Origin of the sequence: Bradyrhizobium sp. Bra78 (assembly GCF_024519855.1) — a bacterium.
GTDB lineage: Bacteria > Pseudomonadota > Alphaproteobacteria > Rhizobiales > Xanthobacteraceae > Bradyrhizobium > Bradyrhizobium japonicum_G.
Genome location: NZ_JALJRE010000001.1, coordinates 507,614 through 619,957 on the forward strand (window position 1 = coordinate 507,614; position 112,344 = coordinate 619,957).

The window sequence follows — 112,344 nt, forward strand, 5'->3', positions numbered from 1 at the left end:
CTTCTGATCTGCGTCAGCTTCTCGGCTTCAGAGACGCCGGCATGTTGCAGTCCGTGCACCGCGACCGGCGCAATCGGCGGCTGCGGCCGGTCCTGCCAGACCGCATCGACCGGATTGCTGTCGACGGCGACCAGTTCGGCGCCGGCCTTGGCGCAGGCGGCGGACAGGCGCTCGGCTGCCGCAAAAGTGTGCAGCCACGGATCAAATCCGAGGCGATCCCCGGCTTTCAAATGTGCCGTCACCCAGCTTTCCGGCGGCGGATCGATCAGCGATTCCACCGCCCAGGCCTTTGCATCGACCTGTTTGGCCGCCTGGATCGTGTAGCGGCCGTCGACGAAGACCGCGGCCTCGTGGGTCAGCACCACTGCCAATCCCGCCGAGCCCGTAAAGCCGGTCAACCAGGCCAGACGCTCTTCCGATGGCGGCACATATTCGTTCTGCTGCTGATCGGCGCGTGGGATCACGAAGCCGGTCAGCTTGCGGCGAGCGAGTTCTTCACGGAGCGCGGCCAGGCGCGCCGTCAATGCGACGCCGGCCTCGGGCTCCTCGAATGTCTGGAAGTGCGCTTCGAACATGGTGGATCACTTTAGGATCATGAGGATCAGTCCGCAATGTAGACGCATTTGAGGTCGCATCTGGCATGGACTGTGCTTGAATAGGTTCCATTCGAATTGAGTGGAGTACGGATGCGGCAGTTGCGCTTCGTCCGGATAACAGGGAAATTCGAGCAGGTGGTTCATCTCAACGGCGAGGGGACACACGATGCCGGCGTTCACGTTTGAGAAGATTTCCCCGCCGGTGCGCCGCGCCCCGGCTGCGGCGACACCGAAGAAGCCGCGCGGCCTCATCGGCCAGATGATCAATCGTTTCGCCGAGCGCCGCGCAAAGCGGGCGTTGCGCGCATCGACGCCCCGTGACGAGAAGCCTGCGAAGTAGCGCGGCGTCGAGCGCAGCGCTCATCGACCTTACGAAAGCTTCCGCAGCAACAGGCTGCTCCACCCCTCGATCCGCAAGTGTCGCAACGGCACGAGGCCGCGCGCGCGGTAGGCCGCGATCACGGCAGGGGCCTGGTGCGTCAACAGGCCGGAAAGGATGACGCGTCCGCCGGGCGCAAGGTGCCGTGCCATCGGACTCGCCAATTGCCGCAACGGATTGGCAAGGATGTTGGCCAGGACGAGGTCGAACGGGACGCGCTTGCCGAAATCAGGCGCGGCAAAGCCGGTGGCGCGGATCACCCGCACATGATGACCAACCTCGTTCAGCGAGGCGTTCTCGGCGGCCACCCGTACCGAGGGCGGGTCGATGTCGGAGGCCAGCACCGCGCGGTGCAGCGCTTTCGCCGCCGCTATGGCCAGCACGCCGGAGCCGGTGCCGAGGTCGAGCAGGTTCCTCGGTCGGGAACTCTTCAGGACATGGTCAAGCAGGAGTAAACAGCCGCGCGTGGTACCATGGTGTCCGGTGCCGAAGGCGAGCGCCGCCTCGATCTCGATGGCGAGCTTGTTCGGCGTCACCCGCTCGCGGTCATGGCTGCCGTGGACGACGAAGCGCCCGGCCGGCACCGGGACAAGATCTTCCAGGCTCGCCTTGACCCAGTCCTTGGCTTCGACGGTATCGAAGGTGAGCGTGTCCGCGATCTGGATTCCTGCTGAGTTTGCAACGAGTTCGCGCAGCCATGCCTGGTCCGGCGGGTCCGCGAAATGCAGCGTGACGTCCCACTGTCCGTCAGGCTGCTCGAAGGCCGCGACTGCCGCATCGCCTTCGAAAAACACCTCGGTGAGAACGTCGACAACGCGCCTGGCGGCGTTCTCGCTGCCGATCGAAAAACTGGCGCGATGGGTGGGGGTCAGCTGCATTCTCGGGTTCCGTCGGGTTCAATTTTTGGAACTTTTGTTCCCAAATTTTCCACATAACTTGCAATCTCCGGCTTAACCGAACCTCAGGTTGTGCGTCGTAGATTTACGGATGTTGAGGGCAAGCAACACAGCTTGAGATAGAAATGGAGACGAGTCTTGAAGCACATGGTTTTGAAGTTCTGGTCCGATGAATCCGGTGCGACGGCGATCGAGTACGGCCTGATCGCAGCCGGTATCGCGCTCGCAATCATCACCGTGGTGAACGGCCTGGGCACCACGATGAACGACAAGTTCACTTCGATTAGCACCTCCTTGAAGTAATTTCCGCCTCCCATTTCCCAGCGAGCTAGTTTCTTCATAGGCTATTTCCCGACGATCGCCCGCCCGGAGGATTGCCCCGGGCGGGCTATCCGCTCGTTTTCCGGACCTTGTCCACGGCCTTATCCCGGCACTCATCCCCAGATTTTCCACCGCCTTGTACCCGGCTTGGCCGGATCGGCCGCGAGGGGTTTCCACCGCCGCTTCCACAGCTTTGCCAACAGCCTGTCCACAACTCATCCACAGACCTATCCACGGCTTCCGAACAGCGAGCGGTGGTCCCGCAGGATCGCCTGCGCGGCGTTGTGGCCGGGAGCGCCGGTGACGCCGCCGCCGGGGTGGGCGCCGGAGCCGCAGTGGTAGAGGCCCTTCAGGGGGCCGCGATAATCCGCATGACCCAGCATCGGCCGCGCCGAGAACAGCTGGTTCAGCGTCAGCGCGCCGTGGAAGATGTCGCCGCCCAGGAGACCGAATTGCCGCTCGAGATCGAGCGGTGACAGGATCTGGCGGCCGAGCACGCTCGCCGCAAAACCAGGGGCATATTTGTCCACCGTCGCGATCATGAGGTCGGCGACCTCGTCGCGATGGTCGTCCCACGACTTTCCATCCGGAAGCTCGGGGGCAACGTGCTGGCAGAACAGGCTCGCGACATGCTTGCCCCCGGGCGCGAGCGTGTCGTCGAGCGTCGAGGGGATCAGCATCTCGACCACGGGCTCACGGCTCCAGCCGCGCGCGCGAGCGTCGAGCCAGGCGCGGTCCATGTAGCCGAGATCAGGTGCCAGGATGATGCCGGAGGTAAGGTGATCGCCCTCGCCCGGCAGCGCCGTGAAGGAGGGCAGGCGGTCCAGCGCCACGTTCATGCGGAAGGTGCCGGAGCCGTTCTTCCAATTGCGAATGCGGGCGAGGAAGTTTTCGGGCAGGGCGTCGGCCGCGATCAGCCGGGTATAGAGCAGTTTTGGATTGACGTTGGACGCAACATATTTGGCGCGGATCGTCTCGCCGTTCTCCAGCGCGATTCCGACGGCGCGGTCGCGCTCGACGATCACCTCGCGCACGTCCGCATCGGTGTCGATCGTCACGCCCCGGTCGCGTGCGGCGCGCGCCATCGCCTGCGTGATCGCGCCCATGCCGCCGATGGCGTGGCCCCAGACGCCCTTCTTGCCGTTCACCTCGCCGAAGGCGTGATGCAGCATCACATAGGCCGAGCCGGCGGCGTAAGGGCTGGCGTAGTTGCCGACGATGGCATCGAAGCCGAACAGCGCCTTGACCAGATCGTGCTCGAAGCGCTCGTCCAGCATCTCGCCGGCCGAGCGGGTGAAGAGATCGAGCAGGCTGCGGCTCTGCTCCAGCGTCAGGCCGCGCAGGATGTTGGCGCTCTGGACCGCGTTGAGAGCCTCGCGGATCGCCGCCGTGCCGAAACCAGCGAGCAGGTTCGGCGGTGCGCGCAGCACGAATTGCCTGAGTACGTCGGCGATATCTTCCAGCTCGCGCGAAAATCCGTCGAGCGCGTTGGCGTCATGCGCGCTGAGCCGCGCGACGGACTCCTTCGTCCGTCCCTCGCCGGTGAGGAGATGGATGCCGTCGGGCGCGGGCAGGAAATTCTGCGCGCGCCGCTCGACGATTCGCAGGCCCTGCTCGGCGAGCCCCAGGTCGCTAACCACCTGCGGATTGAGCAGGCTCACGGTGTAGGCCGCCACCGAATTGCGGAAGCCCGGATGAAACTCCTCCGTGACTGCGGCCCCGCCGACCACCTTGCGGCGTTCGACCACTCGCACGCGCAGGCCGGCCATCGCGAGATAGGTCGCGCAGGTGAGGCCGTTATGGCCCGCGCCGATGATGACGACGTCGGTTTCGGTCATGACGAGTTCAATTTGTTCCGATGTCACTCCGGGATGGTCTGAAGGACCGAGCCCGGAATGACATCTGTATATCAGGCATTTCTCGCTGCAACATCACGAGACCCTTTATTGCCCGTTCAGGTGCCCTGTGCTCCATTGCGCGCGGCCGGCGCCCGCCGGACAGTTATTCGACGCGTTTTCTCGCGCGAACCGGCGCCCACTTCGCTGGAGAACGCTTTTGCTGGAGCTTCCATGGATTCGATCGTGCAACCCGCCGCCACGAAGCAGCCGTCCTCGTCGCGCAACCGGCTGCTGCTGACGGTCTACACCGCCGCGATCTTCGTCAGCGCGCTCCTGCTGTTCTCGGTGCAGCCGCTGTTCACCAAGATGGTGCTGCCGCGGCTCGGCGGCTCGCCGGCGGTGTGGTCGGTGGCGATGGTGTTCTTCCAGTCGCTGCTTCTGGCGGGCTATGCCTATGCGCATCTCTTGATGCAGATCCGGAACCGCATCGTTCCCGTCGCGGTGCATCTCGTGTTGCTCGTGCTTGCCTTCGCCACGCTGCCGCTCGGCATCGCCTCGGCCTATGGCGAGCCGCCGGCTTCCGGCTACGCGATCTGGCTGCTCGGCCTGTTCGTGATCTCGATCGGCCTGCCGTTCTTCGCGCTCGCCGCCAACAATCCGTTGTTGCAGGCCTGGTTCGTCCGCACCGGACATCCCGCCGGGCACGATCCCTACTTCCTCTATGCCTCCTCCAACATCGGCAGCTTCCTTGCGCTATTGTCCTATCCGTTCCTGCTGGAGCCGATGTTCACGCTGCACACGCAGAACCGGCTCTGGACCGGCGGCTACGGTCTTCTGATCCTCCTGATCGCCGCGTGCGGCGTACTGCTGTTGCGCTCGCCGAAGCTGGCCATGCTCGATGTGCGAACCGGGGACATCAACGCGCCGGCGCCCGGCGTCCTGACGCGGCTGCGGTGGATATTCCTCGCCGGCGTGCCGTCCGGCCTGCTCATCGCGGTGACCGCGCACATCTCGACCGACGTTGCGGCTGCGCCGCTGCTGTGGGTGCTGCCGCTGTCGCTGTACTTGCTAACCTGGGTGGTGGTGTTCCAGTCGCGGCCGCTGCTGCCGCACAAATGGATGCTGATGCTTCAGCCGGTTGCGATTGCCGGCGTCGTCGTTCTGCTGGCCTTCGGCGGCGAGCAGAACCTGCTGCTGACCCTCGGCGGCCATCAATTGTGCTTCTTCGTCATCGCCATGGCCTGCCACGGCGAATTGGCGCGGACCCGGCCGGCGGCCAAATATCTCACCGGCTTCTATGTCGCGCTGTCGTTCGGCGGCATGGTCGGCGGCCTGTTCGCCGGGCTCGTTGCGCCCTTCACGTTCTCATGGATAGCGGAATATCCGATCCTGGTCGCGTTTGCCGTGTTGTGCCGGCCGCCCGCGAACGAGCGGATGGCGGGCATCGTCAAATGGTACTGGCTGGCGCTGGCCGCGCTCGCGGTGGCGCTCGTTGCGCCGTCCACCACGACGGGCGGGATCTCGACCTGGTTCGAGGATCACCGCGTCTGGGTGGCCGGCGCGGTCGGCGTGCTCGCCGCGCTACTGGTGCTGGCGGTCAATGCCGGCCGCTGGAAGATCTTCGCCACAGTCGCGCTCGCGCTGGCGTTGATCCGGGTTTATCCGGCGGACGAGGGCCGCGTCACCACGGTGCGCAGCTTCTTCGGGGTGCACAAGATCGTGGTGACGCCCGGCGGCTATTTCCACGTGCTGATGCACGGCACCACCATTCACGGCGCCGAGCGCTTCCGCAACAATGACGGCACGCCTGTTACCGGCCGGCCCGAGCCGATCACCTATTATCACAAGGACGGCGGCATCGGTCAGGCCGTCAGCGCGATCCGCGAGCGCAAGGGCGCACCGCTGAAGGTCGCCGCGATCGGCGTTGGCTCGGGCACGCTCGCCTGTGCGGCCGAGCCCGGGGAGAACTGGACGTTCTTCGAGATCGACCAGTCCATGGTCGACGCGGCGAGTGACCCGAAGAACTTCCGCTACATTTCGAGCTGCATGCCGGGCCTGAAGCCGGTGATTGGCGACGCCCGCCTCACCTTCGCGAAAGAGCCCGACGGCGTCTATGACCTGATCATCGTCGATGCCTATTCGTCGGATGCGATCCCGATTCATCTGGCCACCGAAGAGGCGATGAAGATCTACAAGGACAAGCTCGCCCCGCACGGCGCCGTGGTGATGCACGTCTCCAACCGGCACCTCGATCTCGAGACCGTCGTGGTCGGCATCGCCGATGCCAACGATCTCAAGAGCTGGGTCTATAACGAGGATTCCGGGCGCGATTCCGATTACATCTTCTCGACCGACGTCGTCATTTCCGCGCGCGAGGATGCCGATGTCGGCAGGCTCGCATCGTCGAAAGTATGGGAGCAGACCGAGGCCGACGACAGGGTGCGGGTCTGGACCGACGATTACTCCAACATCCTGGGCGCGCTCTACCGGCGCCTGAGGGACGGGGAGTAAGGTCGTCGTAGCTTCGGGCTACAGGATGGCTGGGAGTTACGGCACCACCGGCGTGCCCACGGGCAACGCAATTCCCTTCTCGCCGGCGATCTGCCGCAGCAGGTCGGGGCGGTCCGAGATGATTCCGTCGACGCCGATCTCGATCATGCGCGCCATGTCTTCGGGCTTGTTGACGGTCCAGACCACGACGTGCAGTCCCAGCGTGTGGGCCTCGGCGACAAGTGCCGCGCTCACGTCGCCGAAATAAGGCGACCAGATCGCGCCACCCGCGGCCTTGATCGTTCGCGGCAACGAGCCGCCGTGATCGGCCGGGCTGAACCCCGCCGTCCAGTTGGTTGCCTGATCCAGCGCCACCGTCCGGCCCGAGCCGCGCTGGAGCGTCAGGTACACCGTCGGCATCGTCGGTGCCCGCTGCTGGACGAGCTGCAGGGTTCGCCAGTCGAACGACTGGATCATGACGCGGTCGGAGAATTTTTCCGTCTCGATCAGGGCGAGCAACCTGGTGACGAAAGCCTGCGGATCGGGAGACTGGTCCGGATGGTTTGGGTCGATCTTGGTCTCGATGTTGAATCGCACACGCGTGTTGCCGGACCTGCGCACCAGCGCAAACAGCTCGCTCAAGGTCGGAATGCGTGTCCCGGGCACGGCGCGCTGATCGGGAAATTGCTTCGCGTAAGGACTGTCCGGCCGGATCTGGCCGACGTCGTAGGTCCTGACGTCGGCGAACCGCATCTTCACGAACGGCGTGCCGGGGGGCGCGACATAGGTGCCGCTCGCATCCCGCGCCAGATCGGGATTGAGCCCGCGCTCATGCGAGACGACGACCTCGCCGTCGGCGGTCACCCCGACGTCGAGCTCCAGCGTGTCCACGCCCATCGAGAGCGCGTTGGCAAAGGCCGGCAGGGTGTTTTCCGGCAGCAGCGCCCGACCGCCGCGATGCGCCTCGAGGTCGAAGGCCGAATCGGATCCCATGGCCTCTCCCGCAATGAGAAATGTCAGCACGGTCAGGAATATCGCAGCAGGTGACGGCATGGTGGCTCGAAGGGCAGGCGGAAAGGACGGTATTTGAACGCATTCGGCGCGGCCGGCCTATTCTATAGGCTTTCGCGGCTGTTGAAAGCTTGGGCGGCGGCTTGGGTTGCGTCCGCCCGGCTTGTATGTACTCATGGTCGCCGCCCTGGAATCCCGCCCGTGCAACAGAAACGCGATCACCGCATCATCCGCAGCCGCCATTTTCATCGGATGCAGCGGCGACATTTCATCATCTTCGACGTGCTGCCATTCGTCGGCACGCTGGTGGCACTCTCCCTGCTGTTCTACCGCCCGATCGGTACGATGGAGCTCGGCCTGTTCTTCGGGTTCTGGCTGGTCACCGGCCTCGGCCTCACTGTCGGCTATCACCGCCTGTTCACCCATCGCGCCTTCGCGACCTCCACGACGATGAGTGCGATCCTGGTCATCATGGGTTCGATGGCGGGGCGCGGTCCCATGCTGTCCTGGGCCGCGATGCATCGCCGCCACCACGAATTGTCCGATCACGATGGCGATCTGCATTCGCCGCGTCTGCATGGCGACGGCCCATTCGGTCGCCTGCGCGGCTTCCTGCATGCGCATCTGACCTGGATGGTCGAGCACGATTATCCCAACGTTGCGCATTACGTGCCGGATTTGATGGCGGACCGCAGGCTGGTTGTCGTCAACAGCTACTATTACACTTGGGCCGGTCTCGGCCTGGTGTTGCCCGCCTTGATCGGCGGCCTCGCCACCATGAGCCTGTGGGGGGCGCTGAGCGGCTTGCTCTGGGGCGGCGTGGTCCGCATGTTCGTGGTCGAGCAGACCATGTCTGCGATCAACTCGATCATGCATACGTTTGGCGCGCAGCCGTTCGCCACCCGCGACGACAACAGCCGCAATCTCGGCGTGATGGCCTGGCTGGCCTGGGGCGAGGGCTGGCACAACAACCACCATGCCTTTCCGTATTCCGCCGCCTTCGGCCTGCGCTGGTTCGAATTCGATCCCGGCTTCGTCTTCATCCGGGCGCTGGAAGCGCTGGGACTGGCTTGGGACGTCAAGGTGCCGAGCGAGGAGAAGATCGCGCGGCGCATGCTGCGGCAGCCGGGCGATGCTGCGCCCGACCTCGAAACGGGCTGAGCATCATCTGCCGGCTAACGCCGGCGATGACGCGGCTTTGAACCGATGCTGTTCAACGACTACCCCTTCCTCCTGGTCTTCCTGCCGGCGGCACTGCTGATCTACCGCCTGGCCGATCCCTATCCGCGACTTCGGATCGGTGTCCAGGTCGCGCTGTCGCTCGCTTTCTATGCCTGGGGCAGCCCGTTCTTCATCCTGCTCCTGATCGCCTCGATCGCGATCAACTGGCTCGCCTCGGTCGCCTATAGCCGTATGAAATGGTCCGGGGTTCTTACGCTCGTGATCGTGCTCGATCTCGCGGTGCTGGCGCTGTTCAAATACGCCAACTTTCTGCTTGCCAATCTCGGCTTCGTGCTCGGCTCGACACTTCCGGCGCTCGACATCGGGCTGCCGCTCGGTATCTCCTTCTTCACCTTCCACCACATCATGTATCTGGTCGATCTGAAGCGGGGGAAGGCGCCGCTCTATGCGCCCGATCGCTACGCGCTCTACATCGCCTTCTTCCCGCAGGCGATCGCCGGCCCCCTGGCGCGCTGGTCGGAGGTGATGCATCAGTTCGGCAGGCAGGTCTATGTGCCGGGCTGGCAGCGCCAGTTCTGCATCGCGACCTGCTTCATCGCGATCGGCCTGTCCGAGAAAGTCGTGATCGCCGACAGCATCGCGCATCTGCTCGATCCGATCTACACGCAGGCCGCGAGCGGACCGCTTCCAAGCGGCGATGCCTGGCTCGCCTTCTGCTTCTCGTTCCAGATATTGTTCGACTTCTCCGGCTATTCCGACATCGCGATCGGACTCGGCCTGCTGTTCGGGGTGCAGCTGCCGTATAATTTCAATGCGCCGCTGCGCTCGACCAACATCCAGGACTTCTGGCAGCGCTGGCACATCACCCTGATGCTGTTCCTGCGCGACTACGTGTTCTATCCGCTGGTCAATCTGCGCCTCTTGCCGCGGCGCTGGCTCCCGGTGCAGTTCTTCGGCGCCATGCTGATCACGATGGCGCTGTGCGGCCTGTGGCACGGTGCGAGCTGGGCTTTCGTGTTGTGGGGCGTGCTGCACGGGCTCGCGCTGGTCGCCTGCACTCTGTGGCGCCGCTACGGCCCGGAGGTCCCGTCATGGCTCGGCTGGGCGCTCACCGTGCTGTTCGTGCTCGCGACCGGAGTGATCTTCCGCGCCGGATCGGTCGAGGCGGCCCGGCATGTTTTTTCCGGGCTTGTCGAGCCGCTGCCGCTGGAGCGTGGAAAGCATCTGTGGCCGCTGATCGCGGCGCCGCTGTTCGCCTTCCTGTTGCCGGCGAGCCAGGACGTCGTGGCGGTGCTCACGCGCCGCCCGAACCCGTGGCTCGCCGGTTTGCTCGGCCTCGGATTGTTCGCATTGCTGCTTCAGATGGGTGGCCGGGATCTCCATGAGTTCGTCTATTTCAAGTTCTGAAACCGATCCCGGCTGGGGCCGGAGCCTGAAGGCGTGCCTGGGCGCGCTGGTCGGCGCTGCGCTGCTGGTGCTCGCTCTGATGGTGCTGGTCGACCCCTACGACAGCGGCAAGCTAGGGCTGCTCGGCATCGACGGCGTCGACAATCGCCTCACCCAGATCACGGCCGCGAGCCGCGCCAGGAATCCGGATTTCAATGCGGCCATCCTCGGCAATTCGACGGCGCAGATGATCGAGCCGGCGGAGTTGTCGCGCGCGACGGGCCTGCACTTCGTGCAGCTCCACATGACCGGTTCAATTCCGCGTCAACAGCTTGCGGTGCTCCACTTCTTCCTGCGACATCACAAGCAGGTCGGCGCATTGGTGATCGTGGCCGATCCCGGCTGGTGCGAGCATGCGCGGCCGAAGGAGGAGGGCGGGGTCCCGTTTCCCGATTGGCTCTACGACAGAAGCGTCGTCACCTATGCGGTGCGGCTGATCTCCTGGCAGGCGATCGAGCAGGCATTTCAGCGCTTGAGCATCGGGCTTGGCCGGCGGCAGCGGATGAATCCCGACGGGTATTTCAGCTACGAGGACATCTGGCCGCCCGGCCAATTCAGGGAGATCAACTGGCCCAGGGATCCCCCGCCCGCCGCCTCGGCCGAGATACGAACGCGTTTTCCCGAGATCGATGCGCTGGCCGATATCGTCAAAGGCCTGCCGGCCGATGCGCCCGTCGTGATCGTCGTGCCGCCGACCTTCGCGGCCACCGTGCCGAAGCCCGGCACCGAGACAGCCTTGGAGCGGAGCGCCTGCGACGCCGCACTGAAGCAGGTGGTTGCGGGCCGACCCCGCAGCAATTTCATCAGCTATCGGGTCGACAACGATCTGACGCGCGATCGCGCCAATTTCGCCGACTTCATTCACTACCGCCCGAAGCTCGCGCGCAGGATCGAGCAGGGCATCGCCGCGAGCCTGCGTGACGGGGAGAGCGCGCGGATCGATTTCTGAGCAACTGGCGGCTCAAGCAAGCTGTTCGAATCCGCCCTCGAGCCAGAGCTTGCGGGCCAGCTTGCGCTGGATCTTGCCGCTCGTGGTCTTCGGCAGCGCGCCGGGCCGGATCAGCGCGATGTGCCGCGCGGAAATCTCGTGGTTGTCGGCGACGGCCTCGCGGATCCGGCCCTTGATCTCTTCGGTGTCGATCGTGTGGCGCGCGGTGCGCTCGACCTCCTGGACGATGACGAGGGTCTCTTCGCCGCTCTCGTCCGGCACCGAGAACGCCGCGCCGCAGTTTTCGCGCAGCGGGCCATCGAGGGACTGCACCGTGCGCTCGATGTCCTGCGGATAATGGTTGATGCCGCGGATGATGAGGAGGTCCTTGATCCGGCCAGTGACGAACAATTCGCCTGTCACGTCGACGAAGCCGAGGTCGCCCGTGCGCAGCCACGGCCCGCCCTCGCCGGCGATCTCCGCATTGAGCCCCGCGCGCGTCGCTTCGGCGTTGCGCCAATAGGCGCGGGCGATGTTGGCGCCATTCACCCATATCTCACCGACGCGGCCGGCGGGCAGGCGTGTGCACTTGTCCGCGTCCACGATGGCGATCCTCTCGCCGGTGAGCGCGCGCCCGCAGCCGACGGCGATTTGCGTATCCCCTGCGTCGGAAGGTTCTTCCATCGCATGTTCCTGCAGCGCCGCACGGCTGACAGGGCGCGTGACATGGCCGCCGCCGCGCCGTCCGCCGGAAATCAGCAGCGTCGCCTCCGCCATGCCGTAGGCCGGATACATCGCGCGCGGATCGAAGCCGTGCGGCGCGAATGTCGCGATGAATCGTTCGATGGTCTGCGAGCGCACCGGCTCAGCACCGTTGAGCGCAATCTTGAGCGAGGACAGGTCGACGCCCTCCATCTGGTCGGCGCGATAGCGACCGACGCAGAGGTCGAAGCCGAAATTTGGGCTGCAGGCGACTTCGGCACGATAATGCGAGATCGCGCGTAGCCAGCCGAGCGGCCGCTGCATGAACGCGTTCGGCGCCATCAGCACGCAAGTCGCCCCGACATAGAGCGCCTGCAGCGCGTTCAGGATCAGTCCCATGTCGTGATAGAGCGGCACCCAGTTGACGTAGGTCGATCGGCTGGTGTTGCCGAGCGCGAGCCGGATCATCTCGAGATTGGCGAGCAGATTGGCATGGCTCACCATCACGCCCTTCGGCTCGGAAGTGGAGCCCGAGGTGTATTGCAGCAAGGCGACGTCGTCCTGCGCCGGCTCGGGAAGTGCAACTGTCTCGGCGTCGGCCGCGCTCGGACCGACCTCGATCCAGCGAATGTTCTCATGCGCGAAGCGCGCTTGCAGATCGCGACGGAGCGCGACGGCTGACGTGGTCAGTGCTACCGCCGGCGTGCAATTGGCGAGGATCGCGGCGCTGGCGTCGCGCGCGCCGTTTCGCCGCGGCATCATCATCGGCACGGCAATGATACCCGCCATCAGGCAGCCGAAGAACGCCACCATGAACTCGATGCCGGGTGGAAACACCAGGACGGCACGCTCACCGGGCCGCGCGATCGCGATCAGGCGCGCGGCGAGCATGCATGCGGAGTGATGCAACTGGCGGAAGGTGAGGACAGCTTCCTCCGTCCCGCGATCGGAAACGAAGACGTAAGCACGGTCGTCGCCCTGCTCCTCAGCGCGCCGGGCCAGCAGTGCCACGAGCGAGCGGAAGCTTTCCATGTGGGGTGCGCGGCTTCAGCCGCCCTCAGGCGGCGGAGCGGATGGCGCGCTTGTCGGCGAGAAATCGCGACAAGGCCTCAACGGTCGGATGGTCGTAGAAGTCGTCCGTCGACAGTTCGAGGTCGAGCTTCTCCTCGAGCTCCATCATGAGGTAGACCAGCATCGCCGAATCGAGGCCGAGACGGTTGAATTTCGTGCCGGTGTCGACGCGGTCCCTCGAAATTCGCAGGATATTCGCCAGGGCGGTAACGCAGAAATCCGAAATCTGCTCGCGTGTCATGTCATGTCCCAGAAACAACGGGAACGACAATACGGGCGACCCCCTGGTTGTCAATTTGCCCGGAACGCCGCTGCGTTGAAGGTTGGGGACTGTTGCTTTCCTGCGTCGTCCGACTGCTCAATTCAGGCGCAAACAGGCGCGACGTTCCGCAGTCGCGTCCCCAAATGACGATTTGACGGGGGAGGAGCAGCCGCGCTCGCGCTGAACGAATCAGCGGTCACGGCGCTCTTGCGTGCCGAAGATCGTCGAGCCCGGCAGCGCTGCGCTCGGACAGCGTCAGTTCTGATAGTAATAGCCGCGCGGCTGATAAACCTGCCGGGGCTGTGGCTGATAATAGTAGCCCTGCTGGCCGGTGCCTTGATTGTAGTACTGCTGCGGCTGCTGCTGATAGACCTGCGCGTCATAGAGCGGGCGGCTGCCGCGCGGCGCCGGATAGCGCGCGCCGGTATCGCTGCCGTCGGCCGGGTAGATGTAGTTGTCGTCCTGCGGCATGTAGCGGCGGGCGGGCGCGGCCTGAGGCATCAGGTTCACGGGATCGCCTGACGTTGCGTACTGGTTTTCGGCCGGCTGTGGCGCACGGGCCACCGCCGTGGGGTTGCGGCCGCGCGGATTGCGGGCCAGCGCCACCTGCGCCGAGCCGGTCAACGTTACCGTCGTGTTGAGCACGCCCTGCTGCTGCACCAGCGCGTAGAGCGTCGAGGCATTCTGGCGCGACAGCCGTACGCAGCCGTGCGAGGCGGGCGAGCCGAGCCGGCCGACCGAGTCGGTGCCGTGGATGGCGTGGCCGACCTTGGTGAAGAAGATCGCGTGCGGCATCGGCGCGTCGTCGAATTCCTTGGAGTAGTGATCCTCTTCCATGCGGAAGGCGCGGAACGCGCCGCTCGGCGTCTCGCGTGAGGGGATGCCGGTCGACACCGGCCAGCGATAGCGCGCGACGCCGTCGACTGCGACGGTCATCTGCTGATTGTCCTTGTCGACGGTGATCTCGACCTTGGCCTGCGCGGCGCCTGCGCTCAAAAGCATCAGGGAGGTGAAAGCGATGAAAAATGAACGCATCTGGAAACGCATTTGAATCCTGGCCTCCGGCCTGTTCACGCCAGGCGCTGCGGCTCTCCGTCCCCCGGCCTGCAATATGCCTGCAATCCGGCTTTCGTTCCAGCGGCCTGGGCACCCATCGTTAACGTGGCGCCGGGCGTAAGCAAGGCCGCTTGTGCCGTGCCGCGTGCGGCAGCGGTGACATTTTCGCGAGCGCGGCTGTTCATGATGGCGCCAATTTGTCACGAAGGCGCAACCAATTGGCCGCATCGGCGTTGACACTGAGCCCACCTTTGCCAGCGGCTTCCGTCGCGGGCTTACCCATTAGGAAACGTGATGAACAAAGCTCGTGTCACCGCCGCTTCGTTGCCGGCGGGTTTACCAGACCGCCTGCTCCTTGCAGGCGCCGCTATCGTTCTGACCCTGACGTGCCTGCCGTATCCCGGCCACGCTCAAGGCATCGTGCGCGGCGCCCAGGAAGGTTCGTATGAAGGCAACCGCATTGCCGGACCGGTGGGCGGCGCGGTCGGGGGTGTCGTCGGGGCCGGCGTTGGCGGCGCCGTAGGTGCCGTGGATGGTATCCTGGGCATTCCCTATCACGGCCATCGCCGCTGCCGCGGCTATTACGACGGCCACAACCGCTTCCACTGCTACCGGTAATCCGCAGCAGTCATCCGGGGCTCGCGCTTGTCGCGCCCCGGAATGACGGTCAGTTCTTCAGCCGATACCCTGTCCGGAAGATCCACCAGATCACGACCAGGCAGATCACGAGGAACGCGGTCGTCATGCCGATGCTGACGGCGACGCTGACGTCGGCGATCTCGTAGAAGCTCCAGCGGAAGCCGGAGATCAAATAGACGACCGGGTTGAGCAGCGCCACCGTGCGCCAGGCGGGCGGCAGCATGTCGATGGAATAGAAGCTGCCACCGAGGAAGGTCAGCGGCGTCACCACCAGCATCGGGATCATCTGCAGCTTCTCGAAGCCGTCGGCCCAGATGCCGATGATGAAGCCGAACAGACTGAACGTCACCGCCGTCAGCACCAGGAAGGCGAGCATCCAGACCGGATGATGGATGTGCAGCGGGACGAACAGGCCGGCTGTCGCCAGGATGATGAGGCCCAAAATGATCGACTTGGTCGCGGCCGCGCCGACATAGCCGAGCACGATTTCGTAATAGGAGATCGGCGCCGACAGGATCTCGTAGATCGTTCCGGTGAATTTCGGAAAGTAGATGCCGAACGAGGCGTTCGCGATGCTCTGGGTCAGCACCGAGAGCATGATCAGGCCGGGCACGATGAAGGTGCCATAGCTCACGCCCTCGACCTGGCTGATGCGCGAGCCGATCGCGGCGCCGAACACCACGAAATACAGCGAGGTCGAGACGACCGGCGAGACGATGCTCTGCAGCAACGTACGCCAGGTGCGCGCCATTTCGAACAGATAGATGGCGCGGATGGCGCGGTGATTCATGACGTCCTCACGAGATCGACGAAGATATCCTCGAGCGACGATTGGGTCGTGTCGAGATCGTTGAAGCGGATGCCGGCGGTGCGGAGGTCGCCGAGCAGGCTGGTGATGCCGGTGCGCTCGCCCTTGGTGTCGTAATCGTAGATCAGCGTCGCGCCGCCGTCGCAGAGGTCGAGCTCGTAATGCCTGAGGCTCTCCGGCAGCGCATCGAGCTTGCCCTGCAGGTGCAGCGTCAGCCGCTTCTTGCCGAGCTTCTGCATCAAGGTGGCCTTGTCCTCGACCAGCACGATCTCGCCCTTGTTGATGACGCCGATGCGGTCCGCCATCTCCTCGGCTTCCTCGATGTAGTGCGTGGTCAGGATGATGGTGACGCCGGATTGCTGGAGGGTCCGTACCACCTCCCACATGCCCTTGCGCAGCTCGACATCGACGCCGGCGGTCGGCTCGTCCAGGAACAGGATCTGCGGCTCGTGCGACAGCGCCTTGGCGATCATCACGCGGCGCTTCATGCCGCCGGAGAGCGTGATGATCTTGTTGTCCTTCTTGTCCCACAGCGAGAGGTCCTTCAGCACCTTCTCGATATGCGCAGGATTCTTCGGTTTGCCGAACAGGCCGCGGGAGAAGCTCACGGTCGCCCACACGCTCTCGAAGGCGTCGGTGTGCAATTCCTGGGGCACCAGGCCGATCAGCGAGCGTGCCTTGCGATAGGAGGTCTGGATGTTCTCGCCGCCGACCAAAACCTTGCCTTCGCTCGGATTGGCGATGCCGCAAATGATGGAGATCAGCGTGGTCTTGCCGGCGCCGTTGGGGCCGAGCAGCGCAAATATCTCGCCGCGCTGGATATCGAGATTGACGTTCTTGAGCGCCTTGAAGCCGGACCCATAGGTCTTCGACAAATTGGCGACGGAAATGATGGAAGACATGATGGCCGCAAGCCTGAGGGGCAAATGGTGGGGGAGGGAGGCTGGAACCTGCCGGTAACGGGGGGCCAGCGGAGCCCTGAGATAGGAATGCCCTTACCGGGCCGCAATCGGCTGGAGAAAAATGGTCTCAAAACAGGCCCTTACGTGGCAGGTTTCGGGCAAGTGTTGCGCGATGGTCACTGCTTGCTGCTAAGATTGCTGCTCACGCGGCTCTTTGTTGCGTCTGCGAGCAGGCCATGGCTACGATTCCGGCCAATCGCAAAGCGCATCGTCCCCAGGGAAAACATCGATGAGACCGAACGGCCGTCACACCGCGGGCGCCAGCCAGCTGTCCGCCCTCCGTGCGTGGGCGATGGGCCTGCTCCTGCTGTCAGCTGTTGCCATCAGCCCGACCACCGCCAAGGCGGCGCCGAGCCAGGCGGCCGCGACGACGCACGTCTATCTGCTCCGCGGCGTGCTCAACATCTTCTCGCTCGGGCTCGACACCATCGGCGCCCGGCTCCAGGCGCAGGGCATTCCGGTGACGGTCGCGAATTTCGTGTCCTGGTCCTCGCTCGCGGATGAAGCCGCGACCGCCTACAAGGCCGGCCGGCTCAAGACCATCGTCCTGGTCGGGCATTCCTCGGGTGCGACCGCGCTGCCGGACATGATTGCCAAGCTCAACCAGCTCGGCGTGCCCGTGAAGCTCGCGATCGGCCTCGATTCCGTGTTCAAGACCAAGCTCTCGACCGGCGCCGAGCGCTACATCAACATCTATATCGGCGACGGCCCCGGCGAGCCGGTGCGGGCCGCGGCGGGCCTGCGCGGCAAGCTCGACAATGTCGACGTCCGCGGCTCCGGCGTCGGTCACATCTCGATCGACAAGAACGAGGCGATCCAGCGCCGCGTCATCGCCGAGATCGACGCCGCCATCATGCGCTCGCGCGCGCCGGCTGCTCACGTCGCCGAACCCGGCGCCCCCGCCGCGCCGCGGCAGGCGCGCTCGGCGGCGGCAACGGCGCCGCGGAACTGATCGTTAGCCAGGAATAGCCACTCATCACGCCGCCGTCGACTTCGTTGTCGGCGTCGTCGTCGTTTTGTCTTTCGCGAATGTGCCATCGCCAAAGAAGAGAAAGGCCCGCCGCGGTAGCGGCGAGCCCTTTCGAAGCGTCGAGCCCAGCTGCGGTTACTTCTTCTCGGGCACCCAGGTCGTGCTGGCCTTGTCGTACTTGAAGCCCGGGGCCTCCTTGAGGCTGTCCTTGGACTCGTCGAGCGTCAGCCACCATTTGTCGTTCTTCTTGGTGGTCTTGACCGCGCTGAAGGGAATGATGACGTCCTTCTCGCCGGCGCCCAGGAAGCCTCCGACGCCAAGGACAAGCCCAGTGATCTTGCCGGACTTGTCGACGAGCACGTCATCGATGTCGCCGATCTTGCTTTCCTTGGGATCGTAGACGGCCTGCTTGTAGTAGTTGGTCACCGTCCAGCTTTCCGACGGCGCCGATTTCACGGTGGTCGTTGCTGCATGGGCGGCAGTCGCGGCGGCAGCAGCGAGAGCACATGCCAAAGCCAGCTTTTTCATTTCGGTCTCCTCAGCTTGATCGATCGCGGTGGCAACATGCGGTTCAAGCGAAGGTTCCTGTCCGTCGAATTCAAGGAACTCGGCCCACAATCTGGTGTTGTTACACCATGGCAAAGAGACGAGACGTTGGCCCAATGACGGTTCAGCCCGAGCGAAACTGGGCCGCTCGGCCGGTCGCCGAAAATGCGCCTGAGAAAAAGCCGCGGCCACGATCGGACCGGTTGAGCGCGACGCGGGCCACCTCGTTAAGGCAGCATGCGCTCCGAACGCAGCGCGCGTTGCTCGCCGGCAAGAGCGACGGTCGCAGGAGCACCTCGAAATGATAAGCCGGTCTTTCGGCGTGCCGGCTGTTTGGGGTCAGAACACGTGAAGATATTTCAGTGCCCGTCATGTCGCCAACCTGTTTCGTTCGAGCACGTCGCGTGCGCGAATTGCAGCACCGAGCTGGTGTTCGATTCCGCGCGCATCGACATGACGAAACTTGCATCCAATCAGTCTTGCCGTAACCGCGAGATCATCGGCTGCAACTGGTGTGTCGAGGGTGCGGACTGGTATTGCGGCTCATGCCGCCTGACGCGCACCACACCAGACCTCGGCAGCACCAGAAACATCATGCTCTGGCGGCGCATGGAGGAAGCCAAGCGCCGTCTCCTCTACGACCTCGCTCGCCTGGGGCTTCCGCTTGCATCCCGCAGTGGCGCGCAATTGGCGTTCGACATACTCTCGGACGAAGCCAATCCGATTTTGACGGGGCATCTCTCGGGCCTGATCACGCTCAATCTCGCGGAGGCCGACGACGTCGAGCGCGAAGCGCGCCGCGTGGCGTTCCGGGAGCCGTACCGCACCCTGCTCGGACATTTCCGGCACGAGATCGGTCACTTCTATTGGGACCTCCTCGTCGACGGCACCACATTCCAGGCGCCGTTCAAGCTGATTTTCGGTGACGAGACCCAGGACTATCAGGCCGCGATCACCGGCTATTACGGCCGCACCGATCGTTCATACGACCGGCGCGGCTTCATCAGCGAATACGCCACCTCCCATCCCTGGGAGGATTGGGCGGAAACGTTCGCGCATTTCCTGCATATCGTGTCGACGCTCGACTCGCTGGCAGGTCTGCCGTTGTCCCTTGACGAGCGCGCCCGCCAGACCCTGACGGATCCCTATCTGGAGAGCGATTTCGAAGCGCTCCTGGCATTGTGGACGCCGCTCTCCCGCGGCATCAACGCGCTCAATCGCTCGCTCGGAATGAGCGACGCCTATCCGTTCGACATATCGCCGGCGGTGAAGGGCAAGCTGCATCTCGCGCACATGGCGATCAGCGCATTTCGTGATCAGCAGAGATTGGCGGCATAGCGCCGCGGAGAATGGCCCCGGTCATCTCAAGAACGCGCGAATGCTCTCCGCGATCTCCCGTGCATGCGTTTCCAGCGCGAAATGACCGGTGTCGAAGAACTGCACCACAGCGTTGGGATTGTCGCGCTTGAACGCCTCGGCGCCGGGCGGAATGAAGAACGGATCGTTCTTGCCCCAGACCGCGAGGAACGGCGGTTTGTGCGTGCGGAAATACTCCTGGAATGACGGATAGAGCGCGACGTTACTTTTGTAGTCGCCGAACAGATCGAGCTGTACGTCGTCCGAGCCCGGACGCGCCAGGTAGAAATTGTCGAGGTTCTGGCCGTCCGGCGACACCAGGGTCGCATCGGGAACGCCATGAGTGTACTGCCAGCGGGTCGCCTCCGGCGCGAGGAAGCCGCGCAGCGCCTCGCGATTGGCCGGCGACGGATCCTGCCAATAGGCCTTGATCGGCGTCCAGCCATCGCTGAGGCCGTCCTCATAGGCGTTGCCGTTCTGCGAGATGATCGCCGTGATCCGCTCGGGGTGGCGCAGCGCGAGCCGGAAGCCGGTCGGAGCGCCGTAATCAAACACGTAGACAGCGAAGCGATCGAAGCCGATCACCTCGGTGAAGCGCTCGATGACGTTCGCGATCTTGTCGAAGCTGTAGCGGAAGGTTTCGCGCGGGGGCATGTCGGACTGGCCGAAGCCGGGCAGGTCGGGCGCAACGATATGAAATTTGTCGGCGAGCAGCGGGATCAGGTCGCGGAACATGTGGCCGGCGCTCGGGAAGCCGTGCAGCAGTAGAAGCTTTGGCGCGCCCGAAGGCCCGGCTTCGCGATAGAACACCTTGAAGCCATCGACGTCTGCGGTGCGGTAGGTGGTCTGGGTCATGGCCGTCTCCGTTGCTCGAAGTAACCTGTTAAATGCCTAAAAATAGGTTATTAGTCCATATCGTAACTTGTCAATAGTCATTTTACAGGTTACTTGGTCGAGCCATCCTTCGAACCGGCCAGGGACCGCTCATGGACAGACCGCCTGCCATGTTCATCGCCGACTCGCTCGGCCTCGATTTCCTCAACTCGGTGGCGACACCGGTCGAAACGCCCGTCGATTGGATCGACGATGGTGACGGCCTGATCGACTGGCTCGCCCAATCGAAGCTGGTGCCGGTCGATGAGCTCGACGCGTTGCAGGCGCGCGCGGTGCCGGGAGAGCTGGACAAGGTCGCAAGCGAGGCGCGCGCCTTGCGCGAATGGTTCAGGGGCTTCGTGCGCAAGCATGCGGGCAGGCCGCTCACGGCGGCGGCTCTCAAAGAACTCGGTCCGTTGAACAGCTTGTTGGAGCGCGACGAGACCTTCAGCCGGATCGAATCCGGACACGGCGATGGCGGCGCTCTTTCGCTGCATAGGAAGCGGCGATGGCGATCGCCCGAAGCGTTGCTGCTGCCGGTTGGCGAGGCGATGGCGAAGTTCGTCTGCGAGGAGAATTTTGCCGACGTGAAGGCGTGCGAAGGCCATCACTGCACGATGTTGTTCGCCGACCACACCCGCAGGCGCGCACGGCGGTGGTGCATCATGGCGGTCTGCGGCAACCGCGCCAAGCAGGCCGCGCATCGCAACCGGCTCAAGAGCAGGCAGTAATCGACGACGTCCCGGCGCCTCTGTAGCGGCCGACCTATCGCTTCCTGACCAGCTTGAGAGGACGAGCGGTTCTCTGGGTGCGGGGCTTGATCGCTTCAATTTGCGCATCGGGTGGGCCCAGGAAGCGGACGAGCATCGTCTTCAGGTGCGCCGCGCTCTGCTTGATATCCAGCGTCGGGTTGCGGATCGGCATCGCGCGGGATCCGTCGATGAGGGCGATCAGGACGTCCGCCGTCGCATCCGGATTCAGTCCCGGATCGACCCGTCCCTGGCTTTGTGCCTGCCGCAGGAAATCGCTCCACATGCGGCGCACCGTCTCGGTGTGGCGTTCGATGAGCTTGGCGAATTCCGGATTGCGGGCGGCCTCCGCGAGACCGTCCAGGTTGAGGATCTGCGCAGGGCGAAACCGCAGGCTGGTTTCCTCGATGTCGGTCAGCAGCGCCTCGATCACGTCGGGGGCGGCGAGAATTTTTTCGAAGCGCTCCGCCGCATGCGCGAGGCCCAGGTCGATCATCGCCTCGATGATCGCCTCCTTGCTCGGAAAGTAGTGATAGAGGTGGCCGGGACTGATGCCGGCCGCGGTGCAGATGTCTGTCGTGCTGGCGCCGCGGAATCCGTCTCTGATGAAGCAGCGGATCGCCGCGCCGAGGATCTCGCCGCGCTTCTGCTCATGCTTGACGGGGTCGACTTTCCTCAAACCGGACATCTCCATTCACACTCGCCCCGTTTAGCACGACGATTCGCCACGAGAAAATCAAAATTAGAGAGTTCCATCTATTTATGTTGACGGATGTTGCTGAACATGGGAGTGATTATTAGAGTGATCTATCTAATAATCTGTCGTTGCGGGAATGGGACCATGCGCTTTCCTCGGACGGTCCTGATGAGTGTCGCGCTGGCTCTCGGCGGGTGCGCGACCGCGCCGCTCGAGCGGGCCGGCTCGCTCAGGAGCTACGACCGGATGTCGGACGCGAACGGGCTGGTGACGCGATCGCAAATCCGCGTCAACAAGAAGGACGTGCTGGCGGCGAAAACGATCCGGATCGCGTCCACCGTCTTTCCCGCGCGCAACGATGTTGCGTTGAACCAAAAGGAGCGTCGCCTGGTTGCGAACGCCATCAGCCGCGAGCTGTGTCTGCGCTTGAGCGAACGCTTCCGCATCGTCTCTGCCGACGACGACGCCGACCTCACGGTGCAGGCGACGGTGACGCATGCCACGCCGACCAGCCCGACCGCTTCCGGCGCATCGAAGGCACTGTCGATTGCCAAGACGGTTGCACTTCCCGCCGTGCCTGTGCCGGTGCCGAGGCTTCCGGTCGGGCTCGGCAGCCTGTCGGTCGAGGCGGAGGCGCGCGACTTCGCCGGATTTCAGAAGGCGGCGATGGTCTGGGCGCGCAGCGCCAACTCCATCTCGAACTCGCCGCGGGTTGCCAACGAGGGCGATGCCTACGACCTTGCCGCCGATTTCGGCGCGGACTTCGCCAAGCTGGTCACATCGGGAGAATCGCCGTTCGGTGGAATCCCTGCGCTGCCTCCGATGGACAGCATTCCCGTCCGGCTCGGTGGTGCGCCCAAATATGTCGCGTGCGAAGCGTTCGGCCGATTTCCGGGCCTCACCGGTTTCGCAGGCCAGGGACTCGGCTTGCCGCCAGCCTGGACGGATTCCGGTGCCAAGGACAATTCACCTCCGGCACCAGCGCACGAGGTGAATTCAGGGCAGCCGCTCACGCAATGACCTCGACGCATTCTCTGCCGCGTTCGCCGCGGCGTCCGCCCGAGCGCTCGCCCTTGGCCGCCAATCCGTGCATGCCCTGGCCGCCATTGTCGTAATTGGACGACCCCGGTCGCGGTCGTCCAAGCGGTCTATCGGCAGGCGGGCTAGAGTGCCGCGAAGATTGTTTCGCCGACTTTGGAATGTCGCGTCCGATCAGGTCTTCGGATGTGACGGCTGGGGATCAACATGAAGAATTTTGCTATGGCTGCCCTGTTCCTTGCCTTCGGAACGGTGGCGGTCCTGGCCGCCGACCTCCCCGTCAAGGCGCGACCTGTGGTCATCGATCCCGGCTACAATTGGAGCGGCTTCTACGTCGGCGTGAACGGCGGCTCTGCCTGGAATAACGCCAACGACGTCGTCGTTTCCGGCACCCCTGTGATCACGGTCTCGCAGCCCGGCGCGGTCCCCTTCGCCGTCGGCGGACTGCGGCCGGAGGGCTATCTCGTCGGCGGACAGGTCGGCTGGAATTACCAGTTCGGCGCCGGATTGGTCGGCATCGAGGGGGATTTCAATTTCGCCGACATCAAAGACTCCCGCAATGTCGATTTACCAGTGCTCGGACCGGCTGCCAGGACCAGCGCGAGCGAGAAGATCGACTTCTTCGGCACGGTGCGCGGCCGTCTCGGCGGAATCGTGTCGCAGCGGCTGCTGCTGTTCGCGACGGGCGGTCTCGCCTACGCCAACGTCAAGGACAGCGCCAACATCAACGAGTTCTTCAATGCGCCGGTGATTGGACGGCAGTTCATCGCGAACGCCTCCGACCTGCGGTTCGGATGGACGGTCGGCGCCGGCGCAGAATGGGCCTTTGCCAGCAACTGGAGCGTCAAGGGCGAGTACCTCTATTACGATCTCGGCAGCCGCACGATCACGGGCTCCCAGACCAATCCGGTCGATACAGAGTTCGCGACCTACAGCTTCTCGACTCGCGGAAACATCGTGAAGGCGGGCTTGAACTACAGGTTCGACGGAGGCGGCCCCATTGTTGCAAGATACTGATCTCGGCTAAGACACCGATTGACCGCCGCCCGGGCGTTGCCTTGGCGCCCATTCTTGCCCCAAAAACCACCAAATCGACGGTCACTAAGCCGGGCAACGGGGGCTTCTGCTGCCCGGTGGTGGGACTGCGGACTAAATGATTGATCCAAGGCGACTTGTGGTGCTGTCAGCGGTTGCGCTGCTCGCCTTGAATCCCGGCCTGGCCGCAGGCTCGCCCGCCAAGTCGAAGCGGGCGGCAGTGGCGACCGTCGCGCCGCCTCCACCCCCGCCGGCCGAGCCGCTGCCGCCGCCGAAGATCTACCTGTTTCGCGGCGCCATGGGCCCGATCTTCTCGACCGGCATGGACCGGCTCGGCGAAAAGCTGACGAAGGCCGGCTTCTCGGCGGATGTCTACGAATTCACCATCTGCCGATGGATCGGCGATCGGGCCATCTCCAGCTACAAGGAGACGCCGGCGCCGATCGTGCTGATCGGCCACTCCATGGGCGGGCTGTGCTCGATCGTCATCTCCGAGATGGCGGCCAAGGAGAACATCCCGATCAGCCTCGTCATCACCATCGATCCCGCGCATGCGACCGGCGACGTGCCGCTCAATGTCGAGCGCTTCATCAATATCTTCCTGTCCGACAGCGTGCTCGGCGGCGGCGATGTCGTGGCCGTGCCCGGCTATCGCGGTCACTACGCAAGCTACGACCTCAAGGAGAACAGCCGCGTCTCGCACATCAATATCGAGAAGTCGGACGACATCCACCGCCAGATCGTCGAGATGGTGACGCAACTGCCGCGCATCCCGCCCCAGACCCAGGTCGATGCCGTGCCGCTGCGCTATCTCGTGCCGGCGGATACGCTGGTGGAGTTGTGGGATTCCGGCGTGCGGGTGCCTGTGCGCGCCGGCGACACCATGGGGAGCATCGCAGCCGCCCACCGCGTGCCGCTGTGGTCGATCGCGCAGAGCAACTCGCTGGCGGAGAACGCGCCGCTTATGCCCGGCCAGTCCATCATCGTCCCGCGTCATCTGACGCCGCTTGAGCCGATCGCCGCGATGGCGACGCCGCCGCCCGCGCCCGCTGGGCGGAAGTAGGAGAAGATCGGGCTGTCGCAGGCCAAGAAGTTGGATTCCCCTCCCACGCGCAGGGAAGCGCCACGCAGACATTCCGCGATACATGCTCGGCATGCGCATTTTCAGCAGATCGAGGTCACACGAGGAGATCGTGCGGCACATGAGACCCGGCTAAGCCGCCCACGACGTGAGTGCTATCGTCCAGATGCGGAACCTCGCCCGCTGTCGCGGCGCTACCATGTCCGCCGGCATGTGCCGCGCCTTCATGATGATCGAGCGGCGCTGGGAGATCGTCCACAAATGCGATGCTCGACCTCTCGATCGCCGGATTCAGGAAGTTGAAGGAATCGCCCAGTCCCGACGGATGTGCCTGCGCGTTTCCGTGTGGGCCGCCTGTGCCGCCTGCCGCGGAATGAAGTTGGTCATTGGGCCTGTCGGGCGCCGCCATCGAAGCATGACTGTGTTCGCTTGCCTGCGATGGAATCGAATGAGCGGTGCCGCCGTTCACGAGGCCTTTCTGGGAGGCGACATCAGGCGTATTGCCGGCGTCGGCAAGGTTCGCTCTGCTATGAGCCTCCGCAGCCTTGCCGTCACCGGGATGCTGGTCGATGGCAGGGAGCGCATCCAGCGCACTGAAAGCGACGGCATGATTTTGCTCCAGCATGCCGGTTGCGCTAATTCCCTTCGGATGGATGCTGTCGTCGGTCCAGGATGGTTCGAAGACAAATTTGAAGTGGTCCATCGATAGCGAATGGATTGCCGGCTCCGAGGTGCCGGGTTGTGTCGGAACCTCGTCCGGGGCGGAAGAGGTGATCTCCTTGCTCCCCCCGCTTTGATCCCGGTCAAAATCGAAGAGAAAGCTCACATCGATTGCGGTCGAGCTTCCGTCCAACGATACAGAGCCGCTACTGCTCTTCGCTTCGGTCGAGGCGTCGGAGGTGCTGAATGTCATGACCGCCGCGTCGCCTTGCGCGGCGGCGGCCGGATCGAGGGTGTCGTTCACCGCCAAGGCCGGTGCCGCGGTTTGATCCACGATGAAGTCCGCCGAATCGATGGTCGCGACGCCCTGGAGATGAACTTCCAGCAGGCTGGAATCGCCGATCTGGAGGGTTTGATCCGTCGGATTGACGTACACGATGGTTTCATTGGCTGAGCTGTCGTAAATCCAGGCGATGGTGTGCGGCGGCACGGACGTACTCGTCGAGCTCAATGCCAGGATCACGAATCCGAGCGCGCCGATCGCCGTCAAATCGATCTTGTCGGTTCCCGATATGAAATCGGTAATCGTATCGAAACGGCCGGCTCTTGAATCCGCCACCGACAGATAAGCGAAGACATCATCGCCGTTGCTGCCCGTGAGCTGGTCCGCGCCGAGCCCGCCGATGATGGTGTCGTTCCCGTTGCTGCCGTCTATATCGTCGTGTCCGGAGCCACCGTAGAGGACGTCATCGCCGTTATTGCCCTTGATCGTATCGTCGCCCGATCCGCCAAAGATGGTATCGTTCACGCCGGTGCCATTGAGAGTGTCGTCGCCGGCGCCTCCATAGACGATCTGGGAAATGCTGCCGCCACCGGCGATGGTCTCGCCCGCGGGGGTGCCGTAGACGAACGGGGGATCGGATACGACGGTGGCTCCCGTTGCCAGATTGTCGAAGTCATTGGGATCGGCGTCGCTGGCGCCGTGGATGGCGATCGTGATCTCTTGCGTGGTGCCGTCGATGCTCGTCACCGTGAAATGATCGGTGAGCGTATCGCCGACGTCGAGCGCGTCCACCACGCTGTTGTTGTTGTCCAGCGTATAAGTCCACAGCCCGGACGCGGTCATTGTAAAAGTGCCGTAGCCGCCGTCGCTTGCAGTAGGCGAGGTCACGGCCGTGAAAGTGTTGGCGGAGTTGTCGACGTCGGTATCGGTGAGCGTGCCGGTCGTGACAGGTGTGCCGGGAGTGACGCCGCCTGCTTCGAGCACCGAGCCCGTCGTCATCCCGGAAATGATGGCGGCGTCGTTGGCGCCGTTGATCGTAATCGTCACCACTTGCGGCGTGCCGTCGACGGTCGTCACGGTGAATTGGTCGATCAGGGTATCGCCGGCATTGAGCGCCTGCACCGTGGCGTTGCTGTTGTCGAGCGTGTAGACCCACGTGCCCAGCGCCGTCATCGTGAAGGTGCCGAAGCCGCCCGCGCTCGGCTTGGGCGTGCTTACCGCGGTGAAGCTGTTGGAGGTGTTGTCGGGATCGGCGTCGCTCAACGTGCCGGTCGCAGTCTGCGTACCAGGCGTACCATTGGCGAAAACTCCGGCCTCGATCACAGAGCCGGTCGCCGTTCCGGAAATCACCGCAGCATCATTGCTGCCGTTGACGGTGATCGTCACCGTCTGCGCCGTGCCGTCGGCCGTGGTTACGGTGAAACTGTCTGTCAGCGTGTCGCCGTTGTTGAGCGCCTGCACCGCGACGTTGGTATTGTCGAGCGTGTAGCTCCACACGCCGGCCGTGGTGATGGTGAAGCTGCCATAGCTTTGTGCGCTTGCAGTCGGCGCGTTGACCGCCACGAACGCGTTGGCCGGGCTGTCGACATCCGCGGCGGCGAGCGTGCCCGTCGCGATCGGCGTGCCGGGCGAAGTGCCGCTCGCCTCGACGACTGAACCGGTCGCGGCCCCGGAGACGACGGCGGCGTCGTTGCTGCCCTGAATGGTGATCGTGACGATCTGGGGTGTTCCGTCGATGCTGGTCACGGTCAGGGTGTCGGTCAGGGTGTCGCCGACATTCAGGGCCTGTACCGTGCTGTTGCCATCGTCGAGCGTGTAGGTCCACACGCCGCCGGCTGTCATCGTGAAAGTGCCGTAGCCACCCGCGCTCCTGGTCGGCGAACTGACCGCCGTGAAGGTGTTGGGCGGATTGTCGACATCCGTGTCAGTAAGCGTGCCGGTTGCTGTCGGCATGCCCGGCACCGCGTTGGCGACGCCGCCCGCCTCTACCACCGTGCCGCCGGCGTTGCCCGAGATAATGGCCGTGTCGTTGACGCCTTTGATGGTGACTATGAAGGTTTGGCTCGTCGAGAGCCCGCCGTCCGATACGGTGACGACGAAGCTCGTGGTCGTCGGCGACGACAGGGCATTGATTGCATCGCTGTTCGGAACAAACGTGTAGGCGCCGGATGTGCTATTGAGATAGAGCGTGCCATACGGACCGGTCTGCGAAAGATCGAATGTGGCTCCATCCAGCACCGTGGTGCCGCCCGTCCCGCCGGCGAGACCGTAGGTCAACACGGCATTGAACAGGCTACTAGCGGTGAAGATCCCGCTTGTCGCGGTGAATTGGTCGTCGAATTTGAACGTATCGATTTCGGTTGGGCCGGCCGGCACGTTCAGTGTCGGCAGCGGGCGCTCGATCAAGGGGATGTTGAACGGCGCCACCATCGGAAGCAGGTTTGGCGGCGCAGTCGTGTTTTCCGACGTGAAATTGATGTGCTGCGGCGAAAGCGAGCCGGCGAAGGGTGGCGTGCTCGATCCTGTCGGACCTCGCGTGAGATTGGCGAGCACGTCCTGCTGAGCCGCCTGCAATTCCTCCATGCGAGCGGCACTGTTGGCGACCTGGTTTACGCTGACCGAGGAGCCGGTCTTGTGCAGGACGAAAGTCTCGCCCGGATCGTCGACGATGATATGTCGCGGCACCGGCTCCTTGGTGATGAGTTCGAATGTGCCGTGCTGAAGGTCTTTGTAGGTGATCGTGTCATCGTCCAGAAACGTGGCGTCCGGGTCTGCGGCCTGTGCGTCCTCCATCATGGAGAATGTCAACGCCGCAAGCGTCAGGATGCCGAAGCCCGTCGCATATGACCGGCCACGAACGCTCCCGACCGGCGTGTCGACTGTCAGAGTACCGCTGTTTGCCAGTCGGCCGGCGGCAAAAGCAAAGCTCCCGCTGCTGACCGCAACGACGGTCGAACCCGAAGTGACGTCGGAAGCGGAGGCGAATTCGCGCAACTCCATGCGAGCTTGGCCGGAGATGTCGAAGACCGTGTCGTCGAGAAGCCGAATTCCGATCTGTGCATCCGCAGCAGTTTCGATTATGTCACCGCGGCAGACAAGGTCGCCAATGCTGACCTGAATCGTCGCGCCGCCGTGGCGTATGAGGGTGACGCAACCGAATGCCCTTTGGACGATGCCGACGATCTGGAGAGGCAAAGCCGCAACGACCCCATTCTGGGGTCCAACGCCAAAAGCAACTGACATGGTCGTGGCCTCGCGTGCCGAATAACTCGGGCTCGGCGCGGTGCCGCGGTCTTCTTGTCGGTTTTGCTACGCCAAAGGCGAAATGCGCAATTTTTGGCGTTAGCAACCCCAGGCCTGCACGCCGAAGACGTTTGTTAAAAAACTGAACTCTATAGGTCTAGCCAGACTCTATAGGTCTGGCCAGGATGATAGCAGGTTCAGCGGAGATGCCTCTCCGCGACAGCAATTTGCGCTCTCAAGAAGTTGACGGTCGAGAGGCGCGAAATCTAGCTCTCTTTCGCTGGTCACGCAAACGGCTTGGGCCTAAGATCGACTAACGAAGAGATACGAAGAGATGCTTTGTCTGGAAGTCAGGTCCGTAAGGACCGATCCAGGTTGCAGATATTGACGATGCACGAATTGCGAGCTTGGCCGGGGGCTCATACAGCTCCCCTCAGGCGGCACGCAAACAAGATCTTCTCGGAAAGGGCGGGTCATGTGCAGACATACGATTGCAGTATTCGTGACTGGCCTCATTTGGGCATCCGCAAGTGTTCTTGCGGTGCAAGCGCAGGCTCAAGTCAATCCCGTGACACGCGGCCTTGAGGACGTCGTGCCAAGACCCATCGGCAAGGTCGTAGCCGTTACAGGTTCGGTTTCGATCGAGCACGCAGGTGCGGTCTTGGTCCAGGCGAAGCTTGGCGATCCGGCTGCTGAAACGAGGGCTGGCGATGTCGTGTATCTTCGCGACGTGGTGCGAACCGGAGCGGACAGCCGGGTCAGCATCAATTTCAGCGATGGCTCGTCGTTCAATCTGTCGAGCAACGCGCGTATGACCTTGGATGAATACGTGTATGAGCCGGACGGCAAGTCCAACGCAACGTTTTTCAATCTGGCCAGAGGAACGGCGACATTTGTCGCCGGCCAGGTCGCGAAGACCGGCGATATGAAGGTCGATACGCCCGTCGCAACGATGGGAATCCGAGGCACCACCCCGCGCATCGAAGTTTCGGACGACGGCGCGGTCAGGTTTTCGACTCTCATCGAAGAGGGCAAGAGCAAGTTGATGAAGAAGCGCGTCACTGCTGCAATGCCCGACCGGGGGAGCGGTCCAAGGCTGAACATTTGCAGGGGATGCTGAAGCGACACGGAAATGACTATCAGGGCCGCCATCATCGACCGCGTCGCGCCTATTCTCGTGATGCTGTCGCTCGGTTTGCCGGCGGCCGCGCAGCAGCCGCAGAAAAATAGTAACCTCAAGAGCATTGAGCAGTGCAACGGTACAGACCGTATTCCGGCCCAAGCCCGGATCGCCGGCTGTACGGCGCTCATCAATTCGGCTGATGCCAAGCCGGAGGCGCTGGCTGTGGCTTACAACAATCGTGGCAACGCCCATGCCGCAGCGGCGGAGTACGACCGTGCGATCAGCGATTTCGATCGAGCGATCGAGCTCGCCTCAGGCTATGTCAAGCCGGTGAATAATCGCGGCGTCGCCTATTTGAGGAAGGGAGCATATGAGGACGCGGTCAAGTCCTTCGACGAGGCAATCAGGCTCAACCCGGCTTATGGCAGCGCCTTCGCCAATCGCGCGGAAGCCCACTTGAAGCTGAACCGGTATGATCGGGCCGCGCTGGATTTCGACGAGGCCATCCGGCTCGATCCGAATTTGGCGTGGGCAAGAAGCGGACGCTGCTGGACCCGAGCGGTCATTGGCGATCTGCAGGCCGGGCTCGACGATTGCGACAGAGCGATCCAGTCGGGGTCGAACGATGCTGCGACATACGATTCACGCGCGCTGATCCATCTGAAGATGGGCCAGCTCGCCGCGGCGATCGACGACTACAGTTTTGCGTTGCGCCTGGCACCAAACCTGGCAAGCGCGCTCTATGGACGAGGACTTGCCAGGCTCAGGCAGGGCGACAATGCCGGCGGCGATCGCGACGTCTCGGCAGCAAAGCTCATCGACGTCAAAGTCGCCGACGAGTTCGCCCGCTACGGCGTGCAGTGACGTCAGGATTGGCCCACCGAAATTGGCGCTGGCCTGCTAGACGTTCGACCCGTGGATCGCGTCGATCACGGCGTCCGTCACTTCCTTCGTCGTCGCCTTGCCGCCGACATCGGGCGTCAGCACGCCCGCCGCGCAGACCCGCTCGACTGCGGCCATCAGCCGCATGGCCGCGTCCTTCTCGCCGAGATGCTCCAGCATCTGCGCGCCGGTCCAGAACGTCGCGACCGGATTGGCGATGCCCTTGCCGGTGATGTCGAAGGCCGAGCCGTGGATCGGCTCGAACATCGAGGGGAAGCGGCGCTGCGGATCGATGTTGCCGGTGGGCGCGACGCCGAGGCTGCCCGCCAGCGCGCCGGCGAGATCGGAGAGGATGTCGGCGTGCAGATTGGTCGCAACGATGGTGTCGAGGCTCTTCGGATGCAGCGTCATGCGCACGGTCATGGCGTCGACCAGCATCTTGTCCCAGGCGACGTCGGGGAATTCGGCGGCGACTTCGGCGGCGATCTCGTCCCACATCACCATGCCGTGGCGCTGCGCGTTCGACTTCGTCACCACGGTCAGGAACTTGCGCGGACGCGACTGCGCGAGCTTGAACGCGTAGCGCATGATCCGCGTCACGCCGACACGGGTGAACACCGCGACCTCGGTGCCGACCTCCTCGGGCAGGCCCCTGTGGGCGCGGCCGCCCATGCCGGCATATTCGCCTTCCGAATTCTCGCGCACGATCACCCAGTCGAGGTCGCCGACGCCGACATTGCGCAGCGGCGAGGCGACACCCGGCAAAATCTTGGTCGGCCGCACATTGGCATATTGGTCAAAACCCTGGCAGATCGGCAGCCGCAGCCCCCACAGCGTGATGTGATCGGGCACGTCGGGCGCGCCGACCGCGCCGAAATAGATCGCGTCGAATTTCTTGAGCTCGGCGAGACCATCGGCCGGCATCATCACGCCGTGCTTCTTGTAATAGTCCGAGCCCCAGTCGAACGTCTTGATGGTGAACGCGAGGTCGCCGCTGCGCTGCGCCAGCGCCTCCAGCACCCGGACACCGGCCGAGATTACCTCAGGGCCGATCCCGTCGGCGGGAATGGCTGCGATCGAATGTGTGCGCATGAGAATGCTCCGTTTGAGAGATCAGTGAGATTGCGGGACGGGTTCGACGGGTACGGGCTGTGCGCGCGACAATAGCAGGGTGACGGCCGCGGAGAGAACGAGCAGGCCGGCGACGAAGTAAAGCCCGCCGACAAAACTGCCGGTCCGGTCCTTGATCCAGCCGATCATGGCGGGACCGACGAAGCCGCCGAGATTACCGATCGAGTTGATGGTGGCGATGCCGGCCGCTGCCGCGGGACCGGACAGGAACAGCGTCGGCATGCTCCACAGCGGCGGCTTTGCGGAGGAAATGCCGATATTGACGAGGGCAAGCGCGACCAGCACGGCGACGACGCCGGTCGCAAGGCCGGCATAGGCGAGCCCGGCTGCGGCAATCAGGCAGGCCCACACGACATGCCAGGTGCGCTCGCCGGTGCGGTCCGAATGCCGCGCCCACAGGATCATGGCAACGACCGCGGCGGTTGCCGGCAACGCGTTGAGGAAGCCGACCTGAAGCGAGGACAGGCCGAACTGCTTGATGATCTGCGGGGCCCAGACGCCGAGCGTATAGAGCCCCGCCGAGGTGCCGAAATAGATCAGCGCCAGCGCCAGCACGCGTGGATCGGCAAGCCCGCGCCAGATGCTGTGGCTCGCGGTCGCGGCCTTGCTGGTGGTCTCCAGATTCATCGTCTCGACCAGCCAGCGCCGCTCGTCCTCCGCGAGCCATTTCGCCTTCTCCGGGCGATCGGTCAGGAAGCCCAGCACGACGAAGCCGAGCAGCACGGCCGGCAGCGCTTCCAGCACGAACAGCCATTGCCAGCCCTTGAGGCCGAGCATTCCGTCCATCTCCAGCAGCGCGCCGGAAACCGGCGAGCCCAGCACGGTCGAGAGCGGCGCGGCCGCCATGAACAGCGCGGTGACCGCGGCTCGCTGGCGCGCCGGAAACCAGTAGGAGAGATAGAGGATGATGCCGGGAAAGAAGCCGGCTTCGGCGACGCCGAGCAGGAAACGCAGCACGTAGAAGCTGGTCGGTCCCTGCACGAAGGCCATCGCGGCCGAGACCAAGCCCCATGTAATCATCACCCGTGCGATCCAGATCCGCGCGCCGATCTTGTGCAGGATGATGTTGGAGGGCACCTCGAACAGGAAATAGCCCCAGAAGAAGATGCCGGCACCGAAGCCGTAGACCGTGGGCGACAGGCCGATGTCCTTGTTCATCGTCAGCGAGGCAAAGCCGATATTGACGCGGTCGATGAAGGCCACGAAGTAGAGCAGCATGATGAAAGGAACGATGCGCAAGGTGATCTTGCGCAGTACGCGCGTCTGAATCTCGCTCGCCACCCTGGCCTCCCTGAATCCGGTTTGTCGTTATGCCGCAGTGAGCCTAGGCGTGAGCGGGAGGTTCGCTCAATTGGCGCTGGTTTATACAAAAAAATGATATAATCCTCGCCGGGCGAGACGAGAGGGTACGCGATGGAATTGCATCAGCTTCGATGCTTCGTGGCGGCGGCCGAACAGCTGCATTTCGGCCGCGCGGCGCAGCAGCTCCAGATGCTGCCCTCCGCGCTCGGGCGCCAGATCAGGCTGCTGGAACAGGATCTGGGCACGCGGCTGTTCGCGCGGACGACGCGTGCGGTGTCGCTGACGGAAGACGGCGCAACGCTCTTGCGCGATGCTCGCGCCATCCTCGCGCGGGTCGAGGCGGTCGAGAATAATCTGCGCAACCGTTCGCGTGCGGGGGCCGCGCGGCGGCTGCGGGTCGGTGCCATCGACAGCGCGGCGGCGGGATTGCTGCCGCCGCTGCTGCGTGATTTCCGCGACAAGCATCCTGACATCGCGGTGCAGCTTCTGGAGGACAAGACTGTCCGGCTGCTGCCGAAGATCCTGACCGGCGCGCTTGATCTTGCCTTCGTGCGCCCGCCGGTGCAGCCGGACAAGCGGCTCGAGTTCCGCGACCTTATCCAGGAGACTGCCATCGTGGCATTCCCGCAGCGCCACGCGCTGGCCGGGAAGAAGTCGGTCACGCTGGCCGAGATCGCCGACGAAGCGATGCTGGTGCCGGACCGCCGCTCGCGGCCGCATAGCCACGACCTCACCATCAAGCTGTTCGAGCAGGCGGGCCTCACTCCGCGCATCGTGCAGGTCGCCGACGAGAAGCAAACCATCATCCATCTGGTGGCAACCAGGCTCGGGGTCGCGATCGTGCCGCGCTGGACCACGCGGATGGCAGTGACGGGCGTGCGCTTCGTGCCGCTGCGGCCGAAGCAGAGCGGTCCCGTCGGCCGACTGCCTCTTGCCGCCGCTTGGATGCGCGGCTCGCGCGATCCGGCCCGCGATGCAATGCTGTCGGTGCTCGAGACACGCCTGCGCAGCTATGCGCGGGAGGCGTGAGGAGCTATGACGTTGGCGTGGACAGAAGGTGTGATGTGATGAGCCGTCAGAAAGCTTCGAACGAGTTGCGGGTGGCCATTGCAGGGCTGGGCTCGATCGGCACCAGGATCGCGACCGCGCTCGATCAGGGCATCGAGGGGCTGACATTGTCCGCCGTCGCCGTGCGCGATCCCGCCAAGCATCAAGCCTTTCTGGGTGGCCTGCGCCGCCTGCCGCAGGTGCTGCCGATCGACCGGCTCGGCGAGGCCGCCGACATCGTGGTCGAATGCGCGCCGAGCAGCCAGTTGCGCGCGATCGTCGAGCCTGCGGTGAAGTGCGGCAAGGCCGCGGTCGTCGTCAGCGTCGGCGGGCTGCTCGACAATTTCGATCTGGTCGATCTCGCCCGCGCCAATGGCGGCCGCATCATCGTGCCGACGGGCGCGCTGATCGGGCTCGATGCCGTCAATGCCGCCGCGATTGGCGCCATTCATTCGGTGAGGATGGTGACGCGCAAGCCGATCGATGGCTTGAAGGGCGCGCCGTTCATCGTCGAGAACAACATCGACATCGACAAGCTGCGCGAGCCGCTCAAGCTGTTCGAGGGCACGGCGCGCGAGGCCGCAAAGGGTTTTCCCGCCAATCTCAACGTCGCGGTCGCGCTGTCGCTCGCCGGTGTCGGGCCCGACCGCACAATGGTGCAGATCTGGGCCGACCCAGGCGTGACGCGCAACGTTCATCGCGTCGAGGTCGAGGCCGATTCGGCGCGCTTCTCGATGTCCATCGAGAACATCCCGTCGGAGAATCCCAAGACGGGATTGATCACGGCCCTCTCAGTGGTCGCGCTGCTGCGCAAGCAGCGCGCCACGCTGTGCGTCGGGACGTAACCTTTACGCGCCTGTGACGCGCCAGATCACGTTGCCGACGTCGTCGGCCATCAGCAGCGACTTCTTGTCGGGACCGATCACGACGCCAACCGGGCGGCCGTAGGATTCCTTCTCGTCCGGCGCGAGGAAGCCCGACAGGATGTCGCGCGCCGGGCCGGAGGGTTTGCCGTTCGCGAACGGGATGAACACCAGTTTGTAGCCGGACAGCGTGCTGCGATTCCACGAGCCGTGCTGGCCGATCGCCATGCCGTCGGGGAAGCCCGGCAGCGTGCCCGCGGGCATCCAGCACAGGCCGAGCGAGGCGGTGTGGCCGCCGAGCGCGTAGTCCGGCGCGAGCGCCTTGGCGACCATCGCCGGATCCTGCGGCACGCGGTCGTCCACCGTCTTGCCCCAGTAGCAATAGGGCCAGCCGTAGAAGCCGCCGTCGCGCACTGAGGTGAGATAATCCGGCGGCGTCTCGTCGCCGAGGCCGTCGCGCTCGTTGACGACGGTCCAGAGCACGTTCGTGTTCGGCTCCCAGGCAAGGCCGACCGGGTTGCGCAGGCCGGCACCGAAGATGCGATGCGTGCCGGCGAGGAGATCGAGCTCATAGACCGCGGCGCGGCCTTCCTCGACCTCCATGCCCATCTCGGCAATGTTGCTGAGTGAGCCGACGCCCGCATAGAGCTTCTTGCCGTCGGGGCTTGCGAGCAGGCTGCGCGTCCAGTGCCCGCTAGGCTTGAAGGTGGTGAGCCGCTTGCCTGGCGCGGTGATGCTGTCGGCATTCGCGACGTAAGGAAAGGCCATCACGCCGTCGGTGTTGCCGACATAGAAGGTGTCGCCGACCAGCGCCATGCCGAACGGCTGGCTGAGGTTTTCCATGAAGGCGCCGCGAAATTCGGCGACGCCGTCACCGTCCTTGTCGCGGAGCAGCGTGATGCGGTTGGCGGAAACGCCGAGCGCGGCGGCGCGCCGCATCGTCGCCTGCATCGCGTAGTGAAACACGGATCGCGGGGCGCCTGCGATCTGCGTCGCTTCCGCGATCAGCACGTCGCCATTGGGCAGCACCTCGATCCAGCGCGGATGGTCGAGGCCGGTTGCGAAAGCGTTGACCTTGAGCCCGGCGGCTGCCGTCGGCTTCTGCCCTTCGCTCCAGCCGCGCGCGGTCGGCATCTTCAGGGTCGGGATAGCGCCTTGCGGTTTGGCTTCGGGAATGGCGGGCGCGTGGCCCCAGGCGGGCGCGGGCTGGGTCCCCGTCAGCTTCCGCCATTGCAGCGCGATGCCGCCGAGGAGCGCGACGAACTGCGCAAAAATGCTGGAAAAATTCATGAGAAGCCCCTGTCGAACCTGCGGCACTGTCCGACGCCGGATCGCACCAGGCCCCGCGCGGGCTCAGGCCTGATCGTCGACCTCCTCAGATCCACGATGGATGTCGTCGTGCCTCGTTGCGCGCGCATCCAACTTGGTCGCGGTAAAAAGGTCAACCGTGGCGGAACTCAGCAGAGGTCTATTCCCGTGGAATGGCTGCCGGCCGAATTTGCATAGGGGCGGGGATTCATTGCTGTACTTGCCGTTCCAGCCGTCGCGCCGTCCGAAAATCCTCGAGGTGATGGACATTCGGCGCAAGCGCAGCTTCCTTGGAGAGCAGGTGATAGACGCGCGCGACCGTGCGCTGCTTCAGCTTCGGCCGCCCGGGCGGCAGCGCTCTCGCCTTGCGCACGGCGGCAATCGCGTGCTCGCGAAAATAGTCATAGGCGTCGGACATGGCTCGATGCTCTGCGGTCTGTGCAGGTGTCGAGAAGTTAACGGGCTTGGGAAAAGGTGGTTCCTGGCTGAATGTTTCGGGCGTACCTGCCCTCAGCGCGGCGACAGGAACGGGATGATCATCGGCACGCGGCGGCAATAGGCGCCGTAGGCGTCCTCGCCGAGCTCCTTGGACAGGAACACTTCTTCCATCCGGCCCTTCTGCCACATGCCGAGCGAGATCAGGATCGCGCCCAGGATCGTCGTGACCATGCCGATCGCGATCCCGGTGACGAGCATGCCGAAGATCAACCCAGTGTAGATCGGGTGACGCACGATGCCGTAGGGGCCGGTGTCGATGACGCGGTGGTCTTCTTTGTGGGTGATGGTGTTGGACCAGAACTTTCCGAGATGCAGCCGGCCCCACCAGGCGAAGGCGATGCCGGCGATCGAGAGCATCGCGGCGACATAGATGCCGCTGTCGCCGAGCACCCAGAGCGGCTTCCAGCCCAGGAGCTCCGCAACCCACGGCGTGTACAGGATGCCGCCGACCAGGATCGGCAGGCTATAGCGCTGCGACTCCAGCGTCATGACCTGCTTCTTGGTCCGGCCCTGCCAGAACGAGGCGCCCACCCAGCTGGCGAGAAAGGCGAGCCAGATCAGAGCCAGCAGTTCGGTCGGCCAGGTCGTGGTCCAGCCACCCCAGGCGACAGAGAGAAGCTTGCTGAAATCGAAGGACATGCGGAAAGGTTCTTTGGGTTGGGCGGCAGCTCAGCTGGCGCGCGAGGAGAGCGCGTGATGCTCGATGGCGCCGGAAGCGGGCGCGACGCCGCGGGCGAGAAGATGGGTGATGGTTTCGCGCAACACGGGCTCGATCGGGCGCGGCGAATAGCCGAGCTCGGTGCGCGCCTTGCCGATCGAGAGGTCGCTCGCGGCGAGCGCAATGCGCACGCCCTCGGCGGTGCCGTTGGGCGGCCGGCGCGTGATGTGGTCGGAGACGTATTCGAGCATGATCGCGGAGAGCTCGGCGATTTTGCCGGGCACGACGACCGGAAACTGCCGGCGCCCGCTCATCGCCGACATCATCCGCAGGATGTTGCCGAGCGGGACGCAGTCGCCGCCGAGGATGTAGCGCTGGCCGATGCGGCCGCGTTCCATCGTCAGCACGAGGCCCATGGCAACGTCGCGGACGTCGACGAGGTTGACCGGGAAGTTGAGGTGCGGCTGCACCTTCTTCTGCAGGAAGTACCACAGCATCGCGGTCGGCGGCGTCAGGTTGTGGTCGGCGGCGCCGATCGGCATGGTCGGCGTGCCGATCACCAGCGGGAAGCCTGCAGCCGCGGCCTTCGCGGCGCAATGCTCGGCCAGCGACTTCGACCGCGTATAGGCGCCCGGCATCGCATCGGCCCGCTGCAGCGCCTCTTCGGCGGGAACACCGCCCAGGTCGGAATAGCGGAACAGGATCGATTCCGTCGAGCAGTGCAAGAAGCGCGACACGCCGCGCTGCATCGCGGCCGCGAGCACGATTTCGGTACCGCGGCAATTGACGTCATGAAAGGCCTGCTTGTCGGCGACCCACATGCCGGGCAGGCCGGCGAGGTGATAGACCTGATCGACGCCGGCCAGCGCGGCATCGACCGCGGTGCTGTCCAGCACCGAGCCATGGGCATATTCAACGTCGGCATGCGCCGCGTCCGGCGCACGGACATCGAGAACACGCACCCGATGCCCACGGGCGCGGAGCGCTTCGACGAGATGATGTCCGATGAAGCCACTGCCACCGGTAACCAGTACGAGAGCCATGCAGAAGGTTTGCTGTTTCGCTTCGAGGACTATCGGGTTGAAAGGGAATTGGTGGGAAGAGGCGCCAGAATCGCGGCAAGGTCGCGACGGAAGCCCAATGCAATGAATAATTTTGCCATGACAAACATCGGTCCAAGCAGGAAATGCGTGGGGTGGTCGACCATCGACGGCTGCCGCTCCTCGAAAACCTTGTGGCCGACGACCTGCGCTGCGACGCCAAATCCGATCAGCACCGCAAAAATCGACCACATCATGACGATCGAGACCTGATTTCCGATCGCGGTTGCGACCGAAAGCAGCACGATCATCGCGGCGAGGATGCCAAGCCCGATCCCGGCGTCCAGCATCAGCCAGTAAACCAGCACCGGCAGGGCCAGAATCACGGCCAGACTCACCTCGATCCCGAAGATCGGGAAATGCACGAAGGTCAGCGGCAGCACGGCGCCGGTGAAGAGCAGGAGGATGCCGACCACGTGCATCGCGCAGTTCCAGGGATCGCGATGATATTCGACGTAGTCGGCCAGTTGACGTTGAAAATAACTGGCCATCTCGGTCTCGTGCAGCATGGGGTCGGGGAAGGTCGAAAAAAGCCTATAGCACCTGATAGGGCGGTGCACAAACCGGCACTATTGTCGCGCAAAACCGTTCTGTCGCGCCGTGGGACAGGTCACAAACGATCGGGACTTCAAAGGGTTCCGTCAGGCGCCGGGCACGTATGATCAGCGCTTCTTGGCGGGCTTTTTCGTCGCAGGCACAGGTGTCGCAACCGGACGCGCTGGCGCGTCATCCGGCAGCTTGGCGTAGGTCAGAATCTGCAACTGGCCGTTGACGGCCGAAGTCGGCTTGGCGCGGTCGATAAACTGCTCCTCGCCGAGGCCGATTGGGTGCAGCCGCTTGGTCGAGATCTTAAACGTGTTCACCAGCACGTCGCGGATCGCGTCCGCCCGGCGCTGGCTCAGGATCGCGTTGGCCTCGCGCGTCTTCGCATTGGATTCGACGTGGCCGACGATCAGGAAGGTGTAGGGCAGCAGGGAGGCGTGAACCAGCGCGTCGGCAATGCGGCCGACGGTCTGGTAGGACGTCGGCTGGATGATCGGCGTGTCGGCGTCGAACTGGATCTGCGCGGTGAAGGTCGGCAGGCTGGCGAGGTCTGGCGCGATCAGCGGCCGGTTCACCGGACCCGGGTCGTTCTTGATCCTGGCCTTGGCCCGCTCCATCACCTGCTGCTTCAGCGCGGGGATGTCGACCTCGGCGGCCTGTTCGAAATGGTTGAGCTTGCCGACGATGTCGTCGCGGGTCGGCGGCGCCGTTTGCGCAGCTGCCGCGTCCGCGAGCAAGGCGAGGCCGAGCGTGATGCAGAGTCCGGCGGTCGACAGCCTGTTCGCGCGCATCAGCGGTACCCCGCGTCGTCGACGGCCTTCAGGCAGTTGTTGCTGATACCCTTGGGCGTCGAGACCAGGCAGGGGACCGATTTGCTGGTTTCCTTGGTCGAGCCGCCGCAGACCTTGACGATCTCGCGCTGGCAGACGTTCGCCACGGTGACGCGGGCGGCAACGCGCTTCTGGATCGCGTCGAAGGCACCGAGATAGTCGCTCTGGCACTGCTGGGACAGCACGTCGCGGTTGCGCGACAGGCATTCCTTCAGCCGGGTCGAGTCCGGATTGACGCCGCGGCAATTGGCGACGATTTCCGCGCCGCAGCTCTTGGCCAGGAGCCCGAGCGAATCGCCAAAGCTCATGGTCTCCGCCGCCGCAAGCGACGGCATAACCAATGCCAGCACGATCGATGTGACGGAGCCCCGGACCATGGGCGCATCTGATACGGGGAAGTTCGCGATGGTCAAGGGGCGGGGAGGGAAGAAAGATGGCGCCGTAACGCTGCCGCAACAGGGCAGTGCCTCACGCCCGCTGCACGAAGCTGTCCACGACCTTCTTCTCGCCGGCCTTGTCGAAGGCGATGGTGAGCTTGTTGCCGTCGATCCTGGTGATGCGGCCGTAGCCGAATTTCTGGTGGAAGACGCGGTCGGAGAGCGAGAATTCCGAGGTCGTGCCGGTGGATTTGGCGACCAGCTCGCCCTCGATCGTCATGGGGCCGCGGCGGCGCGGGGAGAAGCTGCCGAAATCGGGCGAGGATGACGCGGACGAGAACGACGATGCCTGTTCCTCGAAGCCGCCGCTACCGCCGCCATTGCGGCCCTGTCCATTCGCCTGGCCCCGGTTGCGGTTGCCTTCCCGGTTTGCCTGGGCGCGCTGCCAGCCGGGCGTCGAATAGGTCGACCCGAAAGCCTCCATGTCGTCGAAGCGGGAGGCGCCGTAGCCGCCGGTGCCGCCCCAGGCCGAGCCGCCCTTGGATTCCGTGATCTCGACATTGGCCGCCGGCAATTCGTCGAGGAAGCGCGACGGGATCGTGGTCGACCAGGTGCCATGGATCCGGCGGTTGGTCGCGAAGTAGATTTTTGCCCGGCGGCGGGCGCGGGTCAGGCCGACATGGCCGAGCCGGCGCTCTTCTTCCAGGCCGGCGCGGCCCTGCTCGTCCAGCGTACGCTGGCTCGGGAACAGGCCTTCCTCCCAGCCCGGCAGGAACACGTTGTCGAATTCGAGGCCCTTGGCCGAATGCAGAGTCATCAGCGACACCGCGTCCTCATCGGCCCCGCTGTCGCGGTCCATCACCAGCGAGATGTGCTCGAGGAACCCTTGCAGGTTCTCGAACTCCTCCATCGAGCGCACCAGTTCCTTGAGGTTCTCAAGCCGGCCCGCGGCGTCCGCCGAACGGTCCTTCTGCCACATCTCGGTATAGCCGCTCTCGTCGAGCACGATCTGGGCAAGATCGGTATGCGCGGTGACCTCGCGCTGGGCGCGCCAGCGGTCGAACTGGGCGACGACGTCGCGCAGGGACCCGCGCGCCTTCGGCTTCAGCTCGTCGGTCTCGACCACCGCGCGCGCGGCCTCAAACAAGGGAATCCGGCGCTTGCGGGCGTGGTCGTGCAGCATCTGCACGGTGGCATCGCCAAGGCCGCGCTTGGGGACGTTGACGATGCGCTCAAAGGCGAGATCGTCGGCGGGCGAGTTGATCACGCGCAGATAAGCCAGCGCGTCGCGGATTTCGGCGCGCTCGTAGAAGCGCGGGCCGCCGATGACGCGATAGGGCAGGCCGAGCGTGACGAAGCGGTCTTCGAATTCGCGCATCTGGTACGAGGCGCGCACCAGGATCGCGATCTCGTTGAGCTTCTCGCCCTGACGCTGGATCTGCTCGATCTCCTCGCCGATGCCGCGCGCTTCCTCTTCCGAATCCCACGAGCCCGTCACCGTGACCTTTTCGCCGTCCTGGTCCTCGGTGCGCAGCGTCTTGCCGAGCCGGCCTTCGTTATGGGCGATCAGGTGCGAGGCGGCGGCGAGGATGTGGCCGGTCGAGCGGTAATTGCGCTCGAGGCGGATAACCTTGGCGCCGGGGAAATCGTGGTCGAAGCGCAGGATGTTGTCGACCTCGGCGCCGCGCCAGCCATAGATCGACTGGTCGTCGTCGCCGACGCAGCAGATGTTCTTGACGTGGGCTTTTTCAGTAACGGGGGGCGGCGCCGCATCATCGCTCTCGTCATCACCGGGCCGGCGCGAAGCGTCGAGACCCGGTGATCCATCTCGCGAAGAATCGATGGATGGCCGGGTCAATCCCGGCAATGACGGGTTGGACGTCGGCGCCTGCGACAGCAGCCTTAGCCACAGATATTGCGCGACGTTGGTGTCCTGGTACTCGTCGACTAGGATGAATTTGAAGCGCTGCTGGTACTGCCGCATAATATCCGGGTGCTCGCGGAAGATGCGGATGTCTTCGAGCAGCAGGTCGCCGAAATCGGCGGCGTTCAAGATCTTCAGTCGCTCCTGGTAGCTCGCATAGAGCTTGCCGCCCTTGCCGTTGGCGAAGACGGCGGCTTCGCCTGGCGGCACCTGCGACGGCGTCAGGCCGCGGTTCTTCCAGCCGTCGATCAGCCCGGCCAGCATGCGCGCCGGCCAGCGCTTGTCGTCGATGTTGTCGGCCTGCAGCAGCTGCTTGAGCAGCCGCACCTGATCGTCGACATCGAGCACGGTGAAGTTCGACTTGAGCTGCGCCAGCTCGGCATGGGTGCGCAGGATGCGCCCGCCGATGGAGTGGAAGGTGCCGAGCCACGGCATGCCTTCGACGGCGTGGCCGAGCATCTGGCCGAGCCGGTGCTTCATCTCGCGCGCGGCCTTGTTGGTGAATGTCACCGACAGGATCTCGGCGGGGCGGGCGCGGCCCTGGCTCAGGATGTGGGCGATACGCGTGGTCAGCACGCGGGTCTTGCCGGTGCCGGCGCCGGCCAGCACCAGGACCGGACCGTCCAAGGTCTCCACGGCGTCGCGCTGCTCGGGATTGAGCCCGGACAGGTATTTCGGGCCCACCGAGGCGCGCGCACGCGCGGCAATGCCGCCGGCTGCGGGCTGGTGGTCGGGGACGCTGGTGATCTTGCTCGGCTCGGTCATGCGAATCATTGGCCCCACGATGGCACCGCGGGGTTGCGGAAGGGAGCCTTCATAACAGGGATTGGTGCCTATATGGGGCGCCGGGAAGAGGTTTTCCACGTGCGCGGCGGGGCGATTTTGTTCCTGCGGGCAGGCGAATTTCCGGCGGCAGCGGGCCGGAACCAATGTTCCGAGTTGGAGATTGTTTGGGCAAGTGAGGCGCGTCAGTCGCGCCGTTCGCGGACAGTCATTGAAACAGAGGTTTTGACCATGCTGAGCTGGGTTGTGACGTTTCTGATTATCGCACTGATCGCGGGTATTCTGGGCTTTGGCGGCCTCGCCGGCGCATCGATCGAGATCGCCAAGATCATCTTCTTCATCGCGGTTGTCCTGTTCCTGGTCTCGGCCGTGGTCGGATTGGCCCGCGGCCGCACCAGGGTCTAGCGGCGCTTACCGCTTCGAGGGCATCGCCACGTTTCGGCCGATGCCCTCGGGCCGCGGCAGGGCGCTGTGGGCCTTGGCGACCCCGGCGATACGCTGCTGGATGTCGGGTGGAAACGGTGCAACGCGCCGCGCGTTCATGTCCATATGCAGCGACATGTTCTCCGAGGTGGCCGACAGCCAGCCTTCGGTGGCATGCCTCATCTCCTCGAACGTGTGCAGCCGCTTGTCGTCGGCCTCCAGCAGCCAGACCAGGATCTGCACGGGATCGCCGAGGTGGATCTCGCGCAGATAGCGCACATGGCATTCGGCAGTGAAGGTCGAGCCGTGGCGCTCCTTCTTGTAAGCAGGACCGATCCCGAGCTCGAGCCAGAACTCGTCGATCGCACGGTCGAACATCACGTTGTAATAGGCCATGTTGAGATGGCCGTTATAGTCGATCCATTGCGGCTCGATCTGCATGATCGAGGTCCGGAACGGCTCCGCGTTGGGGGCTGTGGCGGCGGTGTCGGGCATGTTTCCTTCCCGGGCTATGCGTTCGGTCGCTTGACTTGACCGGTTAGATGTCCTTTGCCACGGTTCTTCTGTCGGGAGGAATGTCCGTGGGTACGACCATCACCAATAATCCGCCGCGGCCGGAGCCGAAAGCCCTCGCAAGCGCGCTGGAGCAGCTTGCCGCACGGTTCGGCAACCGCCTCATCACCTCGCAGGCCGTGCGCGAGCAGCACGGCCACACCACGACATGGATCGTCAATCAGCCGCCGGACGGCGTGGTGATGGCGCAGGAGACCGCCGACATCCAGGACGTGGTGCGGATCTGCGCCAAAAACCGTGTGCCTGTCATCGCCTTCGGCACCGGCACCTCGCTGGAAGGCCAGGTCAACGCGCCCGCCGGTGGCATCTCGATCGACCTGCGCGACATGAACAAGGTCCTCGCGGTGCATGCCGAGGACCTCGACTGCGTGATCCAGCCCGGCGTCACCCGCAAGGCGCTGAACGAGCATCTGCGCGACCAGGGCCTGTTCTTCCCGATCGATCCCGGCGCGGACGCCTCGCTCGGCGGCATGGCCTCGACCCGCGCCTCCGGCACCAATGCGGTGCGCTACGGCACCATGCGCGACAGCGTGCTGGCGCTGAAGGTGGTACGCGGCGACGGCGAGATCATCACGACCGGCACCCGCGCGAAAAAATCCTCCGCGGGCTACGACCTGACGCATCTGTTCGTCGGTGCCGAGGGTACGCTCGGGATCATCTCGGAATTGACCATTCGGCTGCGCGGCATCCCCGACACGATCGCGGCCGGCGCGGTGTCGTTCGAGACCGTGCATGGGGCGTGTCAGGCCGTGATCCTGGCGATCCAGACCGGCATTCCCGTGGCGCGCATCGAGCTGCTCAACGCCGCGCAGGTCAAGGCCTGCAACGCCTATTCGAAGCTGACGCTGCCGGAGACGCCGCTGCTCTTGATGGAATTCCACGGCAGCGAGATCGAGGTCGCCGAGCAGTCCAAGGCCTTCGGCGAGATCGCCAAGGACTGCGGCGGCGGCGATTTCTCCTGGACCACCAAGCCGGAGGATCGAACAAAACTTTGGCAGGCGCGGCACGATGCCTATTGGTCGGTGAAGGCGCTGCGGCCCGGCGACAGCATCGGCGTGGTCGCGACCGACGTCTGCGTGCCGATCTCGCGCCTTGCCGAATGCGTCGGCGAGACCGAGGAGGATCTGAAGCGCCTCAATTTGTTGTCGCCGATCGTCGGCCATGTCGGCGACGGCAATTTCCACTGCTCGCTGGTCTGCGACACCAACGACGCCGACGAGATGGCGCGCGGCGAAGAGTTCATGCATCGCCTGGTCGAGCGCGCGCAGGCGATGGACGGCACCTGCACCGGCGAGCACGGCATCGGCCAGGGCAAGCAGAAATACCTCAAGGCGGAGCTCGGCCCCGAGGCGATCGACGCGATGCGCGCGCTGAAAAAGGCGCTCGATCCGCTCAACATCTTCAACCCCGGCAAGATCGTGCCGGAGGCGTAGCGCCTGCTGCGTCGCGTTCGCGGAACTTTCGGCCGCGAGACCGGTTCCAATTCCGTCAGCTTCCGATGCCTCAATGGCGCGGCTCTGCGGGAGGATGCGATGTTGCGACCGGTCATTGGAATTGCCGCGATGGCGTTTGCCTGCATTTTGGCGGGCACGGCCCTGGGCAAGGGCGGCGGTGGCCATGGCGGTGGGCACGGAGGCGGTCGTGGTGGTGGCGGGCATGGTGGCGGCCACCACGGCGGCGGCCATTTTGGCGGTAATGGCTTCGGACACGCGCATGGCGGCGGCCATCATGGCGGGCCGCATTTCGCGACGGGAGCGCGACATGGTGGTCCGAACTTCGGTCAGATCCGCAATGCGGCCGTTCGCCCCGCGAATTTCCGCAACGCTCTCAACGCGCATTCCAGCGCCTTCCGCAACAGCCGTCTGATCGGCAATCCGGCGGCGCGAGCCCAGATCGCAGCGGCGGCGGCACTGGCCGGCTGGCATGGTGCCAGCAGCGGATGGTGGCAACATGCGGGCGGCGGTTATGGCTGGGTCGGACCGCTGTTCTGGCCGTTCGCGTATAACGATCTCTACGACTACACGATCTGGGGCGATGGTCTCGGCTTCTGGGGCTACGGCTATCCGGACATCTACGCCGGCATCTTCGGGCCCTATGGCTACGACGGTCTTTCGGCCTATCTGCCGCAGCGGCCGCAGGGCCGGCGGCAAGCGCGCGGCGTTGCGCTGGATCAGCTTTGCGGCAGCGACCGCCGCGAAATCGTCGGTCTGCCGATCGACCAGATCGCCGCTACGGTGCAGCCGAGCGAGGCGCAAGGCGCAAGCCTCGACGAGCTCGGCAACGCCTCGATCCAGGCGGCGGGCATGATCCGTGCGTCCTGCCCGGCGCAAGTTGCGGCGACGGCGCCCGGTCGGCTGGCGGCGATGCAGCAGCGCATCGAGGCGATGGAGAAAGCTGTCGATCTCGTTCAGCCCGCCCTGGATAATTTCTACGGCTTGCTCTCGGACGAGCAGAAGGCGCGCTTCAATGCGCTGGCCCAGGACCAGCGTCGCGCGACAGCTTCCAACAACACCGAGGGATCGCTGGTCCAGAATTGCGGGGCGCCTGCCGCGCTCGATTGGCCCAGCACCGACATCGAGGCGCGGCTTCATCCCAACGACACTCAGCGCGCTACGCTACAGGTGCTCCAGGATACCAGCGCCAGGGTCAGCGCATCGCTCAAGGCGGCCTGCCAGCCCAGCGACGTGATGACGCCGCCGGCGCGAATGGCCGCGGTCCGCAAGCGGCTCGACATCATGCTCGACGGCGTCAAGTCGGTTCGCGCAGCGCTGGAGGACTTCTACGGCACGCTGAATGACGAGCAGAAGGCCCAGTTCGAGGCCATCGGACCACGCCGGACGTCGTGAATGCGTCCCGAGTCAGGGAGTGTCGCGGAAGAATCGCCTCGCCCATTTCGATAGGCCTCTCTATGCTCAGCGAGCCTGAAGAGCGGCAATACGGCGGCTGGAAGACCGCGGGTGGTGGGGCGATGAAGTGGTTCGCGAAGCGGAAGCCGGCGGACATCTGGGACGAGACGATCGAAGGGCCGCTCGGCGACATCGAGGCCGCCGAGCGTATCCGCGCCATTTGTGAGGCCGCGGCCACGAGCGCGGCAGGTTCCGCGCGCAACGACAAGCGGGAGAGCGGGCGTTACGAGCGCGCGGCCAAGGTCGCGATGGAAATCGCGATGAAGATCTCGGATGGATTGATGCGCGATGATGCGGTCCATCGCATCGTCAAACTCTGCATGAAGGCCGACGACCTCAAGACCGCGCAGATCCTGTTTCGCGCGATCCATGCCAGCTGGATCCGCGAGACGATCCAGCGGGATCACCCGACGCTGGCGGAGTGATGGCTGACCGTTGCCGCATTGAAGGCGCTTCCTCTCCCGCTTGCGGGAGAGGGTTGGGGAGAGGATATCTCCGCAGCGGGACAATCCCCAGGAGGAGAGAGCCCTCACCCGGCGCTCCGCGCCGACCTCTCCCGCAAGCGGGAGAGGTTACAGCGAGTTCGCGGCTCCGCCTGCGTGACCCAACTGCCATTCCTGTTTCGCCAGCTTGCGCACGGCCTCGTCCACGCTGTGGAAGACGTGCTCCTTCGGCAGCACGTCGTACAATCTGAATCGCTCGAATGCCTCCTGCGCGCGCACCGATTCCAGCCGGGCCAGCGCGACCGTGACGCCCTGTTCGCTACACGCCCTGAACACGTCGAGCAGGATCTGCGCGGCGGTGAAGTCGATCTCGACCATGCCGCTGGCCTCCAGCACCAGCAGCTGCGGCGTCGCCGCGCCGAGCACCTTGCCCACGTCGCTGCGGAAGCCTGGCGCATTGAGGAACGAGAGCGGCGCCTGCAGTCCGATCACCGCGACGCCGGCGATGCGCTCGCCGGTGATGTGCGGATGCGCGGGCCACCAGATCGTGGTGCCCGGCACGCGCTCGAACTCGACCAGCCGCGCGCGCGTCGTGCTCCAGATGCCGTGCAGCAGCGACAGCACGATGCCGAGGAACGCGCCCTGCTGGATCGGCAGCACGATGATCAGCGCTGCGGTGGCGGCGATCAGCAGGAATTCGCTGAAGGACTGCTTGTAGACCGTGACGATCTGCTTGACGCGGATGATGCGCAGCGCGACGAACAGCAAAATGCCGCCGAGCGCGGCGTCCGGAACGTGCTGCAACAGTCCCGTGCCGAATGCGAGCAGCGCCAGCACGATGGCAGCCGCCGCAAGGCCCGCAAGCTGCGACTGTCCGCCGGTCTCCGCGACGATGCCCGTCCGCGGCGGGCTGGCGTTGACCGGAAACGCGCCGAACAGGCCGGCCAGCACGCTGCCGGCGCCCGCGCCGAGGAAATCGCGGTCGACATCGGCCGGCTTGTCGGGATCGGACGGGAACGACCGCGTCGTCGCCGCGGTCTGCACCATCACCACGATGGTGATCACGAAGGCGAGCGGCACGAGACGCACCCATTGCTCCGGTGCAAGCATGGGGAATGTCGGCCGTGGCAGTGTGCCCGGCACCGTGCCGACGACGCTCACGCCCTTGGTCTCGAGGCCGAGTGCGATCGTGGCCAGCGTCGCGGCGACGAGCCCGATCAGCGCGCCGGGAATTTTTGCGCTGACCTTCTCGGAAACGAAGACCACGGCCAGCACGCCGAAGCCGATGCACAAGGTGAAGGGATTGACCCGGCCGAGCTCGGTGGCGAGCACGCCAATGCGATCGAGCGTCGGCCCGCTCGGCGATTCCAGCCCGAGCACGCCCGGCAGTTGCGAGACGATGATGTGGACCGAGATGCCGGCGAGGAAGCCGACCATCACCGGCACCGACAAGAGATTGGCGATGCCGCCGAGGCGGAAGGCGCCGCCGGCCAGCATCATTGCGCCGACCATCAGCGCCAGCGCGATCGCAAGCCCCTGATATTCGGGCGAGCCGGCAGCGGCCAGTGCGGCAAGCCCGCCGGCGAAGATCGGCGTGATCGTGGAATCGGCGCCGCAGGACAGGAAGCGATTGCCGCCGAGCAACGCAAATCCGAGCGAGCCCGCCATGAAGGCGAAGAAGCCGAGCTGCGGCGCGAAGCCGCCGAGCCGCGCCGTGGCCATCTGCTCGGGGATGGCGATCGCCGCCAGCGTCAGCCCCGCCATGAGATCGCCGGGCAGGGAATAGGACGCGAGTGAGCGAAACAGCGGCCAGGCATGCTCCTTTGAGCCCTTGGCGTGAGCGTCGTGCGGCATCGATGAGAAATCCCCGGAAATTCCTGTCCGCTGACAAGACTACAGCATTTCCGTATCGGGAAGCGGCAGACGCAATTTCCCTGCATCGCAATGACGGAGGACGGATTGTCCTCCGCGTCACGCGAGCTGTGGTCTCAGTACCGGCTGCGATAATTGTCGCCGCGTCCGTAGCCGCCACCGCCGTGGCCACCCATGCCCATGCCGAGACCGATGCCGACACCAATTCCGACGCCGACGCCGACGGCTTCGGGCGACGGGCCGGGCGGCGGCGCGCGCTCGTAAACCAAGTCATCGGGCGGCGGCCGGCGCGGCTTCGGCGGCGTCTCGACCACCTTGCGCTTCGGCGGCGTAGCGTCGACGCGCTTCTTGATGACGGGGGCGACCGCCGGGTTGACCGGCGTTGCCGGTATCGACGGTGTCGAGCACGGGCAGGTCGGCGCCAGCGCGACGGCGACCGGAGCGGGAGCGGCCGCGACCGCAGCAGGCAGGGCGTAGTTGCGGTTCTGCACCCGGAGCAGCAGCCTGCGCGCGGTGGCGGCGAGGTCGCTGTTGTCCCAGTTCGCCAGATAAGCCTCGAACGAGGCCCGGGTGTTGATCGAGGTGGCCCGCTCCCAGGCCAGCATCTGGCGCCGGCGCTCCAGGATCGTGCGCAGGCGCGGCGTGAATGACGCCTGCGCGTACAGCTCGACATAGGCCTGATACGCCTCGACTGTGTCGTCGGCGATCACGAGCTCATAGGCGGCCTTCGGCTCCTTGCCCTGCAAATCCTTGCGCCAGTCCGCGACGCTGCGCGTGCCGCCGGCCAGCGCCATGGAGGACGCGCCGGGAACCGCTGGCTGCTGGCTGCTGCTCTCGCCGCCGAAGAACTTGAAGTCGGTCGTCAGCGACGAGCTCTCCCAGGGAATCTGCCGCCCGTCGGTCGATTGCGCCACGGAGATGCGGATGCGCTTGAAGACCTCCTCGATCGGCAGATTGGGCTGCTTGGCGACGGTCAGCGCCGCAGTGGTGTACGGGCTGTCGATGCCGCTGCCGTCCTCGGCCTCCGCGCCGGGCGAGGTCGAATAGGAAATGAAGGAGCCGGGCGCGCCGGCCTTGGTGTCGACGATCGCGAGCCCGTGGCCGGCGCCGCTGAGCGCCGGGAAGGGATTGTTGCGGCAGGCATCGAGCATGAAGATGCGGGCCCGCGTCGGCAGTGCGCCGAGCGTGTTGAGCAAATCGTTCAGCCGTACGCCCTGCAGCGGAATGTCGGCCTCGCGCTTGGGGTCGAGATCGACCGGCACCAGATAATTCTCGCCGTCGATCTGAAGGCCGTGGCCGGCATAGAACACCAGCGCGACGGTGTCGGCGCCGCTGGCGCTGACCTTGCCGGCGAAATCCGAGATCGCCTGACGCATGTCGTTCTGCGCCAGATTGGATGCCGTGGTGACGGTGAAGCCGGCATTGCCCAGCAGTTCCGTCATGCCCTTGGCGTCGTTGGCGGCATTGGGCAGTTCCGGCACGGTGCGATAGGCGGATTGACCGATCACGAGCGCGAGCCGCGCTTCGGCCGCGGCCCCCGTCGGCGTCATCAATTGGGTGAGTGCAAGAAGACCGGATGCGAGAAACAAATTGCGAAGGACTGGACGGCGCATGGTGTCTCCTCCACCGGCAATATGCGCGATGATGTCACCTTTTCTAGGTCGCTGCCACGCGTCTGTCTGTGCACTGGATCACGCTGCAAGCTGCGGCAAAATGGGGCAGCGGAACTGCCGGAGCTGGCGCGTCAGGCCGTGCGCCGTCAGAACAGTCCGCGATCCCAGGGCGGCTCGGGCGCAAAATGCGCAGCGAGAAAGTCGATGAAGGCGCGCACCTTGGCGGGCGGACGCCGGTCGGGCAGGTAGACCGCGTGCACCGCCGAGGTCTGGACCTCCGGCTGGTCGAGCGGAAGCGCGACCAGCGTGCCGACGCGAAGGTCGTCGGCGATGATGAAGGTCGGCTGTCGCGCGAGGCCGAGGCCCGCCAATGTTGCCGCGCGCAGCGCATCGCCATTGTTGGCGCGCAGGGTGCCGCTGACCTGGACGCGGATCTCGCCATCGACGCCGAACAGCCATTCCGCCGCGCTCGCCTGCTGCGAGAGCGTGTAGCCGAGGCAGTTATGGGCGGCGAGGTCGGCGACGCTGCGCGGCGTGCCGTGCTTCGCCAGATAGGACGGCGCGGCGCAGACGACCATGCGGTTCGGCGCGAGGCGTCGCGCCACCATGCTGGAGTCGCGCAGCTTGCCGATGCGGATCGCGAGGTCCCAGCCTTCCTCGGCGAGATCGACGAGGCGGTCGTTGAGGCCGAGCTCGACGGTGACCTCGGGATGGCGTTCCGAAAACTCGGCGATGGCGGGCGCGATTTGCCGGGTGCCGAACACGACGGGGACATTGACCCGCAACAGCCCGCGCGGCTCGACGCGCTCGCGCGCGACCGCGGCGTCGGCGGCCTCCATGTCGGCGAGGATGCGCTCGGAGGATTCCAGATAGCTCCGTCCGGCCTCGGTGATGGACAGCCGCCTTGTGGTCCGGTGGAACAGTCTTGTGCCGAGCCGGGCTTCGAGCGCGGCGACATGCTTGGTCACCATGGTCTGCGACAGGCCCATGGCCCGGGCCGCGCCGGACAGGCTCCCGATCGCCGCGACCTTGGCGAAGACTTCCAGGCTGGTCAGCCGGTCGAGCATTCATCTCACTCTACTGGTGTGAGGTATATTTCCAATATAGCGGATTATCGTGATCTTGAGAATAGATCATAGCTGCCTCCAACAAGGAGACCACCATGATCGATTCCCGTACCGCTCCCTACGCCGCGCTGGTGCTGCGCGTGACGCTGGGTGCGCTGTTCCTCGCCCATGCCAGCCTGAAGTTGTTCGTGTTCACCCCCGCCGGCACCGCAAAGTTTTTCGGAAGCCTCGGCTTCCCGCCCGAGCTCGCCTACCTCATCATGACGGTGGAAGTTCTCAGTGGCGTCGCGCTGATCCTCGGCTTCTGGACCCGCTATGCGGCGCTGGCCGGCATTCCGATCCTGCTCGGTGCGATCTTCACCGTGCACGGCGCCGCCGGCTTCTTCTTCACCAACCCGAAGGGCGGCTGGGAATTCCCCGCCTTCTGGGCGATCGCGCTCGCGGCGCAAGCCCTGCTCGGCGACGGCGCCTACGCGCTGCGTCCGTCCCGCGACGTCGCGGTGGCGAGCGGCCAGCTCAGCGGCGCGCATTCGCGCTGACGTCACGGCATCCGCTCGATCGCAACAGCCGCGGGATCAATATCCCGCGGCTTGTTCTGCTTCGCACCCATCAATCTGCGTTCGGCATTGATCCATACCTGAATTGGATCGATCCGCGTCAATCTTGCATGGCGGGCCTCGTCGCTGCCGTGCGGCATCATCGGAAACACCGATAAACACAGGCGTTCCGAGGCGGTCTCTGCCGACGCGCCTGCTTCTTGCGCCATCGCGGCACCCCGGCTGCAACCCTTGCCTGCGCCGTCGCTTTGGCCATACAGTCCGCACAACGGGCTGCGGCAACGACCGCGGCACGAAAAAATAATAATTGGGGAGAGACCGCATCATGACCATCGTGCCCGTGAACCGTCGCGCGTTCATCAAGTCATCGACGGGACTTGCCGCCGGCCTCGTGTTCTCCCCCGCCCTCATCGGCCGTGCCGAAGCCGCCACGATGAAGCTGAAATGCTCATCCTCGCTGCCGAACGATCCAAAATACGCCAACGGCCGCGTCTACTACGACAATCTGGTCAAGAACCTGAAGGGCAACGGGCTCGGCGAGCAGGTCGAGGTCGCGTTCTTTCCCGACAACCAGTTGGGGCAGGAAATCGACGTCATCAACTCGGTGAAGCTCGGTGTCATCGACCTGATGGTGTCGGGCTCCTCGATCTCGGCCAATTTGGTGCCGCTGGTCGGCACCTACGACCTCGGCTTTCTGTTCTCGAGCTTCCCGCAGCAGACCAAGGCGTTCGACGCCGGCGCCGCCAAGCCGATCGAGGACGCGCTGCTCAAGGGCGGCAACATCCGCATCATCGCCTGGGCCTATAATTTCGGCTCGCGCAGCGTCCTTGCGAGGAAGCCGGTGAAGACGCCGGAGGATCTCGCCGGCCTCAAGATCAGGACGCTGCCAAATCCCGTCATCACCGAATGCCTGCGGCTGATGGGGGCCGCCGCGACGCCGCTGGCGTTCGGCGAAATCTACACGGCGCTGCAGGCCGGCGTGCTGGACGGGCTGGAGCACGATCCGCCGACGATCCTGGCCAGCAAGTTCTTCGAAACGGCGAAGTTCTACGCGCTGACGCAGCACAATTTCTCGCCGCTCGCGATCTATTTCAGCGACATGACCTACAACCGCATGGATCCGAAGCTGCGCGAAGGCTTCCTCGATGCCGCGAAGAAGGCCGCGGCCGACACCCGTACCCATGGGCTTGCGGTCGAGAAGGAAGCGCTGGCGGCCTTGACCGAGAAGGGCGTGACGGTCGCCGAATGCGACCGCGAGGCGTTCAGGAAGCGCGTCGCGCCGCAGATCGAGAACTTCATCAAGGCGCGGCCGGAATCGAAGCCGGTCATCGACATCATCCGCGCGACGCAAGCCTGAGATGGCGATGACAGCCGCCGTGCCCCTCTCGGGCGGCCGCCACGGTAGCATCGCCCTGCTGCTTCGCTCGAGCGACGCGATCGCGGCCATCCTGCTGGCTGCGGATCTCGTGGTCGTCTGCGCGTCCGTGCTGCTGCGCTTTTGCTTCAACGCACCGGTCGAATGGTCCGACGACGTCGCGCGCGGCCTGATGGTCGGCTCGGCCTTCTTCGGCGCGGCGAGCGCGCTCGCGCGCGGCGAGAATGTCGGCGTGTCCTTCTTCCGCGACCTGTTGTCGCCGCGGCTGCGGACGCTGGTCGACGCCGCCGCCGCGCTGCTGATCGTGCTGATCTCCGGCTATGTCGCCTACAACGCGATCAAGCTGGGCTCGCTGACGGCGGGCCAGACCACCGGCTCGGGCCTGCCGCTGGAGCTGACCTTCTATCCGATGGGCGTCGGTGCGCTGTTCATGACGGTGTTCGCGATCGACCATCTTTGCGCCAGGCCGCTGCCCGACATCGTCCGGGGGCTCGTCGCGATTGCCGTCGTGACCGGGCTCTATCTGGCCTGGGATTATCTGTCGCCCGCCACGGTGCCGTCAGCGGGCACGCTGATGCTGATCGGCTTTTTCGCGACGCTGTTCGGCGGATTGCCGATCGGCTTTGCGCTGGCGCTGGCCGCGCTGATCTTCATCTGGGTCGAGGGCGCGCTGCCCGGCGTGATCTTCGCCCAGCAGATGGCGCGCGGCATCGACAATTTCGTGCTGCTGGCGATTCCGTTCTTCATTCTCGTCGGCTACCTCATGGAAGCCAACGGCATGTCGGTGCGCCTGATCGAGTTGTTGCAGCGCGGGGTCGGCCGCATGCGCGGCGGGCTCAACGTGGTGATGGTGGCCTCGATGGTGCTGTTCTCGGGCATCTCGGGCTCGAAGATGGCCGACGTCGCCGCTGTCGGCTCCGTGCTGATCCCTGCGGCGCGCCGCTCCAAGCAGAATCCGGGCGGCGCGGTGGCGCTGCTCGCGGCTTCCGCCGTGATGGCGGAGACGATCCCGCCGTGCATCAACCTGATCATCCTGGGATTCGTGGCGAACCTGTCGATCGGCGGCCTGTTTGTCGCGGGCCTGCTGCCGGCGGCGCTGATGGCGCTGGTCCTGATCGCCGTCTCCATCATCTTCGGCAAGCGGCCAGCCGATGCCGAAGAGGTCGCGCCACAGATTCCGGTGTCCGGCCTGTGGAGCGGCGCGATCGCCTCGTTCGGCCTGATCTTCATGATCTTCTTCGGCTTCAAGAGCGGCTTTGCCACAGCCACGGAAATCTCGGCCTTCGCGGTCGCCTATGCGCTCGTCGTGGGCAGCCTGGTGTTCCGCGAGCTCGGCTTCACTTCGGCCGCGCACAGTTTCGTGCAGGCCGCAACGCGCGCGGGGCTCGTGCTGTTCATCGTCGCCGCGGCGCAATCGCTCGCGTTCACGCTGACCTTGCAGCAGGTGCCGCATGCGGTCGGCGATTTCATGCTGGGACTGTCGAAGACCTCGGGCGTCTGGCTGTTCATGCTGCTCGCGATCGCGGTGCTGATCGTGATGGGCTCGGTGCTGGAAGGCGCGGCCGCGCTGATCATCTTCGGGCCGCTGCTGCTGCCGGTCGCGGTGCAGCTCGGCATCGATCCCCTGCATTTCGGCGTGGTGCTGGTGATCGCGATGGGGATCGGCCTGTTCGCGCCGCCGCTCGGGCTCGGGCTCTACGGCGCCTGCCTGATCGGCAACGTGCCGATCGAGCAGACGGTGAAGCCGATCATGGGCTATCTCGGCCTGTTGTTCCTCTGCCTGCTGGTGATCGCCTTCGTGCCATGGCTCTCGACCGCGCTGCCGCGCGCATTCGGCTACTGAAGGAGTTTTCCGTGAAAGTCCTGCTGGCTCACACGCCGGAGATGCGCCGCAATTACTACGGCGACCGCAGCCTGAACGGCCTGCGCGCCACCGCCGAGGTGATCCTGCACGAGCGCGACAATACGCTTGACGCGGCCAGCCTCGTGCGCGCGGCGAAAGATGCCGACATCATCGTCGCCGACCGCATGACCGAGGGGCGCGGCGAGATCTTTGCGCAACTGCCGCGCCTGCGTGCCTTCGTCCGCTGTGCCGTCGATATCCGCAACGTCGATGTCGAGGCCGCCTCGACCGCCGGCGTGCTGGTGACCCGCGCCGGCCCCGGCTTCGTGCAGGCGGTGGCCGAGCTCGCACTCGGCTTCATGGTCGATCTTTCCCGCGGCGTCTCGCGGGCGACCGCCGACTATCAGTCCGGCCGCAAGCCGGAAGCGCGGATGGGCCGTCAGCTCGCCGGCAGCCGGATCGGCATCATCGGTTATGGCAGCATCGGGCGTTACCTCGCCGAAGTGGCAAAAGTGCTGCGCATGGAGGTGCTGGTGTCCGATCCCTTCGCGACCGTCGGCGACAGCGCCATCCGGCAGGTCGGTCTCGACGAGCTTCTCGCCGCGTCGGACTATGTCGTATGCCTTGCGGTTGCGAATGAAGCGACCGAGAACCTGATCGGTGAGGCGGCGCTGGCGCGCATGCAGAGGCACGCGCTGTTCATCAATCTGTCGCGCGGCAATCTCGTCGACGAGGCGGCGCTTGCCCGCGCGCTGCGCGAGAACCGCATCGCCGGCGCGGCGATGGATGTCGGCCGTGCACCCGACCAGATGCCGACGCCGGAGCTGGCGAGGCTCCCCAATGTCATCGCCACGCCGCATGTCGGCGGCCTGACGCCGCAGGCGATCGAATATCAGTCGCTGGAAACGGTGCGGCAGGTCGCGGCCATCGTCAAGGGCGAGGTGCCGCAAGGCGCCGTCAACGCGGAGCGCTGGACGCGGCGGCCGTGAGCGCCGCTATAGCCGGTCCACTGCCTTGAACGTCCCGTCCTTCTGGATCACGGTCAGGAACACCTTCGGCGGCGTGTCGATCATGCCCACGCCGACGGTGACGATGCTGCCGCTGATGTCGAAGCGGCCGACATCGTTGATGGCGCGCAGCAGGCTCGCGCGCGTCGGTTGCGGTCCGGCCTGTTCCAGTGCCGCGGCCGCTAGGCGGCCGGAGAGGTAGCCTTCGAGCGACACGAAGTCCGGTGTCAGCGCCGGGTCGAACGCTTTCTGCGCCGCCTGGTAGTCGGCGACCAGCTTCAGCGAGCGGTCCCAGGGAAACGGCACGACCTGCGAGACGATGACGCCTTCGCCCTCGGGGCCGAGCTCCTGGGCGAGTGCGTTGGCGCCGACGAAGGAGATGTTGACGAAAGTCGGATGCGCGCCGCTGCGGTGAGCGAGCTTGATGAACTCCGCGCAGGGACCGTAGGTCCCGACCATGACGATCGCCTCCGGCTCGACGCGCTTGATCATGCGCCAGGCCGAGGTGACCGCGCGGGTGTTGCGCTCGAAGGTGCCTTCGGCGGCGAGCTCGAGGCCACGTTTGGCGAGCGCGCGCTTCACGCCGGACAGACCGTCGCGGCCGAAGGAATCGTCCTGGTAGAAGATCGCGATCCGGGTGAAGTGGAGATCCTCCGTGAGGTGCTTGACCCACGCCTCGGCTTCGGCGCCATAGCTCGCGCGGATATTGACCACGTTCGCAAGCTCGAGGTCGCGCAAGAATTCGGCGCCGCTGAACGGACCGATGAAGGGCACCTTCCTGGGGCTGGTGATCGGAATTGTCGCCATTGCGGTCGGCGTGCCCACCGCACCGATCAGCGCGAACACCTTGTCGTCCTCGATCAGCCGCAGCGTCTGCGCAGCCGAGCGGTCGGGGTCGTAGCCGTCGTCGCGGCTGATGAGCTGGAGCTTGCGGCCGTGGACGCCGCCCTTGGCGTTGATCTCGGTGAACGCCGCGACGATGCCCTGCCGCATCCGCTGTCCGAGTGCGGAGGAGGGGCCTTCCAGGGCTGCGGCCTGGCCGAACAGGATCGCATCCTTGCTGACGCCGACCTCGTCGCCTCGCGCCGGCAGCATTGCCGCGGCCAGCCATGCGATGGTCAAGGCGGCGTATGTCGCGGATCGCGATCGTGTCATGAGGAGCTGGCCGGATGCTGAAGACGTTGCGGAGACGATAGGTCTGGCGCGCTGAACAGGTCGCTAACCTGGGATGCGTCGAGAGGTCCGTAAGACTCCGGGGAAAACCGGCAGGATCCTGTCAGACTGACGTAACTCGCAGGTCAATCGTTAACTAAGCCGCGTGATGCGGAACAGGCCGGTTACGAAATTGGGCAGTTCTTAACCGCGTTCCTTGTCCGATAGTGGTTCCGGCGGCTCAACCAGAAGTTCGAGTGGCCGTGCGATGGGGACTTGCGGATCAAGATGGGCGGTCGCGATCAGAACGATCAGGATCGGAGGCGTATGACCGGGTGGTGGCGTGCCGCGCCGCTGCTCGGGCTCTATCGCCCTGCGCTCGTCGCCGTCGGCGTCGGGCTTCTGTTCTCGATCGCGGGCGCGGCCGCCGTGGCGCGATGGGAACATCGTGTCAACAGGATCGAGTTCGAGAACGCGGCCGAGACCGAGGCCATCGTCATGCAGCACGGCATGGGCGAGTACATCTCCAGGCTCGTCGCCCTGCGCACGCTGTTCGAATCGACCAACGAGGAGATCACCCGCAGCGAATTCGAGACCTTCAGCGCCCGCCTGTTCGAGCGCCATCCCGGCATGCTGCGCATCGCCTGGGTGCCGCGCGTCAACCGCAAGGAGCGCGCCGAATACGAGGCCGCCGCGGTGACCGACGGCGTGTCCGGCTACCGCATCAAGTCGCTCCAGGGCGATGCGTTCGCGACCGCGCCGCAGAGCGATGAATATTTTCCGGTGTTCTACTCGACCCAGCCGAAGACGTCGCCGGTCTACGGCATGGACTACGCGAGCGTTCCGGAGCGCCGCGCGGCCCTCGAGCGCGCGCGCGATACCGACCGTGTCGTGGCCATTCGCACGCGCCTTTACGAGCCGAGGGAGGGCAGCCGGCAGCCCGACGTCCTCGTCGCCATTCCCGTCTACGCCAAGGGAACCTCGCGCGACACGTCGGTGGACCGGCGCCGCAATCTCGCCGGCTTCGTCGTCGGCGTCTTCGACCTGCCGCTGCTGATCCAGTCCATTCGCGTGACCACAGGCGCAAGCCCCGCGGTCAGCGTCAACGTCTATCCACCGTTCACGGGTCAGATCGTCAGCCTGGATGAAATGCTGCCGGATTATGCGTCGGCCGCGACGGCGCCGCAGTCGATGCGTGACGTCGCGCAGGCCCTGCACTGGTCAGGCAGCCTCAAGATCGGTGACACCGATTGGCAGGTGCGGGCGGTCCCGGCTTCCGGTGGTCCGCTGGAGACGACTTACGATCGCGCGGGCGCGGTGCTGATCGTCGGCATGCTGCTGACGCTGTCGCTGTCGACCTACCTCATGCTTGCAAGCCGCAATTCGCGGCGGCTGTCGCTGGCGAACCGGCGGGTGCTCGAGCTCGCCCATACCGACATCCTGACCGGACTGCCCAACCGCGCCTTCTTCCTCGCCCGGCTCGACGAGCTCAATGGCCGTCTGAACGACGGCGGTCCGGCCTTCTCGATCCTGATGCTCGACCTCGACCGCTTCAAGAACGTCAACGACTCGCTCGGTCACGGTGCCGGCGATGCGCTGCTGCGCCAGGTCGCGCAGCGGCTGAAATCCGCCATGCGCGCCAGCGACGTGCTGGCCCGGCTCGGCGGCGACGAATTCGCCATCATCCAGGAAGCTTGCGAGGACCAGCGCGTCTGCTCGACCGAGCTGGCGGGGCGGATCGCAAAGCTCATCGCCAACCCGTTCCTCCTGCCCGGACACCGCGTCGAGATCGGTACCAGCATCGGTATTGCGATTGCGCCCGATCACGGCAGCGGCCAGGAGCAGCTGTTGAAAAAGGCCGACCTTGCGCTCTACCGCTCGAAATCGGCCGGCCGCAACTGCTTCACCATCTACGACGAGGCGATGTCGGCCGAGCTCGAGGCGCGCAACGTGCTGGAAGGCGATTTGCGCGACGCCATCGCACGGTGCCAGCTGGAGGTGCACTACCAGCCGTTCATCGACGCGCTCAGCGGCGAGCGGCGCGGCTTCGAGGCGCTGGTGCGCTGGCGGCATCCGACGCGCGGATTGATTCCGCCGGACCAGTTCATCCCGCTTGCCGAGGAAACCGGACTGATCGTGCCGCTCGGCGAGTTCGTGCTGCGGCGCGCCTGCGCGGACGCAGCCGGGTGGCCCTCCGGCCTCGCGGTCGCCGTCAACCTGTCGCCGATCCAGTTCAAGGAGGCCGAGCTGTTCGAGATGATCAGCGCGGCGCTCGCCGATTCCGGGCTGCCGCCGCAGCGGCTGGAGATCGAGATCACCGAATCCGTCCTGCTGGAGCGCGGGGTCGAGAACCACGCCTTCATGGAACGGCTGAAGAGCATCGGCATCGAGCTCGCGCTCGACGATTTCGGCACCGGCTATTCGTCGCTCAGCTATCTGACCGCGTTCCCGTTCGACAAGATCAAGATCGACAAGTCGTTCATCCGCAACCTCACGCATCAGCCGCGCAGCTCCGCCATCATCTCCTCGATCGTGACGCTGGCGCGCGGGCTCGACATGTCGGTCACCGCCGAGGGCGTCGAGACCCGCGAGGAGTACGAGCGGCTGAAGGCGCTCGGCGTCAATTTCGCACAGGGCTATCTGTTCGGCCGCCCGCAGCCGATCGAGCGGATCCTGTTCGACGCGCCGGTCAAAGCCTCACGGCGCGACGCCGCCTGAGCGCGGCGCACAAGCGTCCCGCTCAACGGGCATGCGCGAAAAACGCTTGACCCGGTCAGTCCCGGATGGTCGGAAGGATCGGCCAGGGATGAAACACACAATGCGGCTTCCGTTCTTCTACGGCTGGGTCGTGGTCGCGGTGACTTTCGTCACCATGGCCATCGGCGTGAACGCGCGCACCGCCTTTTCGTTGTTCTTCCCGCCCATCATCTCCGAATTCGGCTGGGAGCGCGGTGTCACCGCGGGTGCCTTCTCCTTCGGCTTCGTCGTCTCGGGCGTGGTCAGCCCGCTGATCGGCCGCCTGATGGACCGTGCCGGTCCGCGCGCGGTGATGGAGCTCGGCGTGGTCCTGATGGGGGGCGGGCTGCTGCTCGCGCCGCTCACCACCCAACCCTGGCATCTCTACGTCACCATCGGCGTCATGGTCGGCGCCGGCTCGGTGTGTCTCGGCTATTCCGGCCAGTCGCTGTTCCTGCCGAACTGGTTCATCCGCAAGCGTGGCTTTGCCATCGGCATTGCCTTCGCCGGCGTCGGCATCGGCTCGGTGACGCTGCTGCCGTGGGTGCAGCACATGATCGAAGGGACCGGCTGGCGCACCGCCTGCACCGCGATGGGCCTGCTCGTTCTCGTCGTGCTGGCGCCGGTCAACCTGTTCCTGCACAAGCGCCCCGAGGATATCGGCCTCCAGCCGGACGGCGATGCCGCCCCGGCCCCAGGGGCCGCAAAGCCAAGCTCCAACATCGTCGATCCCGTCTGGGTCGCCACCGAATGGACGCTCCGACGCGCCGTCGCGACCTCGCGCTTCTGGTGGATCGCGCTCGGTTATTTCTGCGGCCTGTACATCTGGTACGCGGTCCAGGTGCACCAGACGAAATTCCTGCTCGACATCGGCTTCAGCGCTGGTGTCGCGGTGTGGGCGCTCGGCATCGTCAGCCTGCTCGGCATTCCCGGCCAGATCCTGCTCGGCCATGTCTCCGACCGGATCGGGCGGGAATGGGTGTGGGCGATCAGCTGTGCGGGCTTCGCGATCTCTTTCGCGGCGCTGATGGCGCTGAAATTCCAGCCGTCATTGTGGCTGGTCTACCTCATGGTGTTCACGCAAGGCGCGCTCGGCTACGGCCTCACCTCGATCATGGGCGCGGTGGTGTTCGAGATCTTTCAGGGCCGGCACCAGGGCAGCATTTTCGGCACGATCATGCTGGCGGCATTGGCCGGCGGCGCCGCCGGGCCGTGGATCACCGGCCTGCTTTACGATCGGGTCGGCGACTACACGCTCGCCTTCGGCATCGCGATCGTCGTGAGCGGATTGTCGGCGCTGTCGATCTGGCGGGCCGCGCCGCGCAAGGTGCGCGCCGTGGCCGGCCGCCAGCACAAGCTCCAGGGTGGAACCGGCGCCGAATAGGTTCCGTACACACTGACTTACCGTCCGGTTTTTCGCAGAACGTTAAGCATGTCGCGTCTTGCCGCGGCACGGAGGAATTGCAAAAACGTCTTGGACACCATCGCAGCGTTAGCGTTGGCCCCATTGCCGCCTCTCCCCGATGCCTCCGGGTCCAACGATGTCCGCCTCCGATTGTCCCATGACAGAAACTCCGGAAGTGCTGCTGGCTGCGCTCGAATGCGCCGATGATGGCATCCTCATCGTCGACAGCGCGCATCGCATCACGCATTTCAACGCCGGTGCCGAGCGAATCTGGAAACTCGCGCGCGCCGATGTGCTCGGCCGCGACGCCGAGCTTCTCGCGCTCAAATGCGTTCAGGCCGAACCGGTTGCGGAATTCCACGACGAGATCAGCCTCGTGCGCCGCGACGGCAGCCGCATCCGGGCGGCCATCTCGCTTTCATCAATTACCAGTGGTGGCGTGACCCATCACGTCGTGTTCGCACGCGACGTCACCGCGGAGGCCGAACGCCGCGTCAGAATCGGGCTTCTCCACGCCGTCTCCGACCAGACCAACCGCGCGGTGATGATCACCGACACCGAGCAGAACATCGTCTACGTCAATTCCGCATTCACGACGCTGTTCGGCTATACCAGCGAGGAAGCCGAGGGCCGCCGCGCAGGCGGGCTGATCGCCGGCCGCCACACCGATCGCAAGGCCGTCGCGAAGCTCGTCAAGCGCCTGATGCATGGCGGCCATCGCGGCGAGGTCGAGGCGCTCGCCTATGACAAGGACGGCGAGGAGATCTGGGTCTGCGCCCGCATCGACGCCTTCCGCGACGGGAAGGGCCGGGTCAAGCACATATTCGCATTGATCGAGGACATCACCGAGACCAAGCAGCTGCGCTCGCTTCAGCAGCTCATCATGAGTTCGCTTGCCGACGAGGTTCCGATCACCGATATCGCCGGCAGGCTGTGTCGCCGGGTCGAGGAGATCGCGCCCGACGTCGTCTGCTCGCTGCTTCACGTCGATGCCGCGGGCCTGCTCCATCCGCTCGGCGGCCCGAGCCTGCCCGAGGACTATTCCCGCGCACTGGACGGAATTGCCATCGGCCCCGACGTCGGCTCGTGCGGAACCGCGGCCTTTTACGGCGAGCCGGTTCTGGCGACCGATCTGGAGACCGACCCGCGCTGGCAGCCCTACAAGGCGATGCCGCTCGAATTGGGCTTGCGCGCCTGCTGGTCGACGCCGATCAAGGCCAAGGACGGGCGGGTCATCGCCACCTTCGCCTTCTACTTCCGTGAGCCGCGTGCGCCGAGCAACTGGCACCGGCGCATCGTCGAGGCCTGCGTCGACCTCGGCGCTTTTGCGATCGAACGCAAGGAGGCGCGCGCCGAGATCGCGCGGCTCGCCTATCACGACATCCTCACCGGCCTGCCGAACCGCGCGCAGCTGCGGAACCTGATCACCACCGCGATCGACGCCTGTCCGACCGGCAGCCATGTGGCGCTGGCCTTCCTCGACGTCGATCATTTCAAGGACGTCAACGACACGCTCGGTCACGCCGCCGGCGACGAATTGCTGATCCAGCTCGCGCAGCGCCTGCGCGAACAGATCGGGCCCGAGGACATGCTGGGGCGGCTCGGCGGCGACGAGTTCGTCATCCTGCTGCCGCAGCGCAACGCCGAGAGTGCGGAGCGCGTCGCGGCCGGGATCACCGACGCGCTGGCCGCGCCGCTGCGGCTCGGCTCCAGGCAGCTGCAGATGTCGGTGAGCATCGGCGTCAGCCTCTATCCCGATCATGCGACCGACATCGACACCCTGATGCAGCAGGCGGATGCGGCCATGTACATGGCCAAGCAGGCCGGACGTTCGACCCATCGCCTGTTCAGCGCCGAGATGAACGGACTCACCGAGCAGCGGCTGGCCCTGATCGGTGCGTTGCGCCGCGCCATCGCCGAGGGCGCGCTGACCCTCAGCTACCAGCCGCAGATACGCAGCAGCGACGGCGCGATCCACGGCGTCGAGGCGCTGGCGCGCTGGCACGACGCCGTGCTCGGCGACGTCTCGCCGGCCAAATTCATCCCGCTCGCCGAGGAGTGCGGCCTGATCGAGCAGATCGGCCTGTGGTCGGTGCGCGAAGCCTGCCGGCAGATGGCGATCTGGCGCCGCGCCGGGCTCAACATTCCCTGCGTGTCGGTGAACCTGTCGCCGATCAATTTCCGCAACGTCACGCTGGCCGCGCGGCTCAAGGACATCTTCGCCGAATACGATCTGCCGGCGGATGCGCTGATGCTCGAGATCACCGAAGGCGCGTTCATGCAGGACAGCGTCGCCGCGCTCGAGACGATGAACGCGATCCGCGAGCTCGGCGTCGGGCTTTCCGTGGACGATTTCGGCACCGGCTATTCGAGCCTCAGCCGGCTTGCGCATTTGCCGATCCGCGAGCTGAAGATCGACCGCAGCTTCATGCGCGACATCGAGAAGAATGCCGGCGCGCTCGCGATCGCCACCGCGGTGGTGCGGGTCGGACAGGGCCTCGGCATGACCGTCGTCGCCGAAGGCGTCGAGACCGAGGGCCAGCGCAGGACGCTGGCCGAGCTCGGCTGCGACGTCGTGCAGGGCTTTCTCTATGCACCCGCGCTCCCGCCGATCGCGTTCGAGCGCTGGCTGATCGAGCACTGCGCCGAGCAGGCGAGGGCGATGCTGGGGCGGCTTGATGTGGCGCAGGCAGCTGCGGTTGCGGTGAAGCGGTCGGCCTGATCGCCGAACGGTTCTTTAACTCACAAGCAACAAGTTCTCTTTATCTGTCCACCGGCCGAAGCTGCCCGGCAGCACTTTCGATGGAACCCATGCCTCACGTCCCCAAGCCGCTCGACAGGATCACACTTGCCGAGTTGCTCGGCGCACTGAGCCACGCGCTCGATCTCTCGGAGGGGCAGCCGGCCGGGCATTGCGTGCGGTGCAGCCGCATCGGAGTCATGATCGGCAGGGAAATCGGCCTCGGCGAAGACGAACTGGTCGAACTCTATTACGCGCTGCTGCTGAAGGATCTCGGCTGCAGCAGCAACGCTGCGCGCATCTGCGAGCTGTATCTGACCGATGATCGCTCCTTCAAACAGGACTTCAAGCTCATCGATGGCAGCCTGCCGCAGGCGCTGCGCTTCGTGCTGAGCCATACTGGGCTGAAGGCCGGCCTGGCCGAGCGGTTCCGCGCCATCGTCAACATCTTCCAGAACGGCGGCAGGATCGCCCGCGAACTGATCGAGACGCGCTGCCATCGCGGCGCCGACATTGCCCGCAAAATGCGCTTCTCCGAACCGGTGGCGGAGGGCATCAAGAATCTCGATGAGCATTGGGATGGTGGCGGCAAGCCCCTCGGCCTTCGTGAAACGGCCATCCCGATTTACTCGCGCCTCGCATTGCTGGCCCAGGTGGTCGATGTATTCTACATCGCGAACGGCCCCGAGGCTGCGCTTCGTGAAGCCCGGAATCGATCGGGCAGCTGGTTCGATCCGCGGCTCGTGGCTGCGCTTGAGCGCCTCGCGGAGCAGCCTGGATTCTGGGACACGCTCGGCGCTGAGGACCGGCTCGAGGCCCTTCCGCTGCTGCCGCAGCAGGCGAGCGTGCCGGTCGACGAGGACTATCTGGATGACATCGCGGCCGCTTTCGCCCAGGTGGTCGATTCGAAGAGTCCCTACACCAGTGGTCACAGCGAGCGCGTCACGCTTTTCACTGACATGATTGCGGAGCAGCTGGAGTTCAGCGACGAGCGGCGACGCTGGCTCAAGCGTGCCGCGCTGCTGCACGACATCGGCAAGCTCGGCGTCAGCAATGCAATCCTCGACAAGCCGGGCAAGCTCGACGATTCCGAATGGGAGGTCATGCGCATGCATTCCGCCCATTCGGAAGCAATCCTGTCGCGCATCAGTGCGTTCAGCGAGCTCGCACCGATCGCCGGCGCGCATCACGAGCGGCTGGACGGCAAAGGCTATCCGAGCGGCCTTTCGGCAGGCCAGATCTGCCTGGAAACCCGGATCATCACCACCGCGGATATCTTCGATGCGCTGACCGCGGACCGGCCGTATCGCGCTGCGATGCCGGTCACGAAAGCTCTCGCCATCATGTCGGGGATGGTCGGCACCCAGCTCGACCCGGATTGCTTTGCGGCTCTTCGCCGGGCCCTCGGACGGGTTGACGAGACGCTGGCGGCCTAGCGAGCGTTTCGAGGCTATCATCTCGCTTGCACCGTCTGGTGAGATGACACGGGCAACGCGCATTATTTTCGCGGATCGGAACCTCGGGCTTTTCCCCACGTTGTCGGCCGTTCAACGCAAAACCCGGCACGACCATGAAGAAGATCGCCGCCATCGCAGTCATGCTCCTGCTCCCTGCGTTGCCGGCTGCTGCCGGCGCCGAAGGCTGGACCAGCTATCGCATTCCCGAGAGTGGCACCAGCGTCGACATTCCCTCGTCCATCTTCACCGAGGAAGCGGCGCGGCCCGACGGATATGGCATGCGGTACCGGACCGGCGACGGCCGCGCGGACATCACGGTGCAGGCCGTTCCGAACGACGGCAGCTCGCCGGCCGTTTTCCTGGCCCGCAAGAATCCGCCGTCCGGCATCATCTACAAGCGCATCACCCCGCGCTTCTTCGTGGTCTCCAGCATCCGGCGCGGCAAGATCTGGTACAATCGCTGCAACTTCGCACCCCGCTACGTGCATTGTGTTCTGATCAATTATCCGGCCGCGGAGAAGCGGCAGTGGGATGCGATCGTGACCCGTGTCAGCCGCACGCTGAGCGGCGGTTGATCGCTACGACGAAAAACTGCCCGCGGCTTGCGGGCAGCAGTCTCGCGGGGATGGTTCAGCGGACGTTCGTCGAGGTCGTCGACATGGTCGGCTTGGAGCCCGGCTCGTGCGACATGGTCTTGGTGGTCGACCCGACCTCCTCGCCCGCCTTCACTTTCGTACGCGTGTGGGAGCGGCTGAACGTGCCGCCCTCATGCGCCTGCGCCCGCGCATTGGAGTTGAGCACCGGACCGTTGCCCTTGTTCATGCTGGTGCCGGACTGCGCCTTGCCGCTGGCGGAAGCGGCACTGCCTCCCGCAGCAATCGACGAACCGGTCTGTCCGGAGCTCGAAGTCGAGGTGCCACCGGTGCCGAGAGTCGTGGCCGAGGTGCCGCCGGCGGCGGCCGAACCGCCGCTGCCGCCGGTCATGCTGGTCTGCGCGAAGAGCGGAGAGGCGCCGGCGAGCAGAAGTGCGACCGCCGAAGTCGCGATCAATGTCCTCATTGTCGAATCCTTTCCTATGGTGACGATGTCGAGATCGTGCAGCCGTTGACTGTGACGGTGCTCGCGCTGGTCGAACCGGGGCCGCCGGCCGTCGAGGACGAGCTCGACACGCTGCCGCCGCCGGCCTGGACGTGCACCGACGATCCGCCGGCCGAGCTCGAGCTCGACAGCGAGCCGCTGGATGCGGTCGAGCCGGTTGTCCCTGAGCCCGATGAGCCGAGTGCGGTGACGCTGCCGTCGGGATGTTTCTCGACCGTGACCCGGCAGGTCTCGCCTGAGGCGGTCTTGCCGGTCTTCTGCATGGTTTCCGCCGCAGCGGCGCTGCCCATCATAGTCAACGCTGCGATCGCAACGATTGATCGGTGCATGCGAGTCCTCCTTCAACAAGGGCGAAGGAGCGGCATTGCTGCCGCTCCGCCGACCAGGATGTCAGTCCTTGTCCTTCTTCATCTCGTCCTTGTGGTGGCCCTTGCCCTTCTCCATGCCCATGTCACTGGCATGTCCCGCGGACGAGCCGGCCGTTCCCACGGTCGAGCCGCTCTTGCCACCGCCCGCCGACGAGCCGCCGGTGCCGACGGTCGATGCGGAGTTGGAGCCGGAGCCTGCCGCGGAGCCGCCCGTGCCGACGCTGGACGAACTCTTGCCGCCGCCGGCCGACGAACCGCCGGTGCCGAGCGTCGAGGCCGAGCCGCTGCCCGAGCCCGCGGCGGAGCCGCCCGTGCCGACCGACGAACTGCTGGTGCCGCCGCCGGCCGACGAGCCGCCGGTGCCAAGCGTCGATGCCGAGCCCGAGCCGCTGCCCGAACCAGCCGACGAGCCGCCTGTGCCGACGGTCGAACTGCTGGTGCCGCCGCCGGCTGACGAGCCGCCTGTGCCGACGGTCGAACTCGACTGCGCCATGGCGAGCGCGGTACCGGCCAGCAGCGCAGCTGCGGCCGCAGACAATTTCAGAATCCTCATCACTGTCTCCTCCGATTATCAAGTTGCCAAACAAGGCGCGGGATAAAGTGGCAGGACGCTGAAACGTTCCTTTGGCAGGCATGGTGATGTGGACATGCGCAGCACGATCGCGCGCAGAAATTATCAGGGCTGTCTCAGGAACAAATCAAGGTATTCTCAAAGCTTTCCATCGGATCCGCGTCATGATTGCGCGATCGAACCTATTGAAGCAGAAAGCTCATCAGATGTTGCGATATCGCGCCTGGTACACGACGGGATCCGCGGCCCTCATGCTCGCGCTCGTCATGGGCACTCTGGTCAACGGTCTTACGGCGTTTTTTGTCGCGATCGAGGCCGCCGAAGGTTGGGGCCGATCTGAAATAGCCGCGATCAACAGCTTCGGACTTCTCGGCATAGCGGCCGGAAGCGTCGTCATGGGGTTCGTCTCCGATCGTCTCGGCATCAGGCCGATATGTCTGATCGCAGTCACCGTCATGGGCGCTTGCCTGCTCTTGACGGCCTATGCGCATGCGCCCTGGCAACTCTATGTCATCTTCTTTCTCGCCGGGGCACTGAGTGGAGGCGCGCTCTTCGCTCCGATTTTCGCGACGGTTGGAAACTGGTTCCCGACCTCGGCGGGCCTCGCAATCGGTATCGCCGCCGCAGGGCAAGCCGTTGGTCAAGGTGGCGTCCCCTTCCTCTCTGCGTATCTGATAGAGCGCTTCGGCTGGCGCGGCGCGATGATCGCCTTGGGAACGGCCGTTCTCGTGACGCTTCTGCCTTTGGCTGCATTCATGCGCGACGCGCCCGCGCCCGCTTTTGGAAGCGGCGCAGCGTATGTTCCCCCGATTCGGTCGACCGTCGCCGTTCCCATCCTCAGCGTGGCAGTCTTCCTTTGCTGCTCCTGTATGGCGGTGCCGCTCATGCACTTGATGCCTCTGATTCAAGGCCTCTGCATTCCCGCGACCGACGCCGGCGGCGTGATGCTTGCCATGCTTCTTGCCGCAATTGCCGGGCGGATCGCATATGGCAAGCTGTGCGACATGATCGGTCCGCTTTCATCGTGGGCGGTGGCGTCGGCGCTCCAGACGGCTGGAGTCCTGGCATTCACGCAATTCGTATCCTTTCGCGGGTTCTTGATTTTTTCCATTGTGTACGGGTTCGCTTACGCCGGTGTCATGACAAGCGTGCTGGTCTCTGCACGGGCTCTAACGCCGCCGGCGCGCCGTGGAGCCCTGATGGGAATCATTCTCGCGTTCGCCTGGATCGGTCATGCATTCGGTGGCTATCAAGGCGCTGCGATCTTTGACCTGACGGGAAGCTATACGACGGCTTTCGCGATCGGCTCTGCCGCCGGCCTTTTGAACCTGGCTCTTGTGATGACGCTGCTGGTGCTCTCGCATCGCGGGCGTCTGCCGGCAACTGCAGAAGTGTTGACCTGAACTGCAGCCGCTTCACTCCGACGCCAATCCCGTCCTGCGCCGCAAATCCGTGATCGCGCGCAGAAAGCTGTCGGCCGGCGTCGTCTCCGGATCGATCAGGCGGTGCAGGCGAAAGCCGTCTTCCAGCGCGAGCACGACCGAGGCCATCCAGGGCGGGTCCAGCGTGTCGCCTCTTGCGCTGCTCTTCAACGTGGCCTCGACGATGTCGGCAACCAGCTTGCGCCGCGCGCGCAGGCGCTTGGCCAGCTCCGGGCGGCGCTTCTCGGCGCGGGCGACGAACAGGATCATCTCCATGTGCAGCAGCGGCGAGCGGCCGAGCGGATCCTGCTTGCCGCGATCCATCGCCTTCAAAGCCGCGATGAAGTCGTCGAGATTGCCGTGCCGCGCGAGGATGTCCATGTTGCGCCGGATCGACTGCTCGACATGGTCCTCGAGCATGGCGATGATCAGCTCGTCCTTGCTCGTGAAGTTCGAATAGAACGCGCCGCGGGTGAAGCCGGCCGCCGCCGCAATCGCCTCGATGCTGGCGCTGCCGATGCCGTCCGCCTCGAACACGCGGGCGGCTGCCTCGAACAGTCTGTCGCGCGTATCGTCCCTGGTTGGCCTGGTTCTCACCCTTGACATCGGGGCAGCTTAAGGCAGAATGCAACTCGATACAAGAATGTATCGGATTGATAATTGAGTTCAAGGGATGGTTACGCCGTGCACTTGGGCAGCCGGCGTATCGTGTCATGCGGCAACCGACGTGAGGTCACCATGAACGAGCAATTGCAATCCGCCGCCGGCGATCCCCTGTTCAACCCGCTGTCGCCGGACTTCATCCGCAATCCCTATCCACACTTTGACCGGCTGCGCACCACCGATCCGATGCATGTGACGCCGTTCGGCGCCTTCGTCGCCAGCCGCCATGCCGAGGTCAGTCTCGTGCTGCGCGACAAGCGATTTGGAAAGGACTATGCCGACCGCAGCAAACGGCGCTACGGCGATGATATTCTGGCGCAGCCGATTTTCCGCAACATGTCCCACACCATGCTGCAGGCAGATCCGCCCGATCACACGCGCCTGCGAGGTCTCGTGGTCAAGGCCTTTACTGCGCGACGAGTTGAGGACATGCGGCCGCGAATCCAGGAAGTGGTCGACCAGACGCTCGACGCGATATGTGATCGCGGCCAGATGGACCTGATCAAGGATTTCGCTTACCGCCTGCCGGTCACGATTATCTGCGACATGCTCGGCATCCCGCCGGACCATCGTGAGATGTTCCACACCGGATCGAGTGAAGGTGTGCGGATCCTCGAGCCGTCGCCGATGACGCCGGACGAGATCAAGCAAGGCAATGCCCGCATCCAGATGGCGCTGATGTATTTCCAGCAATTGTTCGATCTGCGCCGCCGTGATCCCGGCGACGACCTCATCACCCAGCTGGTGCAGGCGGAGGAGGATGGTAACAAGCTTACGAACGAGGAGCTGACCGCCAACATCATGCTGCTGTTCGTCGCTGGCCACGAGACCACCGTCAATCTGATTGGCAACGGCCTGCTGGCACTCCATCGCAATCCAGACCAGCTCGGGTTGCTGAAGGCGCAGCCCGACCTCATCACCAATGCGATCGAGGAATTCCTGCGCTACGATTCCTCGGTGCAGATGACCGGCCGCGTCGCGCTGGAGGAGATTGATGATCTCGGCGGTAAGCGGATCCCCAAGGGCGAGTCGGTGCTCTGCCTGCTGGGCTCGGCCAACCGCGATCCGGCGGTCTATCCCGACCGGCCCGACCGGCTGGACGTCACCCGCCAGAATGTGAGGCCGTTGTCGTTCGGGGGCGGTATCCATTTCTGCCTCGGGGCCCAATTGGCGCGCATCGAGGCCGAGATCGCCATCGCGACGCTGTTGCGCCGGCTGCCGGACCTGCGCATCGACGACGTCGAAAACCCGGAATGGCGGCCCACCTTCGTGCTGCGCGGCCTGAAGCGGCTGCCGGCGAGCTGGTGACGGCCGCCAGCGTTAACCTCCGCGCGCAACGGTCGCTGTGACTTCGCCACACTTCCCTCTATATAAGGGGCTGTTCCGGCGCGCCTGAGGCCCTCAGGTTGGGCCCGGGCCGGTTTGGCCGAGGGGAGACCCGTGCAGACGACGCTGCTCGGATTAGCGATTGCCTTCATCATTGCGCTGCTGGCCGCGCTGATCGGGCCCTACTTCATCGACTGGAACCAGTTCAGGCCCCAGTTCGAGGCGGAGGCGGGCCGAATCATCGGCGTGCCGGTGCGGGTGGCGGGTGAGCTCGACGCGCGGCTGTTGCCGGCGCCGAAGCTGCGGCTGCGCGCCGTCACTTTCGGCGGCAACAACGATCTCGGCCGCCTGCGCGCCGACAAGCTCGACGTCGAGTTCAGCCTGAGCTCCCTGATGCGCGGCGAATGGCGCGCCACCGAGCTTTCGGTCAACGGCATGGCGGTCGATCTCGGCCTCGATGCCAGGGGGCGGGTCGATTTGCCCTCCACCGCAAGCGGTACCTTCAATCTGGCCTCGCTGGCGATCGAGCGGCTGAACCTCACCGGCCGCATCGCGCTGCATGACGCCGCCAGCCGTTCGACGCTGGAACTGAACGACATCGCCTTCTCCGGCGACGTGCGCTCTCTGGCCGGATCGGTCCGCGGCGACGGCAGCTTCACCGCGACCGGGGTGCGCTATCCGTTCCGCGTCTCCTCCGGTCCGAGCGCCGACGGCAGCGCCACCCGTCTCCATCTCAACATCGACCCGGGCGAGCGTGCCATCCTCGCGGATCTCGAAGGCGTGCTTGCCTTCGACAATCGCCTGCCGAAATTCGAGGGTGCGCTGACGCTGGCCGTGCCCGCGATCAGGAAGGCGGGCGAAGCGGGGCCGATGCCGTGGAAGCTCACGACAAAACTCAAGGCAGATCCGGCGGGCGCGAAATTCGAGCAGATCGATGCCAGTTTCGGCCCCGAAGACACGGCGCTGAAGCTCGGCGGCGTCGGCGACCTCAGGTTCGGCGCTTCGCCGCTGTTGCGTGCGGTCCTGTCGGCACGCCAGGTCGACGCCGACAAGCTGACGGCCAGGAACGATACCGATCCGCAGCGTGTCATGCCGGCGCTGCGCGCGGGCCTCGCCGCGATTCCGCAGGCGCCCGTTCCCGCGCAGATCGAGTTCAACTCCGACCAGATCATGCTCGGCGGCCGTCCGCTCCAGAACATCACCGCGGAGCTAGCGACCGACGGGCGGTCCTGGACGTTCCAGCGGCTCGAGCTGCGCGCGCCCGGCATGACGCAGCTCTCGCTCAACGGCGCGACGCCCGGCGCCGACAGTTTCAGCGGCCGCCTCAGCATCGAATCCTCCGATCCCGATACGCTGGTGGCCTGGCTCCAGGGCCGCACCGAGGTCAACCGCCGCAGCACGCGGCCGCTGCGGCTTGCCGGTGACGTGACGATCGCCGCCAATCATTTCGCCATCGACAGGCTGAAAGCCGAGATCGAGGGCGGCGCGGTCGAAGGCCGCATCGCCTTCGTCCAGACCGGCGCGAGCAAGGGCTCGCGGATCGACGCCGAGCTCAAGGCCGACCGCCTCGACCTCGATGCCGCCGCAAGCTTCGCGCGCGCGCTTGCCGGGCCGCAGGGCGAATGGCCGGAGGAGGCGAAGCTGTCGCTCGATATCGGCCGCGCGATCTCCGCGGGCCAGGAACTGCGGCCGTTTGCGGCGAAGCTCGGCTACGGTCCTGCAGCGCTGTCGCTGGAGCAGTTGCGGTTCGGCCAGGCCAGCGGCGTGACCACGGAAGCAAGCGGCAGCTTCGACCGCGCCAGGGCCACGGGCAAGCTGACGCTGAAATCCTCTGCCAATTCGCTGCGCGACCTCACGGCGCTGCTCGAGCCGATTGCGCCCTCGGTCCGCGCGCGGCTCGACGCGATGCCGTCGCTGCCCGGGGCGACGCGCCTCAAGCTCGACCTCAGTCTCGACACCAACGCCGAGCATGCCGATCGCAACGACGCCCGTGCCGTGCTCGATCTCGACGCGCCGCAGCTCAAGGCCATCGCGACGCTGGCCGCCCGGACGCCGGTCGCCGCAATCAACGGCATCGATATCGATCGCTTGCGCAACAGCGACTTCACGCTGGACTCGAAGATATCGACGCCGCAGGCCGGCGCACTGCTGGCGCTGTTCGGGCTCGATCGCGTGGTGGCCGCGGGCGAGGGGGCCTCTCAATTCGAGGGCAGGCTGAGCGGCGCCTGGCGGCGGCCATTGCAACTGAGTGCAAAGCTCAGCGGCGGCGGGCTGGATGCGAACGCGCAAGGCAGCGTCGACTTGTCGTCCGAGCTCAAGGGCAGCGTGAACCTTCGCGTACGCAACGCCAATCTGGCGCCGCTGTTCGGAACCGGTCCAGCCGTCCAATCGGTGCGGACCGTCAACCTGTCCTCGCGCGTCGGCCTCTCCGGCAACCGCCTGACCTTCGACGATCTCGACGGCGGCGCGGCCGGCTCGCATCTGCGCGGTCATCTCGCGATGACGCTCGATCAGGAGAAGAGCGTCGATGGCGAGGTGGGCCTCGATACGCTCGACTTCGCGCCCGCGCTCGCAATGGCCATCGGCGCGGCCGGCCATGATTCCGGCGAGCCGCTGGGTGCGGGTCTTCTCGGTGGCTGGCGCGGCCGCATCGCCTTCCAGGCCTTGCGCGGCATGCTTCCGGGCGGCATCGAGCTGCGCCCCTTTGGCGGCACGATCCGGAGCGACGGCCAGTCGCTCGCGCTCGACGCGCTCAAGGGCGGCCTCGGCGGCGGCGAGATGTCGGCGAGTCTCGACGTGCGCAATGGCCCGAGCGGCGTTGCGCTGAGCGCGCGCATCGAGCTCGGCAATGTCGATGCGACGGCGCTGCGCTACCGCGATCTCGCGCTGCCCAAGGGACGCGCCTCGTTGCAGATGGCGCTGACCAGCCAGGGCCGCAGTGTTGCGGCCTTGACCGGCGCGCTCGCCGGCAACGGCACGGTGACGTTGGACGCCGCTGAAATCTCAGGCCTCAATCCCCGTGCTTTCGAGATCGCCATCCGCGCCAGCGACGGCGGCCAGGTCGCCGACGACGCCAGGCTGCGGCAGCTGGTCGAGCCTGCGTTGTCGGCAGCTCCGATCGCGGTTGCCTCGGCACAGATTCCGTTCACGATCCGTGACGGCCGACTGCGCGTCGGCGCGACGTCGCTGGAAGCAAAGAACGCACGTGCCATCGTCTCCGGAGGCTACGACATTCCCGCCGACCAGGCCGACATCCGCGCCAGCCTGACGCCGATCATGACCGGGCTCTCCGGCGCACCGCCGGAGATCCAGTTGTTTGCGGCAGGTCCTCCCGACAAGCTGAGCCGCACCGTCGATCTCGCGCCGCTGTCCTCGTGGCTTGCGGTGCGAACGATCGACCGCGAGACGCGCCGGCTCGACGCGATCGAGCGCGGCGAGCCGCCGCCCGCGACCGCCGCGCTGCCGACGCTGGTCTCGCCGGAGCCGCTGTCGGAGCCGCCGCTGCTGGACGTGCCGATGCCCGGCCGCGATCCGCGCCGCGCGCCGCCCAAGCCCAGGATTGAACCGAAGGCGGTGCCGCTGCCGAAGGCGCCGCTGGCCGCGCCCGCCGCGCCAAGTCCTCCACTCACAAGTCCTCCACACGCAAGCCCGCCGCTTGCGAGCCAGCAGGCCGCGCCGCTGCCGCCGCCGATCGACGTGCGGCCGGCCCCGGGTCCGCCGCCCGCAAAGCCCAGGCCGAAGCCGCCGCTGGTTTTGACGCCGTCGAACCCGTAAGGGCGTCGTGGTTGGGAGGTTGGGCCGCGGGCTGCTCTTACCTCTCCCGCTTGCGGGGGAGGTCGCGCCGAAGGCGCGGGAGGGGGCTCTCTCCTCTGGGAGAATCCCTCTGTTGAGGCACCCTCTCCCCAACCCTCTCCCGCAAGCGGGAGAGGGAGTGAACCTCCCGCGTTACGCGGTGGTAAATCCATTCCCTCGCATTTGAATGAATATTGTCGGCAAAACTGCTCTGCCGGTTTTACTGGATTTGCGCGTTTGTTCCCTAGTCTCCAGAGGAATTCGGCGTCCTGCCGACGCAAGCAGGACGGCTCGCCAAGAACTGGGTTTGAGAACTGGGGTGATCGACATGAACGGGGCGAAAACGCTTCTGCAGGATCTGGACGACGCGATCGCTCGCGGCACCGACGAAAGCCGGACCAAGGCGTTGTGGCATGCGACCGACATCCTGATCACCGGCCGCTACAGCGACGACGAGATCAGCATGTTCGGCGAGGTCATCGGCCGGCTTGCCGAAGAGATCGAGGTCGCCGCGCGCGCGCAGCTCTCGGAGCTGATGGCGGCGTGCGATCATGCTCCGCTCAACGTCATCGAGAAACTCGCCTCGGACGACGAGATCGAGGTCGCCGGTCCCGTGCTGCGCGACTCCACGCGTATCGACGAGAAGATGCTGATCGAGAACGCCCTGACCAAGGGGCAGGCGCATCTGCTCGCGATCGCCCAGCGCGAATCGATCGGCGAGGCCGTGACCGACGTGCTGGTCAAGCGGGGCAACCAGGAGGTCGTGACGTCGGTTGCGAAGAACGAGGGTGCTCGCTTCTCCGGCTCGGGCCTCCTCCACATGGTCCGCCGCGCCGAGGGCGACTCGATCCTCGCCGAGCAGCTCGGCCTGCGCAAGGACGTGCCGCGTCACGTCTTCCAGCAGCTGATCTCGAAAGCGTCGGAAGACGTCCGCCGCCGGCTCGAGAGCGAGCGCCCGGAGATGATGGCGCAGATCCAGAGTTCGGTGACCGAGGTCACCGGCGACCTGCAGTCGAAGTTCGGCCCCTCGTCGCGCAGCTATTTCGTCGCCAAGCGCGTGGTGACGACGCAGTATCGGCAGGGCAACCTCAATCAGGAATCGATCTCGAACTACGCACGCCAGCACCGCTTCGACGAGGTTCAGATCGGCTTGTCGCTGCTGTCCGCGCTGCCGGTCGACGTGATCGAGCGCGCGATGATGGACCGCAACCGCGAGATGATCCTGGTGCTGTGCAAGGCGCTCGACTTCTCCTGGGAGACGACGATGTCGCTGCTGTTCCTCGGCGCCAAGGATCATTTGATCACGGCACGCGAGCTTCACGACAATGAGCGTGATTTCGGCCGGCTCAAGACCGAGACCTCGCGCAGCGTTCTGAAGTTCTACCAGTCGCGCAAGACCGGCGCGGGTGCCGATTCCGTTTCGGGCCGTCAGCCCGAGCTCCAGATCCACTGAACGGGTGCACTGAGCATCATCCCGGAATTCGAAGGGGAGTATTTGCAATGTTGCCTCAATTCGGCACCGCAATTCGCAAGAGTCCGAACAAGTCCCTCAACACGGCTGCAGCCGGCGATATCGGCGGCGCGCCGGACAAGGCCTCGGTCGATGCCGCATGGCTCGTGCTCGAGGCCGCCAACGATCTCGGCGACCACGCCGCGATCGAAGCGTGCCGCCGCGTCATCGACGCCGAGCTGAACGGCACGGTCGCCGGCAACTCGGACCTCGATCTCGTGCTGGGATATTTCCGGTAGAACTCGGCCGGGCCGCGCCCCGCCGGGTGCTCATTCGGCGTCTAGGCGTTCGCGCCGCCGTCGACGGTCAATGTCGAGCCGGTGATGTACTTGGCCTTCGGGCTGGCGAGGAACGCGACTGCATTGGCGATATCGTCCGTCGCGCCGTACCGGCCCAGCGCCATGAACTGCTTCAATGTCTCCGCGGTCGGGCCACTCGCAGGATTCATGTCGGTGTCGATCGAGCCGGGCTGCACCAGGTTGACCGTGACGTCCCTGGGGCCAAGCTCCCGCGCAAGCGCCTTCGTGAAGGCGGCGAGCGCCGACTTCGACGCCGCGTACACGCCGAGCACCGGCGACGGCACGCGGTCGGCGAAATAACTGCCGATGGTGATGATGCGGCCGCCCTTGCCGAGGTGGGGCAGTGCGGCCTTGCTCGCGACAATCGGGGAACGGACGTTGACGTTCAGCAGCGCATCGATATCCCCGAGCGAGATGTCGTTGAGGCCGCCCAATCGCAGAATTCCGGCGTTGTTGACCAGGATATCGAGCCCGCCCAGTGCCGCGACGGTCTTGTCGACCGAGGCCCGGACGGCGGCGACATCGGCGCTGTCGGCCTGGATCGCCACGGCGTTCCGCCCCTCCGCCTTGATGGCGTCAACGACGCCTCCGGCGCTGTCTGCCGACTTCTCGTAAGTAATTGCAACATCTGCGCCTTCCGCGGCCAGCGCCTTTGCGATGGCTGCACCGATACCCCTGCTTGCGCCCGTGACCAGGGCCCGTTTTCCTGCCAGATTCATTTGCTCTCTCCAATTCTGTAACGATCGACACAGAATATGTGGAGTCTTGAACGGCGGCGTCAAGTCAATTATGTGTTGATCATTACAGAAAGCGAGCGATGGCCGGACGTCCCAGGGAATTCGACCGCGAGGCAGCACTCGAAGCCGCCATGCTCCTGTTTTGGCGCAAGGGGTTCGAGGCGGCCTCGATGCACGATCTCTGTGACGCCATGGGCGTCCGCTCGCCGAGCCTCTATGCGGCTTTCGACAGCAAGGAGGCGCTCTATCTCGCCGCGATCGAGCATTACGTCCTGACCCACGGGCAATCGGTCTGGGACAGGCTCTCGGAAGGAAAAACCGCGCGGGCCGGCATCGAGAACCTGCTGATCGGGGCCGCCGAGACCCTGCCGAAATCCCGGACGGCTCCGGCCGGCTGCATGGCCGTGCTGGGCGCCGTCAGCGACGAATGGCCGGCCGCGATTGCACGCGCCATCAGGAAGGTCCGGCTCGAGATGTTCGGCAATCTGCGCGCGCGGATCGAGGGGGCGGTCGCCAACGGCGAAGTGCCCGCCGCGACCAACATCGAGGCCCTGAGCCGGTTCTATCTCAGCGTCTTCCAGGGCATGGCGATCCAGGCCAAGGACGGCGCCACGCCCGAGGAACTGAGAGGCGCAGCCAAGGCGGCGATGGCTGCGTGGCCGGGGAACGGATAGAGCGAGTCTGTCCGCAACGCGTGCGTCTCGACCGCGACGCGGACACGCCCATTGCACGCAGCTGTGATCGGGGAACCTCGGCCGCGCCTGTAACGAGTGACGCTCCCCTCCGTAAAGGGCGTAGCGAACGCTCCGTTCGCCAACAGTTGCGCGCGCGGTCAGGGGAGACATCGTCACATGAAAGGGTTCAACGTCGCCGAGAATGGCGGCGGTTCTTATCGTTCGCTCGCCATTCTGCGCTGGGTCATGGTGATCGTATTCGTCTCGTTTGGAATGCAGAAATTCACGCTGCAATCCGCACAGGGCATCGCTCAGTTCATCAGCAACAGCCCGTTCATCTCCTGGCTGTCGGTGTTCGGCCTGAGGGGAGAGGCCTATTTTCTCGGTGTCGCCGAATTCGTGATTGCGGCGCTGCTCGCGGCCGGCAGCTTCAGTCCGGTCATGTCCGCGCTCGGTTCGTTCATGGGCATGGTGACCTTCGCGATCACGTGGTCGTTCTTCTTCGCGACGCCGGGCGTCGTCAAATGGAGCCTTTCGTCCGATCCGATGGCGTGGAATCTGACCGGCGAATTTCTGTTCAAGGATATCGTCCTGCTGTGCGTTTGCGGGGTGTTATTTCTCGCCTCTTTGCCGCGGTCGGTTGTCCGACTGCGCACCGGCTGAGCGTCAAGCCCCTCACCGCCGGATGCGGTAGATCACGACGTCATTGCCGTGGCGTATCGTGCTTTGCTCGAGCAGATAATTCGACTTCTCCAGCACCCGGCGGGACGCGCCGTTCCCGACATAGACGATGCCGATGAGGGACGGCAGCTCGAATCGCGACAGGCCGATGTCCGTCAGCGCCGTCGCGATCTCGCTTGCCAGTCCCTGGCCCCAGAACTCGCGCTTGAACGCGTAGGCGATCTCGATCTCGTCGATGTCGTCCACCATGATGTGGCGGATGCCCGCCCGTCCGGCGAATGTCCCGTCCTTCGATCGCAGCACCCAGAGCCCGAAGCCGTGCTGGTCCCAATGCGCCATGTTGGTGCCGAGATAGGTCCTGGTCACCTCGGGTGCGCGCACGCCGCCGAGATAGCGCGACACCTCGGCATCGAGATGCAGCGCGACGAGATCGTCGAAGTGATCTTCGTTCAGCCTCTCCGCGGTCAGTCTGCTGGTGCTGAAATGATCCATGGAGACAGATAGCAGCTTTCTGAGCCGGACGTCACCACGCCGGCGAGGAGTCTTCGCGTGCAGTGCTAGCGCAACGGTCGCTGTGACTGCAATCCCGGCCGCACCGGGATTGTGTTTTCCGGCTCGCCTTGTCGGGATGTCGGGGGCGTGCCGGACACGGCATCGTGTTCTCCTGACTGAGAGAGTTGGACGAAAACGCCCAGAGGGTGTGAATTGCCTCACACACACGTAGTCGCTCCGGACTTACGGTATGCTCTAATTCCGCGTAGAGCGGCCCGTACGAACTATCTCGAGCAAGAGGGAGTTCAGGCTATGGCTAGCATCGTGTTGGGAATTGTCGTTTCCATTCTACTATCGACACAGGCCTCGCTGGATCAGGTCGGCGACGCCGCGTCCGAACTGCTACCTTCGCTGGTACGCTGGTCCATCACGTTGCTGGGCCTTGTCGTGGCAGGCCGGTTGGCCTGGCAAGCGTTTGGCCGTGCGGTCACCATTGCCGAAGTCCCGACTTTCCCTCGATACATGACGACCCGGCAGCAGTATCGACTGGGCGGTTTCATCTTCGTCGTATTCTCATGCGGCTTTTTCCTTCTTCTCATCCATGAGAACCGCGACGTCATCGCCCTGGCGCCGCTGGTTCCCGCAATTCCGGAAGCCGTCGTAGAGGCCGCGAAAAGTCAGTCCGCGCCCTATCTGACCGTCGTCGCCGCAATGGGGGCCGTGTATCTGTTCCTCCTGACAAAGGAGGCTCAGTGGAACGTCCTGCTGATGGTCCGCGACGTGATCCAGAGCTGGATCAGCGTGCCTCAACTCGCCAAGCAGATCATGGCGCAAATCCGCTTCTCGCTGCGCGTGCCACAGGACGTGCTCTCGAAGGTCATCGCGAATTCGCCGGACGTCGTCGATCAGGACTTCCGCAAGGATCCGAACACCCCGGATCGGATGTGGGCGGAAATCTGCTACATGAAATGGTGGCTGACGCAGGGGCGCGACACTGGAGATGACGCCACCTTCTTCACCGAGGACAGCTTTGGTTTCGACAAGCTGATGGCGGACTTCCAGCAAGCGGCGCCGACAATGAGCCAGTGGAAAGCCGGCACGCTGATGGGGCTCGCCGCGCCCCAGGCCACGCAATTGATCAAAGACCTCTACAACCGGTTTGCCCGGCTTGTCGCGTGTTACCTGATCTACCGCAACGGGTCCCGAATTGACCTGCGCAACGAGGCCAGCAAGTTCGGCATCGAAATCGATGCTCCCATTCACGACAATCCGTTGCGATACTGGATCGTCTATATCATTGCACTGATCTGTTCCGTCTATCTGGGCGTGACCATTTCGGCCGTCGTGTATGACGTGCTGCAGGGCAGGGGTATCGTCTGGGCGCAAGACCCCAATCGCTCGATGGCATGGGTCATGTATTCGCTCTGCAATTATGGATTCGCGATCGTCGTCGTTCTCTTGCTTCGATTTGCGATGTCTTCTCTGGGAAGCAATTCAGATCAGTCGCACCTCACGACCTATTGCTGGAGCTTTCTGGTCGCGCTCGTCGTGGGGCCCGCGGGTCTGACGGTGGCCGTGCATTACTTCGGCGAGGGCAATCTGCGGGAAATGTCCCTTGCCAGTCTTTACTATGCGATGTTGAAGTGGGGGCTCGGGCCGGCGCTCGTGACCGTCTATATTTCGTACTATCTCGACAGGCAAAGCTGCTCCGATCTGCCGGACATCGATAATTCAGTACGAACGGTCGCGTGGCGGCTGTCCAATTGCCTAGGCTTTGCGGCAACCAACGTGTTCCTGCTTCTTCCGCCCTTGCTGTCGATGACGGCACAGGAAGGGGCGATCTGGGAAACCAGCAAGCTGCGCTTCATTGCGGCCGGCACGACGTTCTGTCTGGCACTCGGCCTCGCATTGGCGGCCCAGTTCGCGCTCAAGAAGGACCGCGTTGGAGCAGTGCTGGCTCACAAGCCGGCATGATCCCGGATACGGTCGGTCATGGCGATGATGGCATTGTGCCGGTGTTTTGCCCGACGGGTCAACCGGCGCTTTGCCGGTAGCCCGGATGGAGCGGCTTGTCCGCCGTAGCTCGAGGAGCAAAGGCGGAAGCCGCTCCATCCGGGCTACGGTCGGATGATTTCGTGCTTGCCTAACCCATTGATCTCACAGCTTCCGTCTACTGTGCATGGGGTTGTTTTCGCAGCTTTGGTTTGAGGGGGCTCTATCCCGCCCCCAACGCGACCGCGATATTGTAGGTCAGAAGGCTCGCCGCATAGGCCAGCACCAGCATGTAGCCGAAGGTCACTGCCATCCATCGCCAGCTTCCGGTCTCGCGGCGGATCACGGCCAGCGTCGAGGCGCATTGCGGGGCGAAGATGTACCAGGCCAGCATCGACAGCGCGGTCGCGAGCGACCATTTCGTCGCCAGCACCTGGCCGATCTGCTCGGCCGCTTCCTTGCCGCCTTCGATCGCATAGACGGTGCCGAGGGCGGCGACCGCGACCTCGCGGGCCGCCATGCCCGGGATCAGCGCGACCGCGATCTGCCAGTTGAAGCCGACGGGGGCGAGCAGGGGCTCGAGCGCCTTGCCGATGATCGCGGCGAGGCTGAAGTCGATGGCGGGCTCCGTGGCGCCCGCCGGCGGCTGCGGGAACGAGGCCAGGAACCAGATCAGCACCATCATCGAGAAGATCGTGGTGCCGGCGCGGTGCAGGAACATCTTGGCGCGCGTGGTGACGCCGATCACGATCGATTTCAGCCGCGGCATCTTGTAGTCGGGCAGTTCCAGCATGAACGGCGCCGGTGCATAGTCGCGGAGCATGAAGAATTTGATCAGGAACGAGACGGCCAGCGCGCTGGCGATGCCGGCCGCATAGAGGCCGAACATCACGAGGCCCTGGAGGTTGACGAAGCCCCAGACGTCCTTCGCCGGAATGAAGGCGGAGATGATCAGCGTGTAGACGGGGATGCGCGCCGAGCAGGTCATCAGCGGCGCGATCAGGATCGTGGTCAGCCGGTCGCGCTTGTTGTCGATTACGCGCGTCGCCATGATGCCGGGAATGGCGCAGGCAAAGCTCGACAGCAGCGGAATGAAGGCGCGGCCGTGCAGGCCGGCGCCGCCCATGATGCGGTCCATCAGGAACGCGGCGCGCGCCATGTAGCCGAAATCTTCCAGGAGCAGGATGAACAGGAAGATGATGATGATCTGCGGCAGGAACACGATGACGCTGCCGACGCCCGAGATCACGCCGTTCTGCAGGAAGCTCTGCAGCAGGCCGGCGGGCAGGGTGGAGTGCACGAACTCGCCGAGCGCGTCGAAGCCCGAGTTGAGCAGCTCCATCAGCGGCTGCGCCCAGGCGAACACCGCCTGGAACATCACGAACAGGATAGCCGCGAGCACGATCAGGCCGCCGACCGGATGCAGCACCACGGCATCGATCCGCGCGGTCCAGGTGTCGGGTCTAGCAGGCAGGCTGACGCAGTCGGCGATGATGCGGTCGGCCTCACGCTGGGTGGAACGCAGTTCGCCGACGCTGAGCGCGCGCCAGGTATTCTCCTGCGGCTCGGCGGCGAGTCTTGCCGAGATCTCGTCCGTCAGCGTCAGCAGGTCGGCCGTGCCGCCCTTGCGCACCGCGATCGAGGTGACCACGGGGACGCCGAGCTCCTTGGCGAGCCGCTCCACGTCGACGGTGATGCCGCGCCGGGCCGCGATGTCGAACATGTTGAGCACGAGGACCATCGGCCGGCCGGTGCGCTTGAGCTCCAGCAGCAGGCGGATGGTCAGGCGCAGATTGGTGGAATCGGCCACGCACAGCACGAGATCGGGCACCGTCTCGCCGGAGGCCTTGCCGAGCACGAAGTCGCGGGTGATCTCCTCGTCCGGGCTGCGGCCGCGCAGCGAATAGGTGCCGGGCAGGTCGACCACCGAGACCTGGCGGCCCTGGGGCGTGACGAAGAAGCCTTCCTTGCGCTCGACGGTGACGCCCGGATAGTTCGCGACCTTCTGCCGGCTGCCGGTCAGCGCATTGAACAGCGAGGTCTTGCCGCTGTTGGGCGTGCCGACCAGGGCGAGATGCAGCAGGGGTAATTCCATGGGATTTACTGGTCCGGCCGCATCACGCGACGATGATGGCCATGGCTTCGCGCCGACGCACCGCGATCGTGATGCTGTCGACCCGCACGGCGATCGGGTCGCGCCCGACCAGCCCCTCGTGCAGGACCTCGACCCGGGCACCCTCGACGAAGCCGAGCTCGATCAGCCGGCTCTCGAGCTCGATGTCGGAGAGCGCCGAGGCCGCCTCTTTGACGGAAAGGTGTTGAATGACGCCGGTGTAGCCGCGCTGGGCCAGACCAAGCGGCATATGCGGGCGCGTGTCATTGGTTTCGGTCATGCCCTGTATTTTCAACGCAGGGCATCGAGGTCAAGCGCGCGGGTCGGCCGAAACTGCACCTTAGAGCGATTTTAAAGTGCAGAGCCGGGCGCGCCGAGGGCGAAGCCCCAACGCCTATTGGGCCGGGACCTTGTCCGGCTGGAGGGCGGCCATGGCGCGGCTCTTGAAGTAGTCGAGCACGAACAGGCGGATCGCCGAGGACAGATTGCCCTGCTGGCGGTTGCCGTCGATCTCGCCGACCAGCTCGGACAGCGTCATATTGCGCAGGCCCGAGATCTCCTTCATGCCGTTCCAGAACGCCTCTTCCAAGCTGACGCTGGTCTTGTGGCCGGCGACGACGATCGACCGTTTCACGACCGGCGATTTCATGGCTGTTCCTCGCGATCGATCTGATGCTGGTCCAGGCGTTCCTTCGCCTGGTCCGCGCGCGTCTGCTCCGCCGACCGTTCCGCCTTCGTGCGGCCGAACTTCGCCCGGTTGGCGTCCGCCTGCTTCGCCGAGGTTTCCCGTTCGGCGCGCTTCCTGAAACGATTCAGGTTGATGACGTTCCCCATGCCGCGTCTCCATCATCCGATCCTCTGCAGGCAGGATGAAAATTTCAGAAACAGGGGGCCGCGTGGCGCCCCACAAGACTTGATCGCCATTCGCTTGTCCTCGTCAATCGGCCCTTGGACCATCAAACGATGAATTTCGCCCGGTGGAGGGCAGTGGGACTGCGTAACACGCCGCCCAGCCGCAACATTGACGGTAATCAAATCCCGCCGCCAAAGCCGCATATTTCTGTGGGCGGAGCGTCCGTATCACTACGGATGGCTATCGGAATTCGGAATTTTATCCCGGGCTGGTCATCTTCTCCGGGCGCACCAGGCGGTCGAACTCCTCCGCCGAGACGAAGCCGAGCCGCAGGGCCTCCTCCTTCAGCGTGGTGCCGTTGGCATGCGCCGTCTTGGCCACCTTGGCGGCGTTGTCGTAGCCGATTTTCGGCGCGAGCGCCGTCACCAGCATCAGCGAGCGCTGCATCAGCTCCTTGATGCGCTTCTCGTCGGCGCGGATGCCGCTGACGCAATGCTCGGTGAAGGAGCGCGCGGCGTCCGCCATCAGGCGGATCGAGTGCAGCATGTTGTAGGCCAGCACGGGCTTGTAGACGTTGAGCTCGAAATGGCCCTGGCTGCCGGCGACCGTGATCGCGGTGTGATTGCCGAACACCTGGCAGCACACCATGGTCATCGCCTCGCACTGCGTTGGATTGACCTTGCCCGGCATGATCGAGGAGCCCGGCTCGTTCTCCGGCAGGATCAGTTCGCCGAGGCCCGAGCGCGGGCCCGAGCCGAGCAGGCGGATGTCGTTGGCGATCTTGAACAGGCCTGTCGCAACCGAATTGATGGCGCCGTGCACCAGCACATAGGCGTCGTTCGAGGCCAGCGCCTCGAATTTGTTGGCGGCACTGGTGAAGGGCAGCTTCGTGATCCCGGCGACGTGCTTTGCGAACAGTTTTGCGAAGCGCGGCTTCGAATTGAGGCCGGTGCCGACGGCGGTGCCGCCCTGCGCCAGCGGATGCAGCTCCTTCACCGCGACCTTGAGCCGGGCGATGCCGCTTTCGACCTGGGCGGCATAGCCGGAAAACTCCTGGCCGAGCGTCAGCGGCGTCGCATCCTGGGTGTGGGTGCGGCCGATCTTGACGATGTTCGAAAACGCCTTCTCCTTCTTGCGCAGCGCGCGGAGCAGCTCGCCGAGGGCCGGGACGAGATCGGCATTGATGCGGCTTGCGGCCGCGATGTGCATCGCGGTCGGGAACGAGTCGTTGGACGACTGGCTCATGTTGACGTGATCGTTGGGATGCACGGGCTTCTTGGCGCCGAGCTCGCCGCCGAGCAGCTCGTTGGCGCGGTTGGCGATCACCTCGTTGAGATTCATGTTGCTCTGGGTGCCCGAGCCGGTCTGCCACACCACGAGCGGAAAATGATCGTCCAGCTTGCCCTCGATCACCTCGCGCGCGGCGCGGATGATGGCATTGGCGCGGCGCCGGTCGAGCAGGCCGAGTTCGAGGTTGGACTGCGCTGCGGCGAGCTTGACGATGCCGAGCGCATGCACGAGCGAGATCGGCATGCGGTCGATGCCGATGCGGAAGTTCTGGCGCGAGCGTTCGGTCTGCGCCCCCCAATAGCGATCGGCGGGGACCTCGATGGGGCCGAAGCTGTCGGTCTCGGTGCGGGTCGCGGGGTGGACGGTCTTTGAGTTGGTAGCCTTGGCCATGAGCACATCCATTGCGCCGCACCAAACGCCGGGCGGCTTCTTCATGTGCCTCTATATAGGGAGTCTGGCCGCGTGCGACGGGCTCTGGCCCGATCTAGATCATTTCTTGCGGAAACGATCGAGCCGCACGACTTCGGCGCCGCCCTGGTTGGGGCCCGCCGGCTCCTCGGTGCTTTCCGCGGGCTCGGCGGCAGGCGCCGGCACCGCGACGGCCGACGGCGCGGAAGTGGCCGGCAAGGTCTCGGGCGCGACCTCGGCGACATCGGAGGTGTCGAACTGGAGGCCGAACTTCACGGACGGGTCGAGGAAGCTCTTGATGGCACTGAACGGAACGATCAGCCGCTCCGGAATGCCGCCGAAGGACAGGCCGACCTCGAAACGGTCCTCAAGCACGATCAGATCCCAGAACTGGTGCTGCAGGATGATCGTCATCTCTTCGGGATATTGCGCCAGCAGCCGCGACGACAGCTTCACGCCCTCGGCCTTCGACACGAAGGTGATGAAGAAATGATGCTCGCCCGGCAGTCCATGGGAGGCGGCATCAGTCAGCACCTTGCGCAGCACGCCGCGCAGCGCGTCGCGAGCCAGCACATCGTATCGGATATGATCGGTCGTCATGGTGGTCCTGTTGCATTCCAGGAGCTGGGCCCTGCCGGCCCGACTCGCCAAGCCGCAATAGTACCGCGCCTGACGGGTCAGCAGGAGTCCCCGCGGGGTAGGAAATAAAAGGCAAGTGGAGGCTTCTGTTGCCAGGTGCCTCCGAACCCCGCCTAACGGAGCTTAACCCGTTAGGACTTCAGAATGGTCTTTCAAACTGCGTTACGCAGCCTGAGCAACCGGAGCAAAGTTGTCGTTGGCAACTATTGCATAGCCCGATAACGGCGGAACAATACCGAGAAAAAGAACGCCCTTTACGCCCTCGTCGATCCTATTTCGCCCCCGCCAAAACCCGCCTTTGGGCTCGCCCGCTGGTGGGCTTTGGTGGAGGCGCCGGGTACCGCCCCCGGGTCCGAATGGTTTATTGCGACGACCGTTTATTTCCATAGCCGGCGAACCGGCACCCCCAATATAGGGGGCAAAGGTTTCAAATGACAGGTGTTTCGAGCAGTCTTGGCGAGGTTCCCTTTGGATAGGTTCCGGACGGCTGTCCGGATGACCTTGGCCCCGCTGCCGCGCCCGTTCTAAGCTCCTGACATGTCCCTGGATTCCGCACCGGCCGCACAAGAGCCCGGTATCCCCACCGTCCATGCTTCTCCACCCGGCCTCGTCGCGCTGTTCCTGGCCTTCGCCCGGATGTCGCTGGCCGGCTTCGGCGGGGTTTTGGTGTTTGCCCGGCAGGCCATCGTCGAGCGGCACCGCTGGATGACGGCGGACCAGTTCAACGAGACCTTTGCGCTCTGCCACTTCCTGCCCGGGCCCAACATCGTCAATCTGTCGATGGTGTTCGGGTCGCGGCTGCGCGGGATCGCGGGCGGCGTTGCCGCCTTTACCGGGCTGCTGCTGCCGCCGACGCTGATCATGACTGTGCTTGCGATCGTCTACGCCAGGTTCGGCGATGTGGAGGTGCTGCGCCGCGTCCTGGCGGGCATCTCCTGTGCGGCGGTCGGCCTCTTGATCGCGGTGGTCTTCCGCATGATGACGCCGCTGCTCAAGCGGCTGGACGCCGTCGCGCTCATCCTGATGCTGGGGGTGTTCCTCGCCATCGGCGTCCTTCGCCTGCCGCTCCAGGCCGTGCTTCTGGTCGCGATCCCCCTGAGTGTCGGCGCCATCTTCCTGATGCGGCGGAAGGTAGCAGCATGAACGCCGAGAACCCGATCTGGGCGCTGATCTCCACCTTTGGTCTGATGTCGCTGTTTGCAGTCGGCGGTGCCGCGGCGGCGGTGCCCGAGATGCACCGCATCGCGGTCGAGGTGCATCACTGGATGACGGACAAGCAGTTCGCCGACGCCTACGCGATCGCGCAGCTCTCGCCAGGTCCGAACGTGCTTATCGTGACGTTAATCGGCTATGCCGTCGCCGGCATTCCCGGTGCGCTGGCGGCGACGCTGGCGATGTGCCTGCCGACGGCGCTGCTTGCCTATTGTGTCAGCCGGCTCCTCAACCGGCCGAGCCGATCGCGCTGGCCCGGGCTGATTCAGGCTGCACTGGTTCCGCTCTCGATCGGATTGATGTCAGCCAGTGCCCTGATCCTGGCCCAGTCGACCGATCGCACGCTTGCTGCATTGCTCCTGACCGCGACGGTTGCGGTGATCGCCTCGATCTCGCGCATCAATCCACTATGGCTTTTGCTCGTCGGAGGCCTGTTGGGTTTTGCTGGCATTGTTTAATGAAAATCGCTAGGCAGTGATCCGGGCGGGGGATCGTTTTCCAGCCGATTAGAACAACATTGCTCGTGACTTACGGGTCGCGGAGGAGACAGGCATGGCCGATACGATGGGCCACTCGGCGACAGCCAACCGAAACACGTCGGTGGTGATCAGCTTTTGTCTGCTGGCCATAGCGCCGCAGATTTTCGAATTCATCTGGTCGTTCGGGACGATCTTTGGCTGGGGCGCCGGACGTGGCCCGGCCGCCGTCGTGATCAGCCACGCTACGGCGCTGCTCGCGGGCGCGCCCGGCGCGTTACTCGGGGTGGTCGGCGGTGACACCAAGAAGGCGTCATCCGATGTGCTGCTGGCGCTGATCTATTCCTATCCGATCTTTGCGGTCGCGATCCTCACGATCTTCATGACGATCAGGTCGGCGCAGGACTATGTCGGCGGTATCGTTCTGATGGCGCTCGCCTTGTTCGCGCTGTGGGCCTCCAGCGATTTGCAGGGTATGCGCGGCTTCTCCTTTGGCGCCGGCACGGCGCCGCGAATGTTTGGCGGGCTCCTCGTCGCACTTGGCGCCGGCATCGCGTTGACGGGACTGCTGACCGATGGGCCGAACATGGCGCACTATGCCTGGCGTGGGCCGCTCTTCGTGATGGTCTCGATCGTCTTCTTTGCGCTGGCGATCCGTCCGCTTGGGGTGGTGGTTTCGGCATTCACGAGCTTCCTGATCGCGGCGATGGGCACGCATGAGACGCGCTGGGTCGAAACGATCATCGTCGGCGCCTGCCTGACGGCCGGCTGCGCAATTCTATTCCCCTACGTGCTCGGATTGCCGATGCCGATGTTCCCGCGTTTCCTGGTCCAGTGAGGGCGTAATGGATATTTTTGCCAACCTCGCTCACGGGTTCGCCGTCGCGCTTTCTCCGATCAACCTCCTGATGTGCCTGATCGGTGCCCTCGTCGGCACGCTGGTCGGCGTTCTCCCGGGTATCGGCACCATTGCGACGGTCGCAATGCTGCTGCCGATCACCTTCGGACTGCCGCCGGTCGGCGCCTTGATCATGCTCGCCGGCATCTATTACGGCGCGCAATATGGCGGTTCGACCACGTCGATCCTCGTGAACATACCGGGCGAGGCGACATCGGTCGTCACCGCCATCGACGGTCACCAGATGGCCAAGCAGGGCCGTGCCGGCCCGGCGCTGGCGATCGCGGCGATCGGCTCGTTCTTCGCCGGCTGCGTTGCGACCGTGCTCATCGCCGTGCTCGGCGCGCCGCTGACCAAGCTTGCGTTGGCGTTCGGCCCGGCCGAATATTTCTCGCTGATGGTGCTCGGCCTGATCTTCGCGGTGGTGCTGGCCAAGGGCTCGGTGCTGAAGGCGATCGCGATGATCGTATTCGGTCTGCTCTTGTCGATGGTCGGCTCCGACATCGAGACCGGCGCCTCGCGCATGGCCTTCAACATTCCGGAGCTTGCCGATGGTCTCGGCTTCGCGACGGTTGCGATGGGCGTGTTCGGCTTCGCCGAGATCATCCGCAATCTCGACGCCGGCGCCGAGATGAACCGCGATCTCGTGCAGCAGAAGATCACCGGCCTGATGCCGACCAGGAAGGATCTGAAAGACTCGGCGCCTGCGATCCTGCGCGGCACGGTGCTCGGCTCGATCCTCGGCATCCTGCCGGGCGGCGGTGCTGTGATCGCCTCGTTCGCGGCCTATACACTCGAGAAGAAGATCGCCAAGGACCCGTCGCGGTTCGGCCGCGGCGCGATCGAGGGTGTGGCGGCGCCGGAAAGCGCCAACAACGCCGCAGCGCAGACGTCTTTCATCCCGCTGCTAACCCTCGGCATCCCGCCGAACGCGGTGATGGCGCTGATGGTGGGCGCGATGACCATCCATGGCATCGTGCCGGGTCCGCAGGTGATGCAGAAGCAACCCGACCTCGTCTGGGGCATGATCGCCTCGATGTGGATCGGCAATCTGATGCTGATCATCATCAACCTGCCGCTGGTCGGAATCTGGGTGCGGCTCTTGCGCGTGCCTTACCGGCTGATGTTCCCCTCGATCGTGATCTTCTGTGCGATCGGCATCTACTCGGTGAACAACGCGCCGGTCGACGTCATCCTCGCGGGTGTCTTTGGCCTGGTCGGCTATTGGCTGATCAAGCACGATTTCGAGCCGGCGCCGCTGCTGCTCGGCATGGTGCTCGGACCGCTGATGGAAGAGAACCTGCGCCGAGCACTTCTGATCTCGCGCGGCGATTGGAGCGTGTTCCTGACGCGTCCTCTGTCGGCGGTGCTGCTCGCGATTGCGGCCTTCCTGTTGGTGCTGACGCTGTTGCCCATGCTGCGTGCCAAGCGCGATGAGGTGTTCACCGAATCCGAGAACTGAGGGCGACGCGCCAGCCTCGGCGCCGCAGCTCAAACCCGAGCCGGCAAGTTAGCCAGCAGGATCAAGCTGATAGGCAAGGGGGCGGAACGCAGGTTCCGCCCCCTTGCCGTTTGCACCGGAGGGCTCACTTTTCCGGGTATAATGCAAATGGATGGCGAATCGCCGCTGTCGCAGTACGGGGGCGGTCGTTAAATTCGCCGCCTTCCCAAAGGCTCAGTTGCACATGCACCAATATCAGGACCTGCTCGAGCGGATTCTTTCAGACGGCGCCGAGAAAACCGACCGGACCGGCACCGGCACGCTGTCGGTGTTCGGCCATCAGATGCGCTTCAACCTGTCCGCCGGTTTCCCGATGCTGACCACCAAGCGGCTGCCGCTGAAGGCGATCGTGCATGAGCTGCTGTGGTTCCTGAAGGGTGACACCAACATCAAATATCTGCGCGACAACGGCGTCAGCATCTGGGACGAGTGGGCGGACGCCAATGGCGATCTCGGGCCCGTCTACGGCCATCAATGGCGTTCCTGGCCCGCGCCGGACGGGCGCAGCATCGACCAGATCGCGAACGTGGTCGACATGATCAAGCGCAATCCGGACTCCCGCCGCCTGATCGTCTCGGCCTGGAATCCGGCCGAAGTCGACAAGATGGCGCTGCCGCCGTGCCATTGCCTGTTCCAGTTCTACGTCGCCAACGGCAAGCTGTCGTGCCAGCTCTACCAGCGCTCGGCCGACGTGTTCCTCGGCGTGCCCTTCAACATCGCGTCCTATGCGCTGCTCACCATGATGGTCGCGCAGGTCACCGGCTTGAAGCCCGGCGACTTCGTGCATTCGTTCGGCGATACCCACCTCTATTCCAACCATCTGGAGCAGGCGCGGCTCCAGCTCACGCGCGCGCCGCGCGCGCTGCCGGTGATGCGGATCAATCCCGACGTGAAGGACATCTTCTCCTTCCGCTACGAGGATTTCGAGCTCGTCGGCTACGACCCGCATCCGCACATCAAGGCGGAAGTCGCGGTCTAGCGTCGATGTCGCTCAACATCCGCCGCGCGCGTCCCGGCGAAGCCGGACTCGTTCTCGCGTTCATTCGGGAGCTTGCCGAATACGAAAAGCTTTCGCACGAGGTCGAGGCGACCGAGGCGATGATCGAGGAGGCTTTGTTCGCTGACGATCCGCGGCTCTTCTGTGCGATCGCCGAATGGAATGGCGAGCCGGCCGGCTTTGCGGTGTGGTTTCTCAATTTCTCCACCTTCAACGGCCGCTACGGCATCTATCTCGAAGATCTCTACGTGCGGCCGCCGCATCGGGGCAGGGGCCTCGGCAAGGCGCTGCTGGTCTATCTGGCGAAGCAATGCGTCGAGAACGGCTGGTCGCGGCTGCAATGGGCGGTGCTGGACTGGAACGCCCCGTCGATCGCATTCTACAGATCGCTCGGCGCCGTCATGCTGGACGATTGGACGCTGTGCCGCGTCGCCGGGCCTGCGCTGACACGACTTGCCGGGAGCCAATCCTGATGGAGATCGTCTTCGTCGTTGCGATCGCGGAGAACGGCGTCATCGGCGCCGGCAACGCGATCCCGTGGCGATTGAAATCCGACATGGCGCGTTTCAAGGCGCTCACGATCGGCAAGCCCGTGATCATGGGCCGCAAGACCTTCGAATCCCTGCGCCGGCCGCTGCTGGGCCGCACCAACATCGTCGTCACGCGCGATGCGGGCTATCGCGCCAATGGTGCCATCGTCACGACGTCGGCTGCCGATGCAGGGATGGTCGCGCGCGGCGATGCCCTGCGGCGTTCGGTCGCCGAGATCGCGGTGATCGGCGGCGCCGAAATCTATCGGCAATGGCTCGATCGCGCCGATCGCCTCGAAATCACCGAAGTGCATGCGCGTCCCGAAGGCGACACGCATTTCGACATCGACAAGGCGGAATGGGATGAGGTGGCGCGCGTCCGCCATCCTGCCGGCCCCGACGACGGCGCCGACTTCTCCTATGTGACATATCGTCGGCGGCGGCCCCATTAACCGCTTTCGCCAATGTTTACATTGACTTTTTCGTGCCCGAGCATAGCTCGGAGGGCGGCGAGGGCTGCGTTGTAAGGGACCTGCCTGTCCCCTATAAAGCCGGACCGGACAATGCGGGCCGGATCAGTTTTAATCCGGTCTGCCGAGGAGAACGTCGAATGCCGTGGAAGAATCAGGGCGGTGGCCCGTGGGGCTCGGGTCCAAAGGGACCATGGGGCTCAGGCCCGCAACCGGTCGGGCCGAGGCCGCCGGATCTGGAAGACCTTCTGCGGCGCGGTCAGGACCGCCTTCAGCAGATCATGCCGGGTGGCTATTTCTCCGGTATCGGCATCACGCTGATCCTGCTCATCATCGTCGCGCTCTGGCTGTTGTCGGGCTTTTTCCGCGTGCAGTCTGAAGAACAAGGCGTCGTGCTGCGCTTTGGCAAGCACGTGCGGACCGTGGACCCGGGCCTGAATTATCACCTGCCCTATCCGATCGAGACAGTGCTGCTGCCGAAGGCGCTACGCGTCTCCACCATCTCCATCGGCATGACACTGATCGACGATCCGGCCCGGCGTGGCCGCTCCATCCGCGACGTGCCGGAAGAGAGCCTGATGCTGACCGGCGACGAGAACATCGTCGATGTCGACTTTACCGTGCTCTGGCGCATCAAGCCGAACGGCGTCGGCAACTTCCTCTTCAACATCCAGAACCCCGAAGGCACTGTGAAGGCCATCGCCGAGAGCGCGATGCGCGAAGTGATCGGCCGCTCCAACATCCAGCCGATCCTGACCGGGGCGCGGACGCAGACCGAAAGCACCGTGCAGGACTTGATGCAGAAGACGCTCGACAACTACGGCGCCGGCATCCAGATCGCCCAGGTGCAGATGCAGAAGGTCGATCCGCCCGCACAGGTGATCGATGCGTTCCGCGACGTGCAGGCGGCGCGCGCCAACCTCGAGCAGTTGCAGAACGAAGCGCAGACCTACGCCAACAAGGTGGTGCCGGAGGCGCGCGGCCGCGCGGCTCAGATCGTGCAGGCGGCCGAAGGCTACAAGGAGCAGGCGGTTGCCGAGGCCAAGGGCCAGAGCTCGCGCTTCCTGAAGGTGTACGAGGAATACAAGAAGGCGCCCGACGTGACGCGTGAACGGATTTATCTGGAGACGATGGAGCGCGTGCTCGGCGGCTCGGAAAAGCTGATCTATGACGGAAGCTCCTCGGGGCAGGGTGTCGTGCCCTATCTTCCGCTCAATGAATTGACGCCCAAGCGGCCGTCCACGACGGCCGGCCAGCAGTCGAGCGGAGGCAGCCGATGAGGTCTCCGGTCACAGGTATCGTCGCGCTTCTCGGACTTCTGCTGGTCCTGATCGTCGCCTACATGTCGCTGTTCACGGTGCAACAGACCGAGCAGACCATCGTGCTGCAGTTCGGCAAGCCGGTGGACGTCGTCACCGATCCCGGGCTGCATTTCAAGGCGCCCTGGAATTCCGTGATCAACATCGACAAGCGGATTCTCGACCTGGAGAATCCCTCTCAGGAGGTCATCGCCTCCGACCAGAAGCGCCTCGTGGTCGACGCCTTCGCGCGTTACCGGATCAAGGACGCGTTGCGTTTCTATCAGAGCGTCGGTTCGATCCAGGCGGCCAACCTCCAGCTCACGTCGCTCTTGAACGCGGCGCTGCGCCGCGTTCTCGGCGAGGTCAACTTCATCACCGTCGTGCGTGACGAGCGCGAGAAGCTGATGGGGCGGATCCGCGAGCAGCTCGACCGCGAGGCCGACGGCTACGGCATCGAGGTCGTCGACGTCCGCATCCGTCGCGCCGATCTGCCGGAGCAGAACAGCCAGGCGGTCTATCAGCGCATGCAGACCGAACGTCAGCGTGAAGCCGCCGAGTTCCGCGCGCAGGGCGGTCAGAAGGCGCAGGAGATCCGCTCCAAGGCCGATCGCGAGGCGACGGTGATCATTGCCGAAGCGAACTCGACCGCCGAACAGACGCGCGGCGTCGGTGACGCCGAGCGCAACCGTCTGTTCGCGGAGGCCTACGGCAAGGATGCCGACTTCTTCGCCTTCTACCGGTCGATGACGGCCTATGAGAACGGGCTGCGCTCGAGCGACACCCGCTTCCTCTTGCGCCCGGACTCGGATTTCTTCCGGTATTTCAGCAACCCGAGCGGCAAGACGGCGACCGAGACACCGGCGAAGCCGTGAGCTAGACAGAGGGCGGCAGTTCTGCCGCCCTTCGTCCAGACAAGAGAGCACAACGGGAGGTTCCAATCCGATGAGGTCCATTGCGTTCGCCGACTTCCTCATCGGCTTAGGCATCCTGTTCGTGCTGGAAGGCTTGATGTTTGCGGCCAGTCCGGCCTGGATGCGCAAGGCCATGAAAAGCGCCATGGCCACCCCCGACAACGTCCTGCGGGCGGTCGGGATCGGTTCGGCCGTGGCCGGCTTGATCCTGATCTGGGTTATGCGACGTCCAATTTAGCCACAGCGCCAACGCCAAAGTGAAGGCGAGAGACCGGTTTTCGCCTTATTATCCGGGTGTTGAGGCCTGTTGAGGTCCGCGCTTGCGCCGTCCCCCCGTTCGAGCGCAGTCTTGACGCCGAATCCTTGTTTTCTGGAGATCACAATGACCGCTGCCACCATTGCACCGATCCGCTTGCGCTTAGGGCTGGCTGCGCTCGCCGTCAGTGCTTTCAGCGCGTTCGGCACGCCGGCCTATGCGCGCGGACCGGAAGGCATTGCCGACGTCGCCGAGAAGGTGATCGACGCGGTCGTCAACATCTCGACCTCGCAGACCGTCGAGGCCAAGGGCGGCGGCAGCAACACCATGCCGCAACTGCCGCCCGGCTCGCCGTTCGAGGAGTTCTTCGACGACTTCTTCAAGAACCGCAAAGGTCCCGGCGGCGGCGGCAAGGGCGGCGACAACGGCCCACCACGCAAGACCAACTCGCTCGGAAGCGGCTTCATCATCGACACATCGGGCATCGCTGTCACCAACAACCATGTCATCGCGGACGCCGACGAGATCAACGTCATCCTCAACGACGGCACCAAGATCAAGGCCGAGCTGGTCGGTGTCGACAAGAAGACCGACCTTGCCGTGCTGAAGTTCAAGCCGACGAAGCCGCTGGTCGCGGTGAAGTTCGGCGACTCCGACAAGCTCCGCCTCGGCGACTGGGTGGTCGCGATCGGCAATCCGTTCAGCCTCGGCGGCACGGTGACGGCCGGAATCGTCTCGGCCAAGAACCGCGACATCTCCAACGGGCCCTATGACAGCTACATCCAGACCGACGCCGCCATCAACCGCGGCAATTCCGGCGGCCCGCTGTTCAACCTCGATGGCGACGTCATCGGCGTCAACACATTGATCATCTCGCCGTCCGGCGGCTCGATCGGCATCGGCTTCGCCGTGCCGTCGAAGACGGTCGCCGGCGTCGTCGACCAGCTCCGTCAGTTCGGCGAATTGCGCCGCGGCTGGCTTGGCGTGCGCATCCAGAGCGTCACCGACGAGATCGCCGAAAGCCTCAACATCAAGCCGCCGCGCGGCGCGCTTGTCGCCGGCGTCGACGACAAGGGCCCGGCCAAGCCCGCCGGCATCGAGCCCGGCGACGTCGTCGTCAAGTTCGACGGCAAGGACGTCAAGGACCCCAAGGACCTTTCCCGCGTCGTTGCCGACACGGCGGTCGGCAAGGAGGTCGACGTCGTCATCATCCGCAAGGGCCAGGAGGAGACCAAGAAGGTCACGCTCGGCCGTCTCCAGGATCCCGAGAAGGTGCAGGCCGCGGTGAAGGCCGACGAGCCTGCTCCAGAAAAGACTGTGACGCAGAAGGCGCTTGGCCTAGATCTGGCGGCACTCAGCAAGGATCTGCGCACGCGCTACAAGATCAAGGACAGCGTCAAGGGCGTGGTCGTCACCAACGTCGACGCCAATTCGGACGCCGCCGAGAAGCGGCTCTCCGCCGGCGACGTCATCGTCGAGGTGGCGCAGGAGGCGGTCGCCAGCGGCGCCGACATCCAGAAGCGGGTCGACCAGCTCAAGAAGGACGGCAAGAAGTCCGTACTGCTGCTCGTCTCCAACGGCGACGGCGAGCTGCGCTTCGTGGCGCTGAGCGTTCAGTAAGGTCTCTGGAATACTGGATCACCCGCTCCACTGCGCAATTGCGCACAAGACGGGTGATGACAGCGGAGAGGGCGTTACGCCTCCACGAACTCGCCCCGCCGATACCCCTGCGCATACAGCAGCGCGGTGAGATCGCCGTGATCGATTCGCGCCGCTGCCGCGGCGGCCACCGCCGGCTTGGCGTGATAGGCCACGCCCAGCCCCGCCGCCTGGATCATCGCGAGGTCATTGGCGCCGTCGCCGACCACGACGGAATCGATGTCGTCGAGATCGAACGACTCCATCAGATCCACCAGCGTCGCGAGCTTCGCCGCGCGGCCCAGGATCGGCTCCTTCACCTCGCCGGTGAACTTGCCGTCGCGGACGACGAGCTCGTTGGCGCGGTTTTCCTGGAAGCCGATCCTGGCGGCGACCGCGCTGGTGAACAGCGTGAATCCACCGGAGACGAGACAGGCATAGGCGCCGTGGGCGCGCATGGTTGCGACCAGCTCACGGCCGCCTGGCGTCAGCGTGATGCGTTCGGCCAGCACCTTGTCGACCACGCCGACCGGGAGGTCCTTCAGCAGCGCGACGCGCTCGCGCAGCGCCGGCTCGAACTCGATCTCGCCGCGCATCGCGCGATCGGTGATGGCAGCCACGTGGGCCTTCAACCCGGCAAAATCGGCGAGCTCATCGATGCATTCCTGGCCGATCATGGTGGAATCCATGTCGGCGAGAAAAAGCTTCTTGCGCCGGAAGCCGACTGGCTGCACGACGATGTCGATGGGCAGGTCGCCACGAAGCTCGCGGAGCCGCTGTTCGATGGCGTGACGGTCGCCTTCGAGGTTACTGTCGGCGCCGAAGGGGATGTCGGCCGCAACCCCGTCGAACAGCCAGTGCGCGGGAGCTGCCTGAGGCAGCACCGCGCGGGCGCCGTCGACGATGGTAGAGTCGAGCGCGGGATTATTCGGGTTGCAGATCAGCGTGGCGACGAGGGACATTTGAGGTTTTCGTGAGCGAGGGGCAGGTCAGCGGAAGCTATGTCGGCAAGGCCGTGCTTATCGCAGGCCCGACCGCCAGCGGCAAGTCGGCGCTGGCGCTCGAGCTGGCGCTCGCTGCGGGCGGGGTCGTGATCAATGCCGATTCCATGCAGGTCTACCGCGACCTCCGCATCATCACGGCGCGTCCCACCCATGGCGACGAGGCGCGCGCTCCGCATCGCCTTTACGGTCATGTCGATGCCGCCATGAATTTCTCGGCCGGTGCCTGGGTCAGTGATGCGGCGAAGGCGCTCGACGAGGCGAAGGCCGAGGGTCGCCTGCCGATCTTCATCGGCGGCACAGGGCTCTATTTCAAGGCGCTGACGGCGGGCCTGTCCGTTGTGCCGGCGATCCCCGCAGAGGTGCGCGAGGACGTGCGGGCGCGGCTGGAACGGAACGGCGTCGAGGCGCTGCACGCGGAACTCGCAGTCTCCGATCCGCGTGCGGCCGAGCGATTGAACCTGCGCGACCGCACCCGGATCGCGCGCGCGCTCGAAGTGGTCGAGGCGACCGGGCGTTCGCTGCTCGACTGGCACCATGAGGGCCAGCCGCCCTTGCTGCCCAAGGACAGTTTTCGCGCGGTGTTTCTCGCGCCCGAACGCGACGAGCTCTATGCGCGCATCGACGCCCGCTTCGATGCCATGTTGGGCGCCGGCGCGCTGCAGGAGGTCGAGCAACTCGCCGTCCGACACCTCGATCCGTTGTTGCCGGCCATGAAGGCCCATGGCGTGCCGGCCTTGATCCGGCATCTGCGTGGCGAGCTCAGCCTGGAGCAAGCCGGCACGATCGGCCGTGCCGATACCCGCCATTACGCCAAGCGGCAATTCACCTGGTTCCGGCACCAGCTGCCGGAATTCGAATGGTTGAAGCCGCAGGACGCACGGGGGTGGCTCGCGGCGATCGTGAAGGCGGCTCGGGACCCCGGCTGACACGGTTTTGTGCCGCGGTTCCCAAATTTACCTCTCGCCGGAGCCCGGGAACACCGCTACACTGGCAAAATCGCGCGGGAAGGGCCGCATTGCCTTGACATCAGGGCATTGGTAGCTATGTTTCGCGCAACCTTCGGGAAGCCCAACACCTGCCATGCGTAACATTATTACCAAACTCCTTATCGCCGTCGTACCCAGGCACACCGCCGGGGGTGGCTAGCTGCCATCCACATGACAGGCGGTGTGCATGGGTCCCTCTTCGGGGCCTTTTTTATTTCCCGAACCAGACACAAAGAAGCCGCTGACAACAGCGCATCCGGAGCAAGCCAATGAACGACAAGAGCCACGATCCGAACCAGATGACCGGCGCAGCGATGATCGTCCGCGCACTCATCGATCACGGCGTGACCGACATTTTCGGCTATCCCGGCGGCGCGGTGCTTCCGATCTATGACGAGATCTTCCAGCAGAGCGAGGTCCAGCACATCCTGGTCCGCCACGAGCAGGGTGCGGGCCATGCCGCCGAGGGCTATGCGCGCTCGACCGGCAAGCCGGGCGTAGCCCTGGTGACGTCGGGCCCCGGCGCCACCAACATGGTGACGCCGCTGACCGACGCGCTGATGGACTCGATCCCGCTGGTCTGCATCTCCGGCCAGGTGCCGACGCACCTGATCGGCAACGACGCGTTCCAGGAATGCGACACCGTCGGCATCACGCGCCCCTGCACCAAGCACAATTGGCTGGTGCGCGACGTCAACGATCTCGCCAAGGTGCTGCACGAGGCCTTCTACGTCGCGACCACGGGCCGTCCGGGCCCGGTGCTGGTCGACGTCCCCAAAGACGTGCAGTTCGCGACCGGCACCTATCATCCGCCGCGCAAATCCGACGTGCATCGCTCCTACGCGCCGCGCGTGAAGGGCGATGCGACGCAGATCCGCAAAGCCGTCGCGCTGCTCGCCACTGCCAAGCGCCCCGTGATCTACAGCGGCGGCGGCGTCATCAATTCCGGCCCTGAGGCCACCAAGCTGCTCCGGGAACTGGTCGAGGTCACCGGTTTTCCGATCACCTCGACGCTGATGGGACTGGGTGCGTATCCAGCGTCGGGCAAGAACTGGCTCGGCATGCTCGGCATGCACGGCACCTACGAGGCCAACATGACGATGCATGATTGCGACGTCATGCTGTGCGTCGGCGCGCGCTTCGACGACCGCATCACCGGCCGCGTCGACGCGTTCTCGCCGGGCTCGAAGAAGATCCACATCGACATCGACCCGTCCTCGATCAACAAGAACATCCGCGTCGACGTGCCAATCATCGGCGATTGCGGCAACGTCCTCGGCGACATCCTCCAGGTGTTCAAGGCGGAGGCGAAGAGGCCCGACATCAAGGCGTGGTGGCAGCAGATCGCGCAATGGCGCGCCCGCAACTCGCTCTATTACAAGAAGAGCAACGACGTCATCCTGCCGCAGCATGCGATCCAGAGCCTGTTCGAGGCGACGCGCGGCAGGGATACCTACATCACGACCGAGGTCGGCCAGCACCAGATGTGGGCGGCGCAGTTCTACGGCTTCGAGGAGCCGCATCGCTGGATGACGTCGGGCGGTCTCGGCACCATGGGCTACGGCCTGCCGGCCGCGGTCGGCGTGCAGGTGGCCCATCCCGACAGCCTGGTCATCGACATCGCCGGCGATGCCTCGGTGCAGATGACGATGCAGGAGATGTCGACGGCGGTTCAGTACGAACTGCCGATCAAGATCTTCATCCTGAACAACCAGTACATGGGCATGGTGCGGCAGTGGCAGCAGCTGCTGCACGGCAACCGGCTGTCGCATTCCTATTCGGAGGCGATGCCGGACTTCGTCAAGCTCGCGGAAGCCTATGGCGGCGTCGGCTTCCAGGTGCACAAGCCCGGCGATCTCGACGGTGCCATCCAGGAGATGATCTCGGTCAAGCGCCCGGTGCTGTTCGACTGCCGCGTCGCGTCGCTGGAAAACTGCTTCCCGATGATTCCCTCCGGCAAGGCGCACAACGAGATGCTGCTGCCGGAGCAGGCCAACGACGAAGCCACGGCAAAGGCATTTGCCGGCGGCAAGGCGCTGGTGTGACGCGATGTTCGACCTGAAGGAGCTCGAGCGCGCGCACGAGATCGTGGGGCAGGCGGTGCCGGCGACGCCGGCGCACGCCTGGCCGCTGCTCAGTCAGCGGCTCGGCACGCAAGTTCTGGTCAAGCATGAAAATCACACGCCGATCGGCGCCTTCAAGGTGCGTGGCGGGCTCGTCTATCTCGACCGGCTGAAGCGCGAACGGCCGAACGTTCCGGGCATCATCTCGGCGACGCGCGGCAATCATGGCCAGAGCCTGGCCTTTGCCGCGAGCCGCCACGGCGTGCCGGCGGTGATCTACGTGCCCCGCGGCAACTCGGTCGAGAAGAACCGGGCGATGAAGGCGTTTGGCGCCGAACTGGTCGAGCATGGCGACGACTTCCAAGCCGCGCGCGAGGAGGCGGGGCGCCACGCGCAATTCGCCGGGCTTCACATGGTGCCGTCGTTCCACCCAGACCTCGTTCTGGGGGTGGCGACCTACGCGCTCGAGCTGTTCGGGGCCGCGCCCGATCTCGACATTCTCTACGTACCGATCGGGCAGGGCTCCGGCATCTGCGGCTGCATCATGGCGCGCGATCTCCTGGGCCTGAAGACCGAGATCGTCGGCGTGCAGTCGACCGAGGCGCCGTCCTACGCGCTATCGTTTGCGGCAGGTCACGTCGTGACCACCGAGAGCAGCAACACGCTGGCCGACGGGATGGCGACGCGCATTCCCGACGGGGATGCGTTCGCGCTGATCCGCAAGGGCGCCTCGCGCATCGTAGAGGTCACCGACGACGAGGTCGCCGCCGCGATCCGCGCCTACTGGATCGACACGCACAATCTCGCCGAAGGCGCCGGCGCCGCCGCGCTCGCCGCGGCGCTTCAGGAAAAGACAAAACTGTCGGGCAAGCGCGTCGGTCTCGTGCTGTCCGGCGGCAATATCGATTTCGATCTGTTCCGCCGTTGGGTCGGAACGGACGCGCCAGCAATGGCGTGACGGGAGGCAAGAGGGGACGACAATGAACCAGCCCGCATCCGCCTATTTCATCGAGGAGCGTCACGATCCCAACGAGACGCACACACTATCGGTGCTCGTGCAGAACGAGCCCGGCGTGCTCGCCCGCGTCATCGGCCTGTTCTCCGGGCGCGGCTATAACATCGAGAGTCTCACGGTCTCGGAGACCGAAAGCCAGAAGCATCTCTCGCGCATCACCATTGTCACCACGGGCACGCCGATGGTGATCGAGCAGATCAAGCACCAGCTCGACCGCATGATCCCGGTCTATCGTGTCGTCGACATGACGCTGACCAAGCGCTCGATCGAGCGCGAGCTTGCGATGGTGAAGGTGCGCGGACTGGGCGAGCATCGGGTCGAAGCGCTGCGACTGGCGGACGCCTTCCGCGCCAGGGTGATCGACGCCACCACCGAGAGCTTTGTGTTCGAGATCACAGGCAATACCGACAAGATCAATCAATATATCGACCTGATGCGTCCGCTCGGCCTTGTCGAGGTGTCGCGCACCGGCGTCGCCGCGATCGGCCGCGGGCCTGAAGGGATGTGAGACATGCTGGCGCGCGACTGGTACTACAACGAGCGGAACCGGATGGGGATCGGGCCTGCAGTGGCCTCGATCTACGACTCCCACGACGATGCCGATCTGCGGGCGCGCGCCGCGCTGAAGATGCTCGGCGTCCAGCGCGGCTGGCGCATCGCCGATATCGGTTGCGGCAACGGCGTGCTGGCGACCGAGGCTGCGCTGATGGGCGCCGAGGTCGACGCCATCGACATCTCGCCTGCGATGCTTGCGCTCGCCGAGATCTATGCGCGTGACCGCAAGGCGCCCGTGCGGACGCAGTCCGCTGGTCTGCTCAGCTTCGCCTACCGGCCGGAATCCTATGACCTGATCGTCAGCGAATTCACACTGCACCATCTGCCGGATTTCTGGAAGGCGGTGGCGATGTCGCGGATCTATCGCGCGCTCAAGCCCGGTGCGACCTTCTATTTGCGCGACATCGTCTACGCTTCGATGCCCGATGCCGTCGAGCGCGACGTCGAGCAATGGGCCGACTTCGAGATCAAGAACCACGATTTCTCGCGGGCGAGCGTGGTCACGCATATGCGCGACGAATATTCCACCTTCGGCTGGGTGATGGAGCGGATGCTGACCGACGTCGGCTTCACGCTGGTCTCGGCCGACTACCAGGCGCCGATGCACGGCACTTATCTTTTGCGTAAACCGAAAGCCGGCGAGCAAGGCTAAGACAACAGGGCTGCACGACAGGGCAGAACCGGAAACAACAATGAAGCCGGCCGACATCCTCATCGCCATCCTGGTGGCGGTCATCTGGGGGCTTGCGTTCGTCGCAAGCCGGATCGCTCTCGACGAGTTCTCGCCGGAACTGATGACGGCGATGCGCTTCACCATTGCAGCGGTGCCGTGCCTGTTCATTCCCAGGCCGAAGGTCGCCTGGTGGCTGCTGATCGCGATCAGCTTCACGCTGTTCCTCGGGCAGTTCCTCTCGCAAGCTTACGGCATCGCCCATGGCGTGCCGGTCGGGCTGACCAGCGTTGTCGTGCAGAGCCAGGCCCTGTTCACGATTGGCTTTGCTGCCGCTGCATTCGGCGAGCGGCCGACGCCGGCGCAGACGCTGGGCACCGTCATTGCAGCAGTCGGCCTCCTGATGATCTGCGGTACCGTCGGTTATGATTTCAGCGTTGGCGCGTTTGCGGTTCTGATGATCGCGCCGGTCAGCTTTGCCGTGGGCAACGTCCTGCTGCGAGGCGCGCGCGGCGTGCCGATGTTCGACCTGTTCGCCTGGTTGTGCCTTGCCACCGCGGTGCCCCTGCTCTTGCTCGCGCTGGTCGTCAACGGGCCGGAGCCGACGTGGCGCTCGCTGATCCATATGTCGCTCACCGGCCTCATCTGCCTGCTGGTGATCGGGGCCATCTCGACCAGCATCGCCTACTGGCTCTGGGGCCGGCTGTTGCGTGACTATCCTGCCGCACAGGTGGTGCCGTTCGCGCTGCTCGTGCCGTTCGTCGGCTCGGCCGCCTCCAGCATCGTGTTCGGAGAAAGATTCGGACCCTTGCGCCTCGCCGGCATGCTGACCGTGATCGGCGGTATCGCGGTGATGGTGCTGGCGAAGCGACCCGCGGCGTTACCCAAAGAACCGCAACCGAAGACGGCGTGAGGTGAGCATGTCCCAATCGCTGTTCTATGCCTTCCTCGCCTTCATGGTGGTGATGTACTTCACGCCAGGACCGAACAACATCATGCTGCTGGCTTCTGGCCTGACCTACGGTTTCCGGCGTACCATCCCCCACATCGTTGGCATCGTCCTCGGCTTTGCCTTCATGGTTGCCGCGGTCGGCCTCGGGCTCGGCACGGTGTTCCTGGCCTATCCGATCCTCCAGACCATCCTGAAATATGCCGGTGCCGCCTACCTGATCTATCTTGCCGCCGCGATCGCCATGTCCGGCCCGGCCAAGCCGGGCGCGGAGAGTGCCCGCGGCCCGATGACCTTCTGGGGCGCGGCGATGTTCCAATGGATCAATGCCAAAGGCTGGGTGATCGTGATTGGCACCATTACCGCCTATGCGGCGATCGCCCGGTTTCCGATCAACATCGCGATCCAGACCCTGGTCAGCCTGCTCGTCGGCACCGTCTCGACGGTGCTCTGGGCCCTTTTCGGGACAGCGCTGCGTCCCGTTCTGACGTCAGAGCGGCTGGTCCGCGCCTTCAATATCCTGATGGCGATCCTGCTGCTGGCCTCCCTCTACCCCGTTTTCATGGATGCATGATGTCGCGGATTTCCATGCAGAAACGGGTTTCCTTAAGGGGCCAAAATGCTCTAGACAGCCCCGGAAATCCGCAAATTTCACCCTTCGGACACTGACCATCGGCCGATTCTGGCCCTGAACGAGGAAACGACCATGCGTGTTTATTACGATCGCGACGCTGACCTGAACCTGATCAAGGGCAAGAAGGTCGTCATCGTCGGCTACGGCAGCCAGGGCCACGCCCATGCGCTGAACCTCAAGGATTCCGGCGTCAAGGACGTCGCCATCGCGCTACGCAAGGGTTCGGCCTCGGCCAAGAAGGCGGAAGCCGCCGGCTTCAAGGTGATGGAAGTCGCCGAAGCTGCCAAATGGGCCGACCTCGTCATGATGCTGACCCCGGACGAACTCCAGGGCGACATCTACCGCGAGCACCTGCACGACAACATGAAGAAGGGCGCCGCCCTCGTCTTCGCGCACGGCCTCAACGTCCACTTCAATCTGCTCGACCCGCGCGCCGATCTCGACGTGCTGATGATCGCGCCCAAGGGCCCCGGCCACACCGTGCGCTCGGAGTACCAGCGCGGCGGCGGCGTTCCCTGCCTGATCGCGATCGCCAAGGACGTCTCGGGCAACGCCCATGACCTCGGCCTCTCCTACGCCTCCGCGGTCGGCGGCGGCCGGGCCGGCATCATCGAGACCACCTTCAAGGAAGAGTGCGAGACCGATCTGTTCGGCGAGCAGGTCGTGCTCTGCGGCGGCCTGGTCGAGCTGATCAAGGGCGGCTACGAGACCCTGGTCGAAGCCGGCTACGCCCCGGAGATGGCCTACTTCGAGTGCCTGCACGAAGTGAAGCTGATCGTCGACCTGATCTATGAAGGCGGCATCGCCAACATGAACTACTCGATCTCCAACACCGCCGAGTACGGCGAGTACGTTACCGGTCCGCGCATCGTCACCGACGAGACCAAGAAGGAGATGAAGCGCGTGCTCAACGACATCCAGTCCGGCAAGTTCGCCCGCGACTGGATGCTCGAGAACAAGGTCAACCAGACCTCGTTCAAGGCGACCCGCGCCAAGCTCGCCGAGCATCCGATCGAGGAAGTCGGCGCCAAGCTTCGCGACATGATGCCCTGGATCAAGAAGGGCGCGCTGGTCGACAAGAGCAAGAACTAAGTCGTCGTCGTCGCGACGCGAGAGCACAAGCTTCGCTCGCCAAACCAATTCTTAAACCTTCGCGACTATATCTGAGCGAGATCGCAAACCGTGGTCTCGCTCTTTTCATCTCGCGCGAAGCACTGCTGCTTCATTCAAATTCTTCGCGAGTAGAAGCGCCCTCTGAGCGCGAAGAAATGACGCTTAAATCACATTCTTGGTCTGGCGTCGTTTCTCGGTCCTTCTCGTAAGATTCCAAGCGCCAAAACACCAGCGTCTTCAGAGCCGAAGACTCGGCTCTTCATCTGCTCTCTCATCGCGCGACAATCTCGCCGCGTGCCGCTTGCGTGCGACTTCATCTTAAGAAGCGAGGTCAGCTGCGGCGTCTTGCGCGAGCATTATTGCGCGTCAGCAGTCTGCCGGGCGGGGCTCGCGGCCATCGCGATCAGCCGCAACGCCATCACCGCGAGGAGCGGAATGAGAAATGCGGCGTAGAGCGGCATCGCCGGCACGCGCTTGCCGAACGACACCATGAACTGGACCCAGAGATAGTATCCGCCTGCTAGGTGCAGCGCGCGCCAAGCGCGCGGCCCGAGCAGCGCGGCGGTGCGGTCGAACGAGGTCGCGCTCATGGCGATGATGACGGCATAGCCGATGCCGCCGAAGATGTAGGAGGCCGCCGAGGTGGTCTCGGCAAAGCCGGCCGGATCCATCTCGGCGAACGCGACGATCGCGCCTGCGTGGATGGCGTGGGAGGCGGCGAAGCTCAAGCCCAGATAGCGCCGGTTGCGTCGCTGCCAGCGCGTCCAGCTGTTGGGCCACAGCCGCGCCAGTGCCGCGGCACTGAAGGCGAGGCAGAACAGCAGCAGCGAGCTTCGTGCCGTGAAGCGGATCACCATCCGCACGCCCTCGACCTCGAACTGCCGCATCGAGGCGATCCACAGGCTCAGGACGATCAGGCTCAAGCAGAAAGCGGCGAGCAGCCGCCAGCCTTCAAACCAGCTTTGGCGTTGTGTCATGGTGGTCTCCTCCATTATGTAATCATCGATTACATTTGGGGAGGGGGTGACCGTCAATGGTGTAATCGCTGCTTACATTCACGTTCGGGTGATGCTAGAACGCGGCATGCCCGCTCGACCGCCGTCCAAGCCGCGTGCTCGCCGCACCAATCTCCCCGAACCCCGGCCCTATCACCATGGCGACCTCCGCCGCGCGCTGATCGATGCTGCGCTGCAACTGGCTGCGGAGGGTGCGGAAGTCTCGGTGCGCGAGGCCGCACGACGGGCCGCGGTGTCGCCGGGGGCGCCGTTCCGGCACTTTCCGAACCGCGATGCCTTGATGGCGGCGGCGGCCGAGGAGGCGCAGCGGCGCTTTCGAGCCGAGATCGAGGTGGCGCTGGATCAGGCACCGACCGCCGCTCCGCTCGGCCGCTTCCGCGCCTTCGGCCTTGCCTACCTGCGCTGGGCGATGCGCAATCCCGCGCATTTCGAGATCATCTCCACCGGGCGCTATTTCGCCCATGGCAGCTCGGCGGAGCTGACGCGCGACAATGCCGAGTTGATCGCTCTGACCGAGCAGATCCTGGCCGATGCGGCGAAGCAGGGCCTGTTGCGATCGGCCGACCTCAAGAGCATCCAGGTCGCCGGCCGCGCCATGGTCTACGGCTTTGCCCGGATGAACCTCGACGGCCACCTTCCGCGGTGGGGCGTGGAGGAGGGCGAGATCGACCAGATGGCGGAAGGGGTGATCGACCTGTTCATCGCCGGGATCGCCAGGCCGGCGCACGGCGCCTGATCCTGCCCGACCCTCATGGTGAGGAGGCGCGTAGCGCCGTCTCGAACCATGCAGGCCCAACTCGGGCCTCGCCCTTCGAGACGCCTGCGTCGCAGGCTCCTGAGGGTGAGGGATGGAGTTGGCCACGCGGCCGTTCGCCGTCCACTAACATTAAGCGAAGATCGGCCCGTGACGCGCGTTGCTTGTCCGTGACCGTTCAATTACAGTTTTATGACACGGTGCAGGCCTCCGGCTGCGCCGAACGCCGCAGGCCGGCCAGACGGCTGGGTATTCATCGCGCCGGACCAGAAGTTGCGTGTCGTCGATGGCGTCCGCGCCCAGTCCAGGTCCCTTTGGCACGACCGCCGTGCTGGCGAGCGTCGCCGCGCTCGGCATGTGGCGGCTGCTCGCGGTCGCGGCGCCCCATCTGGCGGCGCTCGCGCTGATGTACGAGACCGAGACCGATTTCGGCTCGCGCCTCTCCTTCGCGCTGGCCTGGGGCATCCTCAACTTCTTCTGGATCACGCTGCTGCGGCGGCCGGCGCTGTCGGGTGCGCTGTCGCTGACCATGGTCGTGGTGCTGGTGCTGCTGTCGCGGCTCAAGCACGACGTCGTGCAGATGACGGTCAACTTCATCGACCTGATGATGATCGACCGCGACACGGTGGCATTCCTGTTCACGATCTTCCCGAATTTGCGCTGGTCGGTGATCCTGGCCGGCCTCGTCACGCTGCCGCTGATGTATGCGCTGTGGTGGCTCGACCCGTTCCGCATCCGCCGCCTGCCGGCGCTCGCCTGCAAGCTCGCTTGTCTTGCCGCGCTGGTCGGCTATTCGCTCTATCGTCCGGACGAGGCCTGGCGCGGCTATTACGACGACGGCTATCTCTCGAAATTCTTCCGCTCCGGCGTCAGCGCGGTCTCCGACTTTGCGCAATACGGCTTCATGGAGTCGGCCGCTTCGACCAGCGAGCGGCTCAATGTGCCGCTGGTCGATGCCTGCCATCCAGCGGGCCGGCGACCGAACATCATCATGGTCCATGATGAATCGAGCTTCGACATCCGCGCGGCCCAAGGCATCAAGGTGCCGCCGGGCTATGGCAGCCATTTCAAGTCCTGGGACGGCAAGGAGCGTACGTTCCTGGCCGAAAGCAATGGCGGGCCGAGCTGGTTCACCGAATACAACGTGCTCGCGGGCCTTTCCTCGCGCTCGTTCGGCCGCTTCGCATATTTCGTGACGCGCATCGCCTCAAACCGCGTCGAGCGCGGCCTGCCGCTGGCGCTGCGCCGCTGCGGCTACGATACCCTATCGCTCTATCCCGCCTATGGCGGCTTCATGGGCGCGCGCAGCTTTCAGATGACGACCGGCGTCGAACGCTTCCTCGACTCGAAGGATCTCGGCGCCAAGGATGTCGAGCCGGACTCTTTCTTCTATGACAAGGCGCTCCGGCTGATGGGCGAGCGGAGGCCGAACAAGCCGCTGTTCACCTTCATCTATCTCGGCGCCAATCATTTCCCCTGGGAGACGCGCTTCCGCCCCGATCTGCTGCCGAACTGGCGTGCGCCCGGCAATGTCCCGTCGATCGACGAATATCTGCGCCGGCAGGCGATGAGCGCCGAGCAGTACAGAGCGTTCGTCGCGGGCCTGAAGAAGAGTTTTCCCGGCGAGCCCTTCCTGATCGTGCGCTACGGCGACCACCAGCCTGAGTTTGCGCCGAATATTCTCGAGCCCGGGCTCGACGAGGGCGCTATCGGCAAGAAGCTCGACGCCTACGATCCGCGTCTCTACGCGACCTATTATGCGATCGACGCCGTCAATTTCGAGCCGGTCAAGAGCGAGGCCGTGATGGACACGATCGACGGCCCGTATCTGCCGCTGGTCATCCAGGAAGCCGCCGGTATTCCGCTTGATCCGTCCTTCGCCGAGCAGAAGCAGATCATGCTCCGTTGCAAGGGAATCTTTTACGGCTGCAAGGACGGGGCGGAAGCGCGGCGGCTGAACCGGCTGCTGATCGATGCGGGGATGATCCGGGGGCTGTAGCGCCCCTCGCGGCTCTTTCCGATCATCGACGCCGATGGCGCCCTATAGTGTGCTGGCAACTTCATTCGCGTGATCGCTTCGGAAAACTTGCAGGCCCGCATCGGCGGCCCGGTCTCCTTTCACACCCGAAGAGCGCAGGCGACATTACCAGTCGTTCATGATTGGTCGGACTAAAGTCTGAGCCGCAAGCACCCGCAATCACCGACTTGTAATTGGCGCGATGCGCCGCTTCCAAACGATTGTCACGATTGCTTCCATCATGAGGCGCGTCGCCACCTCGGTCTTCCGGCGGCACGTCCATCTGATCCAACTTTCTTGCAGGAGTTCTGTCCATGCGAGCGCTTCACGCTGCGCGGCTTGCAATTGCCCTGGCGTTGCTTGGTCCCGTCGTTCATGCGGCCGAGCCGCCACACGATATCAAGGGGCTCTACCTGATGACCGACTATCCGGCGATCACGGTGCGGCCCGGCACCACCGCCAACGTTTCGCTGCGCTTGCAGGATTACGGGCTGTCGCCGGAGCGCTATCAACTTTCGGTCGCGGGCGTGCCGAGCGGCTGGACGGCAACGCTGCTCGGCGGCGGCCAGCCGGTTGGAGCGGCGATGCCGGCACCCGATGGCAGCGTTGCTTTGCAGCTCAGGCTCGACGTTCCCGCTGGCAATGATCTCAGCGCGCACACGCTCACGGTCAAGGCCGAAGGGCAGGGCACCAATGCGGAGCTGCCCATCGCGGTATCGCTCGCCAAGGAACTGCCCGCAAAACTCAGCGTGAAGTCGAGCCTGCCGTCGCTGCGCGGCAGCCCGAAGTCCAATTTCGACTATACGCTCTCGATCAAGAACGACTCAGGACGCAACCTCGTCGCAAGCTTCGGCGCCGACGCACCGGCCAATTTCGAGACCTCGTTCACCGAGGCCTATGGCACGCAGGAGCTGTCCTCGATCCCGATCGACGCCGGCCAGTCCAAGGACATCAAGCTGAAGGTACGTCCGCCCAGCACGATCGATGCCGGTCACTTCCCGGTCAAGGTCACCGTGAAGGCGGAGGACGCCTCGGCGTCCACCGAGCTCGCGCTTGACGTGGTCGGCCAGCCGCAGCTCCAGATCTCCGGCCGCGACGGTCTGTTGAGCGCACGTGCGGTCGCGGGGCAGCAAAGCTCGATCCCGCTCGTCGTGACCAACACCGGTACGGCGCCGGCCGAGAACATTGCACTGGCAGGGAGCGCACCGAGCGGATGGAAGGTAACATTCGAGCCGGCGACGATCGACCGCCTCGTGCCAGGCAAGGATAGCGAAGTGCAGGCGCTGCTTACCCCCAGCGACAAGTCGCTGGCCGGCGACTACCAGACCACGCTCCGCGCCACCTCGCGCGGCGAAAGCGCCTCCAGTCAGTTCCGCGTCACCGTCGGCACTTCGACGGTATGGGGCATGGCGGGCGCGGGCGTCATCGGCGTCGCGCTGCTGTTGATGCTGGGTGCAGTTGCGAGGTTTGGACGGCGATGAGCGATCAACAGAACGATGCCCGACGGACGGCCCGAGACCCCGTCATCACCGCGCGCGGGCTGACAAGGCGCTACGACAAGACCGTGGTCGTCGACTCCATCGACTTTGACATTGCCCGCGGCGAGGTGTTCGGTCTGCTCGGCCCGAACGGCGCCGGCAAGACCACGACCATCCTGATGATGCTCGGCTTGACGGAGATCTCGTCCGGCGAGGTCAGCGTGCTCAGCTTCAACCCTGCGCGCGAGCCGTTGAAGGTCAAGCGGCGAGTCGGCTACCTGCCCGATTCCGTCGGCTTCTACGATCAGCTTACGGCC

General features: G+C 64.9%; 104 protein-coding genes and 1 other RNA gene (2 of these 105 only partly in view). 61 read left to right on the top strand and 44 right to left on the bottom strand.

What is annotated here, in order from left to right; genetic code table 11:
• On the bottom strand, window positions 1-575 hold the 5' end (the start) of the coding sequence (locus OC450_RS02430; protein WP_211384515.1) for an aminopeptidase P family protein. It extends 1,252 nt beyond the left edge of the window; 575 of the gene's 1,827 nt are visible here — the first part of the coding sequence; its start codon is at window positions 573-575; the stop codon falls past the left edge of the window.
• A 187-nt stretch (window positions 576-762) separates the two neighbouring features.
• Between OC450_RS02430 and OC450_RS02435 the strand changes: the two genes are divergently transcribed.
• Window positions 763-936: a hypothetical protein gene (locus OC450_RS02435; protein ID WP_211384516.1), complete on the top strand. Its 174-nt coding sequence runs from the start codon at window positions 763-765 to the stop codon at window positions 934-936.
• 29 nt (window positions 937-965) lie between these two features.
• Here OC450_RS02435 and OC450_RS02440 read toward each other — a convergent pair whose 3' ends face one another.
• A complete protein-coding gene (locus OC450_RS02440) occupies window positions 966-1,853 on the bottom strand; it encodes a 50S ribosomal protein L11 methyltransferase (RefSeq protein WP_262047096.1) in 888 nt (295 codons plus the stop codon).
• Window positions 1,854-2,018: 165 nt separating this feature from the next.
• Here OC450_RS02440 and OC450_RS02445 point away from each other — a divergent pair, with 165 nt between their 5' ends.
• Window positions 2,019-2,174: a Flp family type IVb pilin gene (locus OC450_RS02445; protein ID WP_049823422.1), complete on the top strand. Its 156-nt coding sequence runs from the start codon at window positions 2,019-2,021 to the stop codon at window positions 2,172-2,174.
• A gap of 245 nt (window positions 2,175-2,419) precedes the next feature.
• Here the strand turns inward: OC450_RS02445 and OC450_RS02450 are convergent, their stop codons facing one another.
• Complete coding sequence (locus OC450_RS02450; protein ID WP_262047097.1) at window positions 2,420-4,030, bottom strand: phytoene desaturase family protein; 1,611 nt, start codon at window positions 4,028-4,030, stop codon at window positions 2,420-2,422.
• A 231-nt stretch (window positions 4,031-4,261) separates the two neighbouring features.
• On the opposite strand from OC450_RS02450, the gene OC450_RS02455 reads away from it, so the two are divergent.
• The gene (locus OC450_RS02455; protein WP_262047098.1) at window positions 4,262-6,541 is read left to right on the top strand and encodes a spermidine synthase; all 2,280 of its coding nucleotides are present in this window, start codon (window positions 4,262-4,264) and stop codon (window positions 6,539-6,541) included.
• A 36-nt stretch (window positions 6,542-6,577) separates the two neighbouring features.
• Here OC450_RS02455 and OC450_RS02460 read toward each other — a convergent pair whose 3' ends face one another.
• The gene (locus tag OC450_RS02460; protein ID WP_249129128.1) at window positions 6,578-7,513 is read right to left on the bottom strand and encodes a glycerophosphodiester phosphodiesterase; all 936 of its coding nucleotides are present in this window, start codon (window positions 7,511-7,513) and stop codon (window positions 6,578-6,580) included.
• 219 nt (window positions 7,514-7,732) lie between these two features.
• On the opposite strand from OC450_RS02460, the gene OC450_RS02465 reads away from it, so the two are divergent.
• From OC450_RS02465 to OC450_RS02475, 3 genes are read left to right on the top strand one after another with little or no spacing between them, the layout of a single operon-like run.
• Entirely contained in the window at window positions 7,733-8,692 is a 960-nt protein-coding gene (locus OC450_RS02465; protein ID WP_262047099.1) for an acyl-CoA desaturase, read from the top strand.
• Between the two features lie 45 nt (window positions 8,693-8,737).
• Window positions 8,738-10,120 (top strand): MBOAT family O-acyltransferase, encoded by a 1,383-nt coding sequence (locus tag OC450_RS02470; RefSeq protein WP_262047100.1) that lies wholly within the window; start codon window positions 8,738-8,740, stop codon window positions 10,118-10,120.
• On the top strand, window positions 10,095-11,108 hold the full coding sequence (locus OC450_RS02475) for a hypothetical protein (RefSeq protein ID WP_262047101.1): 1,014 nt from the start codon (window positions 10,095-10,097) through the stop codon (window positions 11,106-11,108). Before OC450_RS02470 ends, OC450_RS02475 begins: the two co-directional genes overlap by 26 nt.
• A gap of 12 nt (window positions 11,109-11,120) precedes the next feature.
• Here the strand turns inward: OC450_RS02475 and OC450_RS02480 are convergent, their stop codons facing one another.
• From OC450_RS02480 to OC450_RS02490, 3 genes are all read right to left on the bottom strand, one after another.
• Window positions 11,121-12,821: a fatty acyl-AMP ligase gene (locus OC450_RS02480; RefSeq protein ID WP_262047102.1), complete on the bottom strand. Its 1,701-nt coding sequence runs from the start codon at window positions 12,819-12,821 to the stop codon at window positions 11,121-11,123.
• A 25-nt stretch (window positions 12,822-12,846) separates the two neighbouring features.
• A complete protein-coding gene (locus OC450_RS02485) occupies window positions 12,847-13,101 on the bottom strand; it encodes an acyl carrier protein (protein ID WP_148744638.1) in 255 nt (84 codons plus the stop codon).
• Between the two features lie 276 nt (window positions 13,102-13,377).
• Window positions 13,378-14,157, bottom strand: coding sequence for a L,D-transpeptidase (locus OC450_RS02490; RefSeq protein ID WP_249129129.1), 780 nt, complete (start codon window positions 14,155-14,157; stop codon window positions 13,378-13,380).
• 315 nt (window positions 14,158-14,472) lie between these two features.
• On the opposite strand from OC450_RS02490, the gene OC450_RS02495 reads away from it, so the two are divergent.
• A complete protein-coding gene (locus OC450_RS02495; RefSeq protein ID WP_262047103.1) occupies window positions 14,473-14,796 on the top strand; it encodes a hypothetical protein in 324 nt (107 codons plus the stop codon).
• 49 nt (window positions 14,797-14,845) lie between these two features.
• Here the strand turns inward: OC450_RS02495 and OC450_RS02500 are convergent, their stop codons facing one another.
• Window positions 14,846-15,607 (bottom strand): ABC transporter permease, encoded by a 762-nt coding sequence (locus OC450_RS02500; RefSeq protein WP_211384527.1) that lies wholly within the window; start codon window positions 15,605-15,607, stop codon window positions 14,846-14,848.
• Window positions 15,604-16,527, bottom strand: a complete 924-nt coding sequence (locus OC450_RS02505) for an ABC transporter ATP-binding protein (protein ID WP_211384528.1) — start codon at window positions 16,525-16,527, stop codon at window positions 15,604-15,606. Before OC450_RS02505 ends, OC450_RS02500 begins: the two co-directional genes overlap by 4 nt.
• A gap of 289 nt (window positions 16,528-16,816) precedes the next feature.
• On the opposite strand from OC450_RS02505, the gene OC450_RS02510 reads away from it, so the two are divergent.
• Window positions 16,817-17,539, top strand: a complete 723-nt coding sequence (locus OC450_RS02510; RefSeq protein WP_211384529.1) for a hypothetical protein — start codon at window positions 16,817-16,819, stop codon at window positions 17,537-17,539.
• 153 nt (window positions 17,540-17,692) lie between these two features.
• Here the strand turns inward: OC450_RS02510 and OC450_RS02515 are convergent, their stop codons facing one another.
• On the bottom strand, window positions 17,693-18,085 hold the full coding sequence (locus OC450_RS02515) for a PRC-barrel domain-containing protein (RefSeq protein ID WP_211384530.1): 393 nt from the start codon (window positions 18,083-18,085) through the stop codon (window positions 17,693-17,695).
• 366 nt (window positions 18,086-18,451) lie between these two features.
• Here OC450_RS02515 and OC450_RS02520 point away from each other — a divergent pair, with 366 nt between their 5' ends.
• Window positions 18,452-19,441, top strand: a complete 990-nt coding sequence (locus tag OC450_RS02520) for a putative zinc-binding metallopeptidase (RefSeq protein WP_211384805.1) — start codon at window positions 18,452-18,454, stop codon at window positions 19,439-19,441.
• 21 nt (window positions 19,442-19,462) lie between these two features.
• On the opposite strand, the gene OC450_RS02525 is transcribed toward OC450_RS02520, so the two are convergent.
• Window positions 19,463-20,314, bottom strand: a complete 852-nt coding sequence (locus OC450_RS02525) for an alpha/beta fold hydrolase (protein ID WP_211384531.1) — start codon at window positions 20,312-20,314, stop codon at window positions 19,463-19,465.
• A gap of 131 nt (window positions 20,315-20,445) precedes the next feature.
• On the opposite strand from OC450_RS02525, the gene OC450_RS02530 reads away from it, so the two are divergent.
• Window positions 20,446-21,063: a CGNR zinc finger domain-containing protein gene (locus OC450_RS02530; protein WP_262047104.1), complete on the top strand. Its 618-nt coding sequence runs from the start codon at window positions 20,446-20,448 to the stop codon at window positions 21,061-21,063.
• Between the two features lie 34 nt (window positions 21,064-21,097).
• Here OC450_RS02530 and OC450_RS02535 read toward each other — a convergent pair whose 3' ends face one another.
• On the bottom strand, window positions 21,098-21,775 hold the full coding sequence (locus tag OC450_RS02535) for a TetR/AcrR family transcriptional regulator (RefSeq protein ID WP_211384533.1): 678 nt from the start codon (window positions 21,773-21,775) through the stop codon (window positions 21,098-21,100).
• A gap of 171 nt (window positions 21,776-21,946) precedes the next feature.
• On the opposite strand from OC450_RS02535, the gene OC450_RS02540 reads away from it, so the two are divergent.
• From OC450_RS02540 to OC450_RS02550, 3 genes are all read left to right on the top strand, one after another.
• The gene (locus OC450_RS02540) at window positions 21,947-22,798 is read left to right on the top strand and encodes a DUF3313 domain-containing protein (protein ID WP_211384806.1); all 852 of its coding nucleotides are present in this window, start codon (window positions 21,947-21,949) and stop codon (window positions 22,796-22,798) included.
• Window positions 22,799-23,023: 225 nt separating this feature from the next.
• Window positions 23,024-23,833 (top strand): outer membrane protein, encoded by an 810-nt coding sequence (locus OC450_RS02545; RefSeq protein WP_262047105.1) that lies wholly within the window; start codon window positions 23,024-23,026, stop codon window positions 23,831-23,833.
• 136 nt (window positions 23,834-23,969) lie between these two features.
• Entirely contained in the window at window positions 23,970-24,914 is a 945-nt protein-coding gene (locus OC450_RS02550; protein WP_211384535.1) for a LysM peptidoglycan-binding domain-containing protein, read from the top strand.
• Window positions 24,915-25,029: 115 nt separating this feature from the next.
• Here the strand turns inward: OC450_RS02550 and OC450_RS02555 are convergent, their stop codons facing one another.
• Window positions 25,030-29,118: a VCBS domain-containing protein gene (locus OC450_RS02555; protein WP_262047106.1), complete on the bottom strand. Its 4,089-nt coding sequence runs from the start codon at window positions 29,116-29,118 to the stop codon at window positions 25,030-25,032.
• Window positions 29,119-29,620: 502 nt separating this feature from the next.
• Here OC450_RS02555 and OC450_RS02560 point away from each other — a divergent pair.
• Together OC450_RS02560 and OC450_RS02565 are read left to right on the top strand one after the other, a co-directional pair.
• Window positions 29,621-30,238: a FecR family protein gene (locus OC450_RS02560; RefSeq protein ID WP_315986369.1), complete on the top strand. Its 618-nt coding sequence runs from the start codon at window positions 29,621-29,623 to the stop codon at window positions 30,236-30,238.
• Between the two features lie 60 nt (window positions 30,239-30,298).
• The gene (locus OC450_RS02565) at window positions 30,299-31,105 is read left to right on the top strand and encodes a tetratricopeptide repeat protein (protein WP_249129163.1); all 807 of its coding nucleotides are present in this window, start codon (window positions 30,299-30,301) and stop codon (window positions 31,103-31,105) included.
• A 36-nt stretch (window positions 31,106-31,141) separates the two neighbouring features.
• Here the strand turns inward: OC450_RS02565 and OC450_RS02570 are convergent, their stop codons facing one another.
• Window positions 31,142-32,215, bottom strand: coding sequence for a tartrate dehydrogenase (locus tag OC450_RS02570; protein WP_256806055.1), 1,074 nt, complete (start codon window positions 32,213-32,215; stop codon window positions 31,142-31,144).
• Between the two features lie 21 nt (window positions 32,216-32,236).
• A complete protein-coding gene (locus OC450_RS02575; protein WP_211384540.1) occupies window positions 32,237-33,535 on the bottom strand; it encodes an MFS transporter in 1,299 nt (432 codons plus the stop codon).
• A gap of 132 nt (window positions 33,536-33,667) precedes the next feature.
• On the opposite strand from OC450_RS02575, the gene OC450_RS02580 reads away from it, so the two are divergent.
• Window positions 33,668-34,585 carry a LysR family transcriptional regulator gene (locus OC450_RS02580; protein ID WP_262047107.1) on the top strand — a complete coding sequence of 306 codons (918 nt, stop codon included), beginning with the start codon at window positions 33,668-33,670 and terminating at the stop codon, window positions 34,583-34,585.
• A 38-nt stretch (window positions 34,586-34,623) separates the two neighbouring features.
• Window positions 34,624-35,448: an aspartate dehydrogenase gene (locus OC450_RS02585; protein ID WP_256806056.1), complete on the top strand. Its 825-nt coding sequence runs from the start codon at window positions 34,624-34,626 to the stop codon at window positions 35,446-35,448.
• Window positions 35,449-35,451: 3 nt separating this feature from the next.
• On the opposite strand, the gene OC450_RS02590 is transcribed toward OC450_RS02585, so the two are convergent.
• From OC450_RS02590 to OC450_RS02625, 8 genes are all read right to left on the bottom strand, one after another.
• The gene (locus tag OC450_RS02590; protein ID WP_262047108.1) at window positions 35,452-36,756 is read right to left on the bottom strand and encodes a PQQ-dependent sugar dehydrogenase; all 1,305 of its coding nucleotides are present in this window, start codon (window positions 36,754-36,756) and stop codon (window positions 35,452-35,454) included.
• A 226-nt stretch (window positions 36,757-36,982) separates the two neighbouring features.
• Entirely contained in the window at window positions 36,983-37,192 is a 210-nt protein-coding gene (locus OC450_RS02595) for a hypothetical protein (RefSeq protein WP_256806058.1), read from the bottom strand.
• A gap of 92 nt (window positions 37,193-37,284) precedes the next feature.
• Window positions 37,285-37,911: a methyltransferase family protein gene (locus tag OC450_RS02600; protein WP_211384545.1), complete on the bottom strand. Its 627-nt coding sequence runs from the start codon at window positions 37,909-37,911 to the stop codon at window positions 37,285-37,287.
• A gap of 30 nt (window positions 37,912-37,941) precedes the next feature.
• A complete protein-coding gene (locus OC450_RS02605; protein ID WP_211384546.1) occupies window positions 37,942-38,973 on the bottom strand; it encodes an NAD-dependent epimerase/dehydratase family protein in 1,032 nt (343 codons plus the stop codon).
• Window positions 38,974-39,002: 29 nt separating this feature from the next.
• Window positions 39,003-39,539 carry a DUF962 domain-containing protein gene (locus OC450_RS02610; RefSeq protein WP_211384547.1) on the bottom strand — a complete coding sequence of 179 codons (537 nt, stop codon included), beginning with the start codon at window positions 39,537-39,539 and terminating at the stop codon, window positions 39,003-39,005.
• A 153-nt stretch (window positions 39,540-39,692) separates the two neighbouring features.
• Window positions 39,693-40,364 (bottom strand): OmpA family protein, encoded by a 672-nt coding sequence (locus OC450_RS02615; RefSeq protein ID WP_211384548.1) that lies wholly within the window; start codon window positions 40,362-40,364, stop codon window positions 39,693-39,695.
• A complete protein-coding gene (locus OC450_RS02620; RefSeq protein ID WP_211384549.1) occupies window positions 40,364-40,780 on the bottom strand; it encodes a hypothetical protein in 417 nt (138 codons plus the stop codon). The genes OC450_RS02615 and OC450_RS02620 overlap by 1 nt, the downstream gene beginning before the upstream one ends.
• Before the next feature lie 91 nt (window positions 40,781-40,871).
• A complete protein-coding gene (locus OC450_RS02625) occupies window positions 40,872-43,478 on the bottom strand; it encodes an ATP-dependent helicase (protein ID WP_262047109.1) in 2,607 nt (868 codons plus the stop codon).
• 240 nt (window positions 43,479-43,718) lie between these two features.
• Between OC450_RS02625 and OC450_RS02630 the strand changes: the two genes are divergently transcribed.
• A complete protein-coding gene (locus OC450_RS02630; RefSeq protein WP_211384551.1) occupies window positions 43,719-43,892 on the top strand; it encodes a DUF1328 domain-containing protein in 174 nt (57 codons plus the stop codon).
• A 6-nt stretch (window positions 43,893-43,898) separates the two neighbouring features.
• Here OC450_RS02630 and OC450_RS02635 read toward each other — a convergent pair whose 3' ends face one another.
• The gene (locus OC450_RS02635) at window positions 43,899-44,405 is read right to left on the bottom strand and encodes a thioesterase family protein (RefSeq protein ID WP_262047110.1); all 507 of its coding nucleotides are present in this window, start codon (window positions 44,403-44,405) and stop codon (window positions 43,899-43,901) included.
• A gap of 86 nt (window positions 44,406-44,491) precedes the next feature.
• Here OC450_RS02635 and OC450_RS02640 point away from each other — a divergent pair, with 86 nt between their 5' ends.
• The 3 genes from OC450_RS02640 (at window position 44,492) to OC450_RS02650 (ending at window position 47,814) form a co-directional block, all read left to right on the top strand.
• Complete coding sequence (locus tag OC450_RS02640; RefSeq protein ID WP_211384553.1) at window positions 44,492-45,916, top strand: FAD-binding oxidoreductase; 1,425 nt, start codon at window positions 44,492-44,494, stop codon at window positions 45,914-45,916.
• Window positions 45,917-46,015: 99 nt separating this feature from the next.
• Complete coding sequence (locus OC450_RS02645) at window positions 46,016-47,329, top strand: Spy/CpxP family protein refolding chaperone (RefSeq protein WP_211384554.1); 1,314 nt, start codon at window positions 46,016-46,018, stop codon at window positions 47,327-47,329.
• A 122-nt stretch (window positions 47,330-47,451) separates the two neighbouring features.
• Entirely contained in the window at window positions 47,452-47,814 is a 363-nt protein-coding gene (locus tag OC450_RS02650; protein ID WP_211384807.1) for a hypothetical protein, read from the top strand.
• Window positions 47,815-47,961: 147 nt separating this feature from the next.
• On the opposite strand, the gene OC450_RS02655 is transcribed toward OC450_RS02650, so the two are convergent.
• From OC450_RS02655 to OC450_RS02665, 3 genes are all read right to left on the bottom strand, one after another.
• Window positions 47,962-49,686 carry a SulP family inorganic anion transporter gene (locus OC450_RS02655; RefSeq protein ID WP_211384555.1) on the bottom strand — a complete coding sequence of 575 codons (1,725 nt, stop codon included), beginning with the start codon at window positions 49,684-49,686 and terminating at the stop codon, window positions 47,962-47,964.
• A gap of 134 nt (window positions 49,687-49,820) precedes the next feature.
• A complete protein-coding gene (locus tag OC450_RS02660) occupies window positions 49,821-51,317 on the bottom strand; it encodes a caspase domain-containing protein (protein ID WP_262047111.1) in 1,497 nt (498 codons plus the stop codon).
• Between the two features lie 146 nt (window positions 51,318-51,463).
• Window positions 51,464-52,384 (bottom strand): LysR family transcriptional regulator, encoded by a 921-nt coding sequence (locus OC450_RS02665; protein WP_256806065.1) that lies wholly within the window; start codon window positions 52,382-52,384, stop codon window positions 51,464-51,466.
• A 95-nt stretch (window positions 52,385-52,479) separates the two neighbouring features.
• Between OC450_RS02665 and OC450_RS02670 the strand changes: the two genes are divergently transcribed.
• On the top strand, window positions 52,480-52,923 hold the full coding sequence (locus tag OC450_RS02670; protein ID WP_211384558.1) for a DoxX family protein: 444 nt from the start codon (window positions 52,480-52,482) through the stop codon (window positions 52,921-52,923).
• A gap of 2 nt (window positions 52,924-52,925) precedes the next feature.
• Here OC450_RS02670 and OC450_RS02675 read toward each other — a convergent pair whose 3' ends face one another.
• Complete coding sequence (locus tag OC450_RS02675) at window positions 52,926-53,150, bottom strand: hypothetical protein (protein ID WP_262047112.1); 225 nt, start codon at window positions 53,148-53,150, stop codon at window positions 52,926-52,928.
• Window positions 53,151-53,266: 116 nt separating this feature from the next.
• Between OC450_RS02675 and OC450_RS02680 the strand changes: the two genes are divergently transcribed.
• The 3 genes from OC450_RS02680 to OC450_RS02690 are packed head-to-tail and all read left to right on the top strand — an operon-like array spanning window position 53,267 to window position 57,148.
• Entirely contained in the window at window positions 53,267-54,298 is a 1,032-nt protein-coding gene (locus OC450_RS02680; RefSeq protein WP_211384560.1) for a TRAP transporter substrate-binding protein, read from the top strand.
• A 7-nt stretch (window positions 54,299-54,305) separates the two neighbouring features.
• The gene (locus tag OC450_RS02685) at window positions 54,306-56,159 is read left to right on the top strand and encodes a TRAP transporter large permease subunit (RefSeq protein ID WP_211384561.1); all 1,854 of its coding nucleotides are present in this window, start codon (window positions 54,306-54,308) and stop codon (window positions 56,157-56,159) included.
• Between the two features lie 11 nt (window positions 56,160-56,170).
• On the top strand, window positions 56,171-57,148 hold the full coding sequence (locus OC450_RS02690; RefSeq protein ID WP_262047113.1) for an NAD(P)-dependent oxidoreductase: 978 nt from the start codon (window positions 56,171-56,173) through the stop codon (window positions 57,146-57,148).
• A gap of 6 nt (window positions 57,149-57,154) precedes the next feature.
• Here the strand turns inward: OC450_RS02690 and OC450_RS02695 are convergent, their stop codons facing one another.
• Window positions 57,155-58,321 (bottom strand): ABC transporter substrate-binding protein, encoded by a 1,167-nt coding sequence (locus tag OC450_RS02695; RefSeq protein WP_262047114.1) that lies wholly within the window; start codon window positions 58,319-58,321, stop codon window positions 57,155-57,157.
• 324 nt (window positions 58,322-58,645) lie between these two features.
• Between OC450_RS02695 and OC450_RS02700 the strand changes: the two genes are divergently transcribed.
• From OC450_RS02700 to OC450_RS02720, 5 genes are all read left to right on the top strand, one after another.
• A complete protein-coding gene (locus OC450_RS02700; protein ID WP_256806068.1) occupies window positions 58,646-61,036 on the top strand; it encodes an EAL domain-containing protein in 2,391 nt (796 codons plus the stop codon).
• 100 nt (window positions 61,037-61,136) lie between these two features.
• A complete protein-coding gene (locus OC450_RS02705; protein ID WP_256806212.1) occupies window positions 61,137-62,438 on the top strand; it encodes an MFS transporter in 1,302 nt (433 codons plus the stop codon).
• A gap of 157 nt (window positions 62,439-62,595) precedes the next feature.
• Window positions 62,596-65,181, top strand: a complete 2,586-nt coding sequence (locus tag OC450_RS02710; protein ID WP_211384564.1) for an EAL domain-containing protein — start codon at window positions 62,596-62,598, stop codon at window positions 65,179-65,181.
• 80 nt (window positions 65,182-65,261) lie between these two features.
• On the top strand, window positions 65,262-66,635 hold the full coding sequence (locus OC450_RS02715) for an HD-GYP domain-containing protein (RefSeq protein ID WP_262047115.1): 1,374 nt from the start codon (window positions 65,262-65,264) through the stop codon (window positions 66,633-66,635).
• A 134-nt stretch (window positions 66,636-66,769) separates the two neighbouring features.
• Window positions 66,770-67,231: a hypothetical protein gene (locus tag OC450_RS02720; RefSeq protein ID WP_262047116.1), complete on the top strand. Its 462-nt coding sequence runs from the start codon at window positions 66,770-66,772 to the stop codon at window positions 67,229-67,231.
• Between the two features lie 55 nt (window positions 67,232-67,286).
• On the opposite strand, the gene OC450_RS02725 is transcribed toward OC450_RS02720, so the two are convergent.
• The 3 genes from OC450_RS02725 to OC450_RS02735 form a co-directional block, all read right to left on the bottom strand.
• Window positions 67,287-67,715, bottom strand: coding sequence for a hypothetical protein (locus tag OC450_RS02725; RefSeq protein WP_256806071.1), 429 nt, complete (start codon window positions 67,713-67,715; stop codon window positions 67,287-67,289).
• A gap of 14 nt (window positions 67,716-67,729) precedes the next feature.
• Window positions 67,730-68,083, bottom strand: coding sequence for a hypothetical protein (locus OC450_RS02730; RefSeq protein ID WP_211384568.1), 354 nt, complete (start codon window positions 68,081-68,083; stop codon window positions 67,730-67,732).
• Window positions 68,084-68,144: 61 nt separating this feature from the next.
• A complete protein-coding gene (locus tag OC450_RS02735) occupies window positions 68,145-68,675 on the bottom strand; it encodes a hypothetical protein (RefSeq protein ID WP_262047117.1) in 531 nt (176 codons plus the stop codon).
• Between the two features lie 182 nt (window positions 68,676-68,857).
• Between OC450_RS02735 and OC450_RS02740 the strand changes: the two genes are divergently transcribed.
• Entirely contained in the window at window positions 68,858-70,096 is a 1,239-nt protein-coding gene (locus OC450_RS02740) for an MFS transporter (RefSeq protein ID WP_249129133.1), read from the top strand.
• Window positions 70,097-70,108: 12 nt separating this feature from the next.
• Here OC450_RS02740 and OC450_RS02745 read toward each other — a convergent pair whose 3' ends face one another.
• On the bottom strand, window positions 70,109-70,720 hold the full coding sequence (locus OC450_RS02745; protein WP_211384570.1) for a TetR/AcrR family transcriptional regulator: 612 nt from the start codon (window positions 70,718-70,720) through the stop codon (window positions 70,109-70,111).
• 132 nt (window positions 70,721-70,852) lie between these two features.
• Between OC450_RS02745 and OC450_RS02750 the strand changes: the two genes are divergently transcribed.
• From OC450_RS02750 to OC450_RS02765, 4 genes are all read left to right on the top strand, one after another.
• Complete coding sequence (locus OC450_RS02750) at window positions 70,853-72,085, top strand: cytochrome P450 (RefSeq protein ID WP_262047118.1); 1,233 nt, start codon at window positions 70,853-70,855, stop codon at window positions 72,083-72,085.
• A 132-nt stretch (window positions 72,086-72,217) separates the two neighbouring features.
• Window positions 72,218-75,877 carry an AsmA-like C-terminal region-containing protein gene (locus OC450_RS02755; RefSeq protein ID WP_262047119.1) on the top strand — a complete coding sequence of 1,220 codons (3,660 nt, stop codon included), beginning with the start codon at window positions 72,218-72,220 and terminating at the stop codon, window positions 75,875-75,877.
• A 346-nt stretch (window positions 75,878-76,223) separates the two neighbouring features.
• Window positions 76,224-77,348: a DUF2336 domain-containing protein gene (locus tag OC450_RS02760; RefSeq protein WP_211384573.1), complete on the top strand. Its 1,125-nt coding sequence runs from the start codon at window positions 76,224-76,226 to the stop codon at window positions 77,346-77,348.
• Window positions 77,349-77,395: 47 nt separating this feature from the next.
• On the top strand, window positions 77,396-77,644 hold the full coding sequence (locus OC450_RS02765; protein WP_211384574.1) for a hypothetical protein: 249 nt from the start codon (window positions 77,396-77,398) through the stop codon (window positions 77,642-77,644).
• Between the two features lie 41 nt (window positions 77,645-77,685).
• Here the strand turns inward: OC450_RS02765 and OC450_RS02770 are convergent, their stop codons facing one another.
• A complete protein-coding gene (locus tag OC450_RS02770; protein ID WP_211384575.1) occupies window positions 77,686-78,423 on the bottom strand; it encodes a 3-oxoacyl-ACP reductase family protein in 738 nt (245 codons plus the stop codon).
• Between the two features lie 98 nt (window positions 78,424-78,521).
• On the opposite strand from OC450_RS02770, the gene OC450_RS02775 reads away from it, so the two are divergent.
• Together OC450_RS02775 and OC450_RS02780 are read left to right on the top strand one after the other, a co-directional pair.
• Window positions 78,522-79,115 carry a TetR/AcrR family transcriptional regulator gene (locus tag OC450_RS02775; protein ID WP_211384576.1) on the top strand — a complete coding sequence of 198 codons (594 nt, stop codon included), beginning with the start codon at window positions 78,522-78,524 and terminating at the stop codon, window positions 79,113-79,115.
• A gap of 177 nt (window positions 79,116-79,292) precedes the next feature.
• Window positions 79,293-79,778 carry a YkgB family protein gene (locus tag OC450_RS02780; RefSeq protein ID WP_262047120.1) on the top strand — a complete coding sequence of 162 codons (486 nt, stop codon included), beginning with the start codon at window positions 79,293-79,295 and terminating at the stop codon, window positions 79,776-79,778.
• 12 nt (window positions 79,779-79,790) lie between these two features.
• Here the strand turns inward: OC450_RS02780 and OC450_RS02785 are convergent, their stop codons facing one another.
• Window positions 79,791-80,288: a GNAT family N-acetyltransferase gene (locus OC450_RS02785; protein ID WP_262047121.1), complete on the bottom strand. Its 498-nt coding sequence runs from the start codon at window positions 80,286-80,288 to the stop codon at window positions 79,791-79,793.
• 312 nt (window positions 80,289-80,600) lie between these two features.
• On the opposite strand from OC450_RS02785, the gene OC450_RS02790 reads away from it, so the two are divergent.
• The gene (locus OC450_RS02790; RefSeq protein ID WP_262047122.1) at window positions 80,601-82,262 is read left to right on the top strand and encodes a hypothetical protein; all 1,662 of its coding nucleotides are present in this window, start codon (window positions 80,601-80,603) and stop codon (window positions 82,260-82,262) included.
• Between the two features lie 241 nt (window positions 82,263-82,503).
• On the opposite strand, the gene OC450_RS02795 is transcribed toward OC450_RS02790, so the two are convergent.
• The 7 genes from OC450_RS02795 to ssrA all read right to left on the bottom strand — a co-directional run bounded on the left by OC450_RS02795 (window position 82,504) and on the right by ssrA (window position 88,024).
• Window positions 82,504-84,375: a ferrous iron transporter B gene (locus OC450_RS02795; protein ID WP_262047123.1), complete on the bottom strand. Its 1,872-nt coding sequence runs from the start codon at window positions 84,373-84,375 to the stop codon at window positions 82,504-82,506.
• 22 nt (window positions 84,376-84,397) lie between these two features.
• Window positions 84,398-84,673 (bottom strand): ferrous iron transport protein A, encoded by a 276-nt coding sequence (locus tag OC450_RS02800; protein WP_211384580.1) that lies wholly within the window; start codon window positions 84,671-84,673, stop codon window positions 84,398-84,400.
• Between the two features lie 114 nt (window positions 84,674-84,787).
• Window positions 84,788-85,042, bottom strand: coding sequence for a ribbon-helix-helix domain-containing protein (locus OC450_RS02805; RefSeq protein WP_211384581.1), 255 nt, complete (start codon window positions 85,040-85,042; stop codon window positions 84,788-84,790).
• On the bottom strand, window positions 85,039-85,227 hold the full coding sequence (locus OC450_RS02810) for a DUF4169 family protein (protein ID WP_211384582.1): 189 nt from the start codon (window positions 85,225-85,227) through the stop codon (window positions 85,039-85,041). Before OC450_RS02810 ends, OC450_RS02805 begins: the two co-directional genes overlap by 4 nt.
• A gap of 277 nt (window positions 85,228-85,504) precedes the next feature.
• Window positions 85,505-86,938, bottom strand: a complete 1,434-nt coding sequence (fumC, locus tag OC450_RS02815; RefSeq protein WP_211384583.1) for a class II fumarate hydratase — start codon at window positions 86,936-86,938, stop codon at window positions 85,505-85,507.
• Window positions 86,939-87,025: 87 nt separating this feature from the next.
• Window positions 87,026-87,544 (bottom strand): SspB family protein, encoded by a 519-nt coding sequence (locus OC450_RS02820; protein ID WP_211384584.1) that lies wholly within the window; start codon window positions 87,542-87,544, stop codon window positions 87,026-87,028.
• A gap of 114 nt (window positions 87,545-87,658) precedes the next feature.
• Window positions 87,659-88,024, bottom strand: a transfer-messenger RNA (tmRNA) gene (ssrA, locus tag OC450_RS02825).
• Window positions 88,025-88,120: 96 nt separating this feature from the next.
• On the opposite strand from ssrA, the gene OC450_RS02830 reads away from it, so the two are divergent.
• The 11 genes from OC450_RS02830 to OC450_RS02880 all read left to right on the top strand — a co-directional run bounded on the left by OC450_RS02830 (window position 88,121) and on the right by OC450_RS02880 (window position 97,755).
• On the top strand, window positions 88,121-88,726 hold the full coding sequence (locus OC450_RS02830) for a chromate transporter (RefSeq protein ID WP_211384585.1): 606 nt from the start codon (window positions 88,121-88,123) through the stop codon (window positions 88,724-88,726).
• A complete protein-coding gene (locus OC450_RS02835; RefSeq protein WP_262047124.1) occupies window positions 88,723-89,253 on the top strand; it encodes a chromate transporter in 531 nt (176 codons plus the stop codon). The genes OC450_RS02830 and OC450_RS02835 overlap by 4 nt, the downstream gene beginning before the upstream one ends.
• A gap of 94 nt (window positions 89,254-89,347) precedes the next feature.
• Window positions 89,348-90,109, top strand: coding sequence for a tripartite tricarboxylate transporter TctB family protein (locus tag OC450_RS02840; protein ID WP_256806078.1), 762 nt, complete (start codon window positions 89,348-89,350; stop codon window positions 90,107-90,109).
• Window positions 90,110-90,116: 7 nt separating this feature from the next.
• On the top strand, window positions 90,117-91,631 hold the full coding sequence (locus tag OC450_RS02845; protein ID WP_211384588.1) for a tripartite tricarboxylate transporter permease: 1,515 nt from the start codon (window positions 90,117-90,119) through the stop codon (window positions 91,629-91,631).
• Between the two features lie 223 nt (window positions 91,632-91,854).
• The gene (locus OC450_RS02850) at window positions 91,855-92,649 is read left to right on the top strand and encodes a thymidylate synthase (RefSeq protein WP_262047125.1); all 795 of its coding nucleotides are present in this window, start codon (window positions 91,855-91,857) and stop codon (window positions 92,647-92,649) included.
• A gap of 5 nt (window positions 92,650-92,654) precedes the next feature.
• Window positions 92,655-93,140, top strand: coding sequence for a GNAT family N-acetyltransferase (locus OC450_RS02855; RefSeq protein WP_262047126.1), 486 nt, complete (start codon window positions 92,655-92,657; stop codon window positions 93,138-93,140).
• Window positions 93,140-93,649 carry a dihydrofolate reductase gene (locus OC450_RS02860; protein WP_262047127.1) on the top strand — a complete coding sequence of 170 codons (510 nt, stop codon included), beginning with the start codon at window positions 93,140-93,142 and terminating at the stop codon, window positions 93,647-93,649. The genes OC450_RS02855 and OC450_RS02860 overlap by 1 nt, the downstream gene beginning before the upstream one ends.
• Before the next feature lie 158 nt (window positions 93,650-93,807).
• On the top strand, window positions 93,808-94,947 hold the full coding sequence (gene hflK / locus OC450_RS02865; protein ID WP_262047128.1) for an FtsH protease activity modulator HflK: 1,140 nt from the start codon (window positions 93,808-93,810) through the stop codon (window positions 94,945-94,947).
• Entirely contained in the window at window positions 94,944-95,840 is an 897-nt protein-coding gene (gene hflC, locus OC450_RS02870) for a protease modulator HflC (protein ID WP_262047129.1), read from the top strand. The genes hflK and hflC overlap by 4 nt, the downstream gene beginning before the upstream one ends.
• 70 nt (window positions 95,841-95,910) lie before the next feature.
• On the top strand, window positions 95,911-96,117 hold the full coding sequence (locus tag OC450_RS02875; protein WP_211384594.1) for a DUF2065 domain-containing protein: 207 nt from the start codon (window positions 95,911-95,913) through the stop codon (window positions 96,115-96,117).
• Window positions 96,118-96,261: 144 nt separating this feature from the next.
• On the top strand, window positions 96,262-97,755 hold the full coding sequence (locus tag OC450_RS02880) for a Do family serine endopeptidase (RefSeq protein ID WP_211384595.1): 1,494 nt from the start codon (window positions 96,262-96,264) through the stop codon (window positions 97,753-97,755).
• Between the two features lie 74 nt (window positions 97,756-97,829).
• On the opposite strand, the gene serB is transcribed toward OC450_RS02880, so the two are convergent.
• On the bottom strand, window positions 97,830-98,735 hold the full coding sequence (gene serB / locus OC450_RS02885) for a phosphoserine phosphatase SerB (RefSeq protein WP_262047130.1): 906 nt from the start codon (window positions 98,733-98,735) through the stop codon (window positions 97,830-97,832).
• Between the two features lie 11 nt (window positions 98,736-98,746).
• Here serB and miaA point away from each other — a divergent pair, with 11 nt between their 5' ends.
• The 8 genes from miaA (at window position 98,747) to ilvC (ending at window position 106,741) form a co-directional block, all read left to right on the top strand.
• A complete protein-coding gene (miaA, locus tag OC450_RS02890) occupies window positions 98,747-99,703 on the top strand; it encodes a tRNA (adenosine(37)-N6)-dimethylallyltransferase MiaA (protein ID WP_262047131.1) in 957 nt (318 codons plus the stop codon).
• A 329-nt stretch (window positions 99,704-100,032) separates the two neighbouring features.
• Entirely contained in the window at window positions 100,033-101,808 is a 1,776-nt protein-coding gene (locus OC450_RS02895) for an acetolactate synthase 3 large subunit (RefSeq protein WP_211384598.1), read from the top strand.
• Between the two features lie 4 nt (window positions 101,809-101,812).
• Window positions 101,813-102,784 (top strand): threonine dehydratase, encoded by a 972-nt coding sequence (locus OC450_RS02900; RefSeq protein ID WP_262047132.1) that lies wholly within the window; start codon window positions 101,813-101,815, stop codon window positions 102,782-102,784.
• 22 nt (window positions 102,785-102,806) lie between these two features.
• Window positions 102,807-103,349, top strand: coding sequence for an acetolactate synthase small subunit (gene ilvN, locus OC450_RS02905; protein ID WP_211384600.1), 543 nt, complete (start codon window positions 102,807-102,809; stop codon window positions 103,347-103,349).
• Between the two features lie 3 nt (window positions 103,350-103,352).
• The gene (locus OC450_RS02910; RefSeq protein WP_211384601.1) at window positions 103,353-104,048 is read left to right on the top strand and encodes a class I SAM-dependent methyltransferase; all 696 of its coding nucleotides are present in this window, start codon (window positions 103,353-103,355) and stop codon (window positions 104,046-104,048) included.
• Window positions 104,049-104,088: 40 nt separating this feature from the next.
• Window positions 104,089-104,979 (top strand): EamA family transporter, encoded by an 891-nt coding sequence (locus OC450_RS02915; protein WP_262047133.1) that lies wholly within the window; start codon window positions 104,089-104,091, stop codon window positions 104,977-104,979.
• Window positions 104,980-104,986: 7 nt separating this feature from the next.
• The gene (locus tag OC450_RS02920; RefSeq protein WP_211384603.1) at window positions 104,987-105,589 is read left to right on the top strand and encodes a LysE family translocator; all 603 of its coding nucleotides are present in this window, start codon (window positions 104,987-104,989) and stop codon (window positions 105,587-105,589) included.
• A gap of 132 nt (window positions 105,590-105,721) precedes the next feature.
• The gene (gene ilvC, locus OC450_RS02925) at window positions 105,722-106,741 is read left to right on the top strand and encodes a ketol-acid reductoisomerase (RefSeq protein WP_007600992.1); all 1,020 of its coding nucleotides are present in this window, start codon (window positions 105,722-105,724) and stop codon (window positions 106,739-106,741) included.
• 377 nt (window positions 106,742-107,118) lie between these two features.
• Here the strand turns inward: ilvC and OC450_RS02930 are convergent, their stop codons facing one another.
• On the bottom strand, window positions 107,119-107,739 hold the full coding sequence (locus OC450_RS02930; RefSeq protein ID WP_211384604.1) for a hypothetical protein: 621 nt from the start codon (window positions 107,737-107,739) through the stop codon (window positions 107,119-107,121).
• A 106-nt stretch (window positions 107,740-107,845) separates the two neighbouring features.
• On the opposite strand from OC450_RS02930, the gene OC450_RS02935 reads away from it, so the two are divergent.
• From OC450_RS02935 to OC450_RS02950, 4 genes are all read left to right on the top strand, one after another.
• Window positions 107,846-108,514, top strand: a complete 669-nt coding sequence (locus tag OC450_RS02935) for a TetR/AcrR family transcriptional regulator (RefSeq protein ID WP_249129135.1) — start codon at window positions 107,846-107,848, stop codon at window positions 108,512-108,514.
• A gap of 304 nt (window positions 108,515-108,818) precedes the next feature.
• Window positions 108,819-110,531 carry an LTA synthase family protein gene (locus OC450_RS02940; RefSeq protein WP_262047134.1) on the top strand — a complete coding sequence of 571 codons (1,713 nt, stop codon included), beginning with the start codon at window positions 108,819-108,821 and terminating at the stop codon, window positions 110,529-110,531.
• A gap of 332 nt (window positions 110,532-110,863) precedes the next feature.
• Window positions 110,864-112,030 (top strand): NEW3 domain-containing protein, encoded by a 1,167-nt coding sequence (locus OC450_RS02945; protein WP_262047135.1) that lies wholly within the window; start codon window positions 110,864-110,866, stop codon window positions 112,028-112,030.
• A protein-coding gene (locus OC450_RS02950; RefSeq protein ID WP_262047136.1) for an ABC transporter ATP-binding protein crosses the window boundary here: on the top strand, window positions 112,027-112,344 show its 5' portion. The gene runs 669 nt beyond the window's last position; only the first 318 of its 987 coding nucleotides appear in the window; it begins with the start codon at window positions 112,027-112,029; its stop codon lies beyond the right edge, outside the window. The genes OC450_RS02945 and OC450_RS02950 overlap by 4 nt, the downstream gene beginning before the upstream one ends.

Excerpts from the sequence above, each read along its gene's own strand:
- OC450_RS02805 (WP_211384581.1), bottom strand. The coding sequence starts at position 85,042 with ATGAAATCGCCGGTCGTGAAACGGTCGATCGTCGTCGCCGGCCACAAG.
- OC450_RS02760 (WP_211384573.1), top strand. The coding sequence starts at position 76,224 with ATGAACGGGGCGAAAACGCTTCTGCAGGATCTGGACGACGCGATCGCT.
- OC450_RS02540 (WP_211384806.1), top strand. The coding sequence starts at position 21,947 with ATGAGTGTCGCGCTGGCTCTCGGCGGGTGCGCGACCGCGCCGCTCGAG.
- OC450_RS02585 (WP_256806056.1), top strand. The coding sequence starts at position 34,624 with ATGAGCCGTCAGAAAGCTTCGAACGAGTTGCGGGTGGCCATTGCAGGG.
- OC450_RS02930 (WP_211384604.1), bottom strand. The coding sequence starts at position 107,739 with ATGACACAACGCCAAAGCTGGTTTGAAGGCTGGCGGCTGCTCGCCGCT.
- OC450_RS02460 (WP_249129128.1), bottom strand. The coding sequence starts at position 7,513 with ATGGGATCCGATTCGGCCTTCGACCTCGAGGCGCATCGCGGCGGTCGG.
- OC450_RS02515 (WP_211384530.1), bottom strand. The coding sequence starts at position 18,085 with ATGAAAAAGCTGGCTTTGGCATGTGCTCTCGCTGCTGCCGCCGCGACT.
- OC450_RS02855 (WP_262047126.1), top strand. The coding sequence starts at position 92,655 with ATGTCGCTCAACATCCGCCGCGCGCGTCCCGGCGAAGCCGGACTCGTT.
- OC450_RS02470 (WP_262047100.1), top strand. The coding sequence starts at position 8,738 with ATGCTGTTCAACGACTACCCCTTCCTCCTGGTCTTCCTGCCGGCGGCA.
- OC450_RS02770 (WP_211384575.1), bottom strand. The coding sequence starts at position 78,423 with ATGAATCTGGCAGGAAAACGGGCCCTGGTCACGGGCGCAAGCAGGGGT.
- OC450_RS02510 (WP_211384529.1), top strand. The coding sequence starts at position 16,817 with ATGAGACCGAACGGCCGTCACACCGCGGGCGCCAGCCAGCTGTCCGCC.
- OC450_RS02810 (WP_211384582.1), bottom strand. The coding sequence starts at position 85,227 with ATGGGGAACGTCATCAACCTGAATCGTTTCAGGAAGCGCGCCGAACGG.
- OC450_RS02900 (WP_262047132.1), top strand. The coding sequence starts at position 101,813 with ATGTTCGACCTGAAGGAGCTCGAGCGCGCGCACGAGATCGTGGGGCAG.
- OC450_RS02595 (WP_256806058.1), bottom strand. The coding sequence starts at position 37,192 with ATGTCCGACGCCTATGACTATTTTCGCGAGCACGCGATTGCCGCCGTG.
- OC450_RS02840 (WP_256806078.1), top strand. The coding sequence starts at position 89,348 with ATGGCCGATACGATGGGCCACTCGGCGACAGCCAACCGAAACACGTCG.
- OC450_RS02440 (WP_262047096.1), bottom strand. The coding sequence starts at position 1,853 with ATGCAGCTGACCCCCACCCATCGCGCCAGTTTTTCGATCGGCAGCGAG.
- OC450_RS02500 (WP_211384527.1), bottom strand. The coding sequence starts at position 15,607 with ATGAATCACCGCGCCATCCGCGCCATCTATCTGTTCGAAATGGCGCGC.
- fumC (WP_211384583.1), bottom strand. The coding sequence starts at position 86,938 with ATGGATGTGCTCATGGCCAAGGCTACCAACTCAAAGACCGTCCACCCC.
- ilvN (WP_211384600.1), top strand. The coding sequence starts at position 102,807 with ATGAACCAGCCCGCATCCGCCTATTTCATCGAGGAGCGTCACGATCCC.
- OC450_RS02475 (WP_262047101.1), top strand. The coding sequence starts at position 10,095 with ATGAGTTCGTCTATTTCAAGTTCTGAAACCGATCCCGGCTGGGGCCGG.
- OC450_RS02780 (WP_262047120.1), top strand. The coding sequence starts at position 79,293 with ATGAAAGGGTTCAACGTCGCCGAGAATGGCGGCGGTTCTTATCGTTCG.
- OC450_RS02670 (WP_211384558.1), top strand. The coding sequence starts at position 52,480 with ATGATCGATTCCCGTACCGCTCCCTACGCCGCGCTGGTGCTGCGCGTG.
- OC450_RS02710 (WP_211384564.1), top strand. The coding sequence starts at position 62,596 with ATGTCCGCCTCCGATTGTCCCATGACAGAAACTCCGGAAGTGCTGCTG.
- OC450_RS02480 (WP_262047102.1), bottom strand. The coding sequence starts at position 12,821 with ATGGAAAGCTTCCGCTCGCTCGTGGCACTGCTGGCCCGGCGCGCTGAG.
- OC450_RS02545 (WP_262047105.1), top strand. The coding sequence starts at position 23,024 with ATGAAGAATTTTGCTATGGCTGCCCTGTTCCTTGCCTTCGGAACGGTG.
- OC450_RS02455 (WP_262047098.1), top strand. The coding sequence starts at position 4,262 with ATGGATTCGATCGTGCAACCCGCCGCCACGAAGCAGCCGTCCTCGTCG.
- OC450_RS02820 (WP_211384584.1), bottom strand. The coding sequence starts at position 87,544 with ATGACGACCGATCATATCCGATACGATGTGCTGGCTCGCGACGCGCTG.
- OC450_RS02490 (WP_249129129.1), bottom strand. The coding sequence starts at position 14,157 with ATGCGTTCATTTTTCATCGCTTTCACCTCCCTGATGCTTTTGAGCGCA.
- hflK (WP_262047128.1), top strand. The coding sequence starts at position 93,808 with ATGCCGTGGAAGAATCAGGGCGGTGGCCCGTGGGGCTCGGGTCCAAAG.
- OC450_RS02605 (WP_211384546.1), bottom strand. The coding sequence starts at position 38,973 with ATGGCTCTCGTACTGGTTACCGGTGGCAGTGGCTTCATCGGACATCAT.
- ilvC (WP_007600992.1), top strand. The coding sequence starts at position 105,722 with ATGCGTGTTTATTACGATCGCGACGCTGACCTGAACCTGATCAAGGGC.
- OC450_RS02920 (WP_211384603.1), top strand. The coding sequence starts at position 104,987 with ATGTCCCAATCGCTGTTCTATGCCTTCCTCGCCTTCATGGTGGTGATG.
- OC450_RS02655 (WP_211384555.1), bottom strand. The coding sequence starts at position 49,686 with ATGCCGCACGACGCTCACGCCAAGGGCTCAAAGGAGCATGCCTGGCCG.
- OC450_RS02570 (WP_256806055.1), bottom strand. The coding sequence starts at position 32,215 with ATGCGCACACATTCGATCGCAGCCATTCCCGCCGACGGGATCGGCCCT.
- OC450_RS02750 (WP_262047118.1), top strand. The coding sequence starts at position 70,853 with ATGAACGAGCAATTGCAATCCGCCGCCGGCGATCCCCTGTTCAACCCG.
- OC450_RS02895 (WP_211384598.1), top strand. The coding sequence starts at position 100,033 with ATGAACGACAAGAGCCACGATCCGAACCAGATGACCGGCGCAGCGATG.
- OC450_RS02835 (WP_262047124.1), top strand. The coding sequence starts at position 88,723 with ATGAACGCCGAGAACCCGATCTGGGCGCTGATCTCCACCTTTGGTCTG.
- OC450_RS02775 (WP_211384576.1), top strand. The coding sequence starts at position 78,522 with ATGGCCGGACGTCCCAGGGAATTCGACCGCGAGGCAGCACTCGAAGCC.
- OC450_RS02940 (WP_262047134.1), top strand. The coding sequence starts at position 108,819 with ATGGCGTCCGCGCCCAGTCCAGGTCCCTTTGGCACGACCGCCGTGCTG.
- OC450_RS02705 (WP_256806212.1), top strand. The coding sequence starts at position 61,137 with ATGCGGCTTCCGTTCTTCTACGGCTGGGTCGTGGTCGCGGTGACTTTC.
- OC450_RS02495 (WP_262047103.1), top strand. The coding sequence starts at position 14,473 with ATGAACAAAGCTCGTGTCACCGCCGCTTCGTTGCCGGCGGGTTTACCA.
- OC450_RS02600 (WP_211384545.1), bottom strand. The coding sequence starts at position 37,911 with ATGTCCTTCGATTTCAGCAAGCTTCTCTCTGTCGCCTGGGGTGGCTGG.
- OC450_RS02610 (WP_211384547.1), bottom strand. The coding sequence starts at position 39,539 with ATGCTGCACGAGACCGAGATGGCCAGTTATTTTCAACGTCAACTGGCC.
- OC450_RS02790 (WP_262047122.1), top strand. The coding sequence starts at position 80,601 with ATGGCTAGCATCGTGTTGGGAATTGTCGTTTCCATTCTACTATCGACA.
- OC450_RS02730 (WP_211384568.1), bottom strand. The coding sequence starts at position 68,083 with ATGCACCGATCAATCGTTGCGATCGCAGCGTTGACTATGATGGGCAGC.
- OC450_RS02645 (WP_211384554.1), top strand. The coding sequence starts at position 46,016 with ATGTTGCGACCGGTCATTGGAATTGCCGCGATGGCGTTTGCCTGCATT.
- OC450_RS02445 (WP_049823422.1), top strand. The coding sequence starts at position 2,019 with ATGGTTTTGAAGTTCTGGTCCGATGAATCCGGTGCGACGGCGATCGAG.
- OC450_RS02505 (WP_211384528.1), bottom strand. The coding sequence starts at position 16,527 with ATGTCTTCCATCATTTCCGTCGCCAATTTGTCGAAGACCTATGGGTCC.
- OC450_RS02685 (WP_211384561.1), top strand. The coding sequence starts at position 54,306 with ATGACAGCCGCCGTGCCCCTCTCGGGCGGCCGCCACGGTAGCATCGCC.
- OC450_RS02650 (WP_211384807.1), top strand. The coding sequence starts at position 47,452 with ATGAAGTGGTTCGCGAAGCGGAAGCCGGCGGACATCTGGGACGAGACG.
- OC450_RS02680 (WP_211384560.1), top strand. The coding sequence starts at position 53,267 with ATGACCATCGTGCCCGTGAACCGTCGCGCGTTCATCAAGTCATCGACG.
- OC450_RS02620 (WP_211384549.1), bottom strand. The coding sequence starts at position 40,780 with ATGGTCCGGGGCTCCGTCACATCGATCGTGCTGGCATTGGTTATGCCG.
- OC450_RS02915 (WP_262047133.1), top strand. The coding sequence starts at position 104,089 with ATGAAGCCGGCCGACATCCTCATCGCCATCCTGGTGGCGGTCATCTGG.
- OC450_RS02525 (WP_211384531.1), bottom strand. The coding sequence starts at position 20,314 with ATGACCCAGACCACCTACCGCACCGCAGACGTCGATGGCTTCAAGGTG.
- OC450_RS02735 (WP_262047117.1), bottom strand. The coding sequence starts at position 68,675 with ATGAGGATTCTGAAATTGTCTGCGGCCGCAGCTGCGCTGCTGGCCGGT.
- OC450_RS02530 (WP_262047104.1), top strand. The coding sequence starts at position 20,446 with ATGGACAGACCGCCTGCCATGTTCATCGCCGACTCGCTCGGCCTCGAT.
- OC450_RS02765 (WP_211384574.1), top strand. The coding sequence starts at position 77,396 with ATGTTGCCTCAATTCGGCACCGCAATTCGCAAGAGTCCGAACAAGTCC.
- OC450_RS02565 (WP_249129163.1), top strand. The coding sequence starts at position 30,299 with ATGCTGTCGCTCGGTTTGCCGGCGGCCGCGCAGCAGCCGCAGAAAAAT.
- serB (WP_262047130.1), bottom strand. The coding sequence starts at position 98,735 with ATGTCCCTCGTCGCCACGCTGATCTGCAACCCGAATAATCCCGCGCTC.
- OC450_RS02910 (WP_211384601.1), top strand. The coding sequence starts at position 103,353 with ATGCTGGCGCGCGACTGGTACTACAACGAGCGGAACCGGATGGGGATC.
- OC450_RS02695 (WP_262047114.1), bottom strand. The coding sequence starts at position 58,321 with ATGACACGATCGCGATCCGCGACATACGCCGCCTTGACCATCGCATGG.
- OC450_RS02795 (WP_262047123.1), bottom strand. The coding sequence starts at position 84,375 with ATGGAATTACCCCTGCTGCATCTCGCCCTGGTCGGCACGCCCAACAGC.
- OC450_RS02625 (WP_262047109.1), bottom strand. The coding sequence starts at position 43,478 with ATGATTCGCATGACCGAGCCGAGCAAGATCACCAGCGTCCCCGACCAC.
- OC450_RS02485 (WP_148744638.1), bottom strand. The coding sequence starts at position 13,101 with ATGACACGCGAGCAGATTTCGGATTTCTGCGTTACCGCCCTGGCGAAT.
- OC450_RS02555 (WP_262047106.1), bottom strand. The coding sequence starts at position 29,118 with ATGTCAGTTGCTTTTGGCGTTGGACCCCAGAATGGGGTCGTTGCGGCT.
- OC450_RS02660 (WP_262047111.1), bottom strand. The coding sequence starts at position 51,317 with ATGCGCCGTCCAGTCCTTCGCAATTTGTTTCTCGCATCCGGTCTTCTT.
- OC450_RS02720 (WP_262047116.1), top strand. The coding sequence starts at position 66,770 with ATGAAGAAGATCGCCGCCATCGCAGTCATGCTCCTGCTCCCTGCGTTG.
- OC450_RS02725 (WP_256806071.1), bottom strand. The coding sequence starts at position 67,715 with ATGAGGACATTGATCGCGACTTCGGCGGTCGCACTTCTGCTCGCCGGC.
- OC450_RS02630 (WP_211384551.1), top strand. The coding sequence starts at position 43,719 with ATGCTGAGCTGGGTTGTGACGTTTCTGATTATCGCACTGATCGCGGGT.
- hflC (WP_262047129.1), top strand. The coding sequence starts at position 94,944 with ATGAGGTCTCCGGTCACAGGTATCGTCGCGCTTCTCGGACTTCTGCTG.
- OC450_RS02715 (WP_262047115.1), top strand. The coding sequence starts at position 65,262 with ATGGAACCCATGCCTCACGTCCCCAAGCCGCTCGACAGGATCACACTT.
- OC450_RS02850 (WP_262047125.1), top strand. The coding sequence starts at position 91,855 with ATGCACCAATATCAGGACCTGCTCGAGCGGATTCTTTCAGACGGCGCC.
- OC450_RS02550 (WP_211384535.1), top strand. The coding sequence starts at position 23,970 with ATGATTGATCCAAGGCGACTTGTGGTGCTGTCAGCGGTTGCGCTGCTC.
- OC450_RS02745 (WP_211384570.1), bottom strand. The coding sequence starts at position 70,720 with ATGTCAAGGGTGAGAACCAGGCCAACCAGGGACGATACGCGCGACAGA.
- OC450_RS02700 (WP_256806068.1), top strand. The coding sequence starts at position 58,646 with ATGACCGGGTGGTGGCGTGCCGCGCCGCTGCTCGGGCTCTATCGCCCT.
- OC450_RS02935 (WP_249129135.1), top strand. The coding sequence starts at position 107,846 with ATGCCCGCTCGACCGCCGTCCAAGCCGCGTGCTCGCCGCACCAATCTC.
- OC450_RS02665 (WP_256806065.1), bottom strand. The coding sequence starts at position 52,384 with ATGCTCGACCGGCTGACCAGCCTGGAAGTCTTCGCCAAGGTCGCGGCG.
- OC450_RS02875 (WP_211384594.1), top strand. The coding sequence starts at position 95,911 with ATGAGGTCCATTGCGTTCGCCGACTTCCTCATCGGCTTAGGCATCCTG.
- OC450_RS02880 (WP_211384595.1), top strand. The coding sequence starts at position 96,262 with ATGACCGCTGCCACCATTGCACCGATCCGCTTGCGCTTAGGGCTGGCT.
- OC450_RS02785 (WP_262047121.1), bottom strand. The coding sequence starts at position 80,288 with ATGGATCATTTCAGCACCAGCAGACTGACCGCGGAGAGGCTGAACGAA.
- OC450_RS02945 (WP_262047135.1), top strand. The coding sequence starts at position 110,864 with ATGCGAGCGCTTCACGCTGCGCGGCTTGCAATTGCCCTGGCGTTGCTT.
- OC450_RS02675 (WP_262047112.1), bottom strand. The coding sequence starts at position 53,150 with ATGGCGCAAGAAGCAGGCGCGTCGGCAGAGACCGCCTCGGAACGCCTG.
- OC450_RS02830 (WP_211384585.1), top strand. The coding sequence starts at position 88,121 with ATGTCCCTGGATTCCGCACCGGCCGCACAAGAGCCCGGTATCCCCACC.
- OC450_RS02845 (WP_211384588.1), top strand. The coding sequence starts at position 90,117 with ATGGATATTTTTGCCAACCTCGCTCACGGGTTCGCCGTCGCGCTTTCT.
- OC450_RS02450 (WP_262047097.1), bottom strand. The coding sequence starts at position 4,030 with ATGACCGAAACCGACGTCGTCATCATCGGCGCGGGCCATAACGGCCTC.
- OC450_RS02740 (WP_249129133.1), top strand. The coding sequence starts at position 68,858 with ATGATTGCGCGATCGAACCTATTGAAGCAGAAAGCTCATCAGATGTTG.
- OC450_RS02580 (WP_262047107.1), top strand. The coding sequence starts at position 33,668 with ATGGAATTGCATCAGCTTCGATGCTTCGTGGCGGCGGCCGAACAGCTG.
- OC450_RS02635 (WP_262047110.1), bottom strand. The coding sequence starts at position 44,405 with ATGCCCGACACCGCCGCCACAGCCCCCAACGCGGAGCCGTTCCGGACC.
- OC450_RS02590 (WP_262047108.1), bottom strand. The coding sequence starts at position 36,756 with ATGAATTTTTCCAGCATTTTTGCGCAGTTCGTCGCGCTCCTCGGCGGC.
- OC450_RS02615 (WP_211384548.1), bottom strand. The coding sequence starts at position 40,364 with ATGCGCGCGAACAGGCTGTCGACCGCCGGACTCTGCATCACGCTCGGC.
- OC450_RS02435 (WP_211384516.1), top strand. The coding sequence starts at position 763 with ATGCCGGCGTTCACGTTTGAGAAGATTTCCCCGCCGGTGCGCCGCGCC.
- OC450_RS02800 (WP_211384580.1), bottom strand. The coding sequence starts at position 84,673 with ATGACCGAAACCAATGACACGCGCCCGCATATGCCGCTTGGTCTGGCC.
- OC450_RS02535 (WP_211384533.1), bottom strand. The coding sequence starts at position 21,775 with ATGGAGATGTCCGGTTTGAGGAAAGTCGACCCCGTCAAGCATGAGCAG.
- OC450_RS02860 (WP_262047127.1), top strand. The coding sequence starts at position 93,140 with ATGGAGATCGTCTTCGTCGTTGCGATCGCGGAGAACGGCGTCATCGGC.